Source organism: Rhodococcus sp. 05-2256-B1 (genome assembly GCF_002258465.1).
GTDB lineage: Bacteria > Actinomycetota > Actinomycetes > Mycobacteriales > Mycobacteriaceae > Rhodococcoides > Rhodococcoides fascians.
The window spans coordinates 112,701-224,230 of the sequence record NZ_NOZA01000017.1; the positions used below are offsets into that span (position 1 = coordinate 112,701).

Here is a 111,530-nt window from a genome sequence, read left to right on the forward strand (position 1 = left end):
CGACACCGCGTCGTCCGCCGATTCCGAAGCCCGAGCGGCCGCGGCCTCGGCACCGGCCGCATCACCGTCGAGCAGAGCATCTTTCGCCTGCGTGGCGGAGTCGCGCGTCGCGTTCAGACTGGACTGCGCGGTGTAGGCCTCGTAGCCCAGCCACACCAGAAATGCGACGAGGACGACCAGCAACACCCCTACCGTCAAGAGAATCGGCCGCTTCTTGCCGGATCGAGAACCACGAACATCGGTGGAACTGGTCGCCATTGTCGGTGGCCTCTCGGTCATAGGAAGTCGGTCGAGTGCATAGCCTAAAGGGGAGCGGTGGTTCCGGCGTACCTGTCGTTCGATCCGGGTAGAGCATTCACAATGGGTCGACTAGGTTTGTCACGGGCGATGTAGATCGACGTTGCTGGGCGGCACGTCAGCCGAAAATTCACGCCGTCGAAGCATATGCGTTGAGGAGGTCATCGAGTGTCGCCAGAGGTTGGTGAGCTGTTCGAGGATGGCCGCTTCCCTTTGTCCGCTGCTCAGATGAATATCTATCTCGCCCAGCAGCTGGCACCGGACGTACCGTTCACCATCGCCCAATACGTCGAAATTCGCGGCGATATCGATCCGGCCGTACTGATCCGAGCCACGGACATCGCGTGCAGGCAACTCGAGTCGCCCGCAGTGCGGATCGGGCTGCACGACGGGCATCCGTATCAGTGGCGAGACCTCCGGGTGCCGTACGCGATGATCTATCGCGATTTCCGAGACCGCGAGAATCCCGTCGAGGATGCTCAGCGCTACATGGACGAGCAGTATCGTCGCCCCGTCGATTTGGTTCACGATCAGTTGATCGCCTCCGAGATCATTCAGGTGAACGATGGGCACTACTACTGGTACAGCCGCGCCCACCACATCGTCATGGACGGACTCGGCGCGATTTCCGTCCAGGAACGCACCGCGGCGGTGTACACCGCGTTGAGCGAGGGCACCGAGATCCCCAAGACGCGTGCTTTCGGCGTGCGCGAGATCTACGACTACGAGGCTGCCTACCCCAACTCCTCTCGCTACGACACCGATCGCCAGTACTGGCTCGGCCGACTCGACGGACACCTCGACGCACCCCGGCTGGCCGGCAACACGTACACGCGTGCGGCACCGAGCGGCGTGACGGTGAGTGTGGGTGCCGTGCTGGACGCAGACCTCACCGAAGCCGTGGCGGCCGTGGCACATCGGTACAACAGCTCCGATGTTCCCGTCGTGCTCGCTACGTTCGCGCTGTATCTCGCGCGCATGACCGACACCGACGACGTGATGCTCAGCCTCCCGGTATCGGGCCGAGCCACCACCAAACTGCGGGAATCCTCCGGAATGATGTCCAACGTCGTGCCCCTGCGCATCGGCGTCGAACAGGGCGTGACCGTCGAAGAACTCCTCCGACGCATTCAGGTGGAACTCACCGGCGCGCTGCGCCACCAGCGATTCCGCGTCGAGGACATGCAGCGCGAGACCGGCGACGGCACCGGCAGCGCCGCCGCCGGACGCGGAGTGTTCGGCCCCACGGTCAACATCATGATGTACAACAGCACAATTCGGCTCGGCGACGTCATCGGCGAATACCGCGTGCTCTCCAGCGGCCCCATCGACGACATGATGGTCAACGTCTACCCCGGAGTCGCCGGCACCAGCACCCGCGTCGACTTCCTCGGCAATCCGGCCCTCTACTCCACCGATGAGCTCGCAGCCCATCACCGTCGGTTCCTGGCTCTGCTGCGTGCAGTGGTCAATGCCCCTGAGGGCCTTGCCGTATCGAAACTGGATGTGCTCGGCTCCGAGGCTGAATCAGCGTTGCTGACTGCACGTCCAGCGGACACGGTGTCGCCAAGGCCGTTGCCGGCGCTGCTGCGACGTGGGACGGTGGTGCGTGCCGCGGGTGTCGACCAGTCCAGTGAGGACTTCGCCAGGGTCGCAGAACACATTGCTGCCCAACTGGTCTCGCTGGGTGCGGGCATCGAGAAGCGCATCGCCGTGGCGATGGAACGCTCCTACGAATCGCTGCTCGCCTCGTGGTCGGTGTCCACGGCCGGAGCCTCGTTCGTTCCGCTCGACCCCACCGAGCCCACCGAGCGGCTGGCCACGGTGCTGGCCGGCGCAGACATCGAGTTCGGTATCACCACCAAGGATGTGCTGGAACAACTTCCGAGCACCATCGAGTGGTTCGATATCGAGGATCTACTCGACGCGAACGAGCGCGCGCTGGTGCCGCCGGCGCTGCACGTCGACAACGAGGCCTACGTCATCCACACGTCGGGATCGACCGGAAAACCCAAGGCCGTCAGCGTCACTCATCGCGGCCTGGCGCAACTGGCCGACAGCGTCGTCGAGCGATATGCCGTCACCGCCGACTCACGAGTGCTGCACCTGGCCTCGCCCGTGTTCGACGCCTCCATCCAGGAAATTCTTGCTGCCTTCGCGGCGGGTGCCACCCTGGTGATCGCCCCAGCCGATGTCTACGCCGGGCCTGCGCTCGCCGCGTTCCTAGCCAGCGAGAAGATCACGCATCTGATCACCTCGCCGACGGTGCTGGCGACACTCGACCCGGAAGATCTGCACTCCATCGAGGTCTTCGACGTCGGCGGCGAAGAGTGCCCACCCACATTGCGGGACCGGTTCGCCACTGCTGAACGAACGATGTTCGACGCCTACGGCCCCACCGAGACAACGGTATTGGCGACGCTGTCTGCCCCGATGGTCGTCGGTGAGCGCGTCACCATCGGCTCACCGCTGCCGGGTGTTCGCGCGCTGGTACTGGATTCGCACCTGCGGCCCACGCCCCACGGAGGCGTCGGCGAGCTGTATCTCGGCGGCGACGGACTCGCCCGCGGATACGACGGCCAACCCGGTTCGACGGCGACGCGGTTCGTTGCCGACCCGGGCGTGGCGGGTGCGCGGCTGTACCGGACGGGCGACATCGTCCGGTGGTTGTTCGACGGGTCGTCGCTCGAATACCTGGGCCGCTCCGACCATCAGATCCAATTGCACGGGCGTCGGCTCGAACTCGGCGAGATCGAAGCCGCAGCAACCTCATTCGCTGGAGTGACCGCGGCCGTGGCCGTCGTTCGCGACGACCGACTGGCCCTGTACGTCACCGGTACCTCCGACGGGCTCGACAGCCACCTGCGGAACCGGCTGCCGACGTGGATGATTCCTCGCCACATCGTCGTTCTGGACGCACTGCCGATGACGGCGGGCGGCAAGGTCGACCGCCGGGCACTGCCGGCCCCCACCGAGCCGACGGACACCGAGTACGTGCGGCCGCAGACCGAGACCGAACGCGCTGTCGCCGCAGCGTTCGCCGACGTCCTCGGCGTCGAGGAGGTGGGGCGTGAGCACTCCTTCTTCGAGCTCGGCGGTGATTCGCTGAGCGCCACCCGAGTTCTCGCTCGCCTCGGCTCGGGAGTCTCGCTCACCGCATTGTTCGCCGACCCCACCGTCCGCGCCGTCGCGGCCGCCATCGATTCCTCGGCCGAGCGTGAAGTCTCGCTCGACCTGCTCGATACCGTTCTGCCTGAGCATGTCCCGCTGTCGTACGCGCAGCAGCGCCTGTGGTTCCTCAATCAGTTCGACCCCACATCGCCCGCGTACAACATGCCCATCGCCATCCGGGTCGCAGCGTGTAGCGATGCGTCACTGGTTCTGACGGCACTGCGCGACGTCGCCGAACGACACGAAGCGCTGCGCACCTACTACCCGGACGACGGCGACGGTCCACGGCAGGTGGTGCGGCCCACCGACACCGTGCTGGTCGATGTACCGGCCCGCACTGTGCCCGAGCATCATCTCGACGACGCCGTCGCGGCTATTGCCGGGCAGGGATTCGACGTCGCTGCCGACGTGCCCATCCGGGCAGCGCTGATGAGCGTGGAGGAGTCCGGCGACACGGTGGTCGTCGTGGCAGTGCACCACATCTCGATGGACGGATGGTCCCTCGACCCACTCGTACGCGACTTCGCGTTCGCCCACGCATCACGCACGGCCGGTCACGCCCCGACATGGCCACGCCTACGTGCGCAGTACAGCCAGTACTCGGTGTGGAACCGGGCATCGGTGGATGCGGTTGCCGACGAACAGCTCTCGTTCTGGACCTCGGTGCTGGGGGAGCGCGACACCGCGTTGGCGGAATTGCCGTCCGACTTCCCCCGGCCCGCCGTGCAATCGATGACCACCGACGCGGTTCCGTTAGAGATCGGGCCGGACCTGCATGCGGGAATCCGTGAGCTGGCGCGGTCGAACAACGCAACCACGTTCATGGTGGTCCATGCCGCGGTGGCTGCGGCCCTGAGTCGATTCGGCACGTCGAACCGTGTGGTGGTCGGATCGCCGACGGCCGGGCGAGGCCACGAAGCCCTCGACGAGATGGTCGGAATGTTCGTCGGAACACTCCCTCTCGCAGTCACAGTGGACCCGGCCGGCAGTTTCGCCGACCTGCTGGATGCCGTCCGTTCCGCAGACCTCGACGCCTTTTCTCACTCGGACGTGCCGTTCGAGCGCATCGTCGACGCCGTGACCACCGATCGATCGCTGGACCGGCACCCGCTGTTCCAGGTGATGCTGGCATTCGACAACGCACCGCACCGATCGGTCGACGACCTGCCGTTCTCGGTGCTGGAGATACCCACTCGCACCTCCGAGTTCGACCTCAATCTCGTGCTGGAGGAATCCTGCGCCGGACATGCCGAGTCGGCCGGTCTCGTGGGGCAGATCGAATATGCGCTGGATCTGTATCAGCGGGCCACCGTCGAACAGTTCGCATCCGCGGTGACGGCAATCCTGCATGCGGCGGTGTCGGACTCCGCTTTCGTCGTCGGCAACCTCGCTCTCGCCGATGCGCCGACGCAGCCGGCCGAATCCGACACCGGCACGCTCCTCGACGTGTTGGTCGGTGGCACAGCAGATTCGGTGGCGATCGATGGCCTGGAATCGTTGACGTACTCCGACCTCGATCGCCGATCCAACCGGATCGCACGACTGTTGATCGCCCACGGTGTGGGGCCGGAAACCCTTGTCGCGTTGTCCCTCGAACGTTCGGCCGAGTACATCGTGGCGCTGTGGTCCGTGGTGAAGGCCGGCGGAGCATTCGTACCGGTGGATCCCCGCTACCCGGAGGCCCGTCGGGAGCAAATGCTGGGGCCCATCGAAATCGGCTTCGGCGGAACGGAACCGGGTGTGCGGTGGGTCGAGGAGAGCCACGCACAGACGTTCAGCGACGCGCCACTGACCGACGACGAGCGACTGGCGACGCTCGAACCCGCGCACCCGGCGTACGTGATCCACACGTCGGGTTCGACCGGCACACCCAAGCCCGTCGTCGTGACGCATCAGGGTGTGTATTCACTGGCACAGCAGGTGGTGTCGCGCTACGGAGTCGAAGCGACGTCCAGGGTGCTGCACGGATACTCGGTGAACTTCGATGCCGCGGTGCTCGAGCTCGTCCTCGCATTCGGGGCCGGAGCGACCATGGTGATCGCCCCGCGTGACCTACTCGGCGGTGAGGAGATGGCAGCCTTCCTCGCTGAGCACCGGGTGACTCACTACCTGTCCACGCCCGCGGTTCTCGCGATGGTGCCGCCGGTGGACGCCGTCGAGACCGTCGCCGTCGGCGGAGACGTGCTCGATGCCGGAGTCGTCGACGCGTGGTCGCCCGGACGGTCGATGCTCAACGCTTACGGACCCAGCGAAGCCACGGTGGTGGCCACTCTGGCCGAGTCGCTGCGCGCCGGAGAGCCCGTCACGATCGGCCGCCCGTTGGACCACGTCGGAGCCTTCGTGCTCGACGACCGATTGCGGCCGGTGCCGCTCGGAGGCGTTGGAGAGCTGTATCTCGCGGGGTCCGGAGTAGCTCGCGGCTACCGAGCCGATCCGGCGTCGACTGCCGCGCGCTTCGTCGCAACCGACGGCGGTGCCCGGATGTACCGGACCGGCGATCTTGTTCGACGTGAACTCTCGCGACTGCTCGACTACCGCGGTCGGCGCGACGAACAGGTGCAGATCAACGGTGTGCGCATCGAACTGGGCGACATCGAGAGTGCGCTGACGGCACATCCCGGCGTCAGTGCAGCAACAGCACTCGTGGTCGACAACAGAATTCACGCCTGGGTGGTGGGAATCAGCGAGTTCGACGCGGCCCAGTGGCTCCTGGACCGGCTGCCGCTGTCGATGCAGCCGGCCGTCATCACGTCGATCGATCGTCTTCCGTTGACCAGCAATGGAAAAGTGGACAAGGCCGCTTTGCTTCCGGCGGTGCCGTCGGACTCCGAGACGGGGGCCGGACGCACGTTGACGCAGGACGTCATTCTCGGAATCTTCGCCGACACGTTGGGAATCGACGTGCCGGCCGTCGACAGCAATTTCTTCGTCCTCGGGGGAGACTCCCTCGCGGCCACCCGCGTCGCCACGCGCATCAGTGCGGTGCTCGGCGTTCGGGTTCCGGCGCGGACGGTGTTCGAGGCCCCCACCGCGACGCAGCTCGCGTCGGCGATCGAGTTGTTGTCCGACAACTACACCGCGCTCCCTGCGCTGGTCCACCGCGCGGATGCGCGCTCCTACTCCGGCCTCGCGCCGGCCGAGCGACGCATTTGGCTGCAGAATCGATACGACCCGACATCGGCGGCATACAACATCGCCTTCGAGGTGACGCTTCCGGAAGGCCTCGACCTCGAGGTGCTACGCGCGGCGGTTGCCGATGTGCTGGAACGCCATACGCCGCTCCGAACGGTGTACCCGTCGACGGGCGACGGGCCCGTTACCGTTGTCCTCGATCCGCAGATCGTGCTCTCGACACTGGACGACGCCCATGCGGGTATCGGCGGGGTGGCGCAGCAGGGCTTCGACCTGACCGTCGAGGCACCGCTGCGACTGATGCTTGCGCAACGTCGCGGTGAGCGCGTGCTGACCGTCGTCGCCCACCACATCGCGGTCGACGGCCTGTCGCTACGCCCATTGAGCCGCGACATCGAGACGGCTCTGCTGTCTCGAACGGCCGGAGCTACACCGCAGTTCACTCCACTCGCCGTCGACTATCCGGACTACCGCGTGTGGCAACGCGACGTCCTGGACGCGGTCGCCTCCGACCAACTCGACTTCTGGCGTCGCACCCTGGCCGGCCTGCCGGAATTCCTCGACCTGCCCACCGGCACTCCTGACGCCGAGCAGGAGGCGTCGGGAGTCCAGTTTGCCGTCGACGCAGACACTCTCGCGAGTCTGCGGTCGCTCGCGCATCGACTGGGCGCGACGGTCTTCGTCGTCGTCCACGCGGCGCTGGCCGCGGTACTCGCCGAGTCCAGCGGCACGCGGGACATCGCCATCGGAACCCCAGTATCGGGTCGAGCAGATCCGGCGCTCGACCACCTCGTCGGCATGTTCGTCGGCACCGTCGTCCTGCGGACCGACGTCGATCCGGCGACGACGTTCGAGGACTTCGTCACCGACGTGCGCAATCGAGACCTCGATGCCTTCGCGAACTCGGACGTCCCGTTCGAGTGGGTGGTGGACGCGGTGCAACCCACCCGCGCCGTCGACACGCACCCACTGTTCCAGGTGCTTCTGGCTTTCGGTGATATCAGCACGCCCACGATCGAATTGGGCCCGAGCGCCGTCAGCCCGCGACGGGTGGACATCACGGCGACACAATTCGATCTGGAATTTGTCGTCGAAGAATCCGAAGCCGGGCTGCTGGGCACTCTCGCGTACTCCGCCGACCGGTTCTCCCGGGCGGTCGTCACCGGACTCGCGGAACGTCTGACCACGGTGTTGCACACGGTCGCCGCGGCACCGGACCTTCGGCTCGGCAGCGCAGAATTCGGTCAGGGTGGATCGGCGGTCGTGTCCCGCCGAGACGGTACGGCCGATCAGTCCACACTGGCGCAAGTATTCGTGCGGGCGGCGAGTAGCTGGCCCGACAACATCGCGGTGGTCGACGATGCACGATCGGTGACCTACGGCGAGCTGGACAGGCAATCGAATGCACTGGCCGACAACCTCGTCCGGGCCGGAGTCGAGCCGGGATCTCTGGTGGCGATCGCCCTGCCACGGTCTATCGAGTACCTCACCGCGATCTGGGCCGTGGCCAAGACCGGTGCCGGATTCCTCCCGATCGACCCGTCTCAGCCCGCCGCGCGAGTACGGGAGATTCTCGACCGCGCGGCCCCCGCGACGGGAATTGCGTCCGTGGACTTCCACTCGGCCGGAAGCGACTGGCTGACGGTCGATGGTGACGAGCTCGACCACTTCCAGATACGCGCAGTCCCCGTCGACAGCACGGCGTACGTCGTCTACACCTCGGGATCGACCGGGGCACCCAAGGGCGTGCGGGTGACGCACCGCGGCATCGCGAATCTTGTTCAGAGCCAACGAGACCTGTTCGACGTCAAGCCGACATCCCGCGTGCTGCAGTTCGCGTCACCGAGTTTCGACGCGTCGATCTTCGAGACCCTGATGGCCGTCGGCACCGGTGCGAGCGTGGTGATCGTGCCGCCCGACGTGCATGGAGGGCGTGAGCTCGAAGCACTCATCGACCGGCACCAGGTGACCCACGCCTGCCTCACGCCGACCGTGCTGCAGGTGACGGATTCCGCGGCCCTGCCTTCCCTCCGGGTGGTCGTCATGGCCGGCGAGGCCGCCAATTCTGCACTGCTGCAGCGATGGTCGCAGGATCGCTCGGTGTTCAACGCGTACGGGCCCACCGAGGGAACCGTAATGAGCACCTGCACCACGCATCAGCGAGACTGGGCAGCAGCTGCGGTGACCATCGGCGAACCGACCCTCGGATTCGACACGGTGGTTCTCGATGCCCGTCTGCGACCGGTGGGCACCGACGTCGTGGGGGAGCTGTACCTGGGCGGGGCCGGTCTGGCCGAAGGGTACGTGGGCGACGCTGCGTTGACGTCGAGCAGCTTCGTCGCCAATCCCTTCGGTGACGGCAGGCTCTATCGCACCGGCGATCTGGTGCGGTGGGTGGCGCGCGAGACCGGACGCGAACTCGAATATCTGGGCCGAGTCGATTCACAGGTGAAGATCCGCGGCCATCGCGTCGAACTCGCCGAGGTCGAGGCGGCACTGCTGCGTCACCCCACCGTGCGTCAAGCCAGCGTGATCGGGCATGCGAACTCCTTGGCTGCCTATGTGGTGGGTGCGGTCGAACCGCGAGAGACTCGCGACTTCCTGGCGCGAACGGTGCCCGCCTACATGGTGCCCAGCACCGTGACCGTCGTGGATGCACTGCCGATGACGTTGTCGGGCAAGGTCGATACGAGCAGGCTGCCCGAGCCCGCAGTGATGTCGACCGAACGACGCGCGCCGGTCTCGTCCACCGAAGTACTCGTACACACCGTGTTCTCCGACGTGCTGCACATCGCTGGCGAGGACATCGGTATCGACGACAATTTCTTCGACCTCGGTGGGCATTCCCTCTCGGCGGTGCAGGTGATGGACGCCCTCGGCGACAAACTGAGCCGTCGAATCCCGATCAGTGCATTGCTCGAGCACCCGACGATCACGGCATTGGCCGCGCGCCTCGACATGGACGATGGGGATGCCGAATCGAGTGGCGCGTTCGACGTGCTGCTGCCGCTGCGGACCGACGGCGTGGGCGCACCCCTGTTCTGTGTGCACCCGGCCATCGGAATCGCCTGGAGCTACCTCTCTTTGCTCGGGGAGACGGACCGCCCGGTGTACGGGCTGCAGGATCCGGGCATCTCGAACCGTGACGCTGCGCCGTCGTCGATCGAGGAGTTCGCTTTCGCTTACGTGCGAATGATTCGAGATGTTCAGCCTCACGGGCCGTACCACCTGCTGGGGTGGTCGCTCGGCGGCGTGATCGCGCACGCGGTGGCCGTGCAGTTGCAGTCGGAAGGCGAGGACGTCGCGCTGTTGGCCCTCGTCGATGCGCAACTTTCCGCACCCGACGACGCCGAGGAATTCGGCGTCGACGATCTGGCTCGTCAGCTCGGGGTCGAGGCGGCGTCCTTCGAGGACATCGTTGCCGAATTACGGAGTACGCGAACCGAACTGGCATTCCTCACCGAGGACGATCTACGCGCCATGTATCGGCCGGTTGTCTCTGCGCCCAGCTGGGTCGCGTCGTACGAGCCGGCGGTGTACGCGGGCGATGTTCACTACTTCGCTGCTCGTGGCTCGGACGGCGCGAAGCACTGGACGGGCCTCGTCGACGGGCGGATCTCGGTGACAGAGGTCGATGTGGAACACGAAGACATGCTGGGCGAGCAGGGTGCCCGTGCACTAGGCCGAGTGATCGGCGCCGATGCTGTGGGGAAGGGTGTGGCGTGATGAACCAACAACTGGAGCCGTTCGTCGACGATGTGCGGGCGCATTACGACCTGTCGGACGATTTCTTCGCGCTGTTCCTCGATCCGAGCATGACGTACAGCTGCGCCTACTTCGAGCGTGACGACATGACGTTGGAGGAAGCGCAGACGGCCAAGATCGACCTGGCGCTGGGCAAGCTCGATCTGAAGCCGGGCATGACTTTGCTCGACATCGGTTGTGGCTGGGGAGCTCTCGTCAAACGAGCGGTGGAGAAGTACGACGTCAACGTCATCGGTCTGACGTTGAGCCGAAACCAGTACGACCGTGGCCGCGCGCTCGTCGCCGACATCCCGACCGAACGCAACGTCGACATCCGGTTGCAGGGTTGGGAGGAATTCGACGAACCCGTCGATCGGATCGTCAGCATCGGCGCGTTCGAGCACTTCAGACGTCAGCGGTACTCGGCGTTCTTCGCGAAGTGCCGCTCGGTGTTGCAGCCCGGTGGTCGAATGTTGTTGCACACCATCGTCATCACGCCGCCCGATCCGGCCTCCGGTGCGGGCGGGCTGACGCGCGAGGATGCGCACTTCTCCCGCTTCATCCTGCGTGACATCTTTCCCGGCGGGCAGTTGACGTTGGTCAAGGTGGTGAAGGCGAAAGCGGCCGAGGCGGGATTCGAGTTGCTCCGCGAGCATGCACTGGGACCGCACTATGCACGCACACTCGACACGTGGGCCGAGAAGCTGATCGCATCCAAGGACGAGGCCATCGCACTGTCGTCGGAAGCGACCTACGACAAATACGTGCAGTACCTCACCGGGTCGTCGGAGCGATTCAAGAACTCACGCATCAACGTTGTGCAGTTCACCCTCGAAGCCGGGGACACGCCTGCCGAGTGATGTTGAGACCGCGTTCCTACTCCCAGGTCAGATTTCCAGCATCAGTGCGCGGTGATCGGAAACCTCGGGCTCGGCCACGATCTCGAAATTACGCACAGCCGCGGTGGACGAGACCAGAACATAGCTGGCATGACGTATCGGTTTGGTGTAGCTCGATGACCGGGTATCGGCGTTGCCGACGAGGTCGACCATCCCGTGTTCCCTCAGCACGTGGAACGTCGTGCTCGACGGAAGGAGATTAAGATCGCCGCAGAGAACTGCGACATCACTTGTGCCACAGGCTTCTTCAACGATCACCGCTAGTCTGCGGGCCTGCTCGGCGCGGGCGGGGGTGTCCTGTTTACCCGCCGGATCTCGAAGGCCGTGCAGCTGGATTACGGAGACTGTCTTCCCACCGAGACGGTCTCGGACTGTCACCGTGAGTGCTGAGCGAGGTCGGTCCTCGACATCCCAGTCCGTGTAGTCGACGAACTGCGAGTGCACGAATCGGGCGTCGAGCCCGATAACGGGAATGTCGTCTCGAACCCATGTTGCGATGCCGAAGTCCTGTCGCAGCCGAACGCCTTCGTCGTCGGTCACCGGACCTGCGTCGTTCGCAACGAAATATGGGGTGTATCCGGGCAGTGCGGAGGACACGTCATCGAAGAGGTTCAACCGTTGCGGGAGCGTCCTCTCACCGTCGGCGAAGGTAGCCCATCCCGACCTCTGTGGAGTGCGCGTAACTTCTTGCAAGCAGACGATGTCTGCATCGACGGCGCGCAGCCAGGGTAAGAGCTCGTCGTACATCGCTCCACCCCAAGCGTTGACCGACACCACTCTCACAGACCAAAAGTACCCCAGCGGGTGGTCGAAGCGAATCGAAAATTTGCGCAGCAACTCTTGACTGCACTTTTCAACTATGTACTCTGGCTAACGACAATGGTCGTGTGCATCTCGTTTTCGTCGTCCCGTCCGAATGAATCTGCTTCTGATGTCGGAGGATCCATGCAGACAGTTTTCTGGGCACCGCGTTTTGCGGCTGTGTATTTCCTCGCGGCTCTCGCGTCGCTGGTCCTGTTCACTACCATCGGCGCGAACATGGCGATAGCGGCACCGCTGATCCTGGCCCTCGTAGGGATGGGAGTAGCGGTGTTGATTCGTGCTCGCACAGTTCGCTCGTGACGCGTTCCTGAAGCCGGCTCACGGCACGGGGCCGGCACCACACGATTACGCGGCGTCCTTTTTCGGTGGCGGTTCGTGAGTCGTTCGGCGCGGTAACTCAGCAGCGGACTCCTCGACGTCGGCTCGGCGAATCCCACGGCCGACCCACACGGCGACAACTGCGCCGATCAGTAACCACACGGCGACGATGCCGACAGCCCACCACATGAGCCGCATTCGTAGCCGAGCGCTGGTTGGATAGGTGTGAGTTTCGGCCGAAGTCGTAGCGCTCGCGGCGACGTTCACCCGAACCGCAGCTGCGCCATTCCGGCGGTCATCGGCTCCGTTGTTGGATTCATGGCGACCGAGGTCGCGACGACTCCATACGGCCAGACAGTGGGCTGAGGGTTTACGCTCGCTGACCCGAAAGAGGAACTAGACAAACGTTATGCGCCCGCAGTGGCACCAGTAAGTTCGAGGATCAATGCGCTGATCCGGGTGGTCATCGGGCCGCCCCAGCTAGTGGAATGGCCATGACATTCCGGTTGACGGTTGGTGCATAACGCTGAGAAATGCTCCTCCTCGTGTGGCCCGCAGAGATGGGTTGGTCGTGTGCAAGGCTTTCGCAGCGCGCGTGCACGTGTCATCTGTGCCACGATCGAGCCGCGAAGAGGTGCCCCGCCCCAAACGTTCGTCGACGAGGAATGCCCACCATGAAGATTGCTCGACTCGGTGTTGTCAGTGGACTGTTCACCGCCCTGGCTCTCGCGTTCACTGCGACGTCCACCGGCACCGCAACCGCAGCGCCACTTCCGGTCGTCGGCCCCGGTAGTGGTTTCGTCACCACCGGTGGCCTCGACGACCTCACCGTCTGTTCCATCGCGGCCGTCGGCTACGACGACGCGGGCCGACTCGTCGCCCTCACCGCCGGCCACTGCATCCTTCGATCGGGACTCCCCGTCACGCTCGTCGGATCGCCCGCGGCCCCGGTCGGCACTACCGCCGTCGGACATTGGGGGCCGGATTACGGCGTCATCGTTCTGGACCCCACCAAGGTGACACCCGTCAATAGCCTCGGCGGAATCACCGTCACCGACATCGGTACCGCATCGGTGGGGCAGCCTGTCTGCAAGACCGGGCTCGGCAGCGGAGTGACCTGCGGAAGCATCGTCGACGCGCGCGGCAGCGACCTGATGTCCGACGCGCTCACTGTCTGGTCCGACTCCGGTGGACCTCTGGTCGTCGGCACCACCCTCGTCGGCATCACGAGCCACGCCTCCGGGGTGCCGCTGCTCAGTCCCACCGCGTACGCGTCGGCAGCGGAATCCGTTCGGCTGCTGAATCAATCGGGAGAGCCGGGAGCCGGCTTCCGCCCAGTGTGAGCCGGGGTGGCCGGCCGATCGCTGCGCGTAACAGAGCGGAGTGAACTACCGTCCGATAGGTGGACTTGGGAAAAACCGGATTCGGAGATCGAATCAACAGGCTGTTGACGCACCATGCCGACAAGGCCGGCGAGTCCCTCAACACCTACGCACGTCGGGCAATCATCACTCGGCTCGTCACCGAACTCGAACGAGAGTCCTCACCGGAAGTGGCCGCCGTGCTCGCGGACGCCCGCAGTTTCGAATACGAGAACATCGAGTTGTCCGATCCCGATTCGACGTCACTTCCGCAGACGTACCTGCAGATCGGCGACGTCGACCGTCTCGCCGCCGTACGAGCTACGGGCATGATCGGCAGTTCTCGTGACGAGCAGTTCGACAAATTGGCCCGAATGACACTGCGAGCCATGGGAGCACAGGGTGCGTCGATCTCGTTCGTCGACGATCACACGCAATTCATCAAAGCCAGCGTCGGAACATCGGGAACGGCAGCGCAGCCACAGACCGTAGCGGTGGAACGGTCGGCATGCCGTGTCGTGGTGGAAACCGGCGAAACGCTGGTGGCGCAGGACATTCGAGAGCACGCGCTATTGAGGGATCACGCGACTGCGGATCTGATCGCCTACATGGCAGCGCCGATCAAGTCCGACGCTGGGTTCACCGTCGGAATGCTGGATGTGTGGGACTACCGGCCACGTAAATGGACGTCCGGCCACGTGAATACCCTCGAAGACATTGCCTGGCTCATTCAACAGCGAATTCGTTGACAGCAGCGCTGTTTCGCCAGTGACAATGCTTGCGTTGCACGCCGGATAAAGGCGAAGGGTGATATGTCTTCGGTGTACGAAATGTCGACTGCCGAAGAGCAACTCTGTTCGTACGATCCTCACCGTTCTTCTCGACGCGCTCGCCGCCGCCATCGACGCGCTCGCCGCCGCCATCGGCGTAGCCGAAGGCGTCCAGTGGCGCTCCGGTAGCGTCTCTGCGTTGTGGTGGTACCCATGGTTGTTCGTGCCCGCGGTCCTGGTGCTGCTCGCGTCGAGAAAGCTCTACCGACGTGGGCTTCGACGAAACTTCATCGATGAAATCGGCCCGGTTCAATCCGCCGTCGCTTTCGCGACCCTGATCACGCTCGCCCTGATCCTGGCCATCGAGACTGCCTATCGCCCAGGTGCGGTCATGGTCCGTGTGTGGCTGTGCGCAGCGGTTGCGCTCGCCATCGCGTGTCTGGCACGGGCGTAAGGGCAGCGCTGGCTTCGCGCGAAACACCATGCGAGTGCACCGACTGTCATCGTCGGTAGTGGTCCCGTCACAGAGCAACTGGCGCGCAGAATGAAGGAGTCCTCCGAATACGGGATGGATCTCGTCGGGACAGTCGACTCTTCGTCCGACGTCGACCCCTGTGTGCAACAGGGGATTTCGTATCTGGGACCGCTGACCGACCTGACTCGAATACTCCGAGCGCATCGGGTGGAAGAGGTGGTGATCGCGTTCGCGTCGGCTCCGCACGAACAAATAGTCGACGCGATTCGTGCGTCACAGCATGCCGGTGCCCGCGTCTGGCTCGTACCCCGCATGTTCGACACCGTCGGAATGCACGCGCGCATAGAGCATCTGGGCGGGTTGCCCCTGATGGTGCTGCGGCATGTCGATCCGAGGGGGTGGCAGTTCGTCCTCAAGGGCGCGCTGGACCGCGTCACTGCGGGACTGGCTCTGCTGCTGCTGTCGCCGGTGTTCCTCGTGCTCACCGTGCTGGTACGGGCGAGTTCCCCCGGGCCCATCTTTTTCGCGCAAGAACGAATCGGCCGAGACGGAGTTCCGTTCGACTGCTTGAAGTTCCGATCCATGCGGCCACCACGTGACTCCGATGCGGACTTCGTCCGGACCGAGGGAGCGGCACCCGGCGGTGTGGAAGGCGTGGATCGACGCACCAGGATCGGCAAGATCATGCGGCAGACCTCGCTCGACGAGCTGCCGCAGCTCATCAATGTGCTGCGCGGCGACATGAGCCTGGTCGGTCCCCGTCCCGAGCGGCCGGAGTACGTCGATCTGTTCGCAGCGCAGATCAGACGCTACGGAGAGCGACATCGCGTCAAAGCAGGTCTCACCGGATGGGCTCAGGTGAACGGACTACGCGGTCAGACCCCCATCGCGGATCGTGCGGAATGGGACAACTACTACATCGAGAACTGGTCCCTCCGGCTCGATATCAAGATCGTCTTTCTGACGTGCATCGCCGTGCTCAAGAGGTCGGAAGACTGACCGACGCGTCCGTCATCGGCCTTTCGCCGCGCGTACGCGTGCGGCCTCGCGGACCGCGCCGACATTCGCCTTGCCCTGCCGCGATCCGGCGAGCTTGGCGGCGATGTGATCGCGTACCGACACCGGCTCGTAGGCCAGACCGGAATCCGCGTCGAGGTGCGACGGCAACGTGGAGATCACGGCGTCGACATTGCCGTCGTGGAAGAACGCCGCCGACCGCCGACGCACGATGGTGCCGTCGACGACGGGTGGCTTGACGCGATGCAGAGTGGACAGCCACCGGTCGTTGGTCAATCGCGCAGTGAGGTCTCCCAGGTTCACCAACAGCGCTCCGTCACGAGGAGCGACGTCGTGCCACGCGCGGTCGGTACCCAGCACCTGAAGACCGGCCACCTGGTCGGCCCACAACACCGTCACGATCCCGAAATCGGTGTGCTCGCCCATCCCGGTGAGGTCACCGTCGAGGGTGGCCATGCCCTCGGGCAGGGCCTAGTTGTTCATCCGCAGCACGTCGATCGAGTGGTCGGTGAGCGTGTCGAAGAAGTCGACCGGTAGCTCGAGTGCCGCAGCGAAGATTCCGGTGAGAGTGCGGGCAACCCGAGACGCCTCGGCGAAATACCGGTCGACGTCGCGTTGGAAATCAGGCAGCTCGTCGGGCCACACGTTGATTCCGTAATCCGACTCGTCCAGATCGAGGGCGTCGAAGGATCGCGCTTCGACCCCGACGTTGAACGCCTCGAAAAAGTCGTTCATCCGCGACGCCGACTCGACTCCCACACTGAGACTCAATGATTCGCTCTTCGGCGGGCTGTATCCACGATTCGCGTCGGGTATCCGGTACTCGTTCTTGGTCGCAAGCGGCAAAGCGAAGAACGAGTCGATGGATCGCGCCAGGCCGTCGAGCACATCGTCTCCGATGCCGTGCCCGATGATCTGCATGAATCCGGAACGGGTGCAGGCATCGTCGATCTCGGCCACCACACGAGCTCGTGCCCCCGCATCGGCCGTACTGCCCGAGACGAAGGGGCCGATGTCTATCGTGGGGATCTCGAACTCGTCTGCACGGTGATCGGACATCGGCGTTCACACTCCTGTAGTCCTGGCTGCTGAGCCGACAATTTACCGCCTCAGCACGCACTTTCGCGCGTCGATGCCTCGGCAGCGAGCCGGCGTGGATCGTTCTCGGGCAGTGACTCGATGAGCACGCGACGCGGATGCGACGACGGTCCCGTGATCAGATACTTCTGACCGGGTCGCACTCGGGCGGCCTCTGCGACCATATCCGGATCGGTCGGCAGCGCCGTATCGTTCTCTCGCAGAGCGTCGTTCTCGCGCAGTGCGTCGTTCTCTCGCAGTGCGTCGGCGACGATGCGGCGTGGGTCGTACTGCTTGAGGTCCAACGACTCCCACTCGCTGCGGCGCAGCGGGACGCCCATCTCGGCCTCCGCTGTGCTGCGGGTGCTGTCGACGAAGTGCCGCAGCGTGCGCACCGCACGTCCTAGTCGGTGGGCGTAGCCGGGCAGTCTCTGCGGGCCGAGGACGAACCCCGCAATGATCGCGACGAGGAACAATTTCTCGAATGTCAGGCCGAACATGATGAATTCTCCTGTGCAGTAGCACGTCTGGACGATCGTCTGTCGTGTATCTCGGTGATCGCGAGAGCCGCGCCGAACAGGGTGACCATCGGCAGCGCGACGAGGAACATGGACAGCACGTCTGCCGCGGGGGTGACCAGTGCGCTGAACAGGGCGATCGCCACCACGCTGACACGCCAACTGCTGCGTAGCGTGTGCGCAGAGACGATGCCGAGGCAGTTCAGCATCACCAACACTGCCGGCAGGACGAAGGCGATACCGGTTGCCAGCACGATCTTCATGACGAAATCCACGTAGTACGACGCGTTGAGGATGGTGCTGTCCTCGTCGGAGGAGAAGCCCGCGAGCACGCTCACCATACGAGGGAAGATGGTGAACCCGAACGCGCAGCCGGCGACGAACAGTGGGGTGGCGGCCGCAGAGAAGCCGAGAACGTACTTCTTCTCGCGACGGGTCAATCCTGGAGTGAGGTAGGCGAAGATCTCCCGCAACCACACCGGACTCGACACGATGACGCCGGTGAAGAGGGCGATCCGCAGCTGGAGATCGAATGCGCCCGTGACGGTCTCGAAATTGAGGCTGGCCTGGCGGGACAGCGCGAGTTCCTCGACGGGGCCACGGAGGATGTCGAGAATTCCATCGGAGGTAGCAAAGCCGATCACGACGCCGACGAGCAGCGACACCGCCGCACGGATCGCACGGCGACGTGCCTCGCGCATGTGCCCGGCAAGGGGCATCGCACCCCGTACAGCGGTGGCGGCGGTCATGAGGCGTGTCGGTACGGAACCGGGACCGAGACGTCGTCGGGCGTCGCCGATGTCTTCGCTTTGTCTTCACGCACTTCGTCTTTGAGAATGCGCATCGACTGGCCCACACCCTTGGCGAGCGAGGGGAGTTTGGTCGATCCGAACACGAGCAGAACGATGGCGAGAACGACGAGGGCGTGCCATCCAGTGAGGTTGTGCAACATGATGTTTCCTTCGGTGGGTAGTGTCGGGGAGAGTCAGTTGGTGGGAGCGGTTCCGGCAGGTCCGCCGGCCGGGGGTGTGCCGCCCATCGGCGGTTGTCCGCCCCCGCCACCTGCACCGCCGCCGGAAGGCGCTGCGCTCATGGCGGGTTCGGTGGTGGTGTCGATCGCGACTGCCAGCGAGCCGACATAGCCGCTCGTGGGGTCGCCGGTGAAGGTGCCCATCTCCAGGTCGTAGCCGTCGCCGAACACGTTGTCGTTGTCGAGACTGCCGAGCTGGGCCAGGTTGGTCGAGGAGCCCGGATAGGTGTCGAGCTGGTAGATGTCGTTCAGGATCTCCTGCGGAAAGGCGACCTGCGACGTGGCAATTGCGTTCTCGGCGTTGGTTGCCGACGCTGCGTCGGGGTAGACCTCGAAGTGCATGTGCGTCCAGCGGCCGGAGTAGCAGCCGGGCACGATCGTGTCGAAGGTGGCGCTCCCGCTCGCATCGGCCGTCTGCACACCGCGCAGGTACGTCTCGTCCTCGGCACCCTCGGAGTACATCGAGTACTTGCCGTTCGCGTCGCACTGCCACAGGTACACCGCTGCCCCCTCGAAGGGGCGGTTGTCGTTTGCCATGTCGGTGAGGGTGAACGTGAACGACAGTGGCACACCGCTGACCGTGGTGCCACCGTCGAGGCTCGACGTCACGTCGCGGCGAACGATTCCCGATTCTTCGAGAACGTTGACGCCGTTGGTGCCGTCGGCGGGATACGGGCCGTTGGTCTCCTGCGGAATCTCGCTCGTGGCCGAGGCGGTGGTCGCCGTCGTGGATGCAGCTGTCGTGGTGGTACTTCCGGCGTTCGACGTACTCGAGCACGCCGCGAGGGCAAGTGCTCCGGCACCGGCTCCGACGATGCTCAGAACGCGGCGGCGGGTCAACAGGGTGGTGATGTCGAACGCGGCACCCTGATCGACCACCTCCTCGTCGGGACGGTCGAGCAGTCGACCTTCGTACGCGGGTCCGTCGGGGGTGTTCGTGGGTTCGGGAATGCGAGGCATCGCGCTGTGTCTCCTTCGATGTGGCACTGGATGTTCGGTAGTGCCAATACTCTGCGGAGATCCGGGGAGAACCCTGGGCTCCGGCTGGGAGGTTCCTGGGAGCCCGATTCGCGGTTCAAGCAAGCTAAGGCTAACCTCTAGTCACTACCCCGACATACAGGACTTTTCATGACTCATCGTGTACTGACCAGCCTCGCTGCCGCGGTGCTCACCTCGCTCGCCCTGGTGAGCTGCAGCTCGTCCGATGCCGACGACGCTTCCGCCTCCGCCGCGTCGTCCACCGACTCGTTTCCGTTGACCGTGCAGCACCTGTACGGCGAGACCACCCTCGACGCCGTGCCGGAGCGGGTTGCCACGTGGGGCTTCGGCACCACCGACGCCGTGCTCGCACTGGGCGTGGTGCCGGTGGCCATGCCGTCGGCCGAATACGGCGGCGGGGACGACTTGATCTATCCGTGGATCTCCGACGCCATCGACGCGAGCGGTGGCCCCGCTCCGACGTTGCTGGACAACGTGACCGACGCATTGACGGTCGAGAAGGTGCTCGCCGCCGACCCCGACGTTCTGCTCGCCCCGCATTCGGGTCTGACCCAGGCCGAGTACGACGCGGTGACCGACGCCGGAATTCCCGTCATCGCCCCGCCGGAAGAACTGTGGTCTACGCCGTGGCGCGACGTCATCACCACCACGGGCGACGTGCTGGGCGTGCCGGACCGGGCTCGCGATCTCGTGGCCGATTTGGACAAGCAGGTGACCGATGCAGGCTCGCAACACCCCGAGTTCGAGGGCCGCACAATCGCTTACGTGTCCGAGGCCGCAGACGTCTACTACCTGCTGCTGCCGTCCGACCCGCGAGTGGAGTTGCTCGAAAATCTCGGCTTCACCTCGGACCCGTCGGTGACGGCCCTGGCGAGCGGCGACTCGACGTTCTCGACCACTGTCTCGGCGGAGAACATCTCGAAAATCGACGCCGACGTGGTGTTCACTCAGGTCGATACCGACGCTGCACTGGCCGAATTCACGGGTTCACCGGTGACGCGGCAGATCCCGGCCGTCGCCGGGGGAGCAGTGGCAGGATTCGTCGGCCAGGAAGCCGGGGCCGCAGTAGGCCCGACGGCACTGTCGATTCCGTACTTCCTGCCGACCCTCGTCGACGGACTCGCTCGGGCTACCGCGGTAGCCGGGAGCTGACGCGGCAGCGATGCGGGTAGGGATTTGGTTTGGCGGCGTGGGGATTCCCCCCATGACACCGACTCCTCAAGGGCGTTCTCGGCGAACATGTTTGACGCCGTACAGATTTTCGTCCGCGCGGGCGAGGATGTCCGAGACAGACTCCTGCGGATCCGTGGACTGAGCTGTTCCGACGCTGGCGTAGGGCAACGACTCGGCGGTGATCCGGGCGAACTCGTCGACCACGTCACGGCTGTGCCCTGTCAGGAGCGCCGCGAACTCGTCACCGCCCAGACGTGCGATCACGGCGTCGGAGGGAGCTGCGCGGGTCCAGGACTGCGCCAGATCGATCAGCAATTCGTCACCCGCACGATGTCCGCCCGAATCGTTGACGGCCTTGAAATTGTCCACGTCGACGATCACCACCGCGACCGGGAGCTCCGCAGTCCTGCTGCCTGCCACCTCCGCCGCGGCCATCTCCCATCCCGCCCGGTTGAACACTCCGGTCAGAGGATCGGTGCACGACGCCACGATGAGAGCCTTGGTCACCACACCGAACGCCTCGCCTGCGGCAATCACCGCGACGCCGAAGATCAGGTACGAAATCGGATACATCGGAGCAGGAGAAGCCCACACCGCCGACAGCACACTCGCCACGAGCACGCCGACCAGCACTCTGCCGGGTCCGTCCCGATGGAACGCACGGATGTACATCGCCAGAAACATCGCCGCGATCAGACACTGGCTCTGTGCCGCCGCGAGCCGATGGAACGCCATCACCGCGGGTGTCGCCACCATCGCCGCGGCCAGGGCAAGCCGAAGCGCCACCGCGGTACCGGGTCGAACCCACAGCACCACCACGCCGGCCGCTCCCAGACCGACAGCTACGACACCACCGGTGACATCGGACGTCACCCGGTCGCCGTGAGGGAGCAACGTCAAGATCACCCCTACTGCATAGAGACCGGTTGTGGCCAGCAGAAAGTACATCAACAGCCGCGTCCGTAGACCCGCCGTACCGTGCACCGAACTCGGATGCGGAACGTGAGGGAACGAGGGCATGGCCAATACCCTGCCAGGGCGCACGGCACCTGTCTCGACCACGACCCCGCCGTTCCGTTGCCTGCGATGATTTTCGCAACGTACGAGCTCATCGGCAGCGGTGAATGCCGCCACAGCGTGCCCGCTTTTTCGGCTGATCGTGTTGCTGGTGCAGGAAAAGTACGGGGCGGTCCGGTAACGCCAGCGGGTAGGCGGCGATGATGAGCTGTGTCCCCACGGCGAAACAGGCAGCCGGCGAGCGCGGGGTCGGTGGTGATCGACTCGCGTCGCCGCGTTCTGTCGTCCCTTCTCGCTGTACAGCTGGTGCTCTATTCGGCCGCGTTCATCGCATCCTGGGCCGACACGAACGGTGCCGGGGCTGCGGGTGAGATGTGGGCCGCAGTGGTCGCTGCGGTGGGATTCGTCGCGATACTGTCTCGTCGACCCGGCCCGGTGCGGCAGGGGATCGCCATTGCCTGTGCGGCATTGGCTCCAGCGCTGACGATGCTGACCCATGAGAATCTCGCTGCCCAGGTGTGGGCGTTGATTCCCGCGATGTTTCTGGCGCTCTACCTGCGTGCGACGTACCCCGTCGTCGTGGCACGGGTCCTGTGCGTCGCGTTGGCCTTGCTGTCGGCCACGGCGCTGCTGCTCGCGCCCGCACCGGCACCGATGCTGTGGGGCGCGCTCTACGTCGTGTGCATTCTCGCCGCCGCCGAGGTGTTCGGCGCTCTCGGTGCCGCCCTGATCGCAGGCGCTCTCCGTGACCCGCTCACCGGGGTGTTCAACCGCGCCGGTGCCGTCGACGCGGCGACGAATCTCGCTGCCCGAGCGGCTCGTCGATCGGAAAACATCGCCGCGATCGTGTTCGATGTCGACCACTTCAAAGCGGTCAACGACAGGGACGGCCACGCTGCGGGCGACCGCATTCTCATCGGGCTCGCCGACACACTGACCGAGAAAGTACCGGCCGGAAGTGTGATCGCCCGGCTCGGCGGCGACGAGTTCATCGTCCTCGTCGCCGGACTCGACACGGCGCAGATCGACACTCTCGCGCAGGAACTCGTCGACGGGCATGTCGTCTCGGTAACGTACGGTATCGCCGTCGGTTCCCCTGGACCCGACGTACTCGAGGCGCTGACCCAGGTTGCCGACGCCGACATGTACCGCCGAAAGATGCTGCGCCGCAGCCGCTGACAGTGCTCGGTCAGGGCAGGATGGAATCGACGTAACCGCCGTCGACCCGCAGAGCGCCACCGGTGGTGGCCGACGCCTGATCCGAGCTCAAGTAGACGATCATGTTGCCGACTTCCTCGGGCTCGATCAGCCTGCCTATCAACGAGTTCGGGCGATGATTCTTCATGAACGTCGCCTGAGCCTCGTCCCACGGGAGGTCGTCGCCGACGAGCTCGGCCACGAAATCCTCCACCCCGCCGGTATGGGTGGGGCCGACGATGACAGAATTGACCGTAACTCCGGTCCCGGCAGCAGCTTTGGCGAATCCGCGACTCACGGCCAGCAACGCGGTCTTGGTCATGCCGTAGTGGATCATCTCCTCGGGAATGACCACGGCGGAGTCGCTACAGATGTTCTGCACTCGACCCCAGCCGAATTCCATCATCCCGGGCAGGTAGGTGCGGATCAGGCGGACGGCCGAGAGCACGTTGACCTCGAAGTAGCGACGCCATTCGTCGTCGTCGATCTCGAGGGCGGGCTTGGATCCGAAGATGCCGAGGTTGTTGACGAGGATGTCGACCGCGGGGACGCGCGCGGTGAGTTGCTCGACGCCCTCGGCGGTGGCGAGGTCGGCGGCGACGCCGATGACACGCGCGCCCGGAACGGTGTCGAGTATCTGCTGCTCGGCTGTGTCCACGGTGGCCTGTGAACGCCCGTTGATCACCACGCGGGCACCCGACCGTGCGAGCGCTGTAGCGATCGCCAAGCCGATTCCCTGCGTGGAGCCGGACACCAGGGCAGTACGTCCGTCGAGTTCGATGTGCATGGATCCTCCTCGTCGTGTTCGTTGTGAGCCTACGCCGTTATAGCGCGTATGCAACTAATTTGGGATTAGCACTCTCGGGCGTCGGGTGCCAAAATGGAGAGGCATACTTTCGTGCACCAAACCCCAGCTCAGCGAGCCTGAGGAAGGAGAGAACAGTGACAGTGACATCCCCTGATTTCGACGCTCACGACATGGATGACGTGCCGCCGCGGTGGTGGAATCGACATATTCGCACCCGGACGCAGGTGACCGAGATTGCCGTGATGTTCGGCGCTCTGTCGATTGTGTCGTTCTGGGCCGCCGGCCTCGGCATCGCAGCCGGCCTGATCGCCATCGCGTCTGCGCTGTGGGCGGATCGAAGCCCGGATCTCTCCGCGGCGCGCGCCGAACGCAGCGATACCGCGCTCGCCATCGGCACCGGAGCGGTCGGCGTTCTCATCGGTCTCGGCTTCCTGTTGATGGTGCTGCCGCACTGGTGAGGTAAGGATTCGTGGCGAGAGCCGGTCGACGACGCGTCGGCCGGCTCTCGTCGTCTTCGGCAACATTTCGGTAAGTATCTGCGACGGTCCGTTGCACTAACGGGATATATATGTGACGCTCTGTAGCGTAAAGATTGTTCGGGACGCAGGCGGAAGGACCACCATGACTGCAGTCGACGACGCACGAACGCACTACCGAGACACCTTGCACTCCTTGTCGACGGCATCGGTGCATCAGCACTTCGACGCTTTCCTCGACATTCCCTGGGACGAGCCCGAATACGCGATCGTTCCCAACGATCCCCGGTGGGTACTCCCGGACGAGGATCCTCTCGGTCACACCGATTGGTACAAGTCGCTTCCCCTGGATCGGCAGATCCACATCGGCATGTATCGCCAGGCCAGCATGGTCAAGGTAGGCCTGCAGTTCGAGCAGATCCTCATCAGCGGCCTCATGCAGTACGCCCTGACGCTGCCCAACGACTCACCGGAATTCCGGTACTCGACGCACGAGGCCACCGAAGAGTGCCACCACACCCAGATGTTCCAGGAGCTGGTGAACCGCATCGGCATCGACGTGCCGGGTGGACCCGGATGGTTCCGCAAGATCGTGCCGATGCTCACGGTGCTCGCCAGCCGCTCGGCACCGTTCGGATTCTTCGTCGGCGTCCTCGCGGGCGAAGAGCCGATCGACCACATGCAGAAGGGCGTTCTGCGCGGAGGCTCAGTCGGCCACCCGTTGGTCCAGCGCGTCATGCAGATCCACATCGCCGAGGAAGCGCGCCACATCGGCTTCGCGCATCAGTACCTGCGTTACAAGGCACCTCGTCTCGGTCCCTTCGAGAAGGCGTCGATCTCGATCCTGACGCCCGTCATCATGCGGCTGCTGTGCGACGTCATCATGAAGCCGAGCAAGCAGATGCGACGCGAACTCCACATCCCCGACGAGGTAGTGGATGCCGTGTGGTGGAACAGCGAATCGTCACGAAAGGCATTGCGCGACACCTTCGGTGACGTCCGCATGCTCGCCGGTGAACTGGGACTGATGAACCGCGTCTCCAAGCGCGTGTGGCGCGCCCTCGGTATCGACGGACGACCGTCGCGCTACCGCAGTGAGCCCTCGTTCGGCTGAGCTGTCTGGGGGCCGGTGACAGATTCGAGAGGGACTTGGGGTATCGCGATTCCGCGGGATGCCCCAAGCCCTTTGACCTGCAGCCAGATGGTGTCGGCCAGGAACGTCGCGAAATGATCCAGGCCGGTGCGTGATTCGGTTTGTGCGCTCCAGCTGCGCACCGCGCCCATGCAGCCGGAGACCAGGCCCGCGACCCACGGCCGCACCAGCGACCAATCCTCCGGTGACAGATCCGCATTCACCAACGCGAGGAACGCCGCGACGCTGACCTCCAGCTGCTCGGCGAGCAGGGCATTGGTCTCCTCGAGCGGACTGGGCGACTCGGCACTGACGTCCTGCTCCACGAACCGCGTCCACGCGGGATGCTCGGCGACCCAGCGGACGTACGTACTCACCACCCGATGCACCACATCGCGTGGAGTGCCGGTCAACGCGAACGAGGCGACCAGCGCAGCGCTCAACTGCTTGCAGATGGCACGCTGAATCGCGGTGTCGAGATCGGTGCGATCGTTGAAATAGCGGTAGAGGCCGGTGCGATGAACGCCCGCCTCGGCCGAGATCTGTGCAGTGGTCAGCCGCTCCCCGGGAGCGATGTCACGGGCCAGTACCGTCATCGCGGCCTCGATGATGTGGCGTCGACGATCGGTGTTGTGCTGTTCCCACCGCCGCTTGCGGCCATCGGCCTTCGGTCGTGCGCCACCGTCACTCATGCTGCATGGTCTCATGTTCCACGGGCTGCTGTGGGCGCGTTGGGGTTCGGAGGTCACTCGTGCGGGGGTTCACCGGTGACCTTGTGGTCGGCAAAATTGAGGCCCTCACGCACCAGCCGAGCGAGGTGCCCGTCGGCGAGGTTGTAGATGACGTTGCGCCCGTCGCGGCGAGTCTCGACCAGACCGGTGAACCGGAGCTTGGCCAGATGTTGGCTGACGGCAGTGCGGGACGTGCCGGTGGCCGCGGTGAGCTCGCTGACGTCGGCGGGGCCGCGATCGAGTAGCCAGAGTATGTGCAGCCGAGTGGGATCGGACAGCATCCGGAACGTGTCGGTTGCCGTCGCCAGTCGCGCGGAGTCGGGTTGTGCCTCGTGATGGAGACTGATGCGCTGTTCCTTCTTCGGTGGCATCGAGGTGTCTCCTTTGTGGACGGCGTCTCCTCATGCGGAGGCGGCGACCGGGGTTCGGGAGCGACTCCACAGGCGTGCTGCGGACAGTGCCGCAAGTGTAGCCAAGGCCGTGAGCACCGTCGCCGCGGCGAGCAGTCCGAACTGGGCACCGACCCAACCGGCCAACGGATACGTGAGCAGAAACGCCGCGTGGGACAGGGAGAACTGAGCGGCGAAGATCGAGGTTCGGCTGTGTTCGTCCGACTCTCGGCGCAAGATCCTCGCCGACGGCGTGTTGATCAGCGAGGTGCCGATACCCAGGATCGACCACGTGATCGCCAGAGCGGTCCATGCGGTCGGCCCGCCGCCGAGGGTGGCGACGAGTGCTGCGGCTGCGGTGCCGACGACAGCGACGGCGGCACCGGCGAGCATGAGGCGATGGTCGGAGATCCGCTCGAGGGCTCTCGGAACGAGCAGCGCCGCCGCCATCGACCCCGCACCGAAACAGCCGAGGGCGACGGCCAATTGGGTGCTCGAACCGCCGAACAGATCACGAACGTAGACAACGGTATTGACGAGTACGAGAGCCGTGGCTGCGGCGACTACGATGTTCAGCGCAAGCAGACCCTGGAGTTCCCGCTGCCGGACGAACGTCGCTATGCCGTCGAGCGGTTTCTTGTGTTGTGGTGCAACGTATCTGGGAAGGGCTGTGCCGACCACCACCACTGCGGAGACGACGAACCCCACCGCCGTCCCAACGAACAGGGTGTGGAAGGTGACGACCGTCAGCAGTGCGGCGGCGATCAGCGGGCTCACCAGGGACTCGAGGTCGTAGGCCAGGCGGGAGAGCGTGAGCGCGCGGGTGTACTGCTGTGCGTCCGGCACGACGGACGGGATGATGGCCTGAAAGGTGGGTGTGAACGTGGCCGACGCCGCCTGCAGCACGAATATCAGGACGTAGACCTGCCACACCTGATCGACGAAGGGGAGCGCCAGCGCGGTGAGCGCTCGGACGAGGTCCGCGGCGACGAGGACGAGCTTGCGCGGCACTGTGCCGGTCAGTGACGAAACAATCGGCGCAACAACCACATACGAGATCATCTTGATCGCCAATGCGGTGCCGAGGACGGCTCCGGCGGCGCTGCCGGCGATGTCGTAGGCCAGGAGCCCGAGCGCCACCGTCAGCAACCCGGTGCCCACGAGCGCGACCACCTGTGCGGTGAACAGGCGTCGGAAAATGTGATTGTGCCGAAGCATGCGTTCACTGTACATATGCGTGCGCACTTGCGCACTCGTTTGTTTTATTGAAGATGCACCGACGAACGCCCCACGATAGGGCTATTTTCTGTAGCGTTGTCGGTTGTCGGCTCAACGAATATCCAGGGGTGGTCAATGGCCGATCAGCGCACGTATCCAGTGGGGCAACTGGCACGCGCCATCGACCAGCTGCCGTCGATGATCGGCTACTGGGACAGCTCGGAGCGCAACGTCTTCGCCAACAAGGTCTATGCCGACTACTTCGGCATCGAGCCGGCGCGCCTGGTCGGTATGCACATCAGCGAGCTCCTCGGTGAGGGACTGTACGAACTGAACAAGCCCTACATCTCGGGAGCGCTCGCCGGCGAGCAGCAACAGTTCGACCGCACACTCATCGACGTCAACGGCGTCGTACGCGTCACCCAGGCCACCTACGTCCCCGATATCGTCGACGGCGGCGTCGTCGGATTCACGGCAATGGTCGTCGACGTCAGCGCCCGTGCCGAGGCAGAACGCGAACGCGACCGCGCCGTCCGCCTCTTCCAGATCGCCATGGAGTACGCGCCCATCGGTAAAGCGCTACTGACGATCGACGGCCGCTGGCTGCAAGTGAACAAAGCACTGTGCGATCTCCTCGGATACACCTCGGAAGAACTGCTGCAGAAGACCTTTCGAGACCTGACGCATCCCGACGACATCGCGATGGCAGACGAACACCTCACCGAATTGGCCGATGGGACCCTCACCAGCGTGGCTTCTGAAAAGCGATACGTCCGCAAGGACGGAGCCACGATGTGGGTCCAGCGGAACGCCACCGTGGTGCGAGACAACGACGGCGACGACATCATCATCGCCCAGATCCAGGACATCACCGCCCGGAAGGAAGCCGAGGCGGCACTCGAGCGCCAACTGTTGATCGACGACCTGACCGGCCTGGCCAATCGCCGACGGTTGATGGCAGAACTTCAGGCCCTCAAGGAAGCCGCCGACGAAAACCCGGTCGGAATCCTGTTCGTCGACGTCGACTCCTTCAAATCCGTCAACGATCGATACGGCCACGCAGTAGGCGACCGACTGCTCGCCGCCATCGGAGCCCGCATCCGCGCCAACCTCCGCGCCGGAGACATCGCCTGCCGCACCGGAGGCGACGAATTCGTCGCTCTGCTGCGTAGCTCCCGATCGGCCGACAGCGTCGAACGCCTCGCCGCACGAGTGCGGATGCTACTGGCCGGCCCGTACCTCATCGACGGTGTTCCGGTACCCGCATCGGTCAGCGTCGGATGGAGCTGGGACAAGCCCGTCAGCCCGGAGAAGTTACTGCACATCGCGGACGAACGCATGTACTCGTCGAAACGACGCTGACCCATTCGACCGGCTCCCCATTGCGGACGCCTCCCCATGGCGGATCAATGTGGCTTGCAGTCGCTTGGAGTGCAACAAAGTCGCATTGATCCGTCGGCAGAGGGGTGAGCGGGGAGGTGGGGAGGTGGGGAGGTGCGGACCGGATTGTTCGCGTCTGCGTCGTCTGCACGGCGGGCGACCGGCCCGAAGGGTGCGGACTACGCGAGCACCACTTCGACGCCACTGTCACGGAAGGCCTCGATCTGCTCCGGCGCGGCATCGGAATCGGTGATGAGCGTGGTGCCCGGCGGAATCGGGGCCCAGGCGTGAAAGGGCTTCTGGCCGAGCTTGGTCGAATGCGCCAGGATGTACGTCGTCGTGGCACGTTCCATCATCAACTCCTTGAGTTGAGTCTGCTCGTAACCCGCTTCGCAGATCCCGAAATCGGCGGCGACGGCGTCGGCACCGAGGAACGCCCGATCGAAGGACACTCGTCGCAGCGACGCCTCGGCGAGAGGACCGACGAAACCCTGGCTCAGGTGCCGTAATGTGCCGCCGATGCACTCGACGTGCACCTCGTCGGCGTCGGCCAACGCCTCGAGCGCCGTCAATCCAGCCGCGATGACGGTGAGGTCGACGGCGTGACGCAGATACTCCGCCATGGCACCGACCGTCGTTCCAGCGTCGAGCAGGACGGTTTCCCCGGGCTGCACGTACTCCGCGGCCTTGGCCGCGATGAGCCGCTTGGCCTCGTATCCCTCGAGGGAGCGTTGCTTCACCGACGCCTCGTGACGGCTGCCGATGGCAATCGCCCCGCCGTAGGTGCGGGCCAGAAGTCCCTGCTTGGTGAGGTGATCGAGATCGCGCCTGATGGTCGAGGCCGTCACTTGGAACAATGACGACAGCTCGTCGACGCTGGTGAGGCCACCGGACTTGGCCAGCCGGACGATCTCGCCGCGCCGCGCTTCCGATGCTCGCACCTACTACCCCCTCGTCAGCCCAGTAATGCTGGGCTCGTTGCCAATTCGGCGGCCTGCCGCAGGGCTTCGACCATGCTACCGGCCTCGGCGATGCCCTTACCTGCAATATCGAACGCAGTGCCGTGATCGACGGAGGTGCGGATGACAGGCAGGCCGACGGTGATGTTGACGCCTGCCTCGATTCCGAGCACCTTGACCGGGCCATGACCCTGGTCGTGGTACATCGCGACGATCAAGTCGTAATCGCCTCGGCCGGCCAGGAAGAACGCGGTGTCGGCGGGCAGCGGGCCCACCGCATCGATGCCGTCGGCCTTCAACTTCTCGACGGCAGGCACGATCTTGAGGTCCTCCTCGCCGTAGCCGAACAAGCCGTTCTCGCCGGCATGCGGATTGATACCACACACACCGATTTTCGGGTTCGGAGTGCCCGAGCGGACGAGGGCCTCGTGTCCGCGTCGGATCGTTCGCTCGACGAGTCCCGGCTCGATCTTCGCGACGGCGTCGAGCAGACCGATGTGCGTGGTGACGTGAATGACCTTGAGCTTGGGCGTGGACAACATCATCGACACCTCCTCGGTGCCGGTCAGGTGTGCCAGCAGCTCGGTGTGGCCCGGGAAGATGTGCCCGGCGGCGTGCAAGGCCTCCTTGTTGAGCGGGGCGGTGCAGATGGCCTGGACTTCACCTCCCACGGCGAGTTCGCTCGCAACGCGGATGTAGTGGAACGCGGCGTCGCCTGCCACGGCCGACAACTGCCCCCACTGGAGGTCGTCGGGAAGCAGGCCGAGATCGATCACGTTGATGCGCCGCGGGCTGAACTGTGCGGCATCGACGGTGTCGATCGTGACGATGTCGACGTCCACCCCGAGAACCTGAGCGGCCAGGCGCAGCCGCGGCGCATCGCCGATGACGACAGGCTTGCACCGCTCGAGCGTTGCCGGATCGATCATGGCGGGCACGATGACCTCGGGGCCGATGCCGGCGCCGTCGCCCATGGTTACCGCGATGTACGGCCGAAGTGCTGTGGTCATGTCAAAGCCTCACTGTGAGAAGAAGAAAGCGTACGAGCAGTGCCGTGTAGGTACGCGGCCATTGCGACGAGACTGTCCGGGCCGCCGAAGCTCCCGGGGCGGGTGGCGACGTATGCGCCTGCGGGTGTGCGGGATACGACCGCCCCGTGATGGATTTCGGCAACCGGACGAAGGGCGGTGACACCCAGGCCGTCGAGCACCCGGCGGGCGGTTTCCCCGCCGGTGAGTACGAGACTCACCGAGAGCCCGCGAACGGCCTCGGCGACCGTGCCGGCGAGCGCCTGGGATATGTCGGCCGAGCGCGACGCGTCCACCGGCCCCGCCAGGGACAGCACCACCGTTCCGTCGGACAGGGCGCTGCGCACTCTGTCTGCGCAGGCGTGGGTCTGCGGCAACTCGTCGACGTGGACGGCGACGTGCGTTGCACCGGCGTCGACCAACTCCGATACTTGCTGCATCGCAACCGATTCGGCGGTTCCGACGACGACGAGAACCGAATCCTGGGTCACTGCCGCAGCGTCGCGATATCGAGGATCGAGGGTACGCGCCACGGCCGCCGCCAGCGCCGAGGTGCCGACGAGTCGGACACCCGGAATGTTCGCCGACACCGCCACGATGGCGTCGAGGTCTGCATCGGACCGGACGTCGAACACTGCCACTGCGCCGGAATCGACTGCAGCACGAAGTGCTTCGGGGCCGCCCTCGGATGCGACGGCGACAGTAGGGACTCGTCCGAAGAGCTCGGTGATCGAGGACGGAGCCTCGGTAGGCTCCATCGCCCACCGGCCGCTGAGATGCAGTGGAACGCCGTCGATGTGAGGGACGCCGTTCTCGACGGTGCGGCCGAGAGCGGGAAGCCCGGCCGCGAACACGACGGGGCCGGTGGCGAGCAGCGATTCGACCTCGGCGGCAATGTGTCCGCGCAGCATCGAATCGATCTTCTTCACGACCGTGACGTGCGACGGCAGTAGTGCGATGGACTCACGTACGCGGGCCGCGGCCTCGTCGGGGGACATGACTCGGGTGCCGAGATCGACGACGCAGACGTCGGTGTCGGTGCCGTCGTCGATGCTGCCGATGTCGATTCGCAGTGACACGTCACGATCGAGGAACAGTGCGGCAGATTCTGCTGCACCCGACAGGTCGTCGGCGAGAATGGCGATGGCGGGGCGCTGCGGGATGGTCATCGTGCGCTCACCCCTTCGATTCTGCGCTGTGTGCGCACTTCAAGGTAACACTATTGCGTGTTTCACGCAGTTTCATAGCGATGTTCCTGCGCACTGGACGATCGTCTGCCCGGTGATGCTGCGTCCGTGCGGGGACAGCAGGAACGCGACAGTCTCGGCGACTTCCTCCGGATCGATGAAATGGCCCAACGGCGGCGTGATCGGAGGGGAGGAGACGCGTCCGGGATCGTTGAGCATCGGTGTGTCCGTCGGGCCCGGCGCGACGACGTTGACGGTGATTCCGCGCGAGACCAACTCCATGGCCCACGAGCGGGCCATTCCCGTCAACGCGGACTTGGTTGCGACGTACTGGCTCTTGCCTGCCACCCCGGTCATCGTCCTGCTGCCGATCATGACCACTCGACCGCCGTCGACCATTCGAGGTGCCAGCCCGTTCACCAGAATCTCGGCCGCCGCCACGTGCACCCGCCACATCTGCTCGCTGTGCGCGGGATCGAGCGCGCCGAGCCGCCCCGAACGCTGGACTCCCGCGGCATGGACGATCGAATGGGGGTCGGGCAGTCGGTCGACGACGGCAGAGACCGCCGCACTGTCGGCCAGATCCACGCCGATCCACCGATGTGGTCCGTCGTCCTCGAAGCCGGTCGCAGGCCGAGAGCGGCTCAGGCCGGTCACCTGCCAACCGCGCTCGGACAGCGTCCGAGCGATCGATGCACCGATGCCGCTGCTCACTCCGGTCACGACGGCATGCAATGAGGATGTCACCGGCCGTCACCGATCCAGGTCGGCTCGAGCCGAACGTACTTGATGGCCTGGCGAAAATACGTGTACGCAAGGTGAATTCGGCCGTCGGGGCCGTACACGATCGACGGGTACGAGAACTCGCGGTTCGACCCATCCCTGGAGTTGTTCGTCAAGCAGTACCCATCGCCCTCGTCGAGATTGCGCCGAACCGGCCAGGTCACGCCACCGTCGGACGAGAGTGCCAGCGTCATCGGGGCACGCGGTGCGCCCCAGAATGCTGCGCGGTCGTCACCGTCGTCGAGAGGACTCTCGGAGGCGTCGGTGCCCTCGGCCAGTCCGTCGTCGTCGATCTCGTCGTAGAGCGACACGCGGCGGTCGGTGGCGTCGAGCGCGGAGGAGTGGTTGTACACGAGCGCGAGGGTTCCGTCGCCGTGCCCGACGGCCTGAATGGAGGAGTTGTTGTTCGGCAGCTCGGTGGCGACCGGGTCGCTCCATGTCTCGGCGTCGTCGGTCGAGACGCTTCGGTAGATGTGATCGGCCCAGCGGCTGCGGTACAACGCCACCAGCGAACCGTCCTGCTGCACAACGATGTTCATGTGAACGCACCCGACGCTGCCTGGCACGACGACCTCACGCCATGTCGCCCCGTCGTCGTCGGAGATCAGGACCCCGCTGTAGTCGCGATCGCCCACCCACTTGCGTCCGTCGATCTTGACGCAGTGAAAGACCGGCAGCAACAGGCGTCCCGATGCCAGCTGTACGACGGGTTGCCGGACGAACACGCCACCCGCGTCGGTCTCGGGAACCAACACGTGCGTCTCGCCCCACGTCGATCCGCCGTCGGACGAGATGCGACGCAGTACCCGTGCGGTGTCCTGATTGCCGGCGTGCTGAGAAGTCCACAGCAACCAGACCTCACCCGAATCACGAACGAACAGAACGGGGTTCTGCTCGGAACGGGTGCCGTCGTCGGACAGCTGGATCGGGGTGCTCCACTGCAGTTGTTCGGCATCGAGGCGCGAGAACCAGACACTGATGTCGGGAACACCCTCCTGCGTGCCGGCGAACCACACACATGCCAGGGCCCCGTCGGGCAGGATCGCCAGGTTCGCCGCATGATTCTGCACCTGCGGGGCAGGGAGGAACGCGTCGGATCGACCGGGCTCGGACGTCGCACGCAGGGTGCCGTCGGCGAGGAGGTCGCCGGGGGTGAGGAAGCTCGTGTTGCTCATGTTCTACCTCTTCTCTCTCAGGAAGTGAGAGTGACCGAAGCCATGTCGTAGGAGTTGGTGGGCCGCAGATCGATTCCGTCGATGCGATTGCGTCGGGCGATGACCGTCTTGGGTACGAACGACCACAGGCACGGCCACGTCTCCCAGATCTGACGCTGCGCCTGCGCGAGTGTCTCGTTGCGGGTGACGCTGTCGGCATCCTCGGAAGCCTTGGCGATCAGTGCGGTGATCTCGGGAAAGATGTAGCCGTGATACGTATCTCGGGTCTCTTCCTTCGCAGCAGTGCCCGCGTACATACCCTGCATGATGGTGACCGCGAGTCCGGTGGGGCTGGGGAAACCGTTGCCGAGAATGTCCCAGTCGCCCGCCTTGCCCTGACGCCACGTCGAGATGTCGCCGCCCGGCTCGAATTGCTGCAGGGTCGCACGGACGCCGACTGCGGACAGCATCTGCAGAACCGACTCCATGATGTCGGTGTCGGCGGCGAATTCACCTGTTTCCCAGATGATCTTCACTTCCAGGTCTTGCACTCCGAGCGCGTCGAGCTCCTGGCGTGCGCGCTGTGGATCGTAGACGTACTCACCGGTCTCGATCGCGCCGGTCAGAATGCCGGGGACCACGCCGCGGGAGGGAGTTGCCGCGCCCTGCATCACCTGGTCGATCAACGCATTCCCGTTGATCGCGTAGCTCAGTGCTCTACGGACGCGCGGATCGGCCAGTGGGTGCCCGGCCGGTTTGCGGAAGTTGTAGAAGAGCTGGTTGAGGCGCACCCCGTCGGTGCGTTCTACCGTGACGCCGGCCAGGCCCGAGAGCTGATCGGCGGCATCCGGGGTGATGGCGTCGATGACATCGACTTCGCCGCTGCGCAGAGAGACGACGCGATTGGACTCGTCGGGAACGAAACGTACGTTGACCGAATCGACCGAAGCCGGCGTGCCCCAGTACTTCTCGTTACGCGCCAGCGAGTAGTTGCCGGTACCGCGGTCTGCGTCGGTGACCACGAACGGCCCGGTACCGACGCCACCCTGAAGATCCTCGGGGACGTTGTCCTCAGCGGGAGTGATCAGAATGTTCGACATCAGGTAGTCCAGGACCGGGATGGGGCGCTGCGTGTCGAGCGTGAACGTATAGTCGTCGATCTTGCCGACGGTGGGCCACTCGGGGAAGAAGGTGCCCACGAACCCACCGGTGACCTGGCTGTACATGCGCAGTGCCGTGTCGACATCCTCCACCCGAACCGGCCGACCGTCGGAATAGGCGATACCCGGTCGCAGATGCACCAGCCATCGCGTCGGTGCGACCAGCTCGAAGCTGTCGGCCAGGACGAGCTGGACTGCCAGCGCAGAATCGATGGTGGTCAGGGCCTGGCGGATCGAGCGCTGAACGGTCAGTGCGGCGTCGAACTGCAGAAGCTTGTTGTCCAGGCTCACCATGGATCGGTTCATCGCGAGGCTGACGGTGTCGGGGCCGGGACGACCGGTAGGAGTTGCGCAGGCGCTTACGCCGCCGAGCGAAAGCCCGGCTCCGAGTATCAGACTCGTGCGGAACAGTGACCGTCGTGAAAAGCGCTGGTTGGCAAAGCTTTCGGTCATCGTTGACCTCTCGGGACTGTCACATCGAAATGTGGATGTCGGTTCGGGTCTCGTAGACCCGCGTCGACGAAAGTGATCGTGGACACAACCGGACTGTACTACGAAATGCTTGAAATGCGCAGAAAAATATTGCCAGTTGCGCAAAACGCGCATGAGTGCAATTGTGAGCTGAGTTACAACAAGGCAGTGTTATCGAAAGGTCGACGATGACCCAGGTAAGACCACAATCGCAGGTGGGTCGATGACCCAGCTCACCGCCAGCCCGCCGAGTGTGCCGAAGGCCAGGGCCGATTCCGTGCTGCCCGCATTTCTCGCTGCGCCCATGGCGCGCTACGTGGTGCGGCGCCTCGGGCAGAGCCTGCTCACCATCTTCCTGACGCTCACCACGGTGTTCGTGCTCATTCGCATGGCTCCCGGCGACCCGGCCTACTCGATGGCCGGCCCGCTCGCCAGCACGGAAGACCTCGCGCAGATTCGTACCAATCTGGGTCTGGACCAGTCGATCTTCACGCAGTACGCGCTGTACCTGAAGGGCCTGTTCACACTCGACCTCGGTACCTCGTACTCCTTCCAGGCACCGGCACTCGACGTGGTTCTGCAGCGCATTCCGTACACGATCACTCTGGCCTTCGCCGCCATCCTGCTGACCACCGTGGTGTCGATTCCCCTGGGCATCTGGATGGCTCGCCGCGCCGATACCCGACGCGAACTCGGCGCGAACGTCGTGACGATCGCCGGTCAGTCGATGCCGGACTTCTGGACCGGCCTGATGCTGCTGACGTTCTTCGCCGTATTGGTTCCCGTACTCCCCGCAGCCGGATTCACCAGCTGGTCCTCGCTGATCCTGCCCGCCGTCACCGTGGCCATCCTGCAGATCGCCCTGATCTCCCGCATGGTCCGACGCGAGATGGTCAACGCCTACGCCTCCCCGTACGTCACCGTCGCCCGATCGAGAGGCGTCACCGAACGCGAGATCACCTGGCGCTACGCCCTGCGCAACTCGTCGATCCCCGTCGTCACCGCACTGGGCACCAGATTCGCGTCGATGCTCAACGGCGTCGTCGTGGTCGAGGTGGTCTTCGCATGGCCGGGCGTGGGTTCACTCGTGGTTCGCGCCCTCGAAACCAGGGACTATCCGCTGATCCAAGCCACCGTTCTGGTCACCGCAGTGCTCGCTGTTCTGGTGCAACTGGCCGTCGACCTCTGCTATCCGCTCCTCGATCCACGCGTTCGCCTCGGGAAGGCAGCAAACTGATGACAGTCGTCGACAAGCCAACGGACACTCCACGTCCCAGCGCCGTCACCGCGAAGGACTTCGCATCGGCGGGTGCCACCCGTCGCCGACGCGACAGCCGCGTCAAGATCTGGATCGGCACCGCGTGTGCACTCGTGGTCATCCTCCCGGTCGCCTTCGCGCGGGTGCTGCCCCTCGACTCGCCCGATGCCACCGACCTCGGTCAACGCCGGCTCGCGCCGCTGACCGACGGACATCTGTTCGGCACCGATCAACTCGGCCGAGATCTGCTGGCGCGCGTGCTCTACGGCGGACAGGTCTCGCTCACCGTGGGAATTCTGGCCGTCATCGTCTCCGGGCTCATCGGACTGACCCTGGGATCACTGGCGGGCTTTCTCGGCGGCTGGGTGGACGCGACGGTCTCCCGCCTGCTCGAAGCACAACTGTCACTGCCACTTCTGATGATGCTGCTGCTCGTCGTCGCCTTGTTCGGTCCGTCGATTCCGGTCATCACCTTCGTCATCGCCATCGCGCAGTGGCCCGAAATCGCCCGTCTCACGCGATCGCTGGTGCTCGTGGAGCGGGAGAAGCCCTACATCGCCGCGGCTCGGGTGCTCGGCCTCGGCCGCATCGCCATCCTGCTTCGCCACGTCGTTCCCAACATCATCAAGCAGGCGTCGCTCGTGGTTCTGCTGTTGCTGGCGCAGGCCGTGCTGCTCGAAAGTGCGTTGAGCTACCTCGGTGCCGGGCCGCAACGTCCGTTCGCCACCTGGGGTCGCATCATCTCCGACGGCCAGGACTACATCACCACCTCGTGGTGGCTCGTCACCTTGCCCGGCCTGGTCATCGTGCTCCTCGTCGTCGGAGTCAACCTGCTCGGCGACGGACTTCGAGACCGTCCCGCCGGATCGGGCCTGCTGCGAATGTTCTCCCGCACGAACAAGAAAGGGCGTGCCTGAGACATGGGCAATCTACTGAAGGTCGACGAACTGCAGATCGAGTTGGTCACCGACAAGGGCCTCATCAGAGCCGTCGACGGTGTCTCGTTCTGCATCGAAGCAGGAGAGACGGTGACCATCATCGGTGAATCGGGCTCCGGCAAGTCCACGACTGCAATGGGCATCCTCGGGTTGCTGCCGTCCGATCTGGCGGTGCTGTCCGGATCGGTGACGTTCAAGGACACCGAGATACTCGGAAAAGACAAGGAGCTCTGCGGAATCCGAGGCAAGCACATCGCGCTGATCCCGCAGGATCCGATGACGGCTCTGAGTCCGGTGCACACCATCGGCGGTCAGCTGCGCGAAGCCGTTCGACACAGTGGGGTATCGGGTCGATCCGAACAGACCAAGCGCTGTATCGAACTGCTCGAACAGGTCCGCATACCCGACCCTGCAACACAATTGGACAAATACCCACACCAGTTGTCCGGCGGCATGCTGCAACGAGTACTGATCGCCGGCGCATTGGCCTCCGGGCCGGAGCTCATCGTCGCGGACGAGCCGACCAGTGCGCTCGACGTCACCGTGCAGGCAAGCATCCTCGATCTGCTGCTCGAACTCCAGGAGCGCACCGGCATCGGCATGCTCGTCATCACCCACGACCTGGGCGTGGCTCGACTGATGTCCGATCGTATCTACGTCATGAAAAGCGGTGTGTTCGTGGAGAACGGTGGAGCCGAGGAGCTCGTCAACGCTCCCAAGAGCCCGTACACGAAGAATCTGCTCGACGCGATCCCGCAGTTGGGGCCCTGGAACGAGAAGGTGGAGGCCGCGGTATGAGCGCACCATTGTTGTCGGTGGAGAACCTTGTCGTCGAATACCCGGTCGGTAACGGCGTGTTCAGAGCCGTCGACTCGGTGAGTTTCTCGGTGGAGAGGGGCAAAACCGTTGCTGTAGTCGGTGAATCGGGCTGCGGAAAATCGACGATCGCCAAGTCGATCGTGCGGTTGTTGACCCCTACGTCGGGATCGATCATGGTCGACGGCACGGACATCGCGCAGATGTCCGAAAAAGCACTGCGCCCCTTCCGTTCCCGTGTCCAGATGGTCTTCCAGGATCCCTACGGTTCACTGGATCCGCACCTCACCGCAGTCGATATCGTCGGAGAACCGCTTCGGCTCAAAGGTATTCGGAGCAAGTCCGAACGCGCAACCAGAGCAGCAGAACTGATCGACCGCGTCGGGTTGCCGAGCACTGCCCTGACTCGTCGACCAGCGGAGTTCTCGGGCGGACAGCGTCAACGAATCGGTATCGCCCGCGCACTGGCGTCGGGACCGGAGATCCTCGTGTGCGACGAGGCCACCAGCGCGTTGGACGTCTCCGTTCAGGCCCAGGTGCTGGAACTGCTGCGCGAGATCCAGCAGCAGACGGGACTGACCTACGTGTTCATCTCGCACAACCTCGGCGTCGTGCGCGAAATCAGTGAGACGGTCGTCGTCATGTCCAAGGGACGCATCGTCGAACGCGGTGACACCGAGGAAGTACTCGCGCGACCGAAGCAGCCTTACACCCGCGCGCTGCGAGCGGCAGCTCTCGACCCCTCGACGATGACAGGAACCAAACCGCGACATATCGTGTCGCGGCTCGCCAAGACTGGAGTAACCGCATGACCGCGCTGAATATCTCACCCCTCGTCCTGGGAACGATGACGTTCGGCGATACCGTCGACGCATCCGGGGCGGCCAAGATGGTGGACGCGGCCCTGGACGCCGGCATCACCCATATCGATACCGCGAACGGCTACGCGGGCGGTGAATCGGAGCGGATTCTCGCTGACCTTCTCGCCACTCGCCGTGATCGCGTCACGCTCGCCACCAAGGCCGGTATGCCGCACCCAGACGCCGACGGCAACAGCCCGCTGTCTCCGAAAGGGTTGCGACTCAGCATCGATGCCAGCCTGTCGCGGTTGAACACCGACTACGTGGACCTGTTCTATCTGCATCAACCAGACCGTGCGACTCCCTTGTCCGACACTCTTGTTACGGTCGCCGAGTTGGTGTCCGAAGGAAAGATCAGGGCACTGGGTGTCTCGAACTTCGCTGCCTGGCAGATCGGTGAAATCAATCGGGTAGCGGACGACGTGGGTGCGCCCCGACCCGTTGTGGCGCAGCAGTTGTACAACCTGCTCGCCCGTCGGATCGAAGAAGAGTACGTGGAGTTCGCGGCCGTCACAGGCCTGATCACGATGGTCTACAACCCGCTCGGCGGCGGGCTCCTCACCGGCAAGCACGCTGCGGGAGTGCAACCGACGGACGGCCGGTTCGGAGATTCGCGCCTGGCCACGATGTACCGCGAACGGTACTGGAACACCGCAATATTCGACGCCATCGCCCAGCTCGGTACCGTGGCAGACGATGCCGGAATGCCGCTGACCGAGCTGGCTCTACGATGGCTGGTGTCCAAGCCCGCGACCGGACCGGTGTTGCTCGGCGGCTCCAAAGTGGAGCATCTCGAATCGAACATCTCCGCCCTCGGCCGCGGGCCGCTCCCCGACGACGTGGTCGCAGCGTGCGACGAGGTCGGCGCGGCTCTGCGCGGACCGATGCCGAACTACAACCGCTGAGAGGCTTTCAATGACTGCACAGGAATTCGCCGCCCGCGTACGCAACCGCGAACAGATACTCGGGTATTGGTCGGTCATCGACAGCCCCGTCTCCACCGAATGGCTCGCCCATGTGGGGTGGGACTACATCGCACTCGATCTGCAGCACGGCCTGATCGGATACTCGGGCATGCTGGCAGGAATCACCGCTATCGACGCCGCACAGGGACCGGCCGCTCTGGTGCGCGTCGAAGCCAACAACGCCACGGTGATCGGCCGGGCCCTCGATGCCGGTGCAGCGGGAGTCATCGTGCCCCTCATCGACACTGCCGAAGACGCTGCCGCCGCGGTAGCGGCAGCTACCTACCCGCCCGAAGGCATAAGGTCCTACGGTCCGATGCGCTCCCAACTACGCATCGGACCCAACCCCGCCGATGCCAACCGCGATACCGTCGTCCTCGCGATGATCGAGACACCTCAGGGCCTGGCCAACGTCGAAGAGATCTGTGCGGTCCCCGGTCTGGACGGCGTCTACGTAGGGCCATCGGACCTACGCCTGGCCGTCGGAGGGTCCTCGCCGAGCGACCCATCAGTGGACGAAGAATTCGATGCCGCGCTCGTCCGAGTCCAGAAGGCCGCCGCGGCAGCGGGCATCACCGCCGGAATTCATACCGCATCGGGAAGCATTGCTGCGCAACGACTTGCCCAGGGCTACACGTTGGCCACCGTTGCATCCGACCTGACGCACCTCAAAGCCGTGTCGGCCGAGCACCTAGCGGCGGCGCGGGGATAGGCCCACGCTTCTTGCGCGAATCGACCCGATACGCCAGATAGAGATACAGGAAGCCGGTAACGGTGCCGCCGAGACATCCTGCTGCAATATCGAGGGCGGTGGATCCTGAGTTGATCGTGAAGTGGAGCAAGAAGAACCCTATTGCGACGGCCGGGACGAGTGCCAGGGCGTTGATGTAATCGGCGCGAGTTGCGCCGCACTTCTTGCTCAACGCGCCGGTCATGACCCACTCGCGAAATGGCTTCTGCATCTCAGGCTCCTCGTATGGGTCTGATTTGTCCCGTTCGGCCAGGATACCGGAGAGTTGGTTTAGGTAGGTTCGAGTTATGCGCGCCATTGTCTTTCTCGCTGTACTCGCGATCATCTACAAGTGGCCGGTGTTCGGAGACAGCCCCGGCCACTGGTCGGCCCTGAGTCAGGGAATCATGTTCGGCGCGATCATCTGCACCGTCGCTACTCCTGCGGGATGGAAGGCCATCCGGCGAATAGACGGACGGATGCGGTCTTAGGTTCGATGCCCGTGGGGCGGCGTTGGTCCGGATTGCGCCGCAAACGCGAGCGCATTCGTCAGGTGCGTGCGGATTCGTCGCCAATTTCGACCGTCAGAGAGGGCCATTCGACGAAAGCGCGCGCGTTTGCGGCGGGGTGCAGTCCCGTTTCGTGACTCGGCCGGAGCAGTTCGGCGTGGGCACCCGTTGCCTCCCAATCCACCTGAATCGGGTGCAGATAGCCGCGCTCACCAGCGCGGTTAGCTGCACCCGATTCGAGGGTGGTGAGGCCATGTGTTTGGGTGAGTCCCATGAACTGGGTCGGCAGAGAGCTGTGTGTGGCCGCCGGAAGTGGGGCAGTCACGTCTGCGGTACTCATCGCACCGGACATCGACGACAATTGGTTGGATCTGACTCTCCCCGCCGTACTCGGTGCAATCGGTGGACTGCTGGTGGGATTCGCGGCGGTGGTCGGCGGCAAGTACGCACTGAAGACTGCAGTGCCGTGGCCGCCGAGCGGTCGAAAACAATGGCGACACCGATTTGCCCTGTGCACTGCGGCAGTGGTGACACTATTCGTTGCCGGACTCTCGGCATGGGCGAGCGCTTCCTCGGCGATGGTCGCGTCGGACAGCGCGGAGCCGCCGATACAGCTGATGGTGACAATTGCGTTGACTGCAATCAGTTACGTGTTCGCGTACTACCTTGCGCCCGAGGTCAACTGACTCCGGCTGGAGCGGTTCAGTCCGAACCGGTGAACGCGCCGAGGACACGCTCACCGACAGGCGTCAGGGCCGTCGAACGCGCCCACCAAGAGACAGGCGATATCACGCGGGACTCTCCACTGATTGTCGTATCGCACGAATGACATCGGTCCGACGGGATAACTGTCCATGCTTCGGAAAGTTCCGACACCCATGGCCTCCACCGAATCGGGACCGGTCGCGGCGACGGTTGTGAACTCGATGTGTTGCAGATCCGGCTGAGCGCCCCAGGCACGTGCGAGCCGCACGTTGTTCTCGGCCGGCCCGTCGAACAATCGAGCTCGATCTTCTCCGCGAATCGAGTAGTCCACGCTCGCTGCGAACAGAGCCGTCAACTGGGCTGCGGTCGGCACATCGTCGGTGATGGGCGGTGGCGGAGAGGCGAATTGCGTCGGGCTGATCAATGCGACCGGCGACTCCGGCTCGTCCACCTCGGCGGGGGAGCAGGCGCAGGCGAGCAACACCACAGCGACCGCGCTCACTCCAACAAGTTTCACCGGCCCAGTATGAACCGAAATAGCATGGTGGGTAGGTGAATCGGGTTCAGATACCCGACGTCGTCAGGTGCCGGTTGTGTTGGGCGGTGATCACCAGTACCGGTATGGCGATCGGAAGAATCAGGGCCGCCGCTGGAAGAACGAGGGCAGCACGAGCAGTCGTCAGGTTGTAGACCGCTACAGCCACTATCCACGCGCTCGCGACCGCTACGGCCTGCGCGCCTACTCGGAGGGTCGTCACTTTCCACGGGGAACGAACCTCGAACGTGCCTATGGTCATCGGCAGATAGTGGCCCTCGTTCACCTGTGACAGCCGCAGCGTCGCGACACTCATCATGGCTGCGCTGATGGCAGCGAGCAGGAGGCCGAGAAACAACATGCTCAGTACGATACGCAAACTTGTGGCCCTAGGCTGCTGGTATGACTGCCGCTGCGAATTCCGATGCGACCCGTCGTAGGGTGCCGTCCTGGTTAAGGGAGTTGACGGTTCTGGTCGTGGTCGCATTGTTACTGAGTGTGCTGCTGCAAACATTTGTCGGCCGTGTCTATCTCATCCCGTCGCAGTCCATGGAACCCACGCTGCACGGCTGTCCCGGTTGTACCGGTGATCGAATCGTGGTGGACAAGATGACGTTTCGATTCGGCGATCCGCAGCCGGGTGACGTGGTGGTGTTCAAGGCTCCGACGGAGTCGTGGAACAGGGGATACACGTCGAGCCGATCGAGCAACGCAGGAGTGAAGGCGTTGCAGGACGCGGGATCGTGGGCCGGACTCGTCGCGCCCGACGAGAACGACCTCGTGAAACGGGTGATCGCAACAGGCGGGCAAACCGTCCAGTGTTGCGATGTGCAAGGAAGAGTCGAGGTCGACGGGCAGCCCCTCGACGAGCCCTACATCGCGTTCGACTTCCCCTACGACGCGGACACACTCACCTGCGCAACAGTTCCGCAGTCCGGTCGCTGTTTCGGGCCGGTGACCGTACCGTCCGGAAATCTGTGGATGATGGGCGACAATCGAAGCGGCTCAGCCGATTCGAGGGCACACTCCCGTGACGAACTGGGCGGAACGGTCCCTATCGGGAATGTGATCGGCAAGGCCAGATTCATAGTGCTGCCACCGTCGAGATGGGGAGCCATCGAATCGCCTGCGATACAGCGCTGATCGAGCGCATTCCCACGATCCCGTCGAGTAGCGGCGTCTTCAGAACCCGAGATCGCGTTTACGACGCTCGCGTTCGATGCGCCGCTGTTCCTCGGCGCGTTCGCGGCATTGCCGGAGGAATTCGGCGTCCGCATCCGGATTCTGGGCGGCCTGACGTCCCGGCCGCGTCTCGTACTCGGGGTACGCGGAGTTGCTCGCGCGACCGTAACCGGACCCGCCGGCACCTCCCCAAATCCCGGCACCGACGGGTCGGCCCGCAACGAGCCAGGCCAACGACCCGGCAAAGGGGAGGAAGACGATGAGCAGAATCCAAACGATCTTGGGCAGGTAGCGGATGCCGCCCTCGTCTGCGGTGATCGCGTCGATCAGACAGAACACCCACAGCAGCATGACCAGCAAACCGAAATACGGCATTGTGTCCCTCCATGTCCAAGACCGCTCGGTCCGTTGTATCGAAGATCGTAGCGCTGTCCTCGCGATTTCGACAGACGAGTCGGTTTGGAAATCTGGGTGGGGCTCGGACACGGCCGGATGTAGCGTCAATGTCCTGGGCAGTAGATGTACAGAGATGATCGCTGACCATCCCTGGTGAGCAGGACGGTCACCGGATCTGTCGTGCTCTTCGGCTCGGCAGAGGTGGTCAGCATCTCCGACTCACACGTGAAGTTCACCCCCGCCCAGCTTCCCGGGGGCACCGTCTGGCACGCGAAAGGCTGAAGCGGAGGATAAGACGGGTTGGCCGCCGACAGCGTGAGTCCGTCGCCGAGTTCGTTCGGCGCATCGAATCGAGCCGACCAGGCGGGCTGACCCGAGAACTCCGAATGTGTGGCACCCTGCGCGAACGCGAAACCATCCGGAATTGTGAAGGTTATGCGCTGCAGGTTGTGCGTTACCTCATCGCTGTCCATGGACCTGGGCTTGCCGATCTCGCTGGCGCATGAGGGCAGGAGAACAATAATGGCCGACGCGCAGAGGAGTTTCCACGAATTGGTCATGGACGCAGCAATATCGGGCGGACGCGGGTGCGCCTATTGGCGAGCATCGTCATGGCCCGCGGTGGGCCTGATCCTCAGAGCGACGAAGACGACGATAAGGGTCGTGAGAAACACCGCGGGATAGGTGAATTGGACGGCGAACTCGAAGGCGGGGGAGCCCTCGAACATGAAGATTCCGATGGCCTTGATGCCGCGGTAGTCGGTGAAGTACCAGGCAATCATCGGCGTAGTGACGGCAATCGGGGCCAGCCAACTCCACCAGGTTCGGTGTCGGTTGGCGTAGTCGAGAGCGAGGACGGTCAGCGGGATGCACCACACCCAGTGATGACCCCACGCGAAAGGCGAGACCATCGGCGTCGCCATTCCACATATTGTCAGGGCCAGCAACGTCTTTCCGGCTGCCTGCGCGCGTGCCGCCACCCACAGCGCCAGAGCGGCGACGATGACGGCGAGCACCAGCCACACGGCGAAAGGAGGTGTATTGCCCGGCCACAGTCGAGCCAATGCGCCATGGATCGACTGGTTGGCGGGTGAGGCCAGTGCACCGATTCGTTCCGAGTCGATCATCGTCGACGTCCAGAATCTCCACGAATCGGCGGGAATGACGATCAGTCCGGCAAGCACGGTTGCTGTGAACGCAGCGATCGCAGTAACGGCTGCCCGCCACTGTCTCTGTGCCAGTAGATGAAGCACGAAGAATGCGGGCGTCAGTTTCAGTCCCGCAGCAATGCCGACACCCACGCCGCGGAGACGACTGCCCTCGCCGCGGGTGAGGTCGAGCAGAACGAGAACCAGCAAGAGCAAATTGATCTGACCGAGCCAGATGGTCATGCGAACCGGCTCGAGCCACGTCAGTGCCACTGCCAATCCGACACTGACGAGATACATTGTTGCGCTTCGATATCCGAGCGCGCGCCAGCTCGCGACCACGGCCACGTAGATCAGCAACAGGTTGATCGCCTGAACCACCGCCACAGCGCTCGTGACAGTGAGAAGGGCGAGCGGGGCGAAGGCCAACGCCGCGAAGGGCGGGTAGGTGAACGGTAGGCCGATGTCGAACAATGCGAACTCGTACAGCGGCTCGCCCTGTTGAACGACGTACGCACCGTGCCGATAGACGATGGTGTCGATTCCGTTGCCGAACAGACCGAAGGGGGTTGTCCATCCCAAGAAGTAGGCGTGCGCAACGATCGCGACGCACGCGGCGAGCGCAGACGCGAGGAACCAGCGCCAACCGAGCCGGCCGACGCCCGTCGCGTGCACTTCCGGCTGCGTCTCCCGGATGGCCGTCTCCTGGTCGTTCTCTGCGTGCACGTCCGAGTCCGACCGCGCGTAGAGCGGCCGAATACTGGACGTCGTCATGGCCTACACGATAGATCGTTGTACCTGATACAGGGAACTCGACACGGACAGACCGGTACGTTTTTGTCAGCGTCTGGCTCGGACTCCTCTCCATCCTCCCGCTGTCCGTACTACTGATCTACGAACTCGCGACGCGATAGTTCGACGAAAATCCCGGGCCGCAACTCGACCCGGGATTTTCGCTGTCCCGATCGGCACCGGATAGGTTGGTGTCCATGGATATCCGGGTGGCCGACCTTCGTCGACCTGCACTCATCGTCGTCGACGTGCAGGCCGGTTTCGAAAATTCGGAATTCTGGGGTCCGCGGGACAACTCGCAGTGCGAGAGCAATATTGTCGATCTCGTTGAGTTCTGGCGGTCCAGGGCTTGGCCGGTGGTATTCGTTCAGCATGATTCCGACAATCCACAGTCGCCGTTGTCGCCGACGCAGGACGGGCATCGCTTCAAGGACATGCTCGACGGGATTCCGGATCTGCTCGTCCACAAACGCGTCAATTCGAGCTTCTACGGCACTCCCGATCTGGACGCATGGCTGCGCGGCGAGGACATCGACCAGGTGGTCATCTGCGGAATCACCACCAACCACTGCTGCGAGACCACCGCGAGGATGGCTGGAAACCTCGGCTACGACACCTACTTCGTCATTGACGCGACGCACACCTTCGATCGCGTCGCGCCCGACGGGACTGTCGTACCCGCCGCAACACTGTCGGCCATCACGGCCACCAACCTGCACGGCGAGTTCGCGACGGTGATCGAAACGAAAGACATAACTTTCCACTGACGTCGCCCAATTTGATACCGTTCGGTATGGCCGATCGGGGAGCAGTAGCAGGGCTCGCGGGACCCATTGTGCTGCTGTATCTGGGGTACTTCGCGTCGATCCCGACTCTCTCGTCGCTGGTCCACGGGGTCTTCGACCCTCGAATAGATTGGGCCGACACGGGTTTCGGTGAAGTGTTGCTGTTCTCGTTCCTGGTCGTGGGCGGTCTCGCCGCGTGTGTTGCGGCAGTTCGCACACTGGCCGACTCACCGAAGTTCCCCGGAATCGTCGTCACACCGGGGTCGTCGATCGGGCGGAAAGTCGACGCGGTGGTGGTGACACTGATCGCGTACGCCGTCGTTGTTCTGGTGTTCGCGACCGCTACCGCATCAGCCGGATTCCTGGTGCCGCTCATTGCGGCGTGGGCTTGCTCCAACACGATTCGGAACTATCGCGAACTGAAGAGTCGACGTCGAGCGTCCGCAACATAGCCCATGAACACCGTGCTGATACTGATGCTGATGCTCTGGTTCGTCGCGTTTGCGTACGCGGCATCCGTCGGATTCCGTTGCAGGGCAACGCATCCCGACTACTACCGTGCACGAGTGTCGGACACGGTGAAATCGACACCCCGACTGCGTGCACGAGCCAATCGATCGGTCGGGATCTGGTGCACGGTCAGTTCCATGATGGCTGTGGTGCCAATCGTATGGATCGGCTCCGAGTTCCACCGTGAAAGAACGACTTGGGAGCTGGCCGGTCTGGCTGTTTACGTCGTCGTCGTCGTCGTGGTGGTGGGGGGGTTACCCGCTGGAGAAGATCAAGAAGTCGTGACGTTCGGAAGGTCCAACAACGCGAATGCGGCCTTCAATTGTGCTCGGGCTGCGTCGACTTCGGAGGTGTTGCCCGCAAGATGGCGGAGCAAGGCGCGTTGGAAGATCCCGTCGAGCAGGATGTAGGCGGAGGGGCGGTCGAGGGCCGATTCGGTGCCGCGTAGTTCGCAGTACTTCGTCACCACGCGCCGGATCATGTCTTCTCGACGTTGCTCGATGTCCGGGACGTCGAGTGACGCTGTTCCTCGCCTCGGACCGCGCAACATGGATCACGGGCAGTCACTACATTCTGGACGGCGGCCTCTCGGCGTCCCTGGTGTAGAGCTCGGAGCTCCCCGTCAGCCGAGGGCGACGGGGAGCAGGCCGGGTCGCGTCCGAGATGCGATGTCGGCCAACGCACCCTCCAGCGTCGGGTATCGGAAGTCGAACCCACTGTCGGTCAACACCTGCGGCTCGACCCACCGACTCTTGAGGACCAGCTCGGGTTCGGTTCGGATCACCCGTGCGCCCAGCTTCAGCAGCCATGCCGGCGTCGCCAGTCCGTGATCGCGACCGAGAGCAGACCGAACCTGGTGCATCAGAACCTCGTTGGTCACCGGGAACGGTGTCGCCACGTTGACAGGTCCGACGATGTTCGAAGTGGCGTACAGGTGGTCGAGAGTCCGAGCGACATCATCGACGTGCACCCAGCTGAACATCTGGCCACCATCGCCCATGCGGCCACCCAATCCCACTCGCGCTAGATCGATGATCGGATTGATCGCCCCACCGCCCGCGCCCAACACGATCGACAACCGCAGTGCCACTCTGCGGATCGACACATCGGCGTCGAACAGTTCGCGTTCCCACGATCTGGCCACCTCGACCGAGAAGCCCGATCCCAGTTCGCCGTCCCGTTCGCTCATCGACCTGTCGCGGGCATCGCGATAGATGGTTCCGGTGCTCGCGTTGACCCACAGCGCCGGCGGATTCTGCGCTTGTGCCAAGGCACGCCCGAGCTGGGCTGTCGTCTGAATTCGCGACGACATGATCGCGTCGGCGTTGGCCTTGTTGTAGCGACAGCTTACCGAGCGGCCGGCGAGGTTGACCACCAGATCGGACCCGTTCAGGACCTCGACGAGGCCGCGATGGTCGGACCATGGTGCATCGCTGGACGATCCGCGTCCGACCGTCCTGACGCCGATGCCGCGGTCCTCGTAATAGCTACGCAGATACCCGCCGATGTAGCCGGAGGCACCGCACAGAACGACGGTCGATGGTGAATCGGTCATTGGCTCAACCCTTCTGGAGAGGTCATTCGTTTCAGGAGACCGGCGACATCGGCTACCAGGCCGCGCGCAACCGGGAGTCGGGCGAGACGAACCGCCTTGGATACGACGGGCACGAGCCCGTCGACCAGAGTGCGGGTACGAGCCTGGTTGTCGGACGAATCGGTGACCCAATGCAGCGTGACGCCCATGTAGATCATCCAGAGCAGCAACGGGAGTGCATCGTTCAGCGACGCGGGCACCTTCTGCTTCGATGCATCCAACGTCGTGCGCATCAGATCGATGGCCATGGCTCTGGCGTCGGAGGATTCCTCGGAGAACGGACTGGAGCTGGACCTCGTCGGCAGCGCCAGCTGGAGGAATGCGCCGCCGAACGCGTGATACGGCGTCAGGACGTCCAAGCCGGAATGCAGAACCGCGGCCAGGTTCTCCGACAGCGACCCGCCCTGGGTGATGACCTGCTCCGCACGTATGCGGTGATCGCGCTGGATCACCACGTACAACTCGTTGACCAGTTCGTCCTTGCCCGCGAAGTAGTAGTACGCATTGCCGAGCGACACGCCGGCCTCGTCGGCTATCCGGCGCATGGTGGTGGCCTGGAACCCCTCTTCGCGAAACAGCCGAAGAGCCACTTCGACCAGCTTGTCGCGCGTCTCGGATGTGCGGGCCATGCGGTCACCTCGCTTTCTGAACGTGTTCAAAAAGGACGGTAGACCCATTTTTGAACATGTTCAAGCGCAATGGCCGGGGACCGACCTGGATACTCGACGCATGCTCAGACGAATGGGAACCTCGCTGATCGGAGGCAAGGGGGCTCAATGGGTACAAGCGCTGAACGCGCGGCATCCGTGGAGTCACAACGACTACTTCCACAGTTGGATTCTCGCCAACCTGCCGAGCCGGCGACGCGAGGCACTCGACGTGGGTTGTGGCCGTGGCGGTCTCGTGCATTCACTCGCACCGTATTTCGATCACGTCACCGGAGTCGACATCGACTCCGACATGCGCCGCCGCACAGGTCTTGCGTGCTCCGATGTCACCAATGTGACTGTCTCCGAACGCCAACTCGACTCGTGGTCGGACGAATCCGTCGATCTGATCACGATGATCGCCGTTCTCCACCACCTCGACATCGACGACACGCTTCGCCACGTCGAGCGTGTTCTCGCGCCGAACGGCCGGCTGCTCGTCGTGGGTATGGCTGCGCCACGAAGTCCCCGGGATCTGCTGTGGGACGCCGTATCCATCGTGACCAACCCGCTGATCGGCTTCGTCGGCCATCCCTGGCCGAGCCCAGCGGGAAAGCAGCCGGCACCTTTCCCGGTCAAGGACCCGGTGCTCAGTTTCGACGAAGTGAAGCGGTCGGTCGACGCGATACTGCCCGGGGCGACGATGCGACATCGCGTCGGATTCAGGCACACCATCGAATGGACGAAGCCTGGGTGATCGGAAGGTTCTCTGCTCTGAGCAGAATCGCCGACCCTTGATGGGATCGAGGCTTAGGCTCCGATCATGGGCGAGGTCATACGAATCGATGAGCGCCGAGCAGCGCGCTCAGTGGAACCGCTGTGGCGTGAGGTGGTCGGTCGCCGGCTGCGCGAGCGCAGACACTCCCGCGGCGACACACTCGCCGACACGGCGGCGCGAGCAGGCATTGCGCCGCAGTATCTTTCGGAGCTGGAACGCGGCCGCAAGGACCCGTCGAGTGAGATCCTCGCGGCCGTCGTCGGGGCACTCGGCACATCGATGGCCGAAATTTCAGGTCTGGCGCATCACGACTTGTCCCGCGGCAATGCGACGTTGATGGCTGCCTGACGTCGTCCTTCGAGGACTTGGTCGACCAGGCCGTACTGCAGCGCCGACGGAGCCGTCAACACCAGGTCACGGTCGGTGTCGTGCCGAATCTTCGCGGCATCGCGTCCGGTGTGTTTCGCCAGAATCATCTCCATCTCGGCGCGCACCCTGACGATTTCGTCGGCAGCGAGAATGAGATCGGGAATGGTGCCTCGCCCCTGCCCCGCAGGCTGATGCAACACCACCCGGCTGTGCGTCAACGCCGAACGTCGACCCGGCGCACCTGCGGCGAGCAGCACCGCGCCGGCCGCCACTGCCTGCCCCACACATGTTGTGGCGACAGGGGATCCGATGAACTGCATCGTGTCGTAGATCGCCAGCATGGCCGCAGTATCGCCGCCCTCGCAGTTGATGTACATGGAGATTTCCTGATCGGGGGAGTCGGCCTCTAGATGCAACAGCTGCGCGATCATCGCATTCGCAACACCGGCATCCAATGCAGTACCGAGGTACACGATGCGTTCGCTGAGCAAATGCGAATAGACGTCGACGACGCGTTCGCCGCGCGAATCACGGGTGACGACATTGGGAATGGTGTACGTACTCATCGGGCCATCTCCATCCCGAACGACACCCGACGCGCAGGCATGACCTGATCGAACGAACTGACGATGGCGTCGACGAACCCGTAGTCACGCGCGGCGTCCGCGGTGAACCAACGATCGTGCAAGGAGTCGTCGAATATTTGTTCTCGTGTCTGCCCGGTGTCGTCGGCGATGAGGCCGAGCACCGTATCGCGGGTATGACGAAGATCGTTGGCCTGCACCTCCACTTCGACAGCAGAACCACCGATACCGGACGAGCCCTGGTGCATCAGAATCCGCGAATGCGGTAGCGCGTAGCGCTTTCCGTGTGTTCCCGACGACAGCAGGAATTGACCAGCGCTGCAGGCCAATCCAAGTGCCAACGTCGAGACGTCGCAGGGAATCAGGTGCATCACGTCGCGGATCGCGAGCATGGCAGGCACCGATCCGCCAGGGGAGTGAATCCACAGGGCGATATCGGCCGACGGATTCTCGGCCGCCATCGTCAACAGGTGGGTGGTGAGGACGGTGCCGTTGTCGTCGTCGAGTGGGCCGTCGAGCACGAGGATTCGATGACGCAGCAGTCGGTCGCGGAGTTCGGGTGGGAACATTCGGGGTGTCTCGCTCATGATTCGAGTGTGAACTCCAATAGCGCTGTGTGCCAACGATTCTGCTGTCGGCAGCGACGCTGCTCAGAGCTGCGCGACGCTCGAGGGACAATGGAGCCATGACCACACTCGAATTCTCCGATTCCGTCGTCGTCGCCGCATCGCCCGAGGATGTCTATGCCGTCGTATCCGACGTCACCCGAACAGGTGAATGGAGCCCGATCTGCCAGGAATGCTGGTGGAACGAACCCGACGGCGGCGGTGTGGGATCGACGTTCACCGGACGCAACGTCACTCCCGACCGCACCTGGGAAACGGTCTCGACCGTCGCAGCGGCCGAGCCCGGACGCGAATTCGCGTGGGTCGTCGGCGACAACTTCGTGCGCTGGGGATACACACTCGAACCGGTGGACGGCGGCACCCGACTGACCGAGAACTGGAACTTCCTGCCCGACGGCATCGCTCTCTTCCACCGCAAATTCGGAGACTCCGCGCAGGAGCAGATCGACACCCGCAGCAAGGCCGCGCTCGACGGCATTCCGCGCACCCTGGCGGCAATCAAGCGCATCATCGAATCGGAGTCCTGACAGGCAGGTGCGCTGGTTGTCCACTTTTCGCGTCGGCGCGCGGGATTCCGCCCGTCGACGCGAATTGTGGACACTCAGCCCTGTAGTCGCGCCTATTCTGTGCCGATGACGTCCACGGTTCTTCAACTGACCACGGTCCTCGAGCCTCGCGGCCCAGCGGCTGCGATCGTGCTGACCGACGCCCAGGTCGCGTCACTCGGCAGCACCAAGACGCCGCCGGTGCGGTTCACGATCGGTGGGCAGACGGTGGCAGGACGCATCGGGCGCATGGGCGGGGAGAACCTGCTGGGCCTGAACAAGAGTGTGCGCACCACGCTCGGAGTCGAGGCCGGCGACACCGTCGACGTGACCATCGAACTCGACGACGAACCGCGCACCGTCGAGCTACCGGCCGAGCTCGCCACAGCACTCGACGCTGACCCCGCGGTGCGCGCCGCATTCGACGCACTGTCTCCGTCGAAGAGAAAAGAACACGCACGATCGGTCGCCGACGCCAAACGCGCCGACACCCGCGACCGACGCATCGCGTCGATCGTCGAGGCTCTTCGGCCCTGACGTACCACCTGGCATGGGGGCGCGGGTGCCCGCGTCGATCAGACCACGGCCGCGGGCCTGTTCGATGCGATGACCTCCGTCGGCCTGTCCGTCGCAGACAGGCGCGCGAGAATATCTACAGCCGAGGTGATGTCGGGAAGTGAACGAGTGAAGGGGATGCGTTGACGGTCGTCGAAGGCATATCCCGTGCCGAATCGTAGTCCGGGTGCCAACAGCACGCCGTGCGATTGAGCTTCGGCGACAAGGGCACTGGACCGAAGACCGTCGGGCAGGGAACACCACAATGCCAGCCCGCCGTCCGGAACGCGGAAGTGCCAATCAGGCAATCGATCTCGCATCAGAGCAACGGTGTGATCACGTGCGACTCTCGATATGTCGGCGCGCACTCGGCGTACCTCGTCGTATTTGCCCATCAACTCGACCGCAGCGAGTTGATCGAGAATGGACGTCGAAAGTTGGCGTCGCGCATAGGTGGCGGCGATCCTCGCCAGTAGCCCTGCCTCGGCGCGAACCCACCCGACTCGCAGCCCACCCCACACCGTCTTGCTCGTCGACCCGATCGTCACCGTCGCACTATCCGGCGTTGCCGCCCCGAAGGGTTCGATGTCGGGCGACCCGTCGAGGGACAGGTCCGCCGCTACCTCGTCGACGATGGTCAGTACTGCGTGGCGGTGCATCGTTGCGGACAGCTGTCGGCGGGTGCCGAGGGGGAGTCGAGCTCCCGATGGATTGGAGAAGTCGGGCATGAAATAGGCCAGGGTCGGTGCGCTCTGACGTGCGGCCCGGTCTGCGGCCGGCACGAACGCCTCGGTCTCGTCCGGGTCGATGGGCACCGGGATGCATCTGCCGCCGAGCGAGTGGACGAGTTCGACGACACCCGGATACGTCGGGTGCTCGACCAATACGCGGGCACCCGGCTCGGTGAATGTCGCCAACACCGCATGGATGGCGTCGGTGGCACCGGAGGTAACGAGGATGTTCTCGGTCGTGGTCGACACTCCGCGCCCACGGTAGTAGGCGGCGATCGATTCGCGGAGCTCGAACAGCCCGAGTGGGGCATAGCCGCCGGACGCGAATCGGCCGTGAATCCTTTCGGCCGCGGTTCTGTACGCATCGGCCAGCAGGGGAGACGCCGACGGTGACGCGTTGACCAATTCCACTGTGGCACTGTCACGGTCGCCGGCGAGGGAACTCCAGGCCGGCATCGACCCCGTCGGGGAAACGTATGTGCCCGAGCCCCGTTGGGCGCTGATCCAGCCACCTTCACGGAGGTGGCGATAGGCCGACGCCACCGTGACCCGACTGACGTCCAGACTGATCGAGAGTGCCCGCTCGGCGGGTAGCCGCGTCTGAGCCGACACCTCGCCGTTCTCGATCAGCCGCCGCAACTCGTCGGCGATCTCGAGGTAGAGCGGACCACCGGATCTGTTGCGCAGCGTCGACGGGCCGATACGTGCTGCCAACTCCGGGGCCGAGATCGCGGTGGCGTCGAACGAGTCCATGCAGTCCACTGTCGCACACTGGACTGAACAATTCGCAGGAAAACAAGTCCATTGTTGTCGCATGATCGCAATTGGAGCTGTATTGGCCTTGTCCTTGGTCGGCGCGGGATGGACCGTGGTCGCCCTGCGGGAGGGAGGGAGAAGCGCTCCTGCTGGTCCGCCGCGCAGTCGTATCGATGTCGACTGAGCTCACCGCCCACTATTCGACTCCAACCACGGGATTCCGCCTTCGCCTTCGAATTGTGGACACTGAGCGCACCACCCTCGACCGCAAATCGCCGACGCAACCGTCGTACGCGGAGGACAATCGAGCCCATGCCCGTTCCCGTCGAGTTCTCCACCCTCGATCTCCCGCTCGAGGAGCGGATCGAGCGCTGGGAGGGACACAACGCGGACCTACTCATCGGGCTGCGGTGCCGCATGCTGGAGGTCGAGCAACTCGAGGCGACGGGTACCAATCTTCGACTCGATTCGGTCGACCTGGCTCGGGTCATCGGAACTTCGCACGTGGTCGAGCGCGACGCCGAACTGATCAGACAGCAGCCGTCGGATTCGGTGATGATGTACTTCAGCCTCGTCGGCGATGCGTTCTTCTACTCCGCGGACGGCATTCGCTCCGTCGGCCCGGGGCAAGGGCTGGTGTTCGACGCAGACCGAGCGTTCATGCGTGGCTTCTCGCACGGGCTCGAGGAGCTGGTGCTGAAGCTGCCGCGGTCGGTGTTCGCGGACGTAACGGGAGCGGCGGTGCCCTCGGAACCCACGGTGCTCGACTTCTCGCCGAACGGAAACGTGCACGCCGCAGCACTCGCTCGACAGGTAGGGCGTGCCACCAGTCGACGCGACCCGACACCGCCGGACGAGCGCGCGATCCTCGAACTCGTCTCGGTGCTGACCACCGGTGCTCGCGCAGACCTGAACTCGGCCCATCGAGCGGCGGCGCGATCGTTCATCGAACAGCGACTGTCCGACGCGTCGCTGTCCGCCGCGCAGGTGGCACGTGCGGTCGGAATCAGTGCCCGGCACCTGTCCCGGGTGTTCGCCGACGACGGCACCAGCGTGCCCAAGTACATCCTCGAACGTCGGCTCGAGCGGGCCCATGCGCAGCTCACCGGCAAGTTCGACGCATCGATGACGGTCGCCGATATCGCTCTTTCGTGCGGATTCACGTCGGCCACTTACTTTTCGCGGTCGTTCGTCGCGAGATTCGGCCGTCGCGCATCCGATGCCCGACGCGACGCCGTGATCACCAGGGCAGCCGGGTGACACCCGAAAAAATCGGCCATGTCTGTTCATTTGCGCCGACCTCGCCGGCATTCGGGTAATCCCGATACGTGATGCAGGACACTCGGTCGTAGGGCCCGAGACCAGAGTCGGGCACGACGAAGGGTGATCCGATGCCGGTATTCGACGACGGTCAGAAGGCGACTGCACTGCCCGATTCCTCGGTGGTGGAGACCGACGTGCTCATCGTCGGATCGGGTCCGGCGGGCGGGTCCGCGGCCCTGCTGCTGTCCACTCTCGGCATCCCCAACATCATGATCACCAAGTACCGCTGGACGGCCAACACGCCACGCGCGCACATCACGAACCAACGGACGATGGAGATCTTCCGGGACGTGGGAATCGCCGAGCAGGTGCTCGCCGACGCGACCCCGCACGAACTCGTCGGCGACACGGTGTTCTGCACGTCCATCGCGGGCGAGGAGATCGGCCGAATCCGCACGTGGGGAACGGGTGCCGACCGCGAGGCGGACTACCAGCTCGCATCTCCGTGCCTGACCGTCGACATCCCGCAGACCTACCTCGAGCCGATCCTGGTGAAGAACGCGACGATGCGAGGAACGCAGACCCAGTTCTCGACCGAATACCTTTCCCATGTGCAGGACGACTCGGGAGTGAGTGTGTCCGTGATGGATCGGCTGACCGGCAATCGGTACACGATCCGAGCCAAGTACCTCATCGGCGCGGACGGGGCTCGGTCGAAGGTCGCAGCCGACATCGACCTGCCGTTCGAGGGTGCGATGGACATCGCCGGGTCGATGAACATCACGTTCAAGGCCGACATCGCCGAGTACGTCGGGCATCGACCGTCGGTGCTGTACTGGGTGATTCAGCCCGGATCGAATGTGGGCGGCATCGGTGCCGGCCTGGTGCGGATGGTTCGGCCCTGGAACGAGTGGCTCGTCGTCTGGGGATTCGACATCTCGGTGCCGCCGCCGGTAGTGGACGAGGACGCCGCCATCGCGATCGTCCGGAACCTGCTGGGCATGCCGGAGCTGGAGGTCGAGATCACCGGAACCTCGTTGTGGGGCAACAACGAAGCCCACGCCACACATCTGCAGAAGGGGCGGGTGTTCTGTGCCGGTGACGCGATCCACCGACATCCGCCGAGCAACGGTCTGGGCTCCAACACCTCGATCCAGGATTCCTACAACTTGGCGTGGAAGCTCGCCGCGGTACTGAAGGGCCGTGCCGGTGAATCCTTGCTCGATACCTACAGTGCCGAGCGAGCCCCGGTGGCGAAGCGGATCGTCGAGCGGGCCAATCGCTCCAGTCGTGAATTCGCAGGCCTGTTCGACGCGCTGGGCGTCACCGACGCGAAGACCGAGGCCGAGATGATCGAACGGATCGAAGAGCGCAAGGCGAACACGCCCGCCGGCGCTGCCAAGCGAACGGCACTCGCCGCTGCGATGGAGACCAAGAACTACGAATTCAATGCGCACGGACTGGAATTGGGGCAGTTCTACACGTCGTCGGCCATCGTATCGGAGGGGGCGCTGCCCGAACCTGCACGAGACCGCGACCTGTACTACCAGGTGTCCACCCTGCCCGGATCTCACCTTCCCCACGCCTGGGTGGGCGACCATCTGAACAAGCGCGCAATGCTCGACCTTGCGCCTTACGAGCGCTTCACGCTCATCACCGGAGTTGCCGGATCGGCGTGGGAGGCGGCCGCGGCCGCAATCACCCAGGAACTCGGTGTGCCGCTCGAGGCCGTCGTCATCGGACCGGGACGCGAGGTGACCGATCTGTACTTCGACTGGGCTCGGCTTCGCGAGGTGTCCGAGAGCGGCGCGCTGCTCGTGCGTCCCGACAAGCACATCTGTTGGCGTGCAGAAGAACTCGTCGACGACCCCGAAGGTGCACTTCGGAAGGCTCTGACCTCGGTGCTGTCGCGATGATCGGCGACTTCGCCTACGAGGCCAACCCGATGCGAGTGCGATTCGGCTCCGGTTCTCTGGAGCGCCTGGCCGACGAACTCGATCACCTCGGACTCCGCCGGGTGTTGGTGCTGTGCTCTCCGAGCCAGCAGAGCGTCGCAGACCGGGTGGCATCCATCCTCGGGGATCGTTGTGTAGGAATACGTTCGGACGCCGTGATGCACGTCCCGGCCGACCTTGCCGCCCGAGCCAACGCGGAGGCCGTCTCACTCGGGGCCGACGGCTGCGTGACCGTCGGCGGCGGATCGGCAATCGGGCTCGGTAAGGCCATCGCACTCAAACACCGTGTGCCCATCGTCGCCGTGCCCACCACCTACGCCGGGTCGGAGATGACACCGGTGTGGGGCATGACGACCGACGGACGCAAGGAAACCGGCCGCGACACAGCGGTATTGCCGCGCAGCGTCCTCTACGACCCCGACCTGACGGCAGGTCTTCCGGTCGAGTTGTCGGTGACCAGCGGTATCAACGCCGTCGCCCATGCGGTGGAAGCGCTGTACGCACCCGACATCAGCCCGATCATCGCACTGATGGCCGAGGACGGGGTACGAGCACTCGCATCCGCGCTCCCGGTTGTCGTCGCCGATCCGTCCGACCCACAGGGGCGCAGCGACGCCCTCTACGGCGCATGGCTCTGCGGCGCGACGCTCGGCAGCACGACGATGTCGTTGCATCACAAGCTGTGTCATGCACTCGGGGGAACGCTGAATCTGCCGCACGCCCCGACTCATACGGTGGTGCTTCCGCACGTGTTGGCCTTCAACCAGTCGCACGCGCCGAAAGCGGTGGCAGCTCTGTCCCGGGCGCTACCGGGCACCGCAGACCCGGCCCGACGACTGTGGGACCTGTGCCGGACCCTCGGCGCGCCCCGATCACTGGCCGAACTGGGCATGCAGGAGAGCGACATCGACCGTATCGCCGAGGAAGCGACGAGCCGATCGTACGGAAACCCCCGCCCCGTCACCCGCGAGGCCGTCACCACAATTCTTCGAGCAGCATGGGCCGGCGAGCGGCCGATCGAGAGCGAACAGTGAGCGAGAGTATGACCGACGAAACCGTCTCCGAAGCCCAAACCACCGTCGAAGAACGACTGGTGGACAACGTCATCGGCTCGTTCGGTGAGTGCACCGATCCGCGACTGAAACAGGTGATGACGTCGCTGGTGCGGCATCTGCACGGATTCATTCGGGACGTGCGCTTGACCGAAGACGAGTGGAACACCGCTGTTTCGTTCCTGACCGAGGTCGGGCACATCACCGACGATCGTCGTCAGGAGTTCATTCTGCTGTCCGACGTACTCGGTGCGTCGATGCAGACCATCAACGTCAACAATCCTGCCCACGCGGGTGCGACCGAAGCGACGGTGTTCGGCCCATTCTTCGTCGACGACGCACCGCGCATCGAGAACGGTGGTGATGCGTCGGGAGGTGCTGCAGGACAACCGTGCTGGGTAGAAGGAACCGTACGGGACACCGACGGTAACCCGATTCCCGGTGCCCGGCTCGAGGTGTGGGAGGCCGACGAGGACGGCTTCTACGACGTTCAGTACGACGACGCCCGCGTCGGCGGTCGAGCTCATCTCTACAGCGACGACGACGGGCGCTATCGATTCTGGGCGCTGACACCGACTCCGTACCCCATTCCGCACGACGGTCCTGTCGGTCGAATGCTCGCGGCAACCGGCCGCTCGCCGATGCGGGCGTCGCACCTGCACTTCATGGTCACGTCACCGGGGATGCGAACGTTGGTGACGCACATCTTCGTTCGGGGTGACGAACTACTGGACAGCGACACGGTGTTCGGGGTCAAGGATTCGTTGATCAAGGACTTCGTGGAGCAGCCGGCGGGCACCCCGACACCGGACGGTCGAGACGTGGGCGACACGACATGGGCGCGGGCCGATTTCGACATCGTGCTCGTTCCTGCCGACAAATCCTGACGGGTCAGGACTCGGCTGGAGCACCACCGGCGATGGAGTCGATGAACGGCGTCAGCAGCAGGGCGAGATCGTCTGCGGCAGAGGCGACATCGTCGGGCGGCTCGGGAATGTAGCTCAGGGCCAGGCGCACGATGGACTTGCTGATGACGTCGGCTTGTCGTGCACTTGCGCCCACCCATCCACGCTGAAATGTCTCCGCCAGACGCTCGCCCGCACGGTCGATCAGCACCTCACTGTCGGTGGTGATCAGGCGCAGAAGATCCTCCGGCGCGTCGCCGCTGTGCAGAGATCGGACGAGTGGATCCAGACCGCTCAGCTCGAAGAACGACGAAAAGCCCTGTCTCAGAGCGGCGGACGCATCGTTCTCGTGTTGGTACAGCGCGGTCTCGCACATCGCGACGAACGCGTCCGTCAATCTGATGGCGTACCCCTGTGCGACGCCGCGTCGCGAACCGAACTCGTTGTACAGACTCTGCCTGCTCAACCCCGCGGCCTTGGCGATGTGGCTCATCGTGACGTTGCGCCAGTTGCGCTCGTGCAACAACTCGCGCAGCGCATCGAGCGCCACATCGCGCGCCAGAGTGGACGCGGCTTCACGGTATCGACCGGGAGTCGACGTCTGTTCGGCGGCGGGCATGAACACGACTCTATCGAACGACCGCATGTGGCCTGTCCAGCCAACCTTCTTCGAGACTGTTCCGATCGACGGGGTCCGCGCTCGCGATGAGGGTGCGGACCTGCCGGATGTCCTTGGGATGACCTACCCCGATTGCCCCGACGAGCCTGTCGCCGCGCACCGCGCAGGCCGTGAACCGACGGCTTTCGATGGAGCCGCGCACCACGACGTACTCGTCGTGTGCATCGGTCCACCCCGCGAATTGCAGGTTGACGCCGTGCTGCATGGACCATCCCCACGGGACATCGAGAGCACCGACGTCGAGACCGAGGATGGATCGCGCCGCCCGGGTGGCTTGATCGACGGCTCCGTTCCAGTGCTCACTCCGATACGTCCCGCCGAGTACCGAGTTGGGAACTTCGGCGACGTCGCCCGCGGCGTAGATGTTCGGTCTCGACGTGCGCATGCCGGCGTCCACCAGGATTCCCGACGCGGTCTCGAGGCCCATGTCCGCCCCGAGCTCGATGTTCGCGACCGAGCCGACGGAAACCAGCACGGTGCCGGCGGACCATGAACGACCGTCCGCGGAGGTTGCGAGAACGGTGCCGTCGGCCAGCTTCTCCAGGCCGGTCACAGCGACGTCGGTGTGCATCGTGACGCCGTTGTCGGAATGCAGGTCTCGGTACATCTGCGAGATCGCGGCCGGTGCGATCCGGTTCAGCGGAGCCGATGCCGCCTCCAACACCGTGACCTCGGCACCGAGCGATCGTGCCGCTGCCGCCGCCTCGCACCCGATCAGGCCGCCGCCGATCACCAGCAGTGATCTCGTTCGGACGATCTCGGCCTGCAGCGGGGCGACATCGGCTGCGGTGCGAAGGGTGAACACATGCTCGGCACCCGGTAGGTCGAGTTGCCTTGCACGAGAACCCGTTGCCAGCAGCAGGGCGTCGTACGGGACCGGAGCTCCCTCGTCCAGGTGCACCTCGGAATCGGTGACGGCGGTAGCCGTGACGCCTGTGCGTACATCGACCCCGTCGATGGCTGCACCGAGCTGAACCTGATCGACCGATTTCGTACCCAGCAGCAGTTCCTTGGAGACAGTCGGTCGACGGTACGTGGTCTCCGGTTCGCTACCGACGATCGTGATGGATCCGGTGAAACCCTCGGCGCGAAGCACTTTGGCGGTGGTGTATCCGGCGGCCCCGGTGCCGACGATCACGACGTTGCCGGGTTGGCGAGCGGTCACCCGCGCTCGACCTCGACCATCTCGAAATCGGCCTTGGCCGCACCGCAGTCGGGGCACGACCAGTCGTCGGGAATGTCGTCCCAACGCGTGCCGGGTTCGATGCCGTCCTCGGGCCAGCCGAGCTCTTCGTCGTACTCGAATCCGCATTGCACACAGCGATAAAGCTTCATTGCTTGCTCCTGAAGTCGATTTTCTCTCGGACGCCGCAGTCGGGGCACGGCCACTCGTCGGGTACCTCGGACCACGGAGTTCCGGCCGGGAAGCCCTCGCGTGGTGCGCCCGCGGTCTCGTCGTAGACGAACTCGCACACCGGGCATTCGTAGACAGCCATCACTTCGCTCCGTAGGCAGCGAGGATCTTCTCCCGCTTGGACGGCTGGATGTTGACGCGAGTGATGTCGCCGTCGTAGTGATCGAGAACGCGGTGATCCATCACCTTGCGCCACACGGGCGGGAAGTAGGCCAGCGAGATCATGCTTGCGTAACCGCTCGGCAGGTTGGGTGCTCCGTCCATGCTGCGCAGAGTCTGGTAGCGCCGGGTGGGGTTGGCATGGTGATCACTGTGTCGCTGAAGGTGATACAGGAAGATGTTGGTCACGATGTGATCGGAGTTCCAGCTGTGCTCGGGGGTGCATCGCTCGTAGCGGCCGTTGTCCTTCTTCTGGCGCTGGAGGCCGTAGTGCTCGAGGTAGTTGACCGTTTCGAGCAGCGAAAAGCCGTAGATTGCCTGAACGGCCAAGAACGGCAACACGATCGGGCCGAACACAACGGCAAGGACCGTGTAGAGGACGACGGACATCAGCCACGCGTTGAGTACATCGTTGTGAATACTCCACGTGCTCTTGCCCAGTCGCTCCATGCGAGTCTTCTCGAGTTCCCAGGACGACCGCAGGCTTCCCCACACGCTGCGGGGGAGGAAGGCCCAGAAGCTCTCACCGAACTTGGAGCTAGCCGGATCCTCGGGAGTAGCGACGCGCACATGGTGACCGCGGTTGTGTTCGATGTAGAAGTGGCCGTAGAACGTCTGTGCCAGTGTGATTTTCGACAGCCAGCGTTCGAGGTCGTCCTTCTTGTGACCGAGCTCGTGCGCGGTGTTGATGCCCACGCCGCCCATGACACCGATGCTGATGGCCAGGCCGATCTTAGAGAGCAGCCCCAGACCGCCGTCGATGCCGAGCCACGTGAGGTTGTCGGCGGACCAGAGGTAGCAGGCGAACACCAGGCTGGCGAGCTGGAACGGGATGTAGGCGTAGGTGCAGTAGCGGTAGTACTTGTCTTCCTCGAGCGCCTTCATCACCTCGTCGGGCGGATTGTCGCCGTCCGGTCCGAAGAACCTGTCGAGGATCGGGAGCAACCCGTAGACGAGCAGCGCGCCGATCCACCACCAGACCGGCGCCACGGCGTTCCAGCCGAGCTGGTTGAAAGCCCACACCAGGCCGGTTGCCAGAAACACCGCCGTCGGCGGGATCAGGCCCATGAGCCAGAGGTATCGCTTGCGGTCGTGCCACTCGTCGACGGGCGCCTGTGCCTGATCGTCGACATTCGATGCCGTCATCGTCACTCCTCGTGTAGGGCGGATCACTGTGCTGTGGACAATACGCGCAATTTGTATCCGGTGTGTACAAATCAAGATATTTGTACATCAGGCGGATGGATTGTTGCGGCAGTCACAGCGTCACCGATTGGACGAATCGGCCTGCTACCTTCCGACTCGTTGTGATCGGTCACGAATGGTCACGGCACTCGCAGGTCCGTCTGTATCCCGTCGGGGGTACTTCACATCAGGAGTAGTTATGGACGCATTCATCGCCAAGATCATCGTCGACGTCATCCTCGGGCTCATCGGCAGCGGAAGTGCCGAGAGCGGCAGCACCGCAGTGAGCGCAATCCTCGGATCCTGACCCGAAAGGGCTGCGTCGGCGAGAATGCCGGCGCAGCCCGCGGAGCGTCAGTGGCGAAGCGGTAGGAGTGAACGCGGGGCATCGCCGCACGCGCTCGATGGCGAACGGCTAGAAGCGGCCCTCGGCGATGGCGAGTACGACAAGAGCGATCGCCGCGATAATAAGTATTGCTAAGAGTGCCAACTGGATTGGGCTGGTCGAGCCTGGCGGCCGAACGCCGTTCGGACCCCTTTTCTGGAGCATGGCACAGACTGTAGGTCACTTCTCGGGTTTGTGCACAAGTTGGATGGTACAAACCGGCGAATGTGCCGATATGATTCGCACACCTGTTCGATCAGGAGTAGAGTTCGAGTCGGTGGAGCGAGGAGGGAAGCCTTGCTCCACCGCTCCTACATATGACACCCGAGCGAGTGGACGGTGACGGCGATGGACGACGTGTTGCGCAAGGTAGCGGAGCTCAAAGCACTGGTCACCGAGCTCGAGGCGCTCGACCGTCAACGCGTCGGGATGGGTGACCGGCTGGTCGATCTCGAACATTACTTTCGCCGAGCTGGTTGCCCCGAGTTGTCGCAGCAGGCACTCGACGCGTTCGTCGGCACCTATGCCGGCCGAGTGCTCGAATTGGCGGACGGCATGCGCGGCTGACGCCTGCCGAAGACATCTGCCGTTCGCGTACCAGGCGGTATCTTCTGTGGTTCACTGGTTCATCCAAGTCGGGACACGAGGAAAGCCGCTCGAGATACGTGAACAGTCTGCGCGAATGGTGGGCACTTCCAGTCGACTACGGATGGAACGTTGCCTTCGCGCGCTCGCAGCAGGCGCTCGAGATCACGAAGATCCTCATCGGCCTCTGGTGTTGGCTGTTCGGCGCGGCGGCGGCCATCGGGTTGGTGGTGCCGGGCCTCGCCGAAGGCACTTTGGGTACGGCTGCACTGTGGTTCACCGTCGCTACGACAATCCCGGTCGGGGTCGCCTGGTGGGTCGGTGGCTGGCCGAGCTGGCAGATGTCGATCGCCTTCGTCTTCTACGCCGACGTCGTCCTCGCGGCCGTGGTGCTCACCATCGGTGTTCCCACGACGGTTCTGCCGACCGCCGCCCTGTTCACCGTCATCGGTAGCTACGTCGTCGGTTTTCACGGTCCCAAGCTGCTCACTGCCCACTACGGCTTCGCCTTGACCACGACCGCAGTGCTGTACGGTTTCGCCTTCGTAGCCGAACCCGAACTGCGGTTACTGGCCACGGCCTACCTGGTGATCTTGATACTGGTGATGTTCTCGGCACCACTGATCGTGCACACGTTCATGATGATGTTGCGACGCGATGCCACCGGCGCGTTCTACGACCCCCTCACCGGGTTGCAGAACAGGCGGGGATTCGACGCGGCGATCGGCAACCTGCAGCTACGGCCGGGATCAGGAACCGGAGTGACGGCAGTGGTGATAGACATCGACAACTTCAAGGCCGTCAACGACCGATACGGTCACCTGCAAGGGGACGCCGTGATCCGGCTGGCGGCCTCCCGCATCCTCGACGTGTTTCCGACACCCGCCATCACGGTTCGGCTCGGCGGGGAAGAGTTCGCAATCATTGCCGTGGATGACCGCGATTCGGTCGCCGCTCGTGCGGAAATACTACGAATCCGACTGAGCAACGCAGCCGATCGCTCCCCACTGACCGCCTCGATAGGCGTCGCACATGCTGTTGTCGACGCGCGAGAGACGGGTGCCGAAGTCGAAGAGTTGCTGGGTCGTGCGGACCGGGCGATGTACCGAGCCAAGGGGCTCGGCGGCGACCGCGTTGCCCTGTCCGAGGGCGAGCCTCGGTCGTCGCGTCCGGCCGGCGAGCCGCACTGACGAGCGACGGCGTCGACCGATCCCACTTCTGGAACCGGTCAACGCCGTCGGCGGAGTCGAAAGGTCTTGCTAGAGAGCAACCTTGGCTGCAATGGCCTGCTGTGTTCCGACGTCGAAGACCGGGTTGGTCAGGTGCACGTCGAGGGTGTTGTTGGGGCCGGCGATGAGACCGTTGAGCAACGAGGTGTACGTGCCGCAGTTCTGGAACTGAGGAATCGTGTACGTGCCCTTCACGTGCGTGTCGGCCTCGTTGTTCTGGATCAGATCGATCGCGTCGAGCGCACCGGTCAGATTGGCGGTGGTCTCGCTGGTGACGCAGTTGCTCCCCGGGGGAATCAGGTCGAGTGCCGCCGACCCGGACGATCCGGTGCCGCCGATGCCGAGGGGCTTGACGGAGTCGATGCGAATCTTGAAGCTCTGCGCGACATTCAGCTCCAGTTGCGGTGCCTCGGCGGGACCGCCGGCTGCAATGGTGCCGGAGACCGGAGTGGCGTCGACGATCGAGATGGTGAAGTTGGCGAGCGTTGCCGGGCCGAGCTTGAGATCGGCCGACGCCTGCGGCAAGGCAAGAGTGCCGGTCACCGTTCCGCCGACGAGGTCGACGTCGGTGGCCAGAGCGGTGGTCGGGAAGACCACCGGCTGGCCGGTCTTGGCGATCAAGGTCGTGGTGTCGGCCTGGAACGTGATGGGAAGGGTGTCGGCAGCGTTGGCCGGGCCGGCGACCAAGGTCGCCAGAGCGACACTCGACGCCAAGGCCGTCGCGGTGACGACGGCTTTGTTACGGATCTTCACGTGCTCTCCTGAATATTGTTGTTGTGCTGGAAAGGAATTGGCGATCAGGACAAGGTGAATGCCGGGTTCGGCTGCACCGACAGGCTGTTCACCGTGCAGTTGCCCGACATCGGCTGGTTGCTCGACGTCAGAGTGTTGGTCATGTTGTCGAACGAACCTGCGAGCGTTGCGGGCCCGCAGTTGTAGCCCAGAAGCGAGAAGCCGACGTTCGAGACCTCACCGGTGGTGGAGCTGGTGGGAGTGAGGGTCCAGGGCAGGTTCTTCAGCTGCGGCAGGCCGCAGAGGCGGTTCGATCCGCTGATCTTCGCGTCTGTGATCGACGCCGACGAGCCGTCCGCGCTGGTGGATCCGGACAGGGTGATCGAGCAGCTGACGGGAACCCCGAACGAGGCCGGTGTGGTGACGACGATCGTGCCGGGTGCGGTGAAGGCGGTATTCGCCGGTGAGATGGTGGCGGCAGCGGCACTTCCGGCACCGAGGGTGGCCCCGGCAATCGCGACTGCAGCAGCGACAGTGGTGAACGTTCGGGTACGGGACGGCAGGTTGAGCGTCATCGATCCTCCAAGTCCGAGCAGCTTCCGGCTCCCAGACGGGCATCCGGTGGCTCCGGTGCTCCGGCAGCCGAAACGAACATTAGGACGACGAAATGGATGTCGGATATGTTCTTTTGCAAGACAGTGACAAGTCACAATCCGGTCGGTATGTTTGTTGTAAGTCTTGGTATTGATTTCGGTCGGCACCTCGGAAGGTATGCGCTTCATGGGTTTTCGGCCCGTTTTTCCTGGGGGAGTCGGCATGGTGGGCGCGTCGAACACCCATCTGTGGCGTTATCGAACCGTTATGGTTCGTTACCGAAACGAGACGCGCCGTATTGCTTCGGCGACACCTGAGTCGTTCAAGCTGGCGTCAGCGAGAAAAGACGACCCGAAGAGGTTTGAAACAGATAGCAACCCCTGGGTGACGGGGGTGGTTTTTTCATGCCAAACTGTGGTGTGACGTTCGCGCTGGCCGAAGTGGGTTCAACAGTCGACACGGACACGGGAGAGTTGACGGTGCAGCCGTATTTCGCCCCGGTCTGTCGACTGGACAACGGTGCGCTGGCGGCAATCGAAGTACAACTGCGCGGCCCGAAGGATGGGCCACTCGCCTCCGCCGATGCACTGAAGCGCGCTGCTCGCGCCATGGACGCCAAGCGTGAACTCGATGTTCTCGCGTGGGGAGTGGCCCGGCTGGAAAGCGCCGTTCGGCTGCCGATGCTGGTCTCGATGGATGTCGACTCGCTCGCAGCACTCGACGAAGCCACCGAAGAACAGTTGCGTCGCGACATCGTCGTCGTCACCGAGGCGGCACTCGTGGACAGCCCGGCGCGCACACTGGCCGCGATCGACAAGGCACGTCGCGACGGAAAAGTGGTTGCCGTCGACGACGTCGGTCGCCGATCGCAGTCCCTGACGCTGCTGCCGCTCATCGAACCCGATGTCATCATTCTGTCTTCCTCCATGGTCTCCACCCGGCCCGATCTGGCCACCGCCCGTACGGCGCACGCGGTGTCGGCTCAGGTGGAGCGAACCGGTGCCGTGGTCGTGGCCAGCGGAGTCGACACCGCTGTGCACCGCAGCCGGGCACTCGGTCTCGGTGCCACCTACGGAGTGGGCGAGCTGTACCCGGCTGCTCAGACGACCGAAGAGTTGCCGGCCGACGCCGCGGAGATCATGCCGCCGTTCCCCACCTGGAGCACCCCCGCCACCGCGCTGGAGTCGCCGTACGCAATTGCCGCCGCAGGCAAGGTCGCGACGCGGAGCACCAAGCGTCTGTTGGTGGCCATGAGCACGTCCCTGGAGATGCAGGCATCGGCGTCGGGCCCGGAAACATTGGTACTCGGCACCTTTCAGCGGGCCGAGCATTTCACACCGACCAGCCGTGCGCGGTGGGTGTCGATGGCGGAGCAGATCTCGTATGCCGGCGTCTACGGCGTGGGGATGGGCTACGTGCAAGAGGGCGGCATCGTGCACGCCCCGCTCGACCCGACGGACTCACTCGTCGAGGAGTGGAACGTGGTAGTTCTCGGCCCGCATTTCTGCGGAGTGCTCGCTGCCATCGACCTACACCGGGGCGAAGCCGATGCGGATCGTGAATTCGACTATGTGATGTCGTACGACCGCGCCACCGTAGTCCGTTGCGCCCGTGCAATTCTCGCGCGCTTCTGAACCATCGAGTCGGCGGTGTGCGTACTGGATGTTTCGGGCAGCCACGGCAGGGCATACGGCACAACAGGTGATGAAGTAGTCCGGACTGCCACATTGCTCAGACCCCGTACGTTGAAAACACAGCGTGCGGGGTCGACTTGTCGGTCAGGGCAACTCGGACATCTCGTGCACGAAATCCAGAGCGATGTCGTGCACTTTGCGATTGGCACGTTGCGACCTTTCGACCAACAAAGCGAACGCCTCGTCGGCAGTGATGCGGTGCACCGCCATCAGGATTCCCTTTGCCTGTTCGATAGGCGCGCGACGCGCCAACGCGTCCTGGAGATCGAGCGGGCCCTCGATCCTCGTCACGTGCGCTGTGCTCATGCAGTCATTGTTGCGCACCTGACGTCCATGCAGGTCAGAGACAGAAAGACACGCGGTGAAAGCGACAGACCGTGCCGTAGCCGTTACCGGTGGCGTAGCGTTCCGTAACCGCCTCGTTATCAGGCAGCCGGGTTGGCCAGAGGTCTCCCGATCAGAAGTTCGAGGGTGCGGTAGGCATCCGTTCGCCGACCGTTGCTGGCATTGTCGTGATACGCCGCGCCGGCGACGACCACGCCGACTGGAATTCGACCCGACTCGATATCGCGAGCCGTCTGCTCGGCGCAGTTCCGCAACACCGGGCAGTCGGCGCACAGCCGCCATGCCTTCTCTGCGCGTTTGCGTCCGTGCCGAGGAAGTTGTTGCGAGTCGTATGCATCCATGTCTTCGATGCACGCACCCTTGAGGCGCCAGACCTGGTCATCCGTCATCGTCGTGATCCGTTTCGCGTCGTGCCGATCGTTCCACAACGCTTATTCCCCATCCCTGGAGACTCGAAACAACCAAATGCCTTGCGGCGCCGAACACCCGCCGTTGGGCCCAGCAGTTCTGGCCCACCGCTCAGGCAGGACGACGAGCAGCAGACCGAGATATGACGGCCGCCGCCGCGATGGTCACCAGTGCGCCGAGCACGATGGCGGGGCCTTCACCGGGTGCCAGAACGCTGCTCTGCTCCCCGAGAGTCACGGCCGAAACCGGAACGCCCAGTTGGGCGGCCGCGAGTATCCCAAGCCCGACGGGCTGGCCTGTCGCGCGCATCGCACCGTGCACCGCGATTGCACCCAGACCCAACACGAGCCCCAGCACGATCATGCTCGGGTGGCCACCCAGTGCACGCAGGTCGAGTGACGCGCCGAGCCAGACGAAGTACAGCGGACCCAGGAAACCTTCGGTGATGGCGAACAGCTGTTTCGCCAGACGTCGCGGTTCTCCGATCGCAGCGATGGCCAGTCCGAAGCCGAAGCCGGCCAGCATCACCGACGCATGAGTGTGGACCGCGAGGGCCGCGAGGCCGAACAGCAGAACCAGGTTGAGTCGCAATTCGAGAGCGAACTTACGCTGGGCAGACACATGGTGGATTCGACGGCGCAGTCCGGTGAGGTCGAAGTGTCGCAGTACGAAAAAGATCGCGGTGGCGGCAGCGATGACCGTGATGGATCCGAACGCGGCCGGAACAGCGCGCGGTGGATCGATCACCAGGGGTAGAGCGACGATACAGACTGCGTCGGCGATCGCGATCTGTGGCAGGAAGGACATCAGCCCGGATGTGGCCGTCTTGCTGGATTCGACTATCGGCATGATGACCGCGGCCGAGGACGATGTCATCAACACCGCGTAGAGACCGGGGTGCGGTGGATCGAACGCAGTGGAGACGGCCCAGCCGAGTGCGGTAGCCAGCAGCCCGACGGCCACAGCCCGCGCAGCGCCCACCTGGAGGCCGACCCGCAGTCGAGGATCGCGAATCGGTACCTGACTGCCCGCCACGAACATCACGAGCGCAAACCCGACCTGCGCCAGAAGACTCAGTGTCTGCTCACTCGGATCGATGACGCCGAAGCCTGTGTGACCGATGACAATTCCAGCGACGAGTTCTCCGATGACGACCGGTATCCGAAGCCCACGCGGAAGCGCCAGAAGTGGGCCGAACAAACCCACCGCGGCACACAGGGCGAGCGTCTCGAAGGTCATACGACCCCGCCGACGTCAGGCAGAGTTCAGCGTCGGGTGCATGTTCGGCGGCAGCGCCGACGCAACGAGATCACGAGGGTGCAGCACGCCTTGCTCGGCCATCATCAGTGTCATCAGCTGCTCGACAACACGCAGCTGCGCCGCCAGAGGGCTGCGCATGAGTTTGCGCTCGTAGTCGATGCGGGCGGACCGATATTCGGTGTCGAGATCGCTCATGTCATCGTCTCCTCGAACGGGTCTACTTCGTGTCGACGACTGCCAGGACGACAGTCCTGAGCGTACGACGAGCAGAAGGCTGTGCCATCGGCCCAAGTGCCCTCTTATCAAGGCCACTCGGCCCTTTCGCGGTGCCCGGGCGCATCGCCCGGTGTCACATCACGATGACCGCGGCACCCGCGAACCGGCCGTGCCGCAGATCCCGCAGGGCATCCGGCACGTGGGCGAACGAGTACTCCGTGGCCTCGACTTTCAGGCGGATTCGACCGCAGATCTCGAGAAATGCCCGTGCATTTTCTCTGGTGTTCGCTTCGACACTGCGCAAACGCTTTTCGTGGAACAGGTGTCGCTGGTAATTCAGGGCAGGGACATCGGTCATGTGGATTCCGGCCAGTACGACGGTTCCGCCCGGTACGAGTGCGTCGAGCGCCACCGGAACGATCTCATCGATCGGCGCGAACACGATCGCTGCATCCAGTTGCTGGGGAGGCGCGGCAAATGTGTCCTGTGCGGAGTCGAGTCCGAGAGACAAGGCGAACTCGCGAGCAACAGGATCCCTGGTCATCACGTGCACCGTGGCTCCGGCCGAACGAGCGAGCTGGGCGACGATATGTGCGCTGCCCCCGAATCCGTAGAGCCCGAGTATGCCGTTCTCGGGAAGCTCGGCAAGGAGCAGTGCCCGGTAACCGATGATTCCTGCGCACAACAGGGGCGCGAGCTCGGCGGTGCGGTATCCGTCCGGCAACGCGAGAGCATAGTCGGCCGGAACAACCGAACACTCTGCGAACCCTCCGTCGTGATCCCAACCGGTATAGCGGGATTCGGCACACAGATTCTCCTTCCCAGCGGTACAGAACGAGCAGGTCCCACACGTGTGCCGAAGCCACGGAATTCCCACGCGGTCGCCGACCCGGAACGAGGTGAGGGTATCCACCCCGACGGCAGACACGACCCCCACGATCTTGTGACCGGGGACGACGTGAGGGGCGTGCACCGGAAGATCGCCCTCGACGATGTGAAGGTCCGTCCGGCACACACCACACGCCTCGACCGAGACCAACAGTTCTCCCGGCCCAGGGATCGGGCGGCCTTCTTCGACGAGCTGCAGCGGACTGTTGTCCACCGACCCGGGGACCGTTGTGCGCCAAACTTTTCCGACTTCGCCGTCGAGATGTGTCATCGAGTGCGCGCAGCGGCGAGTGATCGGGCAGGAGTTCCGTCAGTGTCGATCACGGTTGCACTCGGCCAGGGGCAGCGGGAACGGGCCATGGCGTCGTACACCGACGTTGACGCGTCCGAGGCCCCCCCGAGGTCGAGTCGCGATGCGGTCCAGAGAAATTCGCCTCGGAACCCGGCACTCGAACTCGACGAGATCGCTGTGGGTGTCGGCGGCGAGTTCCCGTGCCTGCTCTCGGGTGTGCTCGTCGTTCCACGATGCGTCGATGATGACAGAACGGCCCATCGTGACCTGCTCGTGCGCTCGACGCATCATCTCGGCGTAGGTGCCTGCTGTCCTCTCGGATGTATAGAGTCCGCATCCGACAGCCGCCGGATGCGGTGACCGCGGATCGAGTCCGGCGCGCTGCTTACGCACCACATCGCTCGACAACACCACGGCTCCGCTACGTTCCCCGAGCGCTGCCGCCATCGTGCTCTTGCCGGTACCGGGCAGGCCTCCCACCAACGTGATGGTGACCGCCGAGGACGCCAGGTGGTCCAGCGCGAGCTGCATGTGGGCGAGCGCGTCGGTCTGCGAAGACGGATGACCCTGATGGAAGCGAAGGCAGGCCACCTTGGCGCGCACGGTGGCGCGGTAGGCGATGTAGTGATCGATCAGCGAGCACGGAGGATCGTCTTCGGTCGCCTCGCGGTACGACGCCACGAATCGTCGCGCCGCGTCGGGGCGACCCTGAAACTCGAGATCCATTGCCAAGCAGGCGACGTCGTCGATCCCGTCGAGAAAGCGAAGGCGGTCGTCGAAGTCCAGACAGTCGAGTATCCGGGGGCCGTCGGGCAGACAGAAGATGTCGTCCGAGAGAAGGTCGCCGTGCCCGTCGACCATGTGGCCCTGCGAAATACGCAGATCGAACAGGGCGGCACGCCCGCTGACGTAACGTGACGACAGACTCTCCAGTCGCTCGACGAGCGCCGGCTCGAGCACACCGACCGCCAGCCCATGCAATTCGGCGATGTTGTTGCGCCACCGCTCTTCCACAGCACTCTGTCGTCCCTCGTCGTCGATGCGACTACTTCGATGGCTGTTCTTGTGGGCGACCCCGACCGCCCGTGCGACCAGATCGACCGTGTTGCCGATATCGTCGCCGGCCGCGGCACGAGCAGACAGTCGAGTGGAGTCGGGAAGACGACGCATCTTCAGCACTGGTTCGGCTGGACCGCCTTGCGGGTCGGTGAGCTCGGCAATGCCCAGGTAGACATCGGGTGCGAATCGCGAATTCAACGCGAACTCGCGTTCGCACGCTGTCCGTCGAGAGTCGACGGTCCGAAAATCGAGAAAATCCGTTCGGATCGGTTTCTTCATCTTGTAGGCGAAGTCGCCGAACAGGAAAACGTAGGCACTGTGGGTTTCGTGGACCACTGCGGCACTGTCGGCCGACGGATCGCAATCGACGACTGCAGGCATGGTGCATCCTTCGAAAGGTGTTGGAGGACAGGTTGGACAGCACTACCGCGACGGGTGGTTTCGCGCCTGCAGAAAGTCCTCCCAGTCAGTGTCCAGTGCCGCATGCGGCTCCGGTCACCGGCGACGGTGGTGAGGTAGACCAGGAATCCTACGAAGACTGCGCCGAGAACCCATACGAACATGGCCGTGGAGGCATCGTTGATGACGGCACCGACCGCACTGACGGGCGCATGCACGAGGGTTCCGTTCGCATCGCACCAGATCGGAGTGGTCTCACCGATCTGCACGTCCGAGGGAACCTCGGTCGATTCCGAGCGAATCGACCCGTCCGGTGCACTCCATTGCACCGTCGCGATACCGGTGGCGAGCGTGGTGCTGTCGCCGCCGGCACTCCTGGACTGCACAGTGTCGATCACTTTGGCGTCGAGCTGAACGTATTCTGCCCGTTGCTGTTGCGACCGCGACGACAGGTCGTTGTAGGTCACCGAGCCGATCGTCGCCGCGACGGGTATCAGTAACAGAAGGACAGCGATACCGACGACGAACGCCGTTCGTTCGATCCTGTCGGGCAGTCGCATCAGCGGATTGGAAGACCAAGGACTCTTGCGCCACCACCGGTGCGCGAGTTCTGCGAGCATGCCGTCACCTACCCCTCACCGCCGTGTGTTCGGCGTCGATTACGAGTCTCCGACGCTGTGCCCTGGTAGGTAAGGGCACAAGGTCCCGATACGCCGAGGGCGGTGGACCGTGAATTCGATCGATCGAATTCAACGCACCACGAGAATCGGGCCGCCCGACGCATGCACCAGTGATCGTCCGATCGAGCCGAGAATCGGAGCGGCCCACGGTCCGTGCCCGCGGCTGCCGACCACGAGCAGGTGTGCGGCCTCCGATGCGAGACGAAGCTGGTGCTCGGCCGAGGACTCGAGCAGGTGTAGGTGCACGACAACGGATGGGTGTGCGGACGTCGCAGCTGCGACGCGTCCGCCCAGCCAATGCAGGGTTCGCATTCGTTCCGGTGCAGACTCTTTCGGAGCAGGACGTTGGTGGGGAGAGCGGACGTGCAGAACGGTGACCGGGACACCGAGTGCGTCCGCGTACCAGAAGGCTGCGTCGATCGCACGGGTGCAGGATTCGGATCGATCCACCCCGACGACGACCGGCGAGTTCGGCGCGGCGTCTCGGGGCTGGGCACGCCACACCAGAACCGGACATCGCGACGCCATGACGATTCGAGTTGCGTTGCGGCCGAACACGATGTCTCTGATCGGACCTGACGCATGACCGCCGATGACGAGCAGATCGGCAGTCTGCGACAGTGCGCCGAGCGCTGAGGCGATCGGGTCGTCCGTCAGAATCGAATCGACGACGATACCGGGGTCGATGCCGAAGAGCTCGCTGCGAGCCGACCGGAGGAGCCGGCGACCCTGTATCTGCACCCTCGATCGTGTGGATTCCTGGTTACCCACCGTCGGTGAGTGTCGCGATATCAGCGCGTGCACGAGGCGAATTCGCGATCCGGTGATCGATGCCAGGCCCGCCGACCAGATCAGTGCGCCGCGCGATTCCCGTGTCCCGTCGAGCGCGACGACGATGTCACCCCACTCGGGTTTCGCCCACAACCCGGGAGCGGAGCCCGCAGGGCGATTCTGCGGCACCGTGCTCACCATGGTCGTCCGACCACCGGTGCCAGGGCGCGACGTATGTCGACCGCGACGTCAGCGAGATCTTCGTCGATCGCACGCTCGGCTTCGAGTTGTTCGAGGAGCACCCGAGCTCGATTGGCGGTCAACGGAAACAGGTGGCCGCGAAGCCGTGCCGTCGAGTTCAGTCGGTCGTATGTGGCAAGGACTGCATCGTCGACGCTCGCACGAGTCAGATCGGGGTACCTTTCGGCGAGCATCGCGGCAATCGATACCAATTCACCGGTCAACGGCAACGTCGATGGTGCCGAATCGATCAGGATCATGAATGTCTCCCATCCAGGCATTTCAGCCCGGGACGGCACCGTTCACCGGTGGGTGGATCGTGGGCAGAAAGAGCTTGTCCACCAAGGGTGGCCGACGCGTGTCACGTGATGTAGGGCCTTTCGTCGGCAGGCCGGTTACCGAAGGCCCCTCTGTCGTCGCCGCCGGCCTCGTAGCGTCGTCCGGACTGCCGGATGCCCGAAGCAGTACGAGCTGTATCGACCGAAGGATGCCCGATGGGAATCAACAGAATTTCCGCGCTCGTCCTCGGATGTGTGGTGGCATTCGTGTCCTTCGCCATGCTCGGTGTCGGCCTACTCCTGTTCGCCGGTTACCTCGCGCAGGACGACGAGGGGCGAATCAGCTTGCCGACTGCACCGTTGACGACGGCGTCGCATGCGCTTGTGTCCGAGGACGTCTCGCTGGTCGGTGCGATCGACTCGCAGGTGGCGGACGAAGTGACAGTCTCGGCCCGGGTCACCTCGTCCGACCCTGCACGCGAAGTACTGATCGGCGTCGCGCCCACCGCGGAGGTCGACGACTACCTTCGCGGTGTGGCGCACACCGTGGTCACCGACGTCGAGTTCTCGCCCTTCCGGGCTCGATACGACACCGTCGCCGGCGGCGAACCGTCCGGTCCGCCGCTGGATCAGCAGTGGTGGTCGGCTCGCTCCAGCGGCATCGGGACTACGCAGCTGGAATGGACGCCACAGGGCGGCTCGTGGACGTTGGTCGTCATGAATGCCGACGGTAGCGCCGGCATCGACGTGGACGTGAGTGCAGGCGTTCGAGTGCAGTCGCTCGGACCGGTGGCCGCATTTGTTCTCGCGGGCTCTGCAATCCTTCTGGTGTTCGGTGTCGTGTCCATCGTGTTCGGCGCTTCCGGGCTCGGGAGGAGGTCCGACTCCGACCCCGTCTCGGAACCACTTGCCGAACCCATCCCGGTGTCCGGCAGCATGGAACGGTCTCGATATCCGGTCACGCTGACGGGCGAGCGTCCCGAGTCGCTGTCCCGTGGATTGTGGATCGTCAAATGGCTTCTGGCCGTGCCGCATTACATCGTGCTGGTGTTCCTTGCGGCAGGGTTTGTCGTCACGACGTTCGTTGCCGGGGTCGCGATCCTGTTCACCGGACGGTATCCGCGGGGGCTGTTCCACTTCAACGTCGGTGTTCTCCGATGGATGTGGCGTGTGCAGTTCTACTCGTACTCGGCGTTGGGGACCGATCGCTACCCGCCGTTCACCCTGCATCGCACCGACTATCCTGCCGATTTCGCAGTCGAATACCCCGAAAGGCTTTCGCGGGGCAAGGTATTGGTGAAGTGGTGGTTGCTTGCGCTGCCGCACTACCTCGTGCTCTCCGTGTTGGCAGGGGGCTGGTACGCAGGATTCCGGGTGACTGGAAACGGCGGAGACACGGGATTCGCGGGGCAACCTTATCTGTTCAGCACGGCGCTCGGTGTACTCGTCCTCATCGCCGGGATCTCGCTGCTGTTCACCGGTCGCTATCCGAGAGGCCTGTTCGACCTGGTCCTCGGCATCAACCGGTGGGTGTATCGCGTCGCGGCCTACGCGGCCCTGATGACCGACGACTACCCGCCGTTCCGGCTCGACCTCGGACCCGAAGACGGTGAGATCAGCTCAGAAAAGCCGCATCGATGACGACGTACCCGGCCACCTGCGGTGAGAACCCGACGCCAGCGCGCGAGTGACGGCGAACTGTGCGGTCGTTCCTTGGCCGCTGAATGACGAAGTGGAGAGAAGTCCTCGTGGCGGCGGACCTTGTGCCCTAGTTCGCGAATTGTTCGGCAGCCATGCTGAATCCATGATGTCGACTACGCGAGCGCTCACCACGAAAGACCGACGATGGCCGTGGCTGGGCGCAGTGTGCGCCGGAATTTCCATCAACGCTTTCGGGGGCGCGATCGGTTTGGCCTCGGGCGCCATCGATCTGAGCACCGAGGCGCACGCACGACTGCCGCTGTCGAATACGGCGCTCGCCGGCCTCGCGTTGGTTCTGGTCGTCGGAGTGCCGATGGGACTGGCGGCGGCGTCGGCTCTGGCGGGTAGCGGCAAGACCGGCCCCATCGCCCACACGGCGGGCGTACTGCTCGCTGCCTGGATAGTGGTTCAACCGCTCGTGATAGGCGAAACGAGTTGGCTGCAGGGCATGTTCGGCGTACTGGGAGTTCTCGTCGCCCTCCGAGGGTGGCGGATCACGGCGTACACGAACCGCCTCGCACGTCGCATCGCATGAGAATCCTGGTCTCGACCGCCGGACGGCACGGAGCGACGAACTCGCTCGGGCAGGAGATGGCCCGCGTGTTCCGACACGGGGGAGCCGATGTCGACATCTGCGCTCCGGATTCCGTCGTCGACATCAGTGGCTACGACGCCCTGGTCATCGGAAGTGCCGTCTATTCCGATCGGTGGGTCCCCACCGCCAAGCGGCTCGTCGAGCGGGTCTCCAGGTCTGCGCACCCACCCGTGTGGCTGTTCTCATGCGGGCCATTGCATTCGAGCGACCGACCGGTCAACGACACCGCCGACGCCGCACGCGCGGTATCGAGGTTGGATGCATCCTCGCATCGAACATTTCCCGGTCGGCTCGACGCGGAACGGCTCTCGGTGGGCGAACGTCAGATCTTCGACAACTCCGGCGCGGTTGCCGGAGACTTCCGAGACTGGGTTCGTGTGTGCAATTGGGCCCGAGAGATCCTTGCCTGTCTCACGGCTGGGACACCGGGCTCGTAACCTTCGTGAACGTGCCTGCACCGACACGCCGAGCGGACGGGCAGACGTGCTCGTGAATCTCTGCCGCCAACTGTGCCACCGATTCGGTCAAGACGGTATTCGCTTCGATCATGTCCTGCAGCAGCGCGGTATTCGAAAGTGTATGTACGGCAACCTCACTGCTCACCGAGTCCGCGCGCTTGGCCGAGATCAGCAGAATGGCGCCCTGCAGTCCTGCGATCATCGACAGGAACAGGTTGAGCAGGATGAAAGGGTACGGATCGAACCCGTCGTTCTGGTTGTACGCGGCCCACAGCGCCATCACGCCCAGGAACAGGAAGACGAACGGCCAGGAGCCCATTCCGTTTCGGACGTAATCCGCCGCACGCTCACCCGTGGTCAGTGCATCACCGGTTCGAACGCCCGGATGTCTTCTCCACAGGTTCATCGTTCGCAAGTCTTCGAATCGGAGGGTGCAGAAGTGTCCATAGTGCCTAGTGTGGCCCCTGATCGCCAGAGTCACCAGGGGCGAAAGTCCATGACTGCTGTGCCTTTTGCCTCCCCACGCGCACCTCGGGAGACGTCCCGACCGGTCGATGACTTCCGGCCTTACTGCCCGCCGCCGCAGCGCCGATCATCGACGGTGTGCATTGCTCGACGGTCGAGAACGGCACCGGTTTCTGATGTTGGAGGAAGTTCACGATGAAAGCAGCTGTTGTCACCGAGTTCGGTGGGCCCCTAATAGTCAAGGACATCCCGATACCGCAGCCCGCGCCCGAACAGGTGCTGGTGAAGATGGAGACGTGCGGTGTGTGTCACACCGATATCCATGCTGCGCAGGGGGATTGGCCGGCCAAGCCGACCTTGCCCTTCGTCCCCGGGCACGAGGGCATCGGAGTGATCGAGGCGGTCGGGTCGCAGGTGTCGAAGGACAGAATCGGTGAGCGAGTCGCCATCGCGTGGCTCGGTTCGGCATGTGGCGAATGCGATCACTGTGTCTCGGGTTGGGAGACGCTGTGCGAGACGCAACAGAACAGCGGCTACTCGATCGACGGTGCGTACGCCGAATACGCTGTCGCCCAAGCGAAGTATGTCGTCCATGTTCCCGACGGGATCTCCTCGTTCGACGCTGCCCCACTGACCTGTGCCGGCGTGACCACGTACAAGGCTGTCAAGGTCGGTGGCGTCACCCCGGCGCAGCGCGTGGCCATCTTCGGTGTCGGCGGGCTCGGTCATATGGCGGTGCAGTACGCCAAGATCGCCGGCGGCTTCGTCACCGCGGTCGATATCGAGGACGAAAAACTCGACCTCGCACAAGAACTCGGCGCAGACCACACCGTCAACTCGGCGACGACCGATCCGGTGGAGGCAATTCAGGCGCTCGGTGGAGCCGATGTCGCGATCGTCCTGGCCGTCATCCCGAGTGTGTTCGATCAGGCCTTCCGGTCGCTACGCCGCGGAGGACGTCTGGTGTGCGTGTCGATGCCGGCGCACGGCGTGTTCCCGATCCCGATCTTCGAGACGGTGGTCGGCGGAATCTCGGTACTCGGCTCGATCGTCGGCACCAGGACAGATCTTCGTGAGGTGTTCGCATTGCACGAGGCCGGACGAACGACGGTATCGGCGGTGTCGCGCAAACTCGACGAGGTCAACGACTGCTTCGACGACCTGATGGCCGGACGCGTCACCGCTCGTCAGGTTTTCGAGTTCTGAGGGGCTCTCCGATCTCGACGAGTGTTCCCCTTGGGCTCGATTCGCCGTAGGGTTGCTCGAGGGCAGACACGCGCTGGACCAGCGCGTGTGCTCCGCGCTGGGGCGATCCAATCCGACGATCAATCGCATCGTGGTGGACTTACCCGATCCGTTGGGGCCGAGAAAGCCTGTGACAGTGCCGGGTTCGACGACGAACGACAGGTCGTCGATGACGAGCTTCCCGCCGTAGCTCTTGCTCAGTGCGCGTACTTCGATCGCGTAGGCGGCGGTGTCCGGTCGGCTCATGGACACAGCGTGCTCGGCTCGGCTCGGCCGTCGTAGGGCATTAGGACCCTCGTGGGTCGACGAACGGCATTGTCCGGTCGGGGACAGTCACATGCTGGGCCGGTGGGTGACAGCGGCGAGGCGACCGGGCGACGGCACGACGGTGACCGGGCAGTGCGCTCGCGTCAGCACCGACCGGCTGGTCGAGCCGAGCATCATCTCCGCGTAGCCGCCGCGTCCGTGACTACCGATCACCACCAGCTGAGCACCTTGGGCGTGATCGAGAAGTGCCTGCACCGGTTTGTCCTTGACCACCACGGACCGCACCGACACCGTCGGATGGAGTCGAGTGTGCGGCTCGAGCAGCCGCGCCAAGTGATCTGCAGCCGCGCGTCGGTTGTCCGGCCACTCCATTCCTCGAATCGGGAAGCCGATCGACAGATCCGTGTCCGACCAGGAGTGCACCGCAGTCAGTGGTGCCGATCGAACATCCGCCTCCTCGAACGCCGACGTCATTGCGGCAGCGCTCGCCTTGGTGCCGTCCACGCCCACGACCACCGGTTGGATCGCGTGGTCGAGACCGCCGTCGGTCCAGCCACGCACCACGGTGACCGGGCAGCGAGCATGAGTGGTGACGGCGAACCCGATCGAGCCGAGTGACCGCTGCTCGGTGCCACTGAGCCCCCGCGTGGCAATGACCACCATGCGAGCTGTCTCGGACAGTTCGAGCAATGTGGACACCGCAGAGGCTTCGGACGAGACGGTATCGACGGTGACTGTCGCCGTCCCACGAGTCGCAGTCTCCCGGGCCTCGCTGAGAATTCGGTCGGTTTCCGATCTGGCCTGGTGCACCACGGTATCGGGAAGGACGCCCAACCCGGTCAAGACCTTGGGCAGCGACATCGCTGAGACGACAAGGAGATCGGACAGGTGCAATCGTGCGTCGAGAGCGGCCCAACGCACCGCGTCCAGAGCCGCCGCCGAACCGTCGACCCCGACGATGGTCGGAAGTGGACCCATCGATTTCCTCCTCGGTCGTGGTGTCGAACATCCATCAGACGCCGCGCACAGCCTCGGGCGCGGCAGGACAACAACACCTGGACCGAGGACTTTGGTCCTCTGTTTCGGTGACGAAAGGTCGGACCACCGCCGCCCGTCCCCCGTAGGCTCAGAAATCGAGGCGTTCGACATGGACGCAGGTAGAGGGGTGTCGACGTGGTCACGGTGTTCTTGGTGGACGATCACGAAATCGTGCGGCGCGGTCTGATCGACCTCATCGACTCCGATCCCGATCTCGAGGTCATCGGCGAGGCAGGCAGTTGCGCGCAGGCGCTGGCCCGAATTCCGGCCCTGCAGCCCGACGTCGCGGTGCTCGACGTGCGGCTACCCGACGGCAACGGCATCGAACTGTGCCGTGAGCTTCTCGATCGACTGCCGAACCTCAAGACCATGATGCTGACCTCGTTCACCGAGGACCAGGCCATGCTCGACGCGATACTCGCGGGCGCGAGCGGCTATGTCGTCAAGGACATCACCGGCATGGAACTGACCCGAGCGATCAAGGACGTCGGTTCCGGCCGGTCGCTGCTCGACAACCGTGCAGCCGCGGCGTTGATGGACAAACTGCGAGCCGGGACGGCGTCATCGGGCCCTATCGATCACCTCACGCCCCAGGAGCGCACCCTGCTGGATCTGCTGGGAGAGGGCCTGACCAACAGACAGATCGCGGCCAGGATGTTCCTGGCGGAGAAGACGGTGAAGAACTACGTGTCTCGGCTGCTCGCCAAGCTCGGGATGGAACGCCGCACCCAAGCTGCGGTGTATGCGTCGAAGCTCGCCGACGGCGATCCGCCTGCCCACCGGAAACCGGGGTCCCGGGATGGATGACCAGCACGGGGAAACCCGGTCTTCGCTACCGCAACTCCGGCTCGGGGAGCTGCTTGCCGAGGTGCAGGATCGTATCGGTCGCATCGCCGATGCGAGGATTCAAGCCGACGGTCTGCTCGACGCGATGCTCGTCATCACCTCGGGACTCGATCTGGAGGTGACGCTGCGTTCGATCGTGGAATCGGCCGTCAAGCTCGTCGACGCCCAGTACGGTGCGCTCGGCGTGCGCGGAGAAGGCCACGGATTGAGTGCGTTCATCAACTACGGCATGGACGAGGACACCCGGGTGGCCATCGGCCCGCTCCCCACCGGACGCGGGGTACTCGGACTGTTGATCGACCAACCGAAAGTGCTACGTCTGGACGATCTGACATCGCACCCGGAATCGGTGGGGTTCCCGCCCAACCATCCTCCGATGAAAACCTTTCTCGGAGTGCCGATTCGGGTTCGCGACGAGATCTTCGGCAATCTCTATCTCACCGAGAAGAAGGGCGGCAAGCAGTTCACCGAGGACGACGAAGTCGTCACCAAGGCGTTGGCGTCCGCCGCCGGCATCGCCATCGACAACTCGAGACTGTACGAGGACTCGCGGGTGCGTCAGGCGTGGATGGAGGCAACGCGGGACATCGGCACCGAGCTCCTTTCCGGGACGGACATCGACGAAGTACTGCAGATGGTGGCGCGTAAGTCGTTGCACCTGACCGGGTCCGATGCGGCGTTCATCGCGGTACCCGAGGACGCAGACCAAGCCTTCGGGGATGTCACGCAACTCGTCGTCACGGTCAGCGAGGGACTCGGGGCCGATCGAATGATCGGGGCAGTCGTTCCGATCGAGGGCTCGAGCTCGGGAGTAGCCTTTCGGCGTCGAACAGCGTTGCGGAAGGAGCGACTCGACTACGGGGTCAAGGAACTGGGCTCTGCTTTCGGACCCGCAATGATTTCACCCTTCCGCGTGGCAGAGGGCGTCAGTGGAGTCCTGGTGGTTCTGCGCGCCGCGGGGCGGGGACCGTTCGACGAGACCCAACTCGAACTGGTCTCGAACTTCGCCAACCAGGCCGCGCTGGTGATGCAGATCGCGGACGCCAGTCGGCGGATGCATCAACTCGACGTGTTGTCCGACCGGGATCGTATTGCCCGTGACCTGCACGATCACGTGATTCAGAGGATCTTCGCTGCAGGATTGGCGCTGCAGAGCACCCTGCAGCGCACCGAGTCCCCGGACCTACGGCAGCGTCTGTCCAGAACTATCGACGACCTGCAGGACACGGTGCAGGACATCAGGACGACCATTTTCGACCTGCAGAGCACATCCCACTCCGCAACACGGCTGCGGCAACGTATCAACAGCGCGGTACTCGAACTCACCGAGAACGTCGATATCCGTGCCGTCGTGCGGATGTTCGGACCACTGTCGGTCGTCGACACCAAACTCGCCGATCATGCCGTTGCCGTTGTCCGCGAGACTGTCAGCAACGTCGTTCATCACGCCCAGGGCGACACTGTGACCGTTACTCTGTCGGTGGGGAACGAGCTCGAAATCGTGGTGTCCGACAACGGAATCGGTATGCCCGACAACACCACCACCAGTGGGTTGTCCAACCTGGGGACCCGTGCGGCCGAGTGCGGCGGGACCATGACCGTCTGCCCCGGTGCCTCCGGCAGCGGCACCGATGTGACGTGGGCGGTACCGCTGCCCTGACGGCTCCAGTCGTTGGTCACCTCTTTCGATGACCTCCGGCCGTTACCGCGAGTGGCTATAAGCTCGTAGCGTTTTCGGTGACGGTGCTGATCCTGCGTCGCACCACCGAGAGGACCCCGATGAACATCTCACACACCACCGGACCCGTTCTGGTCGGAATTGACGGATCGACGGCCGCGCTCGATGCAGTGCGCTTCGCAGTGCGTGAGGCGCGAGGCCGAGGAACATCACTGCGACTGGTACATGTGATCGAACCCCAGATTCAGCGTGAAACGGTATACGGGGCACCCGACGTGGACGGTGACTATGCGCGCACCGTCTTGGACCAGGCCGCGATCATAGCGCGGGCGAGCGACCCGACCGTCATCGTGGAAGCTGTTGTTCTACAGGGTGTCCCGGAAACGGTGATGCTGTCCGAAGCAGCGTCTGCGTGCCTGATCGTATTGGGTGCCAAGACCGAGAATTCGATCGCTGCACGGGTTCTCGGATCCATGGTGCGCACGGTGGTCGAATGCTCACCGAACCCCGTGGCCGTTGTGCACACCTTCGATTCCGAGCGCGACGGCGCGGTCGTCGCCGCTCTGGGAGACGTGAAGGTTTCGGCATCGGATCTCGTTGTGGCGCAGGCATTCCACGAAGCGTCGATGCGCGGGGCCACCGTGTTGGCCGTGCACACCCAGACTGTCTCGACCATTCTGGCCAGCGCCATCGGCGGTCCGGTCGACCATCTGCACCCCGAGTCGGCAATGGACGTCCGGTTGGAACCCTTCAGTGCCGACTATCCTTCGGTGCGGGTGGCGTCGGTCTACGCCGAGGCCGATTCGGGATCGGAACTCGTCGCGGTGTCCGACACTGCACAGCTGCTGGTGGTGGGGCACGAGCGCGATCGCGTGCCGGGAAGCACGTTGACGAAAGTCCTGCGGCACGCCGAATGCCCCGTCCTCGTGGTGCCGCACGCATGAGTACCGTGAACGCGAGGGCGATCGTCGTCGGCGTCGACGGATCCGGTTCGTCACTCGACGCGGTCGGCTGGGCCGCACGCGAAGCCGAATTACGCGGAGCACCGTTGAAGCTGGTGTCCGCGTACCAAATCAGGGCCCTCTACACCAGCTTCGTCGCACTCCCGTCGCAACTCGGCTCCGAGGAGAATGCACGTGCGGATTCGATTCTGACGTCGGCATCCCTCGTCGCGCGGCGGTCGGTCGAGAAACCCGACGCGCTGACGATCATGATCGAACCGATTGTCGGACCGACTGTTCAGGCGCTGATCGACGAGTCCGCCACCGCGTCGATGATGGTGGTCGGCTCACGCGGCAACGGCGAGTACTTCGCCGAGCTGCTCGGCTCGGTGAGCACGGCGGTGGCTGTGCAGGCTCGCTGTCCGGTAGTCATCGTGCCGCGCAGCGTGGAATTACATTCGGCACGGGGACCGGTCGTGCTCGGAGTCGACGCCTCGGCGCACAACCAGGAGGCCGTCCGGCTGGCCTTCGAGGAGGCCTCGCTTCGGGGCACTGGCCTTGTTGCAGTCCACGTGTCGACGGACCGACTCGTCTCGTCACCCGACGCGTCGACGTCGGACAAGTCCGAGGCAATTGTGTCCAACGGCCGAACCGTGTTGGCCGAAAACCTGTCCGGGTGGAGCGAGCTGTATCCCGACGTGGTGGTGAAGCAGACAGTGCTGCGCGGCGACGTCGTCGAACGCATCCTCGGCGCGGCGGTGCGCGCAGAGGCCGTGGTGGTCGGTTCGAGCGGACGCACCGGTTTCGGTGGCCAGCTGCTCGGATCCACCGTTCGGTCACTGGCCCACCGCGTCGACTGTCCGCTGATCATCGCTCGCGGATAGCAACCGATCCGTCACGACCACCGCCATTCGCGAATCTCGGGTAGATCCTCGAAGTGTTTCCGGATGTAGGCGTCGTGCCGGGTCAATTGGTCCCGGCAGTACTGCCGCAGTTCCTCGGCACCGGCCGGCGCCGTGTGTGCTCGGTCGAGTGCTTCGATCGCCAGGTGGTAGCGACTGATCTTGTTGAGCACCACCATGTCGAACGGTGTTGTGGTAGTTCCTTGTTCGATGAAGCCGCGGACGTGGAATCTCTGCGCGTTCGGACGGCCGTGCAGCAGCTGGTGCACCGCCCGGGGGTAGCCGTGGAAAGCGAAGACGACATCGACCGAGTCGGTGAACAGATCGGCGAACTGATCCTCCGAGAACCCGTGTGGATGATCGGCGACGGGTAGCAGCGCCATCAGATCGATGACGTTGACCACGCGTACTTGCAGCTCGGGTGTCCAGTTACGCAACAGGTCCGCTGCAGCGAGAGTCTCCTCGGTCGGAACGTCGCCGGCGCAGGCCAGCACGATCTCGGGATCGCGCGGAGTAGCGGTGTTCTCGGTACCGGCCCAGTCCCACCGTGAGGCACCGGCTGCTGCATGTGCGCGAGCCTCGGTGAGCGTCAGATACTGGGGATGGCTCTGTTTGTCGACCACCAGCACGTTGACGTGTCCGCGGCTCCGAAAGCAGTGGTCGGCAACGGCGAGAAGAGTATTGGAGTCCGGTGGCAGCCACACACGCACCACATCCGGTGCCAGAGGAATCACCGCGTCGATCAGTCCGGGCCCCTGATGACTGAACCCGTTGTGGTCGTTGCGCCAGCACGTACTGGTGAGCAGTACGTTCAACGAGGCGACGGGTGCTCGCCAGGCCAGAGTGGCCGCATGCTGCAGCCACTTGGTGTGCTGAATCAGCATCGACACGCTCACCATCGCGAAAGCCTCGTAGCTCGCAAACAATCCGTGTCGGCCCGACAACAGGTACGCCTCGAGCCAGCCCTCACACAGATGCTCACTGAGCACCTCCATGACGCGGCCGTCGGCGGCCAGGTTGTCGTCGAACTCGGTGGTCGGCAGCTGCCAGCATCGGTCGGTGGCCTCGAACACGGCCTGCAGACGGTTGCTGGCTGTCTCGTCGGGGCAGAACAGGCGGAAAGTGCCACCGCCGTCGGGTCGTGCGTTGTCGAGGTAGATATCCCGCATCATCTCCCCGAGTACGGTGGTCGTCTCGTGCGAGATGCGTCCCGGGGAGTCGATCGTCAGAGCGTAGTTCTCGAGCTCACGAATGACCAAGGGTTGCAACAGCACACCGCCGTTGGCGTGGGGAGTGGCCCCGAGCCTCTTATCGCCCGTCGGAGTGAGTTCACGGATGTGCGCCGCGGGTACGCCGTTGTCGTCGAAGAGTGATCCGGGATCGTAGGAGAGCAACCACTGCTCGAGCTGCGCCAGATGCGACGGGTTCTCGCGGACGCCGGACAGCGGGACCTGGTGGGCCCAGTGCGTTCCCTCGATCAGCTTGCCGTCCACCTCGTGTGGCCCGGTCCAGCCCTTCGGGGTACGCAAGACGATTGCAGGCCATGCACTTCCGTGGTGCGACTCGCCGCCGCGGGCCGCACGCTGGATTCTCCGAATATCGTCGTGGGCGCGGGCGAGAGCGAACTGTAAGGCCGGGAACACCTCTCGCGGATCGTCGCCCTCGACGAAGATCGGTGCCCAACCCTGACCGCCGAGGTAGTCGGCAATCGCTTGATCGGTGCTGCGCCCGAGCACTGTCGGGCCGGATATCTTGGCGTCGTTGAGATGCAGAATGGGCAGCACTGCGCCGTCACGAACCGGGTTCAGGAACGCCGGGATCTTCCACGAACCCGACAGCGGGCCGGTTTCGGCCTCCCCGTCGCCGACGACACAGGCGACCACCAGATCGGGGTTGTCGAACGCCGCGCCCGCTGCGTGGATCAGGGCATACCCCAGCTCGCCACCCTCGTGGATACTGCCGGGGGTCTGCACGCTCACATGGCTCGGAATGCCACCGGGAGTGGAGAATTGGCGACACAGACGACGCACACCGTCGCTGTCGAGCGAGATGTCGGGATAGATCTCGCTGTACGTGCCTTCGAGATAGGTGTTCGCGACCAACGCCGGGCCACCATGACCGGGACCGGTGACATACAGCCAATCCGAACCGGTTCGGCAGATGAGGCGATTGAGCAGCGTGTAGATCATCGACAGACCGGGGCTGGTGCCCCAGTGCCCGAGCAGTCGGGGCTTGATGTGTTCCACCGTCAGTGGTTGCCGTAGCAATACATTGTCCTGCAGGTAGATCTGGGCGACCGTCAGGTAGTTCGCGGCAGCCCAGTAGCGCAGATCGGCGTCGAGTTCATCGGAGCTGTAGGTGGTCTCGGTGGTGGACGCGGTCATCGGTTCGTGGGTACGACAACGACGGGAACATCGACCGAATGCAGCACTGCGCGGGACGTCGATCCGAGCAGCATCGAGGCGAAGCCGCCCCGGCCGCGGCTACCGACCACGATCAGCTGCGCGCTCTCGGAGGCGCGGACCAGTTCGCGAACGGGTCTGTCCTGAACCACCACCCGGCGGATGGTGACGTCGGGGTAGTCCTCCGACCACCCGGCCAGGCTCTCCGCCAGCGATGTCTTCTCTGCCAGTTCGGAATCGGCCCACGGACCTTCTTCGTCGCGGGTCAGCACGCTCCCGAGCTCGAGGTCGCTCCACGCGTGTACGGCAACGAGGTCGACACCTCGCATCGACGCCTCGCGCAACGCGAATCCGATGGCCGGCTGGCTGTTGGACGTGCAATCCACACCCACGACCACCGGCCCGTCGCTGACCGTGTTCGACTTGATCACTGCAACAGGGCACTTGGCGTGTGACACGACGGCGGTACTGACCGACCCGACCAATCCGCCGGTGAACTCACCGAGGCCTCTCGAACCGACGACGATCAAGGCAGGCGCGACGTCGAAGTGCGTCAGATTTCGTGCAGCCGAGCCATGTTCGAGACGAGTGTCGAGAATCAGCGAATTGCCTGCCGCGGTCTTGTGCGCAACGTCGACCGCAGCGGTCAGGACCCGCTTGGCCTCGACGTCCGGATCTGCGAACGCGCCGATCCGGAGGCTGATGGCATCGCCGTAGGTTCCCGGTGCGAACAGTGACGACGTGACCAACTCGAGCGGGGCGTGGCGTCGTATCGCCTCGCGCGTTGCCCAACGGACCGCGTCGAGCGATGTGGCAGATCCGTCGACTCCGACGACGACCCGACTCGATGCATTCATGTTGTATTCCCGTTCGTTGACTGTCGTGTTCAGGTACACCTCGAGCATGGCCGGTTCGCTGGAGCGCAGACAGAGTCGGAAGTCCCTCGGCTCGAGCCGGAATGCCCTCACTGCTACCCCTGGGGGGTATGTCTTGCTATCGTCGGTGACATGCAGTCAGTGATCCGACGCCGTCGTCCGGGCTTTGCCTCGGCGACCGGATTGTTGATCGCGCTGACGATCCTCGGGGTACTGCTGATGCATTCGGTGACGCCGACCACGTCGGCACAAAGCGAGCATGCGGCCATGGCGTCGGCGACCCACCACGAGGACCCGGTTCAGGTGGCAGTCGGTGAGCACGACTGCCCGTCGGCACATCAGATGATGCATCCGTGCGCGGGAACCACCGTGTCGTGGGCTGCGCTGTCGGTCCCGGTGACGAGCGTCGATGGCGTCCACTCGGTCATGTCGGAGGACGGTATCGGTGGGCGCGTCCATTCCATATCGGAGCGTGCGCCGCCGTGGACTCTGTGGGAGTTGGACAGATCGGTGACCTTGCGAGTGTGACAGGCAGCCCGGTGGACGCACGACCACCGGCGGATCGGCATACCTAGAGCCCTGTTTGCACACTCGTTCAAGGAGATTCACATGCGTACAACACTCGTCGCTTCGCTGGCTGCCGCCACCGTGAGCGCATTCCTCGTCGCTGGCTGCAGTAGCGACACCACGTCGGATTCGTCGACGACGACTACCTCATCGGCTTCCGTTCAGAATTCGGCATCGGCATCGGCATCGGCATCGGCGGAGTTCAACGACGCCGACGTTATGTTCGCGCGGATGATGTACCCGCACCACGCGCAGGCGGTCGACATGGCTGACATGGTCCAAGGTCGCACCGACAATCCGGACGTCGTGGCACTGGCGTCGGCGATCCAAGCCGCGCAGCAACCGGAAATGGACCGGATGACGGCCTGGCTCGCCGAATGGGGTCAGCCCGCACCCCCGTCGGACATGGGTGAGATGAGCGGAATGGACCACAGCTCGGGTATGGGCATGATGTCCCAGCAGGACATGGACGCCCTGACCGGTCTGTCGGGCCCGGAGTTCGACCGTCAGTGGCTGACGATGATGATCGAGCATCACGAGGGCGCGATCGAGATGGCGAACAACGAGATTGCGGACGGCTCGAACCCCGACGCGCAGGAGATGGCCCGCACGATCGTGGCCACGCAACAGCAGGAAATCGACACGATGCAGCGGATGCTCGGCTGATCCGTTGTCGGTACGTTGCCGGGCCGCACCCCAGACCGGGGCGCGGCCCGGCGGGGGACGGCTGCACGCCGTTGCCCTCGAGTACGCTGTGACGCGCGAGGAATTGTGTTCTGCGGGTCGGATCGAGGGAGAGTATCGACGATGTCACGTCCACGGGTCCTGGTCCTCGGCGGCGGCTTCGGCGGGTTGTATGCAACCCGCCGGCTGCACGGTTCGGATGTCGACATCACCGTTCTCGAACGAGGCACCTCTCACGTCTTTCAGCCGCTGCTCTACCAGTGCGCAACCGGCCTCCTCTCCGAGGGCTCGATCGCCAGCCCGTTGCGGCACCTGTTGCGCAAGCAGAAGAACGTGAAGGTGGCGCTCGGTGAAGCGACCTCGGTGACAACCGTGGGCGATGGCGGAGTGGTGACGGCGAGCCGCTTCGACGGGTCGACGTTCGAGTTGCCGTACGACTATCTCGTGGTTGCCGTCGGAATGCAGCAGGCGTATCACGGCCACGACGAATACGTGCAGTGGGCACCGGGCATGAAGACCCTCGACGACGCCTTGGCGATCAGGCGAAAACTGATCTCGGCATTCGAGATGGCCGAGTCCCTGCCCACCCCCGAAGAGCGTCGCCCCTGGCTCACCTTCGCCGTCGCCGGTGGAGGGCCCACCGGAGTCGAATTGGCCGGGCAGATAAGGGAACTCGCCACCCGGGCGCTGGCGAAGGAGTTCGATTCGATCCACCCGTCGGAAGCGCGCGTTCTGCTGTTCCACGGCGGTGACCGAGTGCTCGAATCGTTCCCCGACTCCCTGACGAAGAAGGCTCAGCGCACCCTCGACACGGTCGGAGTCGAAACGCATCTCGGCGTTCACGTCACCGACGTCACGGCCACCGACGTCGAGGTGACGGCCAAGGCCGAACCGAAGACCGTCACACGCCACGACACTCGCACCGTGCTGTGGACCGCAGGCGTCGAAGCGGTTCCGTTCGTGAAGAATCTGGCCGACGCCCTGGGCGTCGAGCAGGACAGGTCCGGGCGGATCGCTGTGCAGCCCGACCTGTCCGTGCCGGGTCACCGCAACGTGTTCGTCGTCGGCGACATCATGGCATTGAACGGTCTCGCCGGTGTCGCCGAAGTGGCGATGCAGGGTGGACGGGCAGCGGGCGCAGCAATCGCAGCAGATGTATCCGGTTCTTCGCGTTCGGATTTCAAGTATCGAGACCTGGGCACTGCCGCCTACATCGCCCGCGGACACGCACTGGTGCAGGCCGGGCCGCTGAAGATGTCGGGATTCCTGGGCTGGGTGTCGTGGGGCGTCATCCACATCGCATTCCTGGCCGGTAAGCGCAACCGAGCTGGAACGCTGATCAACTGGGGAGCAACACTTCTCAGCGGAACACGACGTGAACGGGCAATCACCTACGGCGACCCGGAAACGGCGCGCAAACCGTACAACTGACCTGAGCGCCCACTATTTTCACCCTCGTACGGAATCCCGCTTTCGAGGGCGAATTGTGGACACTCAGATCAGTTGCCGGTGTCGACGGGGTCAGCCGATGCCGGGGATGTAGCCGGGATAGACGAAGTGCCGTGGACCGCCGCCGGGGAGCAAGTGGCCAGTCGAACCCGGGTAGTCCATACTCAGCGGAATGAGCTTGTGCGGGTTGCCGTTCGAGTCGGCCTGCCAGCACTCCAGCAGTACGCCATGGAATCCGGTGCACACGATGCGAGTGCTGTTGCCGTAGGGCGAGGTCAGTCGATTCTCGCTGACGAAGGGATTCCAGTAGTCCGGGTCCTGAGGCGTCAGGAACACTCCGGTGACGTCCTGCGGAGCAGTCGGGCTCGGGTACGGCGGCGCGACGGGCCATTCGTCGGCGTCGGCGGTACCGACTCCGAGTGCGGCAGCACCTGCGACGACAGCAACCGTGACGGCGATACGACGAAACATGGCGCACTCCTGACGTTGGGTTCGCGTCGAATAGACCACACATGGCCGTCGATTGGGAAGCCCTCTTCTGCCCATCGGAGGCGACTCGATCAATACCGTTGGGACTGTGTGCTATTGCGTGCTGCATCCCATCGCTGTCGGATTGCTCGTCGGATCGGCACGAGCGAAGCGCACGGTGGCGTCGACCATCGGTCCGCTCGTACCGTTCGCACTGACGCTGTTCTCGGTGTCGGCACCGGTACCGCCGCGGGTGTTCGGTTGGACGGATGGGACATCCGACGACTATGTGCCGCCCATTGTCTGGCTGTATTCGCCACTTCCCGTCGGCGTTGTCGTAGCGGTGATCGTCATCCTGGTGTGTCTCGTCCTCGGTTCGAGGGCCGAGCGCGAGCATCACGATCGCGTCTCGGATTCGTCCGGTCCATAACGCTCGGGACGTTTGCTCGAGGTAACGTCACCTCATCTTCGGCCGATGTAGAAACTCGACCGGTGTAACTCGACGAAAAGGTGAAACAGCGTGCCACGATCTCGACGACACGGCTTCCAGCGATTCGGTTCGGCTGCGGCCGTCGCCCTCGCAGTGGCGATTCTTCCGACCGCGCTGATGACGCCCGTCGCGTCCGCGGACGAACTGCCCGCGGCAACGACTCAGTCGAGCAACGGCTCGCGAATCGAATCGGTGAACACCCTCGACGGCCGCCAGGTTCAGCTCCAGGTGTACTCCGCGTCGATGAACCGCACCATTCCGGTAACGGTGCAGCGCCCCGCCGACGAGAGCGTGTCGCGTCCGGTGCTGTACCTGCTCAACGGTGCAGGTGGCGGCGAGGATGCCGCATCGTGGCAGTCGCAGACCGACGCCGAGGCCTTCCTGTCGGACAAGAACGCCTACATCGTGACTCCGCAGAAGGGCAAGTGGTCTTACTACACCGACTGGCTGCAGGACGATCCGAAGCTCGGCAGCAATAAGTGGAGCACCTTCCTCGGTGAAGAACTGCCTCCGCTGATCGACGCCCAGTTCGACACCAACGGTCGCCAGTCGCTGGCAGCGTTGTCCATGACGGGCACGTCGGTTCTCAACATCGCAATCAAGTACCCCGGCAAGTTCACCGGTGTCGCGGCATACAGCGGTTGCGCGCAGACCTCGGACCCGATCGGGCAGCAGTTCGTCAAGCTCGTCGTCGAGACGTACGGCGGCGGAAACGTCGAGAACATGTGGGGCCCGCTCGACGGCCCCGTGTGGCGCGAGAACGATCCGCTGCTCAACGCCGAGAAGCTGCGCGGCACCCAGATCTACATGAGCACCGGCAGCGGACTGCCCGGCATCCCGAACGACACCTTCGCCAACCCGCGACTGAAGAACGACCCGGCGACGCTCGCCAACCAGGTCATCGTCGGCGGCGGCATCGAGCTGGCCACCAACTTCTGCACGTCCAACCTGGCCAAGCGTCTCGACCAGCTGGGAATTCCGGCAACTGTCGACTTCCGTCCGGTCGGCAACCACTCCTGGGGCTACTGGCAGGACGACCTGCACAAGTCCTGGCCGTTCCTGGCAGGATCGCTCGGCATCTGATTCATCCTGATCGAAGACGGCCACCCGCACCTCGTGTGCGGGTGGCCGTTTCTCGTTGCGGGGACAGGTATGACTGCGTCCGAATCGAACGTATGATCGAACGATGGCACGACGCGCTCAACCTCGACCCGCGTCTGCCGTGCGTCCGTTCAAGATGCTCAGACCACCACTCAAGGTGTGGATCGATCTGAACGTCCTCTACCCGCTACCGCCACATCACGCGTCGAAGTTCAATCCGGAAGGCTTCGATGTTCGACGCGTGGTCCCGGGGGATCTGGTCGAATGGTCCATCACCGTCGACGGCGATTGGTTGGGTCGCGTCACCTACGAACTGATGTCGCGAGACCGGAGCGAAACCGTCACACACTGGGTGCCCAGCCGGGCGCTGAAACCGCTGTAGAACGAGCGAAAGCCCCGCCTGAAAACGAGGCGGGGCTTTCCGGGTGATCACCTTCAGAAGCTGTGCTTACGCGCCTTCTTGGCGAGCTTGCGGGTGGTGCGCTTCGACGGAACGAACAAATGTGCAGCGCTGCGGCGACGGTTGCGGCGACGGATCAGCACGAATGCGACGGCACCGGCGGCGGCTGCGATGGCGGCGATGATCGGAGTGCCGACCTTCGCGGCCTCGGCCACATCCTCGCTGTCGATGTTGCGGACCGTGGTCTTCACGTCGTCGGCGACGGCGGAGGCCTTCTCGGCTGCCTTGTCGGCGACCTGGGAAGCCTTCTCCTTCACGTCGTCGACGTCGACGTTCTCGACCTTGTCCTGGACGGCGCTCTTGACGTCTGCGGCGGTGTCGGCTGCCTTGTCGGCAACGTCTGCAGCTGCGTGCTTGGCCTGCTTGGCAGCGCCGGCCGCGGAGTCGGCAACGCTCTCTGCGGCGTCGGAAACCTTGTCGGCAGCCTGCTGAGTGTTGGCCTTGGCCTGGTCGGTGGCCCCTTCGGCGCGAAGGCTGTCGTCACCGGTGGCCTCACCGGCCTTCTCCTTCGCAGTCCCGGCCAGTTCTTCTGCCTTGTGCTGAGCCTTGTCGATGAAGTCGGCCATCGGTATCCCTCTTTCGTGTAGGTCGTCTCCGGAATCCGGAGCGGTGACGTCGCGGACGACGCCGGTAAGTATGAGTCGAACTCGACGGTCCGAAACATACGTCCGACCACGGGTGTTTCGGGTCACTACGACGAGTAGCCGTATTTGTGCTGCTCGGCGTGCTGTGACTACTTTGTCGAACGCGGCCACCACGTTCGACGGCGTGCGCGCGTCGCACGTGCTGAGTAGGCCGTCGACAACGAGCGCCGGTCGAAGTCCAGTCCCGACCCTCTCGACGTGAGCAGGATCAGCGCGATGACTCCCGCAGCCCCGACCGCCACGGGAGTCATCGGCTACTGGTTCCGGTTGCGTTGGGCGTGCACCCAACGAAGAGAGTGCGGTTCATGACAGCTCCTGTCTGTGATGTGCTGAAGGCTGCCATTGACACCGCCACCAGTCAATGGCACATTATGTGATGTTAGTCGCGGTGTCGCTGCTCGGTCGGCGTCCGGGCGATGGTGTTCGGTGAGACAGCGAGGCGCGTCGATGAATGCAGATACCTGGCCCGAGGTCGACGGTTCGACCCACGACAACTTCAGGGATGTGCTCATCGTCGGTGCGGGTATTTCGGGAGTCGGAGCCGCGTATCGCTTGCAGGAGATGGCACCGGAGCTCAGCTACGCGATCCTCGAAGGGCGCGAGCGAGCAGGCGGTACCTGGGACCTGTTCCGGTACCCGGGAATTCGTTCGGACAGCGATATCTTCACGTTCTCGTTTCCGCACACGCCTTGGCAGGGAAACACTCTGCTTGCCCATGGCGAAGACATTCGTAACTACATCGTCGATACCGCTCACACCAACGGCATAGACGAGCGCACGCACTTCTCTACCTCCGTCGTTGCGGCGAACTGGGATTCGTCGACCGACCTATGGACCGTCGACACGCTGTCCGACGGCGTTCCGCGAACGTATCGAAGTCGATTCGTGTTCTTGTGTACCGGATACTTCGACTACTCGGGTGGGTACACCCCTGACCTTCCCGGGATGGAGAAGTTCACCGGGCAGGTGGTGCATCCCCAGCAGTGGCCGGAAGGTCTCGACCACACCGGTAAGCGGGTCGTTGTCATCGGAAGTGGCGCGACGGCAATCACTTTGGTGCCTTCGCTCGCGGTCGATGCTGCGTCGGTGACGATGCTGCAGCGTTCTCCCACGTACATTGCGTCCCTGCCGATGACCGACCCGTTCACCACGCTCACTCGGCGTGTACTGCCGGACACTCTGGCACACAGTGCGTTGCGGTGGCGCAATGCACTGTTGATGGTCGGCTCGTATCAGCTGTGTCGACGGGCACCCAAGACGGCCCGCAGGGTGTTCCGAGCAATGACGAAGGCGCAGCTCCCGCGTGGATACGACATCGACAAGCACTTCAAGCCGACGTATGCCCCGTGGGACCAGCGGCTGTGCGTCGTGCCCGACGGCGATCTCTTCAAGGCCCTTCGCACCGGTCGAGCGACCGTGGTGACCGACCGGATAGCCGAGATCACCGCCGACGGGATTCGGTTGGAATCGGGTGACGAGATCCCCGCCGACATCATCGTCACCGCAACGGGGTTGAAGCTCCAGGCCTTCGGCGGAATCGCACTCTCGCTGGACGGTGAGCGACTCGAAGTGCACGACAAGTTCGTCTACAAGGGTCACATGCTCGAGGACGTACCCAACGTTGCATGGTCCATCGGGTACACGAATGCATCGTGGACGCTCAAGGCCGACATGACGGCGCAGGCAGTAGCAAAACTGTTGGTGTACATGCGGTCTCACGGCTACACCCATGCGATCCCGGATCGACAGGGCAAGGCCGTGGACTCTCGTCCGGTCGTCGACCTCGCCTCCGGATACGTCACGCGTTCCTTGAACGAGCTACCCAAATCGGGGACCGAACGTCCCTGGTCGGTGCGGCAGAACTACATTCTCGACAGGATCGACGCACGATTCGACGATCTGACGGAATCGATGACGTTCGGCCGAGCGGACAACGCCCGTGTGGCGGGGGCGGACATCGCGCCCGTATACCGCATCTGGCCGAGAAAGGTCGGCACGCAGTGACTTCCGACATCGACGGTCTGACCCTCGCGCACACCATCCGGGGTGAGGGCCCTACATTGGTGCTCATTCACGGCATCGTGCACAGACAACATGCGTGGGACAGTGTCGTCGACATACTGGCGCGGCATCGACGAGTGGTGACGGTGGACCTGCCCGGCCACGGCGCGTCACCGGACTTGCCCACCGAGGAATTCGATCTGGGGCCGTGGATCGTGGCCGAGTTGGAGCGATTCCTCGAGCACGTGGCGGTGGACGGCGAGAAGCCGCACGTGGCCGGAAATTCGCTGGGCGGTTACTTTGCGCTCGAACTGGCTGCCCGCGGGTCGGTCTCCTCGGCGACCGCCCTGTCACCGGCCGGATTCTTTCGCGGACACTGGGATCAGACCCGGGCGCTCCTCGTGTTCCGACTGTTGCGAGCGTTGTCTCGAGTGATCAGCCCGATCGCACCTACCGTCATGCGTTCGGTCGTCGGCCGCACGATCGCCAACGGCGTGTTCTACGCCAAGCCGTGGCGAGTTCCCGCAGCGACGGCCACGATCGACGCACTCAGCATCACCACCAACCGTGCGATCGACGCAGCCGGAAATGCAGTGCCGCGCTTCAGCATTCCGGTCGACGAGACCGTTCCCGTCACCGTCGCGTGGGGCCGTCGTGACTTGGTTCTGCCGGTCTATCAGGCACCGCTCGTGCGTCGAACCTTTCCGCAGGCCGAAGTGACGACGTACCCGGGTCTCGGGCACGTTCCGATGTCGGACGATCCGGAGCTGGTGGCGTCGATTCTGCTGAGGGGATCACGAGCGGTACCGCAGTCGGCATGAGCGCGGTGGTCAAGGTGGACGGGCGAAGCGACCGGTGGCGCGACCACAGAATCACCCGGCGACGTGAACTGCTCGATCGAACACTGGCAGCGATTCGTGAGCATGGACACGACGTGGGTATGGATGCCATCGCCGCAGCGAACGGTGTCTCGAAAACCGTTCTGTACAAACACTTCGCGGACAAAAAGGGTCTCGCCGACGCTGCGATGGCTCGATACGTCGAGACTGCACTGGTGCCGCGGATCCAGGATGCGATGTCCGAGGACCTCGATGAGTATCACCTCACTCGCGCAGTGATTTCCGCCTACGTCACTACGGTTGCCACAGATCCCGAAATCTACATCTACGTCCATTCCAACAATGCAGTCAGCGGCAACCAGGACATCATCACCGTGTCCGAGGGACTGATCGCGGAGTTACTGTCCTCCGTCATCGCCGACCGATTCCGAGAGCGGGAGTTCTCCACGGGCGGTTCGATGCCCATCGCCTTTGCCATGATCGGCGCGGTGCGGTTGGCGTCGCACTGGTGGATGTTCGACCGGACCATGACGGTCGACGAGCTCATCGACTACCTCACCATGATGGTCTGGGGCGGTATCGCGGGCATAGCGCGCGCTGCGGGATCGGCCGCTATCTTCACCTCGGAGCCGCACACGTTGACGCTCGATAGCTGAGCGCCCTCCTCGACATCAGCGGTCGAACACCGCACGAACGCTTGTGGAATCGGGTACGGACTGGCAGGCCAATCGGACACCGTGCTGCAGTTCGTACTCGTCGAGAGTTTCGTTCGCGAGCATGGTCACGGTGCCTTCGGTGAGTGTGTAAGCGCAACCGCCACATGTTCCTTCGCGGCACACGTACGGCGGGTCGAGACCCAGCTCGAGAAGTCGGTCGAGCAGCTTCGTGTCTGCATTCCAGGTGAACTCGGTCTCCATTCCGTCGATCTCGACCTGAGCGGCCACGGAGTTCGCGCCGGGTTCGTCGGAAATCGACGCGCCCCTGGACTGAAACGGATTCGAGTCGAATGAGGAGAACACCTCGCGGTGTGTTCTGTGCGCCGTCGTACCGGTGCGAGCGAGCCACTCCTCGGCGACGTTCATGTATTGCGTCGGTCCACAGAGGAAGGCCTCGCAGTCGGACGGAGTCGTCACGTTCATCGAGGCCAGTCCGGCAGCGGTGGGTAACCCCGATTCCGAGGTGTACCAGTGGTGAACGTCGAGTCGTTCGGGGAAGCGCGACTGCAGTTCGGTCAGGTGCTCTGCGAAGATCACCGAGCCGCGGTTCTGGTTGGCGTAGACCAGGGTGATTCGATTCTTGTGCTGCAACAGAGCAGTTTTGAGGATCGACATCATCGGGGTGATGCCGCTGCCGGCGGCGATGAGGACGAAATCCACGTCCCAGCCCTCGGGTCCGAACATGCCCGACGGCTTCAGCGCCTTGAGTCGCATCCCAGGAACAGCGTTGTCGTGCAACCAGTGTGATGCCAGACCGTCCTGAATGCGCTTGACGGTCACAGTGGGGAACGGGTCCCGGACCGGAGAGCTGGAGAAGGAGTAGCACCGGGCCACCGATCCGCCGTCCGTGCACGGAATCTCCAGGGTGAGGAATTGTCCCGGCTCGTACCGAAACTGCGCTTCCCGATGCTCGGGAACCAGAAAGCCGAGGGAGATCGCATCTTCGGTCTCGCGGGTCACCTCGGCGATCTCCAACTCGAAGATCCTGTCCTCGGGACCGATGGCAGACGCATCCAGTTCCGCCGGTGGATTACTCCTGAACATCGTCACGTGTGCTCGCTCCCTTGCGCTTTCGGTGTTGGACGCCACTGTCGCACACTTCGCCACTAAATAATAGGCCATTGACAAATGGCGAATAGCGGGTGAGGGTGATGACGTGACTCCGACCACCGACGACGACTACCTGCCTCGCGGCGCTTTCAGGGCCGGGTCTCGGCGAACCCGTCTGGCTGCCTTGATGACTCGGCTGATTCTGCGTCCGATGACGAACCTGCTGCCGACCTCCCGCGGCGGCATCGAGTTCTCTCGACGCCTCGTCGCCACCTCGATGAAGCTGTTCGGTCCCGTTCCGAAGGGCACCGGAGTGGACCTCGTGGCCGAAGGCCCGGTACGCGGCGAGTGGGTGCGAGCACCCGGCCTGTCGCCCGGGCCACGCGTGATCCTCTACATCCACGGCAGTGCGTACGTCATCTGCTCGGCGCGCACACACCGCGGTCTGACCGCACGATTGTCCTCCTCGACCGGCCTGCCGGTGTTCACGGTGGACTACCGGCTGGCTCCGGAACACCCCTTTCCTGCCGCAGCCGACGACCTCGAAGCCGCGTACCGCTGGCTGCTGGGGCAGGGGTACGACGCATCGAACATCGTCATCGCCGGGGACTCTGCCGGCGGACACCTGGCCGCTGACCTGATCATCGAGAACGACCGAACCGGGACGCCGCAGCCGGGAGCATTGGTGTTGTTCTCGCCGTTGATCGATCTCGACTTCGAGCTATCGGCGCGCATGGAACGCACGCGCAAGGACCCGATGATTTCGGCGAAGGCAGCGCGAGGACTCGTGGCGCTGTACACCGACGGCCACGATGCGGATCTCCCGCGTCTCCGGCTCGATCTCGGACGTGTGCGAGAGCTGCCACCGACGCTGATCCAGGTGGGCGGAGCCGAGATGCTCAGGGGCGATGCGCGACACCTGCACTCCATGATCGACGCGGCCGGCGGAGAGAGCGAACTCGAAATCTGGCCCGATCAGATGCACGTGTTCCAAGCTCTCCCGAGGTTGATCCCCGAGGCCGACCGAGCACTAGAGCATGCATCCGCATTCATCGCGTATGCGCTCGACAATCAAGCCCTACAACATGATTCGAAGGAACAGGTATGTCGATGAGAAGCAAGACCGGAAGACCCTCGTACGGGTCGAGAGCGGTAGTGACCGGCGCAGGCAGCGGCATCGGCCGTGCCTTCGCGCTCGAACTCGCCCGGCGCGGAGGCGTCGTCATGTGTGCCGACATCTCGCTACCGCGGGCGCAGGAGACGGTGGCGATGGTGCAGGCTCTCGGCGCGATCGGCTTCGCCGTCGAATGCGATGTATCGATCCGCGAGAACGTCGAGGAACTGGCCCTGCGTGCAAGTATCGAGTTCGACGGACCCACCACGGTGCTCATCAACAACGCAGGCGTCGGAATCGGCGGAAAGCCCGTCGGCAACATCGGTTTCGAGGACTGGAACTGGGCCTTGGGAATCAACCTCTGGGGCGTGATCCACGGCTGCGAGGTGTTCACGCCCGGGCTTCGGGCCGCGGGTGAGGGCGGGATCATCAACGTCGCGTCCGCCGCCGGCTTCGCCGCTGCGCCGCTGATGGGTCCGTACAACGTCGGCAAGGCCGCAGTGATGAGCCTGTCGGAAACGATGGCGGCGGAATTCTCGGGTACCGGTGTGCGGGTGTCGGTTCTGTGTCCCACCTTCGTCAAGACCAACGTTGCCGTCGACGGCCGGATCACCGCGAGTTCGTCCCGACTGGCCGAGTTCGCGATGCGCTGGACCGGACGGTCTCCCGACAAGATCGCTGCCAGAACGCTCGATGCATTCGACCGGGGCCGGCTCTACGTCGTGCCCCAGTTCGACGCCAAAGCCGTCTGGCGGTTCAAGAGATTGCTGCCCGCCGTGTACGTGCGCTTTCTCGGCTTGCTCAATCGTGTGCTGCCCGCCGAGCAGCAGCCGGCGAAGAACGAATCCCTCACCTCGACAACCACAGGAGCCTGACATGGCAATGGACTTCGAAGACATGTTGACCAAGATCAAGGACCGTCAGTGGGCATTGGCGGACATCGACTGGGACGGCCCGGGAGCCGAGACCATCAGCCCCGAACTGCACGCCAAACTCAAGCCCTTCATGTCCGATCTGATGTGGATCGAGAACGTGGGCGCTCGCGGCTTCGCGGCGATGGCGCTCAAGGCACCGAACGAGACTCTCGCGGAGATCTATCGCTACTTCCACGCGGAAGAGCAGAAGCACGCCAACGCCGAGCTCGCTCTCATGCGTCGTTGGGGCATGCTCGACGGTGACCGGATGCCCGAGCCGAACGTCAACGTCAAGCTCGTCATCGACTGGCTCGACAAGCATTCCGACGGGCTGTCTCTGACCGTGCTGGGCACCGTCATACCGATGCTCGAGGTGGCCCTGGACGGCGCGCTGGTGAAGTTCATCATGGACGAGATCGACGATCCGGTGTGTCAGGCCGTGTTCAAGAAGATCAACTCCGACGAATCTCGGCATCTGGCGGTCGATTTCGCGGTCATCGAATTGCTCGGGCATTCCCGGATGCGCAAGCTGGTGGTCGAGACCATCGGTGCTTGGATGAACCCGGCCCTCATCGTCGGATTGCTGCGCTACATCCCACTGCTGAACAAGATGCGCGACAACATCGTCGAGATGGGTGTCGACGAGGAGCGGCTCTACACCGCGATGAAGCGATTCCGCAGTGTGGGGGAGCGTAGCCCCGAGGCGCTCCGCGTGCCGATGTATCGATTCGTGCAGTGGCACAGCAGCATTGTCATCAACCGCAAGCATCCATACCACCGCGTTGCGGATGGCCTGGTGAAGCTCACTCGCCGGTACCCGACCAAGACTCTCAATTCCGAGCCCACCTGGGCCAAGGAACTGACCTACGAGCCCGTCGCATGAGCGATTTCGATGTGCGCGAAGGTGTACTCGACGCCGTGATCGTCGGTGCGGGATTCGCCGGAATCGGTACCGCTATCCGACTGCGCAACAGTGGAATCGAGAATGTCGCGATCCTCGAACGCGGCAGCGCCGTCGGTGGAACCTGGCGCGACAACACTTACCCGGGCGCAGCCTGCGACATACCGTCGAGGCTGTATTCGTACAGTTTCGCGCCCAATCCCAACTGGTCGCACACCTATTCCGGTAGTGGTGAGATTCTCGATTACATCCACACAATGGTGCGTGAGTTCGACATCGGATCGCGTATTCGATTCGGACACAACGTAGTCGACATCATCTGGAACGAGGCGGCCGGGCATTGGCACGTGAGCATCGACGGGCACCCCGATGTTCGGGCGCGCACGGTGGTGATGGCGTCGGGGCCGCTCGCCAATGCCAGCCTGCCGAACATTCGAGGCATCGATACCTACGAGGGACACAAGATCCACAGTGCACGGTGGGATCACGACTACGACTTCGAGGGTAAGAAGGTCGCGGTCGTGGGAACCGGGGCGAGCGCGGTACAGATCGTGCCCGAACTGGTGAAGATCGCCGATACGGTCAAGGTGTTCCAACGCACCCCGGGTTGGACGCTGCCCAGGATCAATCGAAAGGTGCAGGCAGGCACCAAGCATCGATACGCCCGGTACCCGCAGACGCAGGCCCTGGCGCGGTCGCTGTGGTTCTGGGGGCACGAGTCCGTTGCCCTCGGTGTCGTGTGGAAGACCCCGTTGACGCGCATCGTCGAACTGGTCGGGCGCGCGCATCTGCGTCAGCAGGTTCGCGATCCGTGGCTGCGGCGACAGCTGACACCCCGATTCCGGGCCGGCTGCAAGCGATTGCTGATGACCAGCGACTACTACCCGGCCCTGCAGAAGCCGAACTGCACGTTGGTGACCTGGCCGATCGCGACGCTCTCACCCAAGGGCATTCGAACCGTGGAAGGCGTCGAGCATCAGTTCGACGCCATCGTCTTCGCGACCGGGTTCGACGTGTCCAACACCGGAACACCCATTCCGATCACCGGACGCGACAGCCGCGTGCTGGCCGACGAATGGAGCGCGGGAGCCAAGGCGTACAAGAGCATTGCAGTATCGGGCTATCCGAACATGTATTTCACCTTCGGGCCGAATTCCGGCCCGGGACACAGTTCGGCATTGGTGTACATGGAGGCGCAGATCGACTACATCGTCGAGGCGATCTCTCTGGTACTCGAAGGAGATCTGCACAGCGCCGATGTGCGCCAGGACGTCCAGGATGCCTACAACGAGGACATGCAGCGCAAACTGGCGAAGACGACCTGGAATTCCGGTTGCAGCAGTTGGTATCTCACCGAGGACGGCTTCAACGCGACCATGTTCCCGGGTTTCGCCACCCAGTACGTCAACCAACTCAGAGGTGTCGAACAGGGCGATTTCACCATGGTTCCGCGCCGCGTCGACCTGCCGCAGGAACCGGCACAGGTCGTCGCCCACTCCTGAATCGCTCGAGAGCACGCTTGTCGTTTCGATGACGGTCGGATTCGGCTCTTCCTTCCGCCGCGTGGTCGACGTATATCCTGAAGGTCGACGCGCGGCGGAGGTAGGGAGCTCGGTGGAGTATCGAATCGACGACTTGGCCCGAGAGGCCAAGACGACCACTCGCAACGTGCGGGCGTACCAGGAACGCGGGCTGCTGCCGCCGCCCACGCTCCGAGGACGAGTAGGTATTTACAACGACGATCACCTGACTCGATTGAAGGTGATCGACTCGCTGCTTCAGCGGGGGTTCACCTCGGCGCACATAGCCGATTTCCTGTCGGGCTGGGAGCAGGGCAAAGACCTGGAAGAAATCCTGGGCCTGCAGGAAATCGTGACTCGCAAGTGGTCGTCGGCCGAGACCACGGTCATTCCCGTCGAACTGATTGCGCAATTTCTCGGTGAGGACAACGACGACATCGTTGCCCGACTGATCGAAGCGAAACTGATCAGAATCGACGGTGACCAGTGCGAGATTCTCGATCCGACCCTCCTCGAGGTGTTCGTCGACCTGAGTCAGTACGGCTTCACATTGGAACGTCTGCTCGACCAGCACGAGCGGACCGCGTCGAAAATGAACGAAATCGCCGAGTCGATGGTCGGGAGCGTGACCGACCATCTGGCCGCGAAACACGGTCCAGGTTGGCTGCCCAAGTCCGGAGAGGTAGCCGAGACCACCGAGATGTTCGAGAAGATGCGCAGCCTTGCCATGAAATCGGCACAGGCAGAACTGGCGCGCGCACTGGACCGGGTACAGGAACGCGCCCTCGACGATTATCTGTCGGAGACTCTGTCGAAGCGCACGTGACGTGGTTTGAAGCCTGCCACAATCGGACATACCTGCCCTTCGACAGCCGAACGGCGGCTGACCGCCTAAGGGGGCACCAATGAGGTTCGTAACGTTGATCGTTCTGGTTTGGCTGATCATCGGCGCATTTGCGTCGTACCAGCGCGGAGACTTCGAGAATGCGCCCGAGAACTGTGCAGGTGCGGGCACAATCGCCCTCACCGTCGTTGCCGGTCCGCTCAACTACTTCGGAATCAACCCCGAGGTCACGGACTGCAACGTCACCGTGCCGCAGCCCAGCGAGTGATATGAGTCGCTGACCGCGCGCTCGCGGAGCGCCTTCCCTAACCTGGTGAGGTGTTCCGCGGACGCTGGTTGCTGTTTCTCGCCCTGGCGATCCCAGTTGTCCTGGTGTCGTCGGTAGGTGTCGGCGGCTACCTCGCGTTTACGAAAGCTCGGGTGGATCCGCTCGTTGCCGCCGACGCAATCGTGGTGCTCGGCGGCGAACACGACGGACGTGAGGCCTACGGCATTTCGCTCGCCCAACAAGGCCTGGCCACGACAGTGGTGCTGTCCGATCCCTACGGATCCAGCGATCCGACGATGAAGAAGGCCTGCGCGGCGTCCACGTCGCAGTTCGAGGTGTTGTGCATTCCGCCGTCGCCCTCGACCACCCGTGGCGAAGCCATGTTCACCGAAACCCTTGCCCGCGAACGCGGCTGGAACCACGTCATCGTCGTGACGTGGCGATACCACCTCCCGCGGGCTCGCTACATCTTCGATCAGTGCTTCGACGGAACCGTCACGATGCGTCCGACGCCTCGCGCGTACGACTTCTCACTCGTCGAATGGGAGTTCACGTACCTGTACCAAATCGCAGGGTTCGTCAAGGCCGGAGTGCAGGGCTCCTGCCAGGATTCGGAAAGCGACTGACCGGATTCGGTCACAGAATCTTGTGATAGAGCGTCACACCGGACTTCCACGCCAGGAACCCGAACATCACCGCGGCAATTCCACCCACCACGTTCGCGCCGAAGAACAGTGCTGCCGAGCGGTACCGACGATCTCGCGCAAGCCCGATCGTCGCCAGCGTTGTCCCCGCCAGCGGAGCCACCGACGCCAGAAACCCGACCGCCACCACGGAGCGAACAGCATTCGGCGGATCGAGTGCGAACACCAACCCCAGCGCGGCACACGCCACCAGATTCAGTGCCGTCGCCCGTCGCCTCGACCGGAGGGCGAACGAGAACACGAACTGGCACAGAGCCGCGAGTCCGCCGCCGGCCGCCACCAGGATCAACGTCGTCACAGCGTCGGGCTCGTTCGTGCCGGTCTCGTGATCGCAGCCCCGACGGCCATCGCGATCAACGCGAACACCGGCGTCGCCACCAGATAGATCACCGAATTCCACGCCCCGCGATGGGTGACCGCCTGAAACGCATAGAGACCGAACGTCGTCAGACCGCACGCAAGACCGAACAGCCCGGCCCGAGTCACCGGAGCCCGACGACCGGACAGATACCCCAACGCAGCGCCGACGAGCAGACAGCCGAACACATTCACACCGAACGTGGACAACAGCTGCCACCGCGGCGTCGCCCGCCACGTCCACACCTCGTACCGAAGCGCCGCACCGACCGCGCCGCCCACAACGACCGCGACGTACTCCCCGAGCGAGCGACGACGCAGACCGCGACCGTCCATGGAATGCAGGCCCTCGATCACTTGGACGAGCCTAATGCGATCGATACCCCTCGGCTGAGTGAGCCGACGGCGGCAAACCAACCCGAAGCCGACCCTGAGGGGACTCAATGTCACGTTCGGTGGTCCGGAGTGGAGCCTGCGGAACGACCATCGACACTTTTCGGGGGTCAATGTCACGTTGAGTGGACTTTTCGGGGGTCGATGTCACGTCGAGTGGACTTCGGCGGCGGTGGCGGGGCGGGGGAGCGAGGTAAAGTCTTCGTGTGACTGCGGACGAATCGGGGCTCGGACCCCAGCATTTCGATGTGATTGTTGAATGGCGTGATCAGGATGTCGTTCTGTCGGTGTCGGGTGAGTTGGATTTGGTGACGGCTCCTGATCTGTCCGAGTCCGTGGCTCTGGTGCTCGAGAAGTCGCCGTCGGCTGTGGTCATCGATCTCAGCGATGTGGGTTTCCTCGCATCGGCAGGCATGTCGCTGCTGGCTTCGACGCATCAGCAACTGGGCGGTAGTGCCGGGTTTGCCGTGGTGGCGGACGGTCCGGCGACGGGGCGTCCGTTGACTTTGGTCGGGCTCGACGAGGTGTTCGGCATCTATGCGACGGTCGACGAGGCGCTCGTTGCGATTCATGCGGGTAGATCCTGAAGTTTTGGGTAGACGGGATTCATGATGGCGACTCTCTTCGGAGGTGACGACTCACGTACCGACAGTTCGATCTCGACGGCAGGTGCGCGAATGGAAGAACTGCTGTTCACCGACGAGCCTGCCGATGCGGATCGAGCGTCGGAGCTTCGGCGTGAACTCGGTGACTGGTTGAACGAGTTGGGCGTCGACCCGGATCGCGCGTACGACGTCGTGTTGGCGACGTACGAGGCGATAGCGAACAGTGTCGAACATGCGTATCGCGATCACACCGACCGAGGAACCCTCGACATTCGAGTGTTGTGCGGTGCGCAGGGCCGGATCGATGTGAAGGTGACCGACCGCGGCGATTGGGCGACCCGCAATTCCGATCCCAACCGAGGTCGAGGCGTCCCACTGATGCGGGCGCTGGCCGATACTGCGGCGGTGACGTCGGATCAGAACGGCACCACGGTCCACATGATCTGGGACGCGATCGGTACCAGCTGATCGTTGCTGCACACTGACTACATGGTCGATGTGCAGATCGCGACAGCCGAGAAGAAGAAAATAACGGTACCCAACCTACGGGTGTTGTGGCAGTTCGTGCGGCCTCATCGGCGCACCCTGATCCTGGGCATGATGCTCGGCCTGATCGGTACCGGAACGGCGTTGGCTACGCCGATGGTCGCCAAGGGTGTGCTCGACGGACTCGGCACCGACGCGTCGCTGATCGTTCCCGTCGTCGTTCTGGTGGCCCTGTTGGTCGTCGGCTCGGCCGTTCTGTATCTGCAATGGATCGTGCTCGGGGTGTTGGCCGAGCGGATCGTGCTCGACGCACGCAAGTCGATCGTGCGGAAGTATTTCGGTGCCACGGTCGGCAGCCTGAACACTCGGCCCACCGGTGAGTTGGTCACCCGCGTCACCTCGGACACCGTGCTGCTGCGTGAGGCGACGTCGAATGCGCTGGTGGCCATAGTCAACAGCGTCGTGGGTCTGGTGGGTGCGTTGATCCTGATGGCGGTTCTGGATCTGGTGTTGCTGGGCGCGATCGCGGTGGCCATCGTGGCGATCGCAGTGTTGTTCGCCCGGCTGATGCCTCCGATCGCCATCGCGCAGAGGCAATCACAGGAAGCGATCGGACGACTCGGCGGCATTCTCGACGGCACCCTGCGGGCCATCCGAACAGTGAAGTCCAGCAGAGCCGAGACTCGCGAATCCGAACGCGTCATCGCGGAGGCGCGGACCTCCGCTCGGCACAGCGTGCACGCCGTCAAGATCTCGGCTTTGGCGTGGACCTTCGCGGGCGGCGGCGTGCAATTGGCCATCATCGGCATTCTCGGCCTCGGTGGCTACCGCGTCAGCACCGGGGATCTGGCGGTATCCAGCCTGATCGCGTTTCTGCTCTACGCATTTCAGGTCATGAGCCCGGTCTCCACCCTCGCCACCAACATCACCGCGCTCCAGGCGGGTATGGCAGCGGCGGCGCGGATACGTCAGATCGACGACCTCGTCGTCGAAGTGGGAGAGGAAGGTACCCCCGCGCCGACCCGTTCCGTTGTCGACGCTGCTCCGGCACTCGAATTCCGAAGTGTGACTGCCCGTTACGGTCCGGGACGAGAGCCGGCCGTGCGAGGAATCGACCTGGACGTCCCCGCGCGTGGCCACACAGCGATCGTCGGTCCCTCCGGTGCAGGCAAGACCAGCGTGTTCTCTCTGATCCTGCGGTTCCTGACGCCCGAGAGCGGCGAGATACGGCTCGGCGGAACGCCGTACAGCGAGCTCACGATCGACGAGGTGCGCTCTCGACTGTCCTACGTGGAGCAGGAGACGCCGGTGATCCCCGGTTCTGTGCGGGAGAACCTGTTGTTCAGTCACCCGGACGCCAGTGAGGGTGACATCTGGGCGGCGCTCGAGTCGGTGCACCTGGATTCGACCATCCGCGCTCTGGACGAGGGATTGGACACCGACCTGATCGGCTCGACGGTGTCCGGTGGGCAGCGGCAACGAATCGCGTTGGCGCGAGCCATCGTTCGACGCCCACAGATCCTGCTGCTCGACGAGGCGACGGCTCAGGTCGACGGACGCACCGAGGCGGCGATCCACGAGGTGATCCGTTCTATCGCCGAGGATGCTGCCGTCGTCACCATCGCGCATCGGTTGTCCACCGTGCTCGACGCCGACACCATCCTGGTGATGGACGATGGGGTGGTACGCGCACGTGGAACGCATGCGGAGCTCATGGCGTCGGACGAGCTGTATCGAGAACTGGTGGCCGCGTTGAGAATCGGAGACAGCGCGCCCGATCTGGCAGCGGGCCGTCCGTGAGATCTACCGGCCCGACTCGGTGGTCGTGGGCTCGTCGGTCGCGGGCTCGTCGGTCGAGTCCTCGTCGGTGGTGGTCGTGGTAGTTCGGTCCGACCGCTTGGTGGTTGTTCGGGGTGTCCGCGTCGTCGTCTGAGGCCGCTCCGGCGTCGTTGTCGGCGGCTTGGCGGTGGTGGGCACCGCGACCTGCCAGGTGGGCGACGGCGGAACCACGACGATCGCGGACGTCGGAGACGCCTGGACCGAACTGAGGGAGTCCGACCTCAGCGCAGGCGGCCTGACGTCCTGGCTCGAATCGTCGAATGCGCCACCGAGGGCACCGATGACCAGACCCACGGTGACGGCGACTCCGGCACTCGCCACTGCTGCCAACGCGATGACCTTGTCGCGCATGAACAGACCCTAACGCCGTGGCCGCACCCGGGTGGTCGGCAATGATGCGAGAACGTTACCGCAGCGTGCGAATTCGTGGTGGGTCGAAGGTTACGGCTGCGCCAGTCGGAGAACATTCGGCAACGATGCTGCGATCAGCTCGCCGGCTTCCTCGTACACGGACGGGTCGCGCCGGTACGGGTCGCCGATATCCAGCGTCTCGACGCTGTGGACGGCCCGCGCGTCGGCGAGGGCAGCAACCGATCGTGCGCCCGACGCCGCGGCCAGGCTCGACGCCTCGAGCAAGGTGAAGGTGCGACGCATGTGCCGCGGCGACAGCGCGAGCACGGCGTCGCGATGCGACGCGGTCATCGTCAGAACGAGTTCGGCGTCGGCGGTGATCGCCGGAGTGAGGCGTCGAGCCACGAAGCCCTCGGGATCGCCGCCGAGTTGCGACAACACCAACGCGGCCGTCGGGTCCATCGCGTGCCCGGTCAGGCCCTGTGTCCCGGCGCTGCCGGCGGTCAGCTCGAATCCGCCCTCACGGGCGAAGGCGACCGCAAGGCGCTCGGCAGTCGGAGATCGGCAGATGTTGCCGGTGCAGACGAACAGAACTCGCATGCCGCAACTGTAGTGGTGTGGCCGGGTGCCCCAGGGGGCACCTGAACGCACCACTGCGGCGCAGCCGCACCGACGCGCTACAGTGATCAATTGGGGGGATCGAGACTGGTTCGTGACATGAAGTCTCGGCGTGTGTTGACGGGGAAATCGACAAGAGGCAGGTAATGACCGAAGTTCTCGGTGTGTCGGTGGGGGCCAGCGCGGTGCGCATGGCTCGACCCGACCTGCGCCCTCAGGATTCGGGACGCCTCGACTTCCACCACGACACCGTCGACGCCTACTGGGACCGGGCCGAGGAACTGGCCGCCGAGTCCATCGGCGTGGTGCTCTCGCAACCGGGCAGCAGCGGCCCAGTGCAGGCAACCGGCGTGGCGTATCGCGACCAGCAGCAGTTCGGTGAGATCCAGCAGGCCATGGCCGGTCAGCGGCTGTACAACTATCGACTCGTTCCCGAGGCTCGGGCTGCGCTGCAGTACCTCGAAGCGTCGGGCGAGCTGGGGCATTTCGGCACCATCGCGTTGTACGACCTGGGCAGTTCGGGTCTGACGATCAGCGTGATCGACCGCGGTACAGGCCAAGTTCTGCTGGCAGAACGCACCATCGACATCAGCGGCGACGACTTCGATCGCCTGATCGCCGACAACCAGTTGGCCAAGCAGGGCGTCGACATTGCCGACAACCAAGAACTGAGCGCGTTCACCGCGCGGTGCCGGGTCGCCAAGGAACAATTGTCGACGAGCGGCGCTGTATGTCTTCCGGGCGACGGCGGTGTCATCCTGATCTCCCGCGAGGCATTCGAGTCACTGGTGACCGTCCCGATCGAGTACTCCGCTCGCCTGGTTCGAGACGTCATCGGGCGTTCTCCCAAACATGTCGAC

General features: G+C 64.1%; 118 protein-coding genes and 3 pseudogenes (2 of these 121 cut by a window edge). 63 read left to right on the forward strand and 58 right to left on the reverse strand.

The genetic code is table 11. From position 1 onward, the window contains the following. A protein-coding gene (locus CH285_RS08765) for a DUF4012 domain-containing protein (protein WP_094643363.1) crosses the window boundary here: on the reverse strand, positions 1–258 show its 5' end (the start). Its footprint begins 1,518 nt before the window's first position; only the first 258 of its 1,776 coding nucleotides appear in the window; it begins with the start codon at positions 256–258; its stop codon lies beyond the left edge, outside the window. Between the two features lie 207 nt (positions 259–465). Between CH285_RS08765 and CH285_RS08770 the strand changes: the two genes are divergently transcribed. Both CH285_RS08770 and CH285_RS08775 read left to right on the forward strand, forming a co-directional pair. Next, the gene (locus tag CH285_RS08770; RefSeq protein WP_094643364.1) at positions 466–10,326 is read left to right on the forward strand and encodes a non-ribosomal peptide synthetase; all 9,861 of its coding nucleotides are present in this window, start codon (positions 466–468) and stop codon (positions 10,324–10,326) included. Then, positions 10,326–11,204, forward strand: coding sequence for a cyclopropane mycolic acid synthase family methyltransferase (locus CH285_RS08775; protein ID WP_094643365.1), 879 nt, complete (start codon positions 10,326–10,328; stop codon positions 11,202–11,204). The genes CH285_RS08770 and CH285_RS08775 overlap by 1 nt, the downstream gene beginning before the upstream one ends. A 27-nt stretch (positions 11,205–11,231) precedes the next feature. On the opposite strand, the gene CH285_RS08780 is transcribed toward CH285_RS08775, so the two are convergent. After that, positions 11,232–12,026 carry an endonuclease/exonuclease/phosphatase family protein gene (locus CH285_RS08780; RefSeq protein WP_032389748.1) on the reverse strand — a complete coding sequence of 265 codons (795 nt, stop codon included), beginning with the start codon at positions 12,024–12,026 and terminating at the stop codon, positions 11,232–11,234. A 162-nt stretch (positions 12,027–12,188) separates the two neighbouring features. Here CH285_RS08780 and CH285_RS27865 point away from each other — a divergent pair, with 162 nt between their 5' ends. The 5 genes and pseudogenes from CH285_RS27865 to CH285_RS08795 all read left to right on the forward strand — a co-directional run. Next, entirely contained in the window at positions 12,189–12,365 is a 177-nt protein-coding gene (locus tag CH285_RS27865) for a hypothetical protein (protein WP_155288527.1), read from the forward strand. Between the two features lie 692 nt (positions 12,366–13,057). Continuing rightward, positions 13,058–13,726, forward strand: coding sequence for a hypothetical protein (locus CH285_RS08785; protein WP_052060459.1), 669 nt, complete (start codon positions 13,058–13,060; stop codon positions 13,724–13,726). 59 nt (positions 13,727–13,785) lie between these two features. Then, entirely contained in the window at positions 13,786–14,493 is a 708-nt protein-coding gene (locus tag CH285_RS08790) for a GAF domain-containing protein (RefSeq protein ID WP_094643366.1), read from the forward strand. Positions 14,494–14,551: 58 nt separating this feature from the next. Next, the gene (locus CH285_RS28300) at positions 14,552–14,968 is read left to right on the forward strand and encodes a hypothetical protein (RefSeq protein WP_255032512.1); all 417 of its coding nucleotides are present in this window, start codon (positions 14,552–14,554) and stop codon (positions 14,966–14,968) included. 18 nt (positions 14,969–14,986) lie between these two features. After that, a pseudogene (locus tag CH285_RS08795) lies at positions 14,987–15,988 on the forward strand (exopolysaccharide biosynthesis polyprenyl glycosylphosphotransferase); the annotation flags it as partial. Between the two features lie 12 nt (positions 15,989–16,000). Here CH285_RS08795 and CH285_RS08800 read toward each other — a convergent pair. The 5 genes and pseudogenes from CH285_RS08800 to CH285_RS08820 all read right to left on the reverse strand — a co-directional run bounded on the left by CH285_RS08800 (position 16,001) and on the right by CH285_RS08820 (position 19,591). Next, positions 16,001–17,065, reverse strand: a pseudogene (locus CH285_RS08800) (isopenicillin N synthase family dioxygenase). A gap of 50 nt (positions 17,066–17,115) precedes the next feature. Then, a complete protein-coding gene (locus tag CH285_RS08805; protein WP_094643367.1) occupies positions 17,116–17,583 on the reverse strand; it encodes a Sec-independent protein translocase subunit TatA/TatB in 468 nt (155 codons plus the stop codon). Continuing rightward, positions 17,571–18,350 carry a twin-arginine translocase subunit TatC gene (gene tatC, locus CH285_RS08810; protein ID WP_094643368.1) on the reverse strand — a complete coding sequence of 260 codons (780 nt, stop codon included), beginning with the start codon at positions 18,348–18,350 and terminating at the stop codon, positions 17,571–17,573. The genes CH285_RS08805 and tatC overlap by 13 nt, the downstream gene beginning before the upstream one ends. After that, entirely contained in the window at positions 18,347–18,553 is a 207-nt protein-coding gene (gene tatA, locus CH285_RS08815) for a twin-arginine translocase TatA/TatE family subunit (protein WP_032366957.1), read from the reverse strand. The genes tatC and tatA overlap by 4 nt, the downstream gene beginning before the upstream one ends. 33 nt (positions 18,554–18,586) lie before the next feature. Beyond that, entirely contained in the window at positions 18,587–19,591 is a 1,005-nt protein-coding gene (locus CH285_RS08820; RefSeq protein WP_094643369.1) for a dioxygenase family protein, read from the reverse strand. A 168-nt stretch (positions 19,592–19,759) separates the two neighbouring features. Here CH285_RS08820 and CH285_RS08825 point away from each other — a divergent pair, with 168 nt between their 5' ends. Further along, complete coding sequence (locus CH285_RS08825; RefSeq protein ID WP_094643370.1) at positions 19,760–20,782, forward strand: ABC transporter substrate-binding protein; 1,023 nt, start codon at positions 19,760–19,762, stop codon at positions 20,780–20,782. A gap of 66 nt (positions 20,783–20,848) precedes the next feature. Here CH285_RS08825 and CH285_RS08830 read toward each other — a convergent pair whose 3' ends face one another. Beyond that, entirely contained in the window at positions 20,849–21,823 is a 975-nt protein-coding gene (locus CH285_RS08830) for a GGDEF domain-containing protein (RefSeq protein WP_094643371.1), read from the reverse strand. Positions 21,824–22,075: 252 nt separating this feature from the next. On the opposite strand from CH285_RS08830, the gene CH285_RS08835 reads away from it, so the two are divergent. Beyond that, on the forward strand, positions 22,076–22,999 hold the full coding sequence (locus tag CH285_RS08835) for a GGDEF domain-containing protein (protein ID WP_094643372.1): 924 nt from the start codon (positions 22,076–22,078) through the stop codon (positions 22,997–22,999). 10 nt (positions 23,000–23,009) lie between these two features. Here CH285_RS08835 and CH285_RS08840 read toward each other — a convergent pair whose 3' ends face one another. After that, on the reverse strand, positions 23,010–23,804 hold the full coding sequence (locus tag CH285_RS08840) for an SDR family NAD(P)-dependent oxidoreductase (protein ID WP_032366954.1): 795 nt from the start codon (positions 23,802–23,804) through the stop codon (positions 23,010–23,012). A 155-nt stretch (positions 23,805–23,959) separates the two neighbouring features. Here CH285_RS08840 and CH285_RS08845 point away from each other — a divergent pair, with 155 nt between their 5' ends. Together CH285_RS08845 and CH285_RS08850 are read left to right on the forward strand one after the other, a co-directional pair. Further along, on the forward strand, positions 23,960–24,283 hold the full coding sequence (locus CH285_RS08845) for a hypothetical protein (protein WP_141214922.1): 324 nt from the start codon (positions 23,960–23,962) through the stop codon (positions 24,281–24,283). Positions 24,284–24,446: 163 nt separating this feature from the next. Continuing rightward, entirely contained in the window at positions 24,447–25,415 is a 969-nt protein-coding gene (locus tag CH285_RS08850) for an AurF N-oxygenase family protein (RefSeq protein ID WP_094643374.1), read from the forward strand. Here CH285_RS08850 and CH285_RS08855 read toward each other — a convergent pair. From CH285_RS08855 to CH285_RS08865, 3 genes are read right to left on the reverse strand one after another with little or no spacing between them, the layout of a single operon-like run. Beyond that, the gene (locus tag CH285_RS08855; protein ID WP_052057102.1) at positions 25,388–26,125 is read right to left on the reverse strand and encodes a TetR/AcrR family transcriptional regulator; all 738 of its coding nucleotides are present in this window, start codon (positions 26,123–26,125) and stop codon (positions 25,388–25,390) included. The two genes, CH285_RS08850 and CH285_RS08855, sit on opposite strands and share 28 nt — an antisense overlap. Before the next feature lie 53 nt (positions 26,126–26,178). After that, positions 26,179–26,535 carry an ArsR/SmtB family transcription factor gene (locus CH285_RS08860; protein WP_032366952.1) on the reverse strand — a complete coding sequence of 119 codons (357 nt, stop codon included), beginning with the start codon at positions 26,533–26,535 and terminating at the stop codon, positions 26,179–26,181. Between the two features lie 30 nt (positions 26,536–26,565). Continuing rightward, on the reverse strand, positions 26,566–27,771 hold the full coding sequence (locus CH285_RS08865) for an MFS transporter (protein WP_094643521.1): 1,206 nt from the start codon (positions 27,769–27,771) through the stop codon (positions 26,566–26,568). A 135-nt stretch (positions 27,772–27,906) separates the two neighbouring features. On the opposite strand from CH285_RS08865, the gene CH285_RS08870 reads away from it, so the two are divergent. Then, the gene (locus CH285_RS08870) at positions 27,907–29,133 is read left to right on the forward strand and encodes a sensor domain-containing protein (RefSeq protein ID WP_094643375.1); all 1,227 of its coding nucleotides are present in this window, start codon (positions 27,907–27,909) and stop codon (positions 29,131–29,133) included. A gap of 197 nt (positions 29,134–29,330) precedes the next feature. Here the strand turns inward: CH285_RS08870 and CH285_RS08875 are convergent, their stop codons facing one another. The 6 genes from CH285_RS08875 to CH285_RS08900 all read right to left on the reverse strand — a co-directional run bounded on the left by CH285_RS08875 (position 29,331) and on the right by CH285_RS08900 (position 35,875). Then, positions 29,331–30,092 carry a DeoR/GlpR family DNA-binding transcription regulator gene (locus tag CH285_RS08875; protein WP_027495522.1) on the reverse strand — a complete coding sequence of 254 codons (762 nt, stop codon included), beginning with the start codon at positions 30,090–30,092 and terminating at the stop codon, positions 29,331–29,333. Positions 30,093–30,106: 14 nt separating this feature from the next. Further along, positions 30,107–31,120, reverse strand: coding sequence for a 4-hydroxythreonine-4-phosphate dehydrogenase PdxA (pdxA, locus tag CH285_RS28305; RefSeq protein ID WP_094643376.1), 1,014 nt, complete (start codon positions 31,118–31,120; stop codon positions 30,107–30,109). Next, positions 31,117–32,307: a four-carbon acid sugar kinase family protein gene (locus CH285_RS28310; RefSeq protein WP_094643377.1), complete on the reverse strand. Its 1,191-nt coding sequence runs from the start codon at positions 32,305–32,307 to the stop codon at positions 31,117–31,119. Before CH285_RS28310 ends, pdxA begins: the two co-directional genes overlap by 4 nt. Before the next feature lie 72 nt (positions 32,308–32,379). Further along, positions 32,380–33,072, reverse strand: coding sequence for an SDR family NAD(P)-dependent oxidoreductase (locus CH285_RS08890; protein WP_094643378.1), 693 nt, complete (start codon positions 33,070–33,072; stop codon positions 32,380–32,382). Continuing rightward, positions 33,069–34,283, reverse strand: coding sequence for a sialidase family protein (locus CH285_RS08895; RefSeq protein WP_094643379.1), 1,215 nt, complete (start codon positions 34,281–34,283; stop codon positions 33,069–33,071). The genes CH285_RS08890 and CH285_RS08895 overlap by 4 nt, the downstream gene beginning before the upstream one ends. A gap of 17 nt (positions 34,284–34,300) precedes the next feature. Next, positions 34,301–35,875 carry an ABC transporter substrate-binding protein gene (locus CH285_RS08900; protein WP_094643380.1) on the reverse strand — a complete coding sequence of 525 codons (1,575 nt, stop codon included), beginning with the start codon at positions 35,873–35,875 and terminating at the stop codon, positions 34,301–34,303. Between the two features lie 322 nt (positions 35,876–36,197). On the opposite strand from CH285_RS08900, the gene CH285_RS08905 reads away from it, so the two are divergent. From CH285_RS08905 to CH285_RS08930, 6 genes are read left to right on the forward strand one after another with little or no spacing between them, the layout of a single operon-like run. Continuing rightward, positions 36,198–37,130 carry an ABC transporter permease gene (locus CH285_RS08905; protein ID WP_027495527.1) on the forward strand — a complete coding sequence of 311 codons (933 nt, stop codon included), beginning with the start codon at positions 36,198–36,200 and terminating at the stop codon, positions 37,128–37,130. After that, positions 37,130–38,068, forward strand: a complete 939-nt coding sequence (locus CH285_RS08910; RefSeq protein ID WP_027495528.1) for an ABC transporter permease — start codon at positions 37,130–37,132, stop codon at positions 38,066–38,068. The genes CH285_RS08905 and CH285_RS08910 overlap by 1 nt, the downstream gene beginning before the upstream one ends. 3 nt (positions 38,069–38,071) lie before the next feature. Further along, a complete protein-coding gene (locus CH285_RS08915; RefSeq protein ID WP_094643381.1) occupies positions 38,072–38,887 on the forward strand; it encodes an ABC transporter ATP-binding protein in 816 nt (271 codons plus the stop codon). Then, positions 38,884–39,717, forward strand: a complete 834-nt coding sequence (locus CH285_RS08920; RefSeq protein WP_051365009.1) for an ATP-binding cassette domain-containing protein — start codon at positions 38,884–38,886, stop codon at positions 39,715–39,717. The genes CH285_RS08915 and CH285_RS08920 overlap by 4 nt, the downstream gene beginning before the upstream one ends. Next, positions 39,714–40,670 carry an aldo/keto reductase gene (locus tag CH285_RS08925; RefSeq protein WP_094643382.1) on the forward strand — a complete coding sequence of 319 codons (957 nt, stop codon included), beginning with the start codon at positions 39,714–39,716 and terminating at the stop codon, positions 40,668–40,670. The genes CH285_RS08920 and CH285_RS08925 overlap by 4 nt, the downstream gene beginning before the upstream one ends. Positions 40,671–40,680: 10 nt before the next feature. Beyond that, on the forward strand, positions 40,681–41,442 hold the full coding sequence (locus CH285_RS08930; RefSeq protein WP_045841125.1) for an HpcH/HpaI aldolase family protein: 762 nt from the start codon (positions 40,681–40,683) through the stop codon (positions 41,440–41,442). On the opposite strand, the gene CH285_RS27475 is transcribed toward CH285_RS08930, so the two are convergent. After that, positions 41,399–41,692 carry a hypothetical protein gene (locus tag CH285_RS27475; protein WP_141214923.1) on the reverse strand — a complete coding sequence of 98 codons (294 nt, stop codon included), beginning with the start codon at positions 41,690–41,692 and terminating at the stop codon, positions 41,399–41,401. The two genes, CH285_RS08930 and CH285_RS27475, sit on opposite strands and share 44 nt — an antisense overlap. Positions 41,693–41,768: 76 nt before the next feature. Between CH285_RS27475 and CH285_RS08935 the strand changes: the two genes are divergently transcribed. Both CH285_RS08935 and CH285_RS08945 read left to right on the forward strand, forming a co-directional pair. Continuing rightward, on the forward strand, positions 41,769–41,951 hold the full coding sequence (locus CH285_RS08935) for a hypothetical protein (protein ID WP_094643383.1): 183 nt from the start codon (positions 41,769–41,771) through the stop codon (positions 41,949–41,951). A gap of 290 nt (positions 41,952–42,241) precedes the next feature. Next, positions 42,242–42,655 (forward strand): hypothetical protein, encoded by a 414-nt coding sequence (locus CH285_RS08945; RefSeq protein WP_094643385.1) that lies wholly within the window; start codon positions 42,242–42,244, stop codon positions 42,653–42,655. 50 nt (positions 42,656–42,705) lie between these two features. Here the strand turns inward: CH285_RS08945 and CH285_RS08950 are convergent, their stop codons facing one another. Both CH285_RS08950 and CH285_RS08955 read right to left on the reverse strand, forming a co-directional pair. Further along, a complete protein-coding gene (locus CH285_RS08950) occupies positions 42,706–43,191 on the reverse strand; it encodes a hypothetical protein (protein WP_094643386.1) in 486 nt (161 codons plus the stop codon). Between the two features lie 46 nt (positions 43,192–43,237). After that, positions 43,238–43,570, reverse strand: coding sequence for a hypothetical protein (locus tag CH285_RS08955; protein WP_094643387.1), 333 nt, complete (start codon positions 43,568–43,570; stop codon positions 43,238–43,240). 41 nt (positions 43,571–43,611) lie between these two features. On the opposite strand from CH285_RS08955, the gene lepB reads away from it, so the two are divergent. After that, complete coding sequence (lepB, locus tag CH285_RS08960; RefSeq protein WP_094643388.1) at positions 43,612–44,352, forward strand: signal peptidase I; 741 nt, start codon at positions 43,612–43,614, stop codon at positions 44,350–44,352. 39 nt (positions 44,353–44,391) lie between these two features. Here lepB and CH285_RS08965 read toward each other — a convergent pair whose 3' ends face one another. The 3 genes from CH285_RS08965 to CH285_RS08975 form a co-directional block, all read right to left on the reverse strand. Then, a complete protein-coding gene (locus tag CH285_RS08965; RefSeq protein ID WP_027495537.1) occupies positions 44,392–44,766 on the reverse strand; it encodes a PLD nuclease N-terminal domain-containing protein in 375 nt (124 codons plus the stop codon). 125 nt (positions 44,767–44,891) lie between these two features. Beyond that, positions 44,892–45,347 carry a hypothetical protein gene (locus tag CH285_RS08970; protein ID WP_032389766.1) on the reverse strand — a complete coding sequence of 152 codons (456 nt, stop codon included), beginning with the start codon at positions 45,345–45,347 and terminating at the stop codon, positions 44,892–44,894. Between the two features lie 33 nt (positions 45,348–45,380). Then, complete coding sequence (locus CH285_RS08975) at positions 45,381–46,709, reverse strand: glycosyltransferase 87 family protein (protein WP_080729408.1); 1,329 nt, start codon at positions 46,707–46,709, stop codon at positions 45,381–45,383. A 215-nt stretch (positions 46,710–46,924) separates the two neighbouring features. On the opposite strand from CH285_RS08975, the gene CH285_RS08980 reads away from it, so the two are divergent. Then, positions 46,925–47,494, forward strand: a complete 570-nt coding sequence (locus CH285_RS08980) for a cysteine hydrolase family protein (RefSeq protein WP_032371826.1) — start codon at positions 46,925–46,927, stop codon at positions 47,492–47,494. A gap of 26 nt (positions 47,495–47,520) precedes the next feature. Beyond that, complete coding sequence (locus tag CH285_RS08985) at positions 47,521–47,964, forward strand: hypothetical protein (RefSeq protein ID WP_094643389.1); 444 nt, start codon at positions 47,521–47,523, stop codon at positions 47,962–47,964. A gap of 329 nt (positions 47,965–48,293) precedes the next feature. Here CH285_RS08985 and CH285_RS08990 read toward each other — a convergent pair whose 3' ends face one another. From CH285_RS08990 to CH285_RS09000, 3 genes are all read right to left on the reverse strand, one after another. Then, positions 48,294–48,572, reverse strand: coding sequence for a hypothetical protein (locus CH285_RS08990; RefSeq protein ID WP_169879412.1), 279 nt, complete (start codon positions 48,570–48,572; stop codon positions 48,294–48,296). Positions 48,573–48,644: 72 nt separating this feature from the next. Next, positions 48,645–49,577 carry a TIGR01777 family oxidoreductase gene (locus CH285_RS08995; RefSeq protein ID WP_032371828.1) on the reverse strand — a complete coding sequence of 311 codons (933 nt, stop codon included), beginning with the start codon at positions 49,575–49,577 and terminating at the stop codon, positions 48,645–48,647. Continuing rightward, positions 49,574–50,245 carry a TetR/AcrR family transcriptional regulator gene (locus CH285_RS09000; RefSeq protein ID WP_094643390.1) on the reverse strand — a complete coding sequence of 224 codons (672 nt, stop codon included), beginning with the start codon at positions 50,243–50,245 and terminating at the stop codon, positions 49,574–49,576. The genes CH285_RS08995 and CH285_RS09000 overlap by 4 nt, the downstream gene beginning before the upstream one ends. A gap of 100 nt (positions 50,246–50,345) precedes the next feature. On the opposite strand from CH285_RS09000, the gene CH285_RS09005 reads away from it, so the two are divergent. Next, positions 50,346–51,020 carry a class I SAM-dependent methyltransferase gene (locus CH285_RS09005; protein ID WP_217900711.1) on the forward strand — a complete coding sequence of 225 codons (675 nt, stop codon included), beginning with the start codon at positions 50,346–50,348 and terminating at the stop codon, positions 51,018–51,020. 66 nt (positions 51,021–51,086) lie between these two features. After that, complete coding sequence (locus CH285_RS09010; protein WP_032366939.1) at positions 51,087–51,389, forward strand: helix-turn-helix domain-containing protein; 303 nt, start codon at positions 51,087–51,089, stop codon at positions 51,387–51,389. On the opposite strand, the gene CH285_RS09015 is transcribed toward CH285_RS09010, so the two are convergent. Continuing rightward, positions 51,347–51,976 (reverse strand): ClpP family protease, encoded by a 630-nt coding sequence (locus tag CH285_RS09015; protein ID WP_027495552.1) that lies wholly within the window; start codon positions 51,974–51,976, stop codon positions 51,347–51,349. The two genes, CH285_RS09010 and CH285_RS09015, sit on opposite strands and share 43 nt — an antisense overlap. Continuing rightward, on the reverse strand, positions 51,973–52,581 hold the full coding sequence (locus CH285_RS09020; protein WP_032383042.1) for a ClpP family protease: 609 nt from the start codon (positions 52,579–52,581) through the stop codon (positions 51,973–51,975). The genes CH285_RS09015 and CH285_RS09020 overlap by 4 nt, the downstream gene beginning before the upstream one ends. Before the next feature lie 98 nt (positions 52,582–52,679). On the opposite strand from CH285_RS09020, the gene CH285_RS09025 reads away from it, so the two are divergent. Both CH285_RS09025 and CH285_RS09030 read left to right on the forward strand, forming a co-directional pair. After that, positions 52,680–53,147 carry an SRPBCC family protein gene (locus tag CH285_RS09025; protein WP_027495554.1) on the forward strand — a complete coding sequence of 156 codons (468 nt, stop codon included), beginning with the start codon at positions 52,680–52,682 and terminating at the stop codon, positions 53,145–53,147. Positions 53,148–53,252: 105 nt separating this feature from the next. Then, a complete protein-coding gene (locus CH285_RS09030) occupies positions 53,253–53,702 on the forward strand; it encodes a YdeI/OmpD-associated family protein (protein ID WP_048317593.1) in 450 nt (149 codons plus the stop codon). 38 nt (positions 53,703–53,740) lie between these two features. Here the strand turns inward: CH285_RS09030 and yczR are convergent, their stop codons facing one another. After that, positions 53,741–55,204 carry a MocR-like transcription factor YczR gene (gene yczR, locus CH285_RS09035; protein WP_094643392.1) on the reverse strand — a complete coding sequence of 488 codons (1,464 nt, stop codon included), beginning with the start codon at positions 55,202–55,204 and terminating at the stop codon, positions 53,741–53,743. Between the two features lie 61 nt (positions 55,205–55,265). Here yczR and CH285_RS28315 point away from each other — a divergent pair, with 61 nt between their 5' ends. From CH285_RS28315 to CH285_RS09055, 5 genes are all read left to right on the forward strand, one after another. Further along, complete coding sequence (locus CH285_RS28315) at positions 55,266–55,391, forward strand: hypothetical protein (protein ID WP_255032513.1); 126 nt, start codon at positions 55,266–55,268, stop codon at positions 55,389–55,391. 128 nt (positions 55,392–55,519) lie between these two features. Continuing rightward, positions 55,520–56,467, forward strand: a complete 948-nt coding sequence (locus tag CH285_RS09040; protein WP_057473539.1) for a helix-turn-helix domain-containing protein — start codon at positions 55,520–55,522, stop codon at positions 56,465–56,467. Positions 56,468–56,598: 131 nt separating this feature from the next. Next, the gene (locus CH285_RS09045) at positions 56,599–58,386 is read left to right on the forward strand and encodes an FAD-dependent oxidoreductase (protein ID WP_094643394.1); all 1,788 of its coding nucleotides are present in this window, start codon (positions 56,599–56,601) and stop codon (positions 58,384–58,386) included. After that, a complete protein-coding gene (locus CH285_RS09050) occupies positions 58,383–59,459 on the forward strand; it encodes a maleylacetate reductase (protein ID WP_094643395.1) in 1,077 nt (358 codons plus the stop codon). The genes CH285_RS09045 and CH285_RS09050 overlap by 4 nt, the downstream gene beginning before the upstream one ends. An 8-nt stretch (positions 59,460–59,467) precedes the next feature. Then, entirely contained in the window at positions 59,468–60,364 is an 897-nt protein-coding gene (locus tag CH285_RS09055) for a dioxygenase family protein (protein WP_094643396.1), read from the forward strand. Between the two features lie 4 nt (positions 60,365–60,368). Here the strand turns inward: CH285_RS09055 and CH285_RS09060 are convergent, their stop codons facing one another. From CH285_RS09060 to CH285_RS09080, 5 genes are read right to left on the reverse strand one after another with little or no spacing between them, the layout of a single operon-like run. Further along, positions 60,369–61,001 carry a TetR family transcriptional regulator gene (locus CH285_RS09060; protein WP_094643522.1) on the reverse strand — a complete coding sequence of 211 codons (633 nt, stop codon included), beginning with the start codon at positions 60,999–61,001 and terminating at the stop codon, positions 60,369–60,371. A 10-nt stretch (positions 61,002–61,011) separates the two neighbouring features. Beyond that, positions 61,012–62,226 carry an NAD(P)/FAD-dependent oxidoreductase gene (locus CH285_RS09065; protein ID WP_094643397.1) on the reverse strand — a complete coding sequence of 405 codons (1,215 nt, stop codon included), beginning with the start codon at positions 62,224–62,226 and terminating at the stop codon, positions 61,012–61,014. After that, positions 62,223–62,396 carry a rubredoxin gene (locus CH285_RS09070; protein ID WP_027495558.1) on the reverse strand — a complete coding sequence of 58 codons (174 nt, stop codon included), beginning with the start codon at positions 62,394–62,396 and terminating at the stop codon, positions 62,223–62,225. The genes CH285_RS09065 and CH285_RS09070 overlap by 4 nt, the downstream gene beginning before the upstream one ends. Continuing rightward, positions 62,393–62,557 (reverse strand): rubredoxin, encoded by a 165-nt coding sequence (locus tag CH285_RS09075; RefSeq protein ID WP_027495559.1) that lies wholly within the window; start codon positions 62,555–62,557, stop codon positions 62,393–62,395. The genes CH285_RS09070 and CH285_RS09075 overlap by 4 nt, the downstream gene beginning before the upstream one ends. Then, complete coding sequence (locus CH285_RS09080) at positions 62,557–63,780, reverse strand: alkane 1-monooxygenase (protein ID WP_094643523.1); 1,224 nt, start codon at positions 63,778–63,780, stop codon at positions 62,557–62,559. The genes CH285_RS09075 and CH285_RS09080 overlap by 1 nt, the downstream gene beginning before the upstream one ends. A 772-nt stretch (positions 63,781–64,552) precedes the next feature. Here CH285_RS09080 and CH285_RS09085 point away from each other — a divergent pair. Together CH285_RS09085 and CH285_RS09090 are read left to right on the forward strand one after the other, a co-directional pair. Next, complete coding sequence (locus tag CH285_RS09085; protein ID WP_094621470.1) at positions 64,553–64,771, forward strand: hypothetical protein; 219 nt, start codon at positions 64,553–64,555, stop codon at positions 64,769–64,771. A gap of 98 nt (positions 64,772–64,869) precedes the next feature. Then, positions 64,870–65,979 (forward strand): GGDEF domain-containing protein, encoded by a 1,110-nt coding sequence (locus CH285_RS09090; RefSeq protein WP_094643398.1) that lies wholly within the window; start codon positions 64,870–64,872, stop codon positions 65,977–65,979. A 69-nt stretch (positions 65,980–66,048) separates the two neighbouring features. On the opposite strand, the gene CH285_RS09095 is transcribed toward CH285_RS09090, so the two are convergent. Then, entirely contained in the window at positions 66,049–66,771 is a 723-nt protein-coding gene (locus tag CH285_RS09095) for a hypothetical protein (protein ID WP_032371837.1), read from the reverse strand. 44 nt (positions 66,772–66,815) lie between these two features. Continuing rightward, on the reverse strand, positions 66,816–67,325 hold the full coding sequence (praA, locus tag CH285_RS09100; protein ID WP_032366927.1) for an alkane oxidation protein activator PraA: 510 nt from the start codon (positions 67,323–67,325) through the stop codon (positions 66,816–66,818). 423 nt (positions 67,326–67,748) lie between these two features. Here praA and CH285_RS09105 point away from each other — a divergent pair, with 423 nt between their 5' ends. Then, positions 67,749–68,978: an EAL domain-containing protein gene (locus tag CH285_RS09105; protein WP_176458437.1), complete on the forward strand. Its 1,230-nt coding sequence runs from the start codon at positions 67,749–67,751 to the stop codon at positions 68,976–68,978. Between the two features lie 144 nt (positions 68,979–69,122). On the opposite strand, the gene CH285_RS28320 is transcribed toward CH285_RS09105, so the two are convergent. The 9 genes from CH285_RS28320 to CH285_RS09150 form a co-directional block, all read right to left on the reverse strand. Then, entirely contained in the window at positions 69,123–69,344 is a 222-nt protein-coding gene (locus tag CH285_RS28320) for an ANTAR domain-containing protein (RefSeq protein ID WP_032406160.1), read from the reverse strand. Positions 69,345–69,463: 119 nt separating this feature from the next. Beyond that, positions 69,464–69,772 (reverse strand): WhiB family transcriptional regulator, encoded by a 309-nt coding sequence (locus tag CH285_RS28325; RefSeq protein ID WP_135043299.1) that lies wholly within the window; start codon positions 69,770–69,772, stop codon positions 69,464–69,466. Positions 69,773–69,902: 130 nt separating this feature from the next. Then, a complete protein-coding gene (locus tag CH285_RS09120) occupies positions 69,903–71,030 on the reverse strand; it encodes a cation:proton antiporter (protein WP_094643401.1) in 1,128 nt (375 codons plus the stop codon). 15 nt (positions 71,031–71,045) lie between these two features. Beyond that, a complete protein-coding gene (locus tag CH285_RS09125) occupies positions 71,046–71,246 on the reverse strand; it encodes a hypothetical protein (RefSeq protein WP_094643402.1) in 201 nt (66 codons plus the stop codon). A gap of 154 nt (positions 71,247–71,400) precedes the next feature. After that, on the reverse strand, positions 71,401–72,426 hold the full coding sequence (locus CH285_RS09130; RefSeq protein WP_094643403.1) for a zinc-binding alcohol dehydrogenase family protein: 1,026 nt from the start codon (positions 72,424–72,426) through the stop codon (positions 71,401–71,403). A gap of 39 nt (positions 72,427–72,465) precedes the next feature. Beyond that, positions 72,466–73,887 carry a bifunctional aminoglycoside phosphotransferase/ATP-binding protein gene (locus CH285_RS09135; protein ID WP_094643404.1) on the reverse strand — a complete coding sequence of 474 codons (1,422 nt, stop codon included), beginning with the start codon at positions 73,885–73,887 and terminating at the stop codon, positions 72,466–72,468. After that, the gene (locus tag CH285_RS28795) at positions 73,782–74,525 is read right to left on the reverse strand and encodes an Rv1733c family protein (protein ID WP_094643405.1); all 744 of its coding nucleotides are present in this window, start codon (positions 74,523–74,525) and stop codon (positions 73,782–73,784) included. The genes CH285_RS09135 and CH285_RS28795 overlap by 106 nt, the downstream gene beginning before the upstream one ends. Before the next feature lie 129 nt (positions 74,526–74,654). Further along, positions 74,655–75,545 carry a universal stress protein gene (locus CH285_RS09145; protein ID WP_176458438.1) on the reverse strand — a complete coding sequence of 297 codons (891 nt, stop codon included), beginning with the start codon at positions 75,543–75,545 and terminating at the stop codon, positions 74,655–74,657. 5 nt (positions 75,546–75,550) lie between these two features. Further along, a complete protein-coding gene (locus tag CH285_RS09150) occupies positions 75,551–75,856 on the reverse strand; it encodes a three-helix bundle dimerization domain-containing protein (RefSeq protein WP_141214893.1) in 306 nt (101 codons plus the stop codon). Positions 75,857–76,090: 234 nt separating this feature from the next. On the opposite strand from CH285_RS09150, the gene CH285_RS09155 reads away from it, so the two are divergent. From CH285_RS09155 to CH285_RS09165, 3 genes are all read left to right on the forward strand, one after another. Continuing rightward, positions 76,091–77,515: a DUF4389 domain-containing protein gene (locus tag CH285_RS09155; protein WP_176458439.1), complete on the forward strand. Its 1,425-nt coding sequence runs from the start codon at positions 76,091–76,093 to the stop codon at positions 77,513–77,515. Positions 77,516–77,678: 163 nt separating this feature from the next. Then, a complete protein-coding gene (locus CH285_RS09160) occupies positions 77,679–78,110 on the forward strand; it encodes a hypothetical protein (protein ID WP_057473548.1) in 432 nt (143 codons plus the stop codon). Next, positions 78,107–78,607, forward strand: coding sequence for a flavodoxin domain-containing protein (locus CH285_RS09165; protein ID WP_094643408.1), 501 nt, complete (start codon positions 78,107–78,109; stop codon positions 78,605–78,607). Before CH285_RS09160 ends, CH285_RS09165 begins: the two co-directional genes overlap by 4 nt. On the opposite strand, the gene CH285_RS09170 is transcribed toward CH285_RS09165, so the two are convergent. After that, positions 78,582–79,034: a DUF1003 domain-containing protein gene (locus CH285_RS09170; protein ID WP_027495572.1), complete on the reverse strand. Its 453-nt coding sequence runs from the start codon at positions 79,032–79,034 to the stop codon at positions 78,582–78,584. The two genes, CH285_RS09165 and CH285_RS09170, sit on opposite strands and share 26 nt — an antisense overlap. A 254-nt stretch (positions 79,035–79,288) precedes the next feature. Between CH285_RS09170 and adhP the strand changes: the two genes are divergently transcribed. After that, positions 79,289–80,299, forward strand: coding sequence for an alcohol dehydrogenase AdhP (gene adhP / locus CH285_RS09175; RefSeq protein ID WP_094643409.1), 1,011 nt, complete (start codon positions 79,289–79,291; stop codon positions 80,297–80,299). A gap of 36 nt (positions 80,300–80,335) precedes the next feature. Here adhP and CH285_RS28330 read toward each other — a convergent pair. Together CH285_RS28330 and CH285_RS09185 are read right to left on the reverse strand one after the other, a co-directional pair. After that, positions 80,336–80,584, reverse strand: a pseudogene (locus CH285_RS28330) (ATP-binding cassette domain-containing protein); the annotation flags it as partial. 87 nt (positions 80,585–80,671) lie between these two features. Beyond that, complete coding sequence (locus CH285_RS09185; RefSeq protein WP_176458440.1) at positions 80,672–81,583, reverse strand: universal stress protein; 912 nt, start codon at positions 81,581–81,583, stop codon at positions 80,672–80,674. Between the two features lie 195 nt (positions 81,584–81,778). Between CH285_RS09185 and CH285_RS09190 the strand changes: the two genes are divergently transcribed. The 4 genes from CH285_RS09190 to CH285_RS09205 all read left to right on the forward strand — a co-directional run bounded on the left by CH285_RS09190 (position 81,779) and on the right by CH285_RS09205 (position 85,992). Then, positions 81,779–82,450 (forward strand): response regulator, encoded by a 672-nt coding sequence (locus CH285_RS09190; protein WP_027495581.1) that lies wholly within the window; start codon positions 81,779–81,781, stop codon positions 82,448–82,450. Next, complete coding sequence (locus CH285_RS09195) at positions 82,443–84,149, forward strand: GAF domain-containing sensor histidine kinase (RefSeq protein WP_080730146.1); 1,707 nt, start codon at positions 82,443–82,445, stop codon at positions 84,147–84,149. Before CH285_RS09190 ends, CH285_RS09195 begins: the two co-directional genes overlap by 8 nt. 119 nt (positions 84,150–84,268) lie before the next feature. Then, positions 84,269–85,111: a universal stress protein gene (locus CH285_RS09200; RefSeq protein WP_141214925.1), complete on the forward strand. Its 843-nt coding sequence runs from the start codon at positions 84,269–84,271 to the stop codon at positions 85,109–85,111. Next, a complete protein-coding gene (locus CH285_RS09205; protein ID WP_176458441.1) occupies positions 85,108–85,992 on the forward strand; it encodes a universal stress protein in 885 nt (294 codons plus the stop codon). Before CH285_RS09200 ends, CH285_RS09205 begins: the two co-directional genes overlap by 4 nt. Positions 85,993–86,003: 11 nt before the next feature. Here CH285_RS09205 and CH285_RS09210 read toward each other — a convergent pair whose 3' ends face one another. Continuing rightward, positions 86,004–88,394, reverse strand: coding sequence for a phosphoketolase family protein (locus CH285_RS09210; protein WP_094643414.1), 2,391 nt, complete (start codon positions 88,392–88,394; stop codon positions 86,004–86,006). Then, positions 88,391–89,269: a universal stress protein gene (locus CH285_RS09215; protein ID WP_027495586.1), complete on the reverse strand. Its 879-nt coding sequence runs from the start codon at positions 89,267–89,269 to the stop codon at positions 88,391–88,393. Before CH285_RS09215 ends, CH285_RS09210 begins: the two co-directional genes overlap by 4 nt. 150 nt (positions 89,270–89,419) lie before the next feature. Between CH285_RS09215 and CH285_RS09220 the strand changes: the two genes are divergently transcribed. From CH285_RS09220 to CH285_RS09230, 3 genes are all read left to right on the forward strand, one after another. Beyond that, on the forward strand, positions 89,420–89,815 hold the full coding sequence (locus CH285_RS09220) for a DUF6153 family protein (RefSeq protein ID WP_057473555.1): 396 nt from the start codon (positions 89,420–89,422) through the stop codon (positions 89,813–89,815). Positions 89,816–89,896: 81 nt separating this feature from the next. Then, a complete protein-coding gene (locus tag CH285_RS09225; RefSeq protein ID WP_094643415.1) occupies positions 89,897–90,520 on the forward strand; it encodes a DUF305 domain-containing protein in 624 nt (207 codons plus the stop codon). Positions 90,521–90,661: 141 nt separating this feature from the next. Further along, a complete protein-coding gene (locus CH285_RS09230) occupies positions 90,662–91,969 on the forward strand; it encodes an NAD(P)/FAD-dependent oxidoreductase (protein WP_094643416.1) in 1,308 nt (435 codons plus the stop codon). A gap of 90 nt (positions 91,970–92,059) precedes the next feature. Here the strand turns inward: CH285_RS09230 and CH285_RS09235 are convergent, their stop codons facing one another. Then, the gene (locus CH285_RS09235; protein ID WP_032400384.1) at positions 92,060–92,458 is read right to left on the reverse strand and encodes a hypothetical protein; all 399 of its coding nucleotides are present in this window, start codon (positions 92,456–92,458) and stop codon (positions 92,060–92,062) included. Between the two features lie 118 nt (positions 92,459–92,576). On the opposite strand from CH285_RS09235, the gene CH285_RS09240 reads away from it, so the two are divergent. The 3 genes from CH285_RS09240 to CH285_RS09250 all read left to right on the forward strand — a co-directional run bounded on the left by CH285_RS09240 (position 92,577) and on the right by CH285_RS09250 (position 94,428). Beyond that, positions 92,577–92,885, forward strand: a complete 309-nt coding sequence (locus CH285_RS09240) for a hypothetical protein (RefSeq protein ID WP_094643417.1) — start codon at positions 92,577–92,579, stop codon at positions 92,883–92,885. A gap of 177 nt (positions 92,886–93,062) precedes the next feature. Next, positions 93,063–94,028, forward strand: coding sequence for an alpha/beta hydrolase (locus CH285_RS09245; RefSeq protein ID WP_205914390.1), 966 nt, complete (start codon positions 93,063–93,065; stop codon positions 94,026–94,028). A gap of 103 nt (positions 94,029–94,131) precedes the next feature. Continuing rightward, a complete protein-coding gene (locus CH285_RS09250) occupies positions 94,132–94,428 on the forward strand; it encodes a hypothetical protein (protein ID WP_027495602.1) in 297 nt (98 codons plus the stop codon). A 53-nt stretch (positions 94,429–94,481) separates the two neighbouring features. Here CH285_RS09250 and CH285_RS28665 read toward each other — a convergent pair whose 3' ends face one another. Beyond that, positions 94,482–95,072, reverse strand: coding sequence for a CsbD family protein (locus tag CH285_RS28665; RefSeq protein WP_063216602.1), 591 nt, complete (start codon positions 95,070–95,072; stop codon positions 94,482–94,484). Positions 95,073–95,597: 525 nt separating this feature from the next. Here CH285_RS28665 and CH285_RS09260 point away from each other — a divergent pair. From CH285_RS09260 to CH285_RS09270, 3 genes are read left to right on the forward strand one after another with little or no spacing between them, the layout of a single operon-like run. Continuing rightward, a complete protein-coding gene (locus CH285_RS09260) occupies positions 95,598–97,154 on the forward strand; it encodes a flavin-containing monooxygenase (RefSeq protein ID WP_094643418.1) in 1,557 nt (518 codons plus the stop codon). A 17-nt stretch (positions 97,155–97,171) separates the two neighbouring features. Then, positions 97,172–97,972, forward strand: coding sequence for an alpha/beta fold hydrolase (locus CH285_RS09265; protein WP_094643524.1), 801 nt, complete (start codon positions 97,172–97,174; stop codon positions 97,970–97,972). Then, positions 97,969–98,646, forward strand: a complete 678-nt coding sequence (locus CH285_RS09270; protein ID WP_051365015.1) for a TetR/AcrR family transcriptional regulator — start codon at positions 97,969–97,971, stop codon at positions 98,644–98,646. The genes CH285_RS09265 and CH285_RS09270 overlap by 4 nt, the downstream gene beginning before the upstream one ends. 15 nt (positions 98,647–98,661) lie before the next feature. On the opposite strand, the gene CH285_RS09275 is transcribed toward CH285_RS09270, so the two are convergent. Beyond that, positions 98,662–99,750, reverse strand: coding sequence for a ferredoxin--NADP reductase (locus CH285_RS09275; protein ID WP_094643525.1), 1,089 nt, complete (start codon positions 99,748–99,750; stop codon positions 98,662–98,664). Between the two features lie 112 nt (positions 99,751–99,862). Here CH285_RS09275 and CH285_RS09280 point away from each other — a divergent pair, with 112 nt between their 5' ends. The 7 genes from CH285_RS09280 (at position 99,863) to CH285_RS09310 (ending at position 105,943) form a co-directional block, all read left to right on the forward strand. Next, positions 99,863–100,870, forward strand: coding sequence for an alpha/beta hydrolase (locus CH285_RS09280; protein WP_306436726.1), 1,008 nt, complete (start codon positions 99,863–99,865; stop codon positions 100,868–100,870). Beyond that, positions 100,867–101,745: an SDR family NAD(P)-dependent oxidoreductase gene (locus CH285_RS09285; protein WP_094643419.1), complete on the forward strand. Its 879-nt coding sequence runs from the start codon at positions 100,867–100,869 to the stop codon at positions 101,743–101,745. The genes CH285_RS09280 and CH285_RS09285 overlap by 4 nt, the downstream gene beginning before the upstream one ends. Position 101,746: 1 nt before the next feature. Beyond that, on the forward strand, positions 101,747–102,667 hold the full coding sequence (locus tag CH285_RS09290; protein WP_032366903.1) for a hypothetical protein: 921 nt from the start codon (positions 101,747–101,749) through the stop codon (positions 102,665–102,667). Then, entirely contained in the window at positions 102,664–104,187 is a 1,524-nt protein-coding gene (locus CH285_RS09295; protein WP_094643420.1) for a flavin-containing monooxygenase, read from the forward strand. Before CH285_RS09290 ends, CH285_RS09295 begins: the two co-directional genes overlap by 4 nt. Positions 104,188–104,299: 112 nt before the next feature. Next, positions 104,300–105,031 carry a MerR family transcriptional regulator gene (locus CH285_RS09300; RefSeq protein ID WP_027495610.1) on the forward strand — a complete coding sequence of 244 codons (732 nt, stop codon included), beginning with the start codon at positions 104,300–104,302 and terminating at the stop codon, positions 105,029–105,031. A gap of 79 nt (positions 105,032–105,110) precedes the next feature. Further along, the gene (locus CH285_RS09305) at positions 105,111–105,317 is read left to right on the forward strand and encodes a hypothetical protein (protein WP_027495611.1); all 207 of its coding nucleotides are present in this window, start codon (positions 105,111–105,113) and stop codon (positions 105,315–105,317) included. A 50-nt stretch (positions 105,318–105,367) separates the two neighbouring features. Then, a complete protein-coding gene (locus tag CH285_RS09310) occupies positions 105,368–105,943 on the forward strand; it encodes a YdcF family protein (RefSeq protein WP_032392264.1) in 576 nt (191 codons plus the stop codon). Positions 105,944–105,953: 10 nt separating this feature from the next. Here the strand turns inward: CH285_RS09310 and CH285_RS09315 are convergent, their stop codons facing one another. Together CH285_RS09315 and CH285_RS09320 are read right to left on the reverse strand one after the other, a co-directional pair. After that, positions 105,954–106,319, reverse strand: a complete 366-nt coding sequence (locus tag CH285_RS09315; protein ID WP_032366900.1) for a CrcB family protein — start codon at positions 106,317–106,319, stop codon at positions 105,954–105,956. Next, positions 106,316–106,735 (reverse strand): FluC/FEX family fluoride channel, encoded by a 420-nt coding sequence (locus CH285_RS09320; RefSeq protein ID WP_255032514.1) that lies wholly within the window; start codon positions 106,733–106,735, stop codon positions 106,316–106,318. The genes CH285_RS09315 and CH285_RS09320 overlap by 4 nt, the downstream gene beginning before the upstream one ends. Positions 106,736–107,022: 287 nt before the next feature. Between CH285_RS09320 and CH285_RS09325 the strand changes: the two genes are divergently transcribed. The 3 genes from CH285_RS09325 to CH285_RS09335 are packed head-to-tail and all read left to right on the forward strand — an operon-like array spanning position 107,023 to position 109,662. After that, on the forward strand, positions 107,023–107,358 hold the full coding sequence (locus CH285_RS09325; RefSeq protein ID WP_032372037.1) for an STAS domain-containing protein: 336 nt from the start codon (positions 107,023–107,025) through the stop codon (positions 107,356–107,358). Positions 107,359–107,379: 21 nt separating this feature from the next. Continuing rightward, the gene (locus CH285_RS09330) at positions 107,380–107,844 is read left to right on the forward strand and encodes an ATP-binding protein (RefSeq protein WP_027495616.1); all 465 of its coding nucleotides are present in this window, start codon (positions 107,380–107,382) and stop codon (positions 107,842–107,844) included. Between the two features lie 21 nt (positions 107,845–107,865). Continuing rightward, positions 107,866–109,662: an ABC transporter ATP-binding protein gene (locus CH285_RS09335; RefSeq protein ID WP_048317518.1), complete on the forward strand. Its 1,797-nt coding sequence runs from the start codon at positions 107,866–107,868 to the stop codon at positions 109,660–109,662. 3 nt (positions 109,663–109,665) lie between these two features. On the opposite strand, the gene CH285_RS09340 is transcribed toward CH285_RS09335, so the two are convergent. Together CH285_RS09340 and CH285_RS09345 are read right to left on the reverse strand one after the other, a co-directional pair. Next, positions 109,666–110,052, reverse strand: a complete 387-nt coding sequence (locus CH285_RS09340; protein WP_048317517.1) for a hypothetical protein — start codon at positions 110,050–110,052, stop codon at positions 109,666–109,668. 90 nt (positions 110,053–110,142) lie between these two features. Next, the gene (locus CH285_RS09345; protein ID WP_027495619.1) at positions 110,143–110,652 is read right to left on the reverse strand and encodes an arsenate reductase/protein-tyrosine-phosphatase family protein; all 510 of its coding nucleotides are present in this window, start codon (positions 110,650–110,652) and stop codon (positions 110,143–110,145) included. Between the two features lie 164 nt (positions 110,653–110,816). Here CH285_RS09345 and CH285_RS09350 point away from each other — a divergent pair, with 164 nt between their 5' ends. Then, positions 110,817–111,530, forward strand: partial view of an Hsp70 family protein gene (locus CH285_RS09350; RefSeq protein WP_094643421.1) — the 5' portion only. Its footprint extends 681 nt past the window's final position; the window shows 714 of its 1,395 coding nt (coding positions 1–714); the start codon lies at positions 110,817–110,819; the stop codon falls past the right edge of the window.

What these genes read in the sequence shown, in the direction of transcription:
- CH285_RS08935 (WP_094643383.1), top strand. Translation starts at nt 41,769, where the DNA reads ATGCGCGCCATTGTCTTTCTCGCTGTACTCGCGATCATCTACAAGTGG.
- adhP (WP_094643409.1), top strand. Translation starts at nt 79,289, where the DNA reads ATGAAAGCAGCTGTTGTCACCGAGTTCGGTGGGCCCCTAATAGTCAAG.
- CH285_RS09270 (WP_051365015.1), top strand. Translation starts at nt 97,969, where the DNA reads ATGAGCGCGGTGGTCAAGGTGGACGGGCGAAGCGACCGGTGGCGCGAC.
- CH285_RS08975 (WP_080729408.1), bottom strand. Translation starts at nt 46,709, where the DNA reads ATGACGACGTCCAGTATTCGGCCGCTCTACGCGCGGTCGGACTCGGAC.
- CH285_RS28325 (WP_135043299.1), bottom strand. Translation starts at nt 69,772, where the DNA reads ATGACGGATGACCAGGTCTGGCGCCTCAAGGGTGCGTGCATCGAAGAC.
- CH285_RS09155 (WP_176458439.1), top strand. Translation starts at nt 76,091, where the DNA reads ATGGGAATCAACAGAATTTCCGCGCTCGTCCTCGGATGTGTGGTGGCA.
- CH285_RS09215 (WP_027495586.1), bottom strand. Translation starts at nt 89,269, where the DNA reads ATGAATGCATCGAGTCGGGTCGTCGTCGGAGTCGACGGATCTGCCACA.
- CH285_RS09290 (WP_032366903.1), top strand. Translation starts at nt 101,747, where the DNA reads ATGGCAATGGACTTCGAAGACATGTTGACCAAGATCAAGGACCGTCAG.
- CH285_RS08910 (WP_027495528.1), top strand. Translation starts at nt 37,130, where the DNA reads ATGACAGTCGTCGACAAGCCAACGGACACTCCACGTCCCAGCGCCGTC.
- CH285_RS09070 (WP_027495558.1), bottom strand. Translation starts at nt 62,396, where the DNA reads ATGAAGCTTTATCGCTGTGTGCAATGCGGATTCGAGTACGACGAAGAG.
- CH285_RS08830 (WP_094643371.1), bottom strand. Translation starts at nt 21,823, where the DNA reads ATGCCCTCGTTCCCTCACGTTCCGCATCCGAGTTCGGTGCACGGTACG.
- CH285_RS09340 (WP_048317517.1), bottom strand. Translation starts at nt 110,052, where the DNA reads ATGCGCGACAAGGTCATCGCGTTGGCAGCAGTGGCGAGTGCCGGAGTC.
- CH285_RS09220 (WP_057473555.1), top strand. Translation starts at nt 89,420, where the DNA reads ATGCAGTCAGTGATCCGACGCCGTCGTCCGGGCTTTGCCTCGGCGACC.
- CH285_RS09170 (WP_027495572.1), bottom strand. Translation starts at nt 79,034, where the DNA reads ATGAACCTGTGGAGAAGACATCCGGGCGTTCGAACCGGTGATGCACTG.
- CH285_RS09285 (WP_094643419.1), top strand. Translation starts at nt 100,867, where the DNA reads ATGAGAAGCAAGACCGGAAGACCCTCGTACGGGTCGAGAGCGGTAGTG.
- CH285_RS28315 (WP_255032513.1), top strand. Translation starts at nt 55,266, where the DNA reads ATGATCGCAATTGGAGCTGTATTGGCCTTGTCCTTGGTCGGCGCGGGA.
- CH285_RS08905 (WP_027495527.1), top strand. Translation starts at nt 36,198, where the DNA reads ATGGCGCGCTACGTGGTGCGGCGCCTCGGGCAGAGCCTGCTCACCATC.
- CH285_RS08840 (WP_032366954.1), bottom strand. Translation starts at nt 23,804, where the DNA reads ATGCACATCGAACTCGACGGACGTACTGCCCTGGTGTCCGGCTCCACG.
- CH285_RS08920 (WP_051365009.1), top strand. Translation starts at nt 38,884, where the DNA reads ATGAGCGCACCATTGTTGTCGGTGGAGAACCTTGTCGTCGAATACCCG.
- CH285_RS09040 (WP_057473539.1), top strand. Translation starts at nt 55,520, where the DNA reads ATGCCCGTTCCCGTCGAGTTCTCCACCCTCGATCTCCCGCTCGAGGAG.
- CH285_RS09305 (WP_027495611.1), top strand. Translation starts at nt 105,111, where the DNA reads ATGAGGTTCGTAACGTTGATCGTTCTGGTTTGGCTGATCATCGGCGCA.
- CH285_RS09135 (WP_094643404.1), bottom strand. Translation starts at nt 73,887, where the DNA reads ATGCCTGCAGTCGTCGATTGCGATCCGTCGGCCGACAGTGCCGCAGTG.
- CH285_RS09025 (WP_027495554.1), top strand. Translation starts at nt 52,680, where the DNA reads ATGACCACACTCGAATTCTCCGATTCCGTCGTCGTCGCCGCATCGCCC.
- CH285_RS09185 (WP_176458440.1), bottom strand. Translation starts at nt 81,583, where the DNA reads ATGGGTCCACTTCCGACCATCGTCGGGGTCGACGGTTCGGCGGCGGCT.
- CH285_RS09125 (WP_094643402.1), bottom strand. Translation starts at nt 71,246, where the DNA reads ATGAGCGATCTCGACACCGAATATCGGTCCGCCCGCATCGACTACGAG.
- CH285_RS08930 (WP_045841125.1), top strand. Translation starts at nt 40,681, where the DNA reads ATGACTGCACAGGAATTCGCCGCCCGCGTACGCAACCGCGAACAGATA.
- CH285_RS28795 (WP_094643405.1), bottom strand. Translation starts at nt 74,525, where the DNA reads ATGCTCGCAGAACTCGCGCACCGGTGGTGGCGCAAGAGTCCTTGGTCT.
- CH285_RS27865 (WP_155288527.1), top strand. Translation starts at nt 12,189, where the DNA reads ATGCAGACAGTTTTCTGGGCACCGCGTTTTGCGGCTGTGTATTTCCTC.
- CH285_RS08985 (WP_094643389.1), top strand. Translation starts at nt 47,521, where the DNA reads ATGGCCGATCGGGGAGCAGTAGCAGGGCTCGCGGGACCCATTGTGCTG.
- CH285_RS09235 (WP_032400384.1), bottom strand. Translation starts at nt 92,458, where the DNA reads ATGTTTCGTCGTATCGCCGTCACGGTTGCTGTCGTCGCAGGTGCTGCC.
- CH285_RS09335 (WP_048317518.1), top strand. Translation starts at nt 107,866, where the DNA reads ATGGTCGATGTGCAGATCGCGACAGCCGAGAAGAAGAAAATAACGGTA.
- CH285_RS09160 (WP_057473548.1), top strand. Translation starts at nt 77,679, where the DNA reads ATGATGTCGACTACGCGAGCGCTCACCACGAAAGACCGACGATGGCCG.
- tatA (WP_032366957.1), bottom strand. Translation starts at nt 18,553, where the DNA reads ATGTTGCACAACCTCACTGGATGGCACGCCCTCGTCGTTCTCGCCATC.
- praA (WP_032366927.1), bottom strand. Translation starts at nt 67,325, where the DNA reads ATGACGCTCAACCTGCCGTCCCGTACCCGAACGTTCACCACTGTCGCT.
- CH285_RS09165 (WP_094643408.1), top strand. Translation starts at nt 78,107, where the DNA reads ATGAGAATCCTGGTCTCGACCGCCGGACGGCACGGAGCGACGAACTCG.
- CH285_RS09250 (WP_027495602.1), top strand. Translation starts at nt 94,132, where the DNA reads ATGGCACGACGCGCTCAACCTCGACCCGCGTCTGCCGTGCGTCCGTTC.
- CH285_RS09010 (WP_032366939.1), top strand. Translation starts at nt 51,087, where the DNA reads ATGGGCGAGGTCATACGAATCGATGAGCGCCGAGCAGCGCGCTCAGTG.
- CH285_RS08785 (WP_052060459.1), top strand. Translation starts at nt 13,058, where the DNA reads ATGAAGATTGCTCGACTCGGTGTTGTCAGTGGACTGTTCACCGCCCTG.
- CH285_RS08860 (WP_032366952.1), bottom strand. Translation starts at nt 26,535, where the DNA reads ATGCCACCGAAGAAGGAACAGCGCATCAGTCTCCATCACGAGGCACAA.
- CH285_RS09205 (WP_176458441.1), top strand. Translation starts at nt 85,108, where the DNA reads ATGAGTACCGTGAACGCGAGGGCGATCGTCGTCGGCGTCGACGGATCC.
- CH285_RS09060 (WP_094643522.1), bottom strand. Translation starts at nt 61,001, where the DNA reads ATGCCCGCCGCCGAACAGACGTCGACTCCCGGTCGATACCGTGAAGCC.
- CH285_RS09260 (WP_094643418.1), top strand. Translation starts at nt 95,598, where the DNA reads ATGAATGCAGATACCTGGCCCGAGGTCGACGGTTCGACCCACGACAAC.
- CH285_RS09345 (WP_027495619.1), bottom strand. Translation starts at nt 110,652, where the DNA reads ATGCGAGTTCTGTTCGTCTGCACCGGCAACATCTGCCGATCTCCGACT.
- CH285_RS08955 (WP_094643387.1), bottom strand. Translation starts at nt 43,570, where the DNA reads ATGTTGTTTCTCGGCCTCCTGCTCGCTGCCATCAGCGCAGCCATGATG.
- pdxA (WP_094643376.1), bottom strand. Translation starts at nt 31,120, where the DNA reads ATGACCACAGCACTTCGGCCGTACATCGCGGTAACCATGGGCGACGGC.
- CH285_RS28320 (WP_032406160.1), bottom strand. Translation starts at nt 69,344, where the DNA reads ATGAGCACAGCGCACGTGACGAGGATCGAGGGCCCGCTCGATCTCCAG.
- CH285_RS09120 (WP_094643401.1), bottom strand. Translation starts at nt 71,030, where the DNA reads ATGACCTTCGAGACGCTCGCCCTGTGTGCCGCGGTGGGTTTGTTCGGC.
- CH285_RS08805 (WP_094643367.1), bottom strand. Translation starts at nt 17,583, where the DNA reads ATGTTCGGCCTGACATTCGAGAAATTGTTCCTCGTCGCGATCATTGCG.
- CH285_RS08820 (WP_094643369.1), bottom strand. Translation starts at nt 19,591, where the DNA reads ATGCCTCGCATTCCCGAACCCACGAACACCCCCGACGGACCCGCGTAC.
- CH285_RS08855 (WP_052057102.1), bottom strand. Translation starts at nt 26,125, where the DNA reads ATGAGTGACGGTGGCGCACGACCGAAGGCCGATGGCCGCAAGCGGCGG.
- CH285_RS09050 (WP_094643395.1), top strand. Translation starts at nt 58,383, where the DNA reads ATGATCGGCGACTTCGCCTACGAGGCCAACCCGATGCGAGTGCGATTC.
- CH285_RS09295 (WP_094643420.1), top strand. Translation starts at nt 102,664, where the DNA reads ATGAGCGATTTCGATGTGCGCGAAGGTGTACTCGACGCCGTGATCGTC.
- tatC (WP_094643368.1), bottom strand. Translation starts at nt 18,350, where the DNA reads ATGACCGCCGCCACCGCTGTACGGGGTGCGATGCCCCTTGCCGGGCAC.
- CH285_RS08865 (WP_094643521.1), bottom strand. Translation starts at nt 27,771, where the DNA reads ATGCTTCGGCACAATCACATTTTCCGACGCCTGTTCACCGCACAGGTG.
- CH285_RS09150 (WP_141214893.1), bottom strand. Translation starts at nt 75,856, where the DNA reads ATGATCCTGATCGATTCGGCACCATCGACGTTGCCGTTGACCGGTGAA.
- CH285_RS28310 (WP_094643377.1), bottom strand. Translation starts at nt 32,307, where the DNA reads ATGACCATCCCGCAGCGCCCCGCCATCGCCATTCTCGCCGACGACCTG.
- CH285_RS08945 (WP_094643385.1), top strand. Translation starts at nt 42,242, where the DNA reads ATGAACTGGGTCGGCAGAGAGCTGTGTGTGGCCGCCGGAAGTGGGGCA.
- yczR (WP_094643392.1), bottom strand. Translation starts at nt 55,204, where the DNA reads ATGGACTCGTTCGACGCCACCGCGATCTCGGCCCCGGAGTTGGCAGCA.
- CH285_RS09055 (WP_094643396.1), top strand. Translation starts at nt 59,468, where the DNA reads ATGACCGACGAAACCGTCTCCGAAGCCCAAACCACCGTCGAAGAACGA.
- CH285_RS09230 (WP_094643416.1), top strand. Translation starts at nt 90,662, where the DNA reads ATGTCACGTCCACGGGTCCTGGTCCTCGGCGGCGGCTTCGGCGGGTTG.
- CH285_RS09015 (WP_027495552.1), bottom strand. Translation starts at nt 51,976, where the DNA reads ATGAGTACGTACACCATTCCCAATGTCGTCACCCGTGATTCGCGCGGC.
- CH285_RS08925 (WP_094643382.1), top strand. Translation starts at nt 39,714, where the DNA reads ATGACCGCGCTGAATATCTCACCCCTCGTCCTGGGAACGATGACGTTC.
- CH285_RS09005 (WP_217900711.1), top strand. Translation starts at nt 50,346, where the DNA reads ATGCTCAGACGAATGGGAACCTCGCTGATCGGAGGCAAGGGGGCTCAA.
- CH285_RS09105 (WP_176458437.1), top strand. Translation starts at nt 67,749, where the DNA reads ATGCCAAACTGTGGTGTGACGTTCGCGCTGGCCGAAGTGGGTTCAACA.
- CH285_RS08970 (WP_032389766.1), bottom strand. Translation starts at nt 45,347, where the DNA reads ATGACCAATTCGTGGAAACTCCTCTGCGCGTCGGCCATTATTGTTCTC.
- CH285_RS09080 (WP_094643523.1), bottom strand. Translation starts at nt 63,780, where the DNA reads ATGACGGCATCGAATGTCGACGATCAGGCACAGGCGCCCGTCGACGAG.
- CH285_RS08915 (WP_094643381.1), top strand. Translation starts at nt 38,072, where the DNA reads ATGGGCAATCTACTGAAGGTCGACGAACTGCAGATCGAGTTGGTCACC.
- lepB (WP_094643388.1), top strand. Translation starts at nt 43,612, where the DNA reads ATGACTGCCGCTGCGAATTCCGATGCGACCCGTCGTAGGGTGCCGTCC.
- CH285_RS08980 (WP_032371826.1), top strand. Translation starts at nt 46,925, where the DNA reads ATGGATATCCGGGTGGCCGACCTTCGTCGACCTGCACTCATCGTCGTC.
- CH285_RS09000 (WP_094643390.1), bottom strand. Translation starts at nt 50,245, where the DNA reads ATGGCCCGCACATCCGAGACGCGCGACAAGCTGGTCGAAGTGGCTCTT.
- CH285_RS09275 (WP_094643525.1), bottom strand. Translation starts at nt 99,750, where the DNA reads ATGTTCAGGAGTAATCCACCGGCGGAACTGGATGCGTCTGCCATCGGT.
- CH285_RS08990 (WP_169879412.1), bottom strand. Translation starts at nt 48,572, where the DNA reads ATGTTGCGCGGTCCGAGGCGAGGAACAGCGTCACTCGACGTCCCGGAC.
- CH285_RS08850 (WP_094643374.1), top strand. Translation starts at nt 24,447, where the DNA reads ATGACTGCAGTCGACGACGCACGAACGCACTACCGAGACACCTTGCAC.
- CH285_RS09130 (WP_094643403.1), bottom strand. Translation starts at nt 72,426, where the DNA reads ATGACACATCTCGACGGCGAAGTCGGAAAAGTTTGGCGCACAACGGTC.
- CH285_RS09030 (WP_048317593.1), top strand. Translation starts at nt 53,253, where the DNA reads ATGACGTCCACGGTTCTTCAACTGACCACGGTCCTCGAGCCTCGCGGC.
- CH285_RS09225 (WP_094643415.1), top strand. Translation starts at nt 89,897, where the DNA reads ATGCGTACAACACTCGTCGCTTCGCTGGCTGCCGCCACCGTGAGCGCA.
- CH285_RS27475 (WP_141214923.1), bottom strand. Translation starts at nt 41,692, where the DNA reads ATGCAGAAGCCATTTCGCGAGTGGGTCATGACCGGCGCGTTGAGCAAG.
- CH285_RS09245 (WP_205914390.1), top strand. Translation starts at nt 93,063, where the DNA reads ATGACGCCCGTCGCGTCCGCGGACGAACTGCCCGCGGCAACGACTCAG.
- CH285_RS08900 (WP_094643380.1), bottom strand. Translation starts at nt 35,875, where the DNA reads ATGACCGAAAGCTTTGCCAACCAGCGCTTTTCACGACGGTCACTGTTC.
- CH285_RS08895 (WP_094643379.1), bottom strand. Translation starts at nt 34,283, where the DNA reads ATGAGCAACACGAGCTTCCTCACCCCCGGCGACCTCCTCGCCGACGGC.
- CH285_RS09045 (WP_094643394.1), top strand. Translation starts at nt 56,599, where the DNA reads ATGCCGGTATTCGACGACGGTCAGAAGGCGACTGCACTGCCCGATTCC.
- CH285_RS09200 (WP_141214925.1), top strand. Translation starts at nt 84,269, where the DNA reads ATGAACATCTCACACACCACCGGACCCGTTCTGGTCGGAATTGACGGA.
- CH285_RS08775 (WP_094643365.1), top strand. Translation starts at nt 10,326, where the DNA reads ATGAACCAACAACTGGAGCCGTTCGTCGACGATGTGCGGGCGCATTAC.
- CH285_RS28665 (WP_063216602.1), bottom strand. Translation starts at nt 95,072, where the DNA reads ATGGCCGACTTCATCGACAAGGCTCAGCACAAGGCAGAAGAACTGGCC.
- CH285_RS08965 (WP_027495537.1), bottom strand. Translation starts at nt 44,766, where the DNA reads ATGCCGTATTTCGGTTTGCTGGTCATGCTGCTGTGGGTGTTCTGTCTG.
- CH285_RS08825 (WP_094643370.1), top strand. Translation starts at nt 19,760, where the DNA reads ATGACTCATCGTGTACTGACCAGCCTCGCTGCCGCGGTGCTCACCTCG.
- CH285_RS08870 (WP_094643375.1), top strand. Translation starts at nt 27,907, where the DNA reads ATGGCCGATCAGCGCACGTATCCAGTGGGGCAACTGGCACGCGCCATC.
- CH285_RS09075 (WP_027495559.1), bottom strand. Translation starts at nt 62,557, where the DNA reads ATGGCTGTCTACGAATGCCCGGTGTGCGAGTTCGTCTACGACGAGACC.
- CH285_RS09210 (WP_094643414.1), bottom strand. Translation starts at nt 88,394, where the DNA reads ATGACCGCGTCCACCACCGAGACCACCTACAGCTCCGATGAACTCGAC.
- CH285_RS08995 (WP_032371828.1), bottom strand. Translation starts at nt 49,577, where the DNA reads ATGACCGATTCACCATCGACCGTCGTTCTGTGCGGTGCCTCCGGCTAC.
- CH285_RS09330 (WP_027495616.1), top strand. Translation starts at nt 107,380, where the DNA reads ATGATGGCGACTCTCTTCGGAGGTGACGACTCACGTACCGACAGTTCG.
- CH285_RS09195 (WP_080730146.1), top strand. Translation starts at nt 82,443, where the DNA reads ATGGATGACCAGCACGGGGAAACCCGGTCTTCGCTACCGCAACTCCGG.
- CH285_RS09085 (WP_094621470.1), top strand. Translation starts at nt 64,553, where the DNA reads ATGGACGACGTGTTGCGCAAGGTAGCGGAGCTCAAAGCACTGGTCACC.
- CH285_RS09020 (WP_032383042.1), bottom strand. Translation starts at nt 52,581, where the DNA reads ATGAGCGAGACACCCCGAATGTTCCCACCCGAACTCCGCGACCGACTG.